Genomic DNA, 115,343 nt, shown 5'->3' with positions numbered 1-115,343 from the left:
AAGCACGCACCATCGGCGCGCAGCCGGAGGCCTGCACCGCCACCATGCGCGGGCGCTTGGAGCCGATGAAGCCGATCTTCTCCAGTTCGTCGAACGCCTTCCACATGCCGATCAGGCCGGTGCCGCCACCGGTCGGATAGAAGATCACGTCGGGCACGTCCCAGCCGAGCTGCTCGGCGAGCTCCAGCCCCATCGTCTTCTTGCCCTCGATGCGATACGGCTCCTTCAGCGTGGACGTGTCGAACCAGCCGACCTTGGCCTTGCCCTCGCCGACGATCTTGCCGCAATCATCGATCAGGCCGTTGACGCGGTAGACGGTCGCGCCCTGCAGCTCGATCTCGCTGACGTTCACTTCCGGCGTATCGGCCGGACAGAAGATCGTGGTCTTGATGCCGCAGGAGGTCGCATAGGCCGCGAGCGCCGCACCGGCGTTGCCGTTGGTCGGCATCGCCATGTGCCGGATGCCGAGCGCCTTGCCCATCGACACCGCCATCACCAGGCCGCGCGCCTTGAACGAGCCTGTCGGCAGCCGGCCCTCGTCCTTGACGATGATCTCGCCGCCGCCGAGCTTCTTCGACAGCTTGGGCAGATTGATGAGAGGCGTCATGACCTCGCCGAGGCTGACGATGTCCTGGCATTTGCGCACCGGCAGCAGTTCGCGATAGCGCCACATGTCGGCAGGCCGCTGCGCCAGCGCATCCTTGGTCAGCGCCTGCTTCACGCCCGCGAGATCGTAGCGCACCAGGAGCGGCTTGCCGGCCTTGGAGAGGTTGTGGATCTGGTCCGCCGGATAATGATCACCTTCCATCGCGCATTCGAGATGGGTGACGAAGGTCGGACGCTCGGTGGTGAGGTTGTCGCTGGATTTCATGTTCTTTATCGTTCCTGCAGCGATCGCGATTCAAATGGCGTCATTGCGAGGAGCGAAGCGACGACGCAATCCAGACTGCTTCCAGGAGACATTTCTGGATCGCTTCGCTTCGCTCGCAATGACGGCAGAACTACATGTTCAGCACGCGGCCGTAGGCGTCGAGCACGGCTTCCTTCATCATCTCCGACAGGGTCGGATGCGGGAACACCGTGTGCATCAGTTCCTCCTCGGTGGTCTCGAGGTTCATCGCCACGACATAGCCCTGGATCAGCTCGGTGACCTCGGCGCCGACCATGTGGGCGCCGATCAGCTGGCCGGTCTTCTTGTCGAAGATCACCTTGACGAGGCCCTGGTCCTCGCCGAGCGCGATCGCTTTGCCGTTGCCGACGAAGGGGAAGCGGCCGACACGGATGTCACGGCCCTGCTCCTTCGCCTTGGCCTCGGTGAGACCGACGGAGGCGACCTGCGGATGGCAGTAGGTGCAGCCGGGAATCAGGCTCTTGTCCATCGCGTGCGGATGCAGGCCCTTGATCGCCTCGACGCAGATCACGCCCTCATGCTCGGCCTTGTGCGCCAGCATCGGCGGACCGGCGACGTCGCCGATGGCGTAGATGCCGGGCACGTTGGTCTTGCCGTAGCCGTCGATCACCACGCAGCCGCGGTCGGTCTTCACGCCGAGCTTCTCGAGCCCGAGAGTCTCGATGTTGCCGACCACGCCGACCGCCGAGATCACGCGCTCGAACTCGACCGCCTCGATCTTTCCCTTGCCGTCGTCGATCGTCGCCACCACGCTGTCGCTCTTCTTGTCGAGCTTGGTGACCTTGGCGCCGGTCATGATCTTGAGGCCCTGCTTCTCGAGCTGCTTGCGGGCGAGGCCAGCGATCTCGGCGTCCTCCACGGGCAGGATCTGCGGCAGCACCTCGACCACCGTCACCTCGGAGCCCATGGTGCGGAAGAACGAGGCGAACTCGATGCCGATCGCGCCGGAGCCGACCACCAGCAGCGACTTCGGCATCTTCTCCGGCACCATCGCCTCGAAATAGGTCCAGATCAGCTTCCTGTCCGGCTCGAGGCCCGGCAGCACGCGCGGCCGCGCGCCGGTCGCGACGATGATGTGCTTGGCCTGATAGACGCCCTCGCCCAGCGCGCCCTTGGGCGCCTCGACGTCGGACTTGGTCACCGTGATCTTGCCGGGCGCGTCGATCGCCGCCTTGCCCCAGATCACCTGGACCTTGTTCTTCTTCATCAGGAAGCCGACGCCGTCGTTCAGCCGCTTCGACACGCCGCGCGAACGGGCCACCACTGCCTTCGGATCGTAGGAGATGTTCTCCGCCGACAGCCCGTAGTCCTTGGCGTGCTGCATGTAGTGATAGATCTCGGCCGAACGCAGCAGCGCCTTGGTCGGGATGCAGCCCCAATTCAGGCAGATGCCGCCGAGATAGGATTTCTCGATGATCGCGGTCTTGAAGCCGAGCTGGGCGGCGCGGATCGCGGCGACGTAGCCGCCCGGGCCGGAGCCGATGATGATGACGTCGAACGATGTGTCGGCCATGACGGCTCCGATCTCAACTTAGTTGTCATCTCGTGGGGTGGGCAAAGGCGCACCGCGCCGTGCCCACCGTCTCACGAGCTTGCGATGTGGTCGGTGGGCACGCTGCGCTTTGCCCACCCTACAAATGTTGGAAGGCGATGATGGGCATGGCCTCTCGGCTCACACCATCATCATCACGGGGTTCTCGATCAGCTGCTTGAACGCGCCGATCAGTTCGGCGCCGAGCGCGCCGTCGATGGCGCGGTGGTCGCACGACAGGGTCACGCTCATCATGTTCGCGATCTCGATCTTCCCGTTGCGCACGACCGGCCGTTCCTCCGACGTGCCGACCGCGAGGATCGTCGCATGCGGCGGGTTGATCACGGCGGTGAAGTGATTGATGCCGTACATGCCGAGGTTGGACACCGCCGTGGTGCCGCCCTGGTATTCCTCCGGCTTCAGCTTGCGGGAGCGGGCGCGCGCGGCAAAATCCTTCATCTCGCCTGATATCGCCGACAGCGTCTTGGTCTCGGCCTTGCGGATGATCGGCGTGATCAGGCCGCCCGGCATCGCCACGGCGACGCCGACGTCGGAATGCTTGTGCTTGATCATGCCGCCTTCGGTCCAGCTGACGTTGCAGTTCGGAATCTTCTGCAAGCTGACCGCCATCGCCTTGATGACGAAGTCGTTCACGCTGAGCTTGTAGAGCGGCTTCTTGTCCTTGTCCTTCGGCGCCGCCGCATTGATCTCCTCGCGGGCCGCCAAGAGCTTGCCGATGTCGCAGTCCATCGTGAGATAGAAATGCGGGACGTTCTGGATCGACGCGGTCAGGCGCTGCGCGATGGTCCGGCGCATGCCATCATGCGGCACGACCTCGTAGGAGCCGGGCTCGAACAGCGCCAGGATCTGCTTGTCCGACATCGACGGCGCAACGGCAGGTCCAGCCGCGGCAGGGGCCGCCGCGGGGGCTTTCAGGCCCTTGCCCGACTTCGCCTCCTCGACGTCACGCGCGACGACACGGCCGTGGGGGCCGGTGCCGGTGATGCGGGCGAGATCGATGCCGGCATCCTTGGCGAGACGCCGCGCCAGCGGTGACGAGAAGATGCGGGCGTGGCCGTTGACCTGAGGGGCAGCCGCAGGCGCGGCGGGTGCAGGAGCCGCGGCCGGCTTCGGCGCGGGCGCGGCGGCAGGCGTTGGCGCGGCTGCCGGAGCCGCGGACGCAGTCGGCTTGGCTTCAGCCTTTGGGGCCGCCGCAGCCGGCGCGCTGCCGGCGGCCTTCACGTCCTCGCCTTCGCCCGCGAGCACCGCGATCACGTCGTTGACCGGCACGTCCTGGGTGCCTTCCGGCACCACGATCTTGGCGAGCGTGCCTTCGTCGACCGCCTCGACCTCCATGGTCGCCTTGTCGGTCTCGATCTCGGCGATGACCTCGCCGGACTTGACCTGGTCGCCTTCCTTCTTGAGCCAACGAGCGAGGTTGCCCTTCTCCATCGTCGGCGACAGCGCGGGCATGAGAATGTTGATCGGCATGATCAGTGACCTTGTTTCGACCGGGGGCTGGTGCTGCCCATGTCGGTCGGCCGAGCCAGCTCGGCTTGGAACATCTCGACGATGCGCTGCAGCGCCTCGTCTTCGGAGTAGTCGCTCTCGCGCGCATAGGCGCGCGCAGCATGACGGGCGACGTCGACCAGGAGCAGCCCCCACACGTCGGGCTCCTCGAACGCGCGCTGGAAGGCGATCGAGAGCCCGCCATCGAGCACAAAGGCGCGCAACACTTCGGTGGCGTCCTCGCGGCCGATGACGTCGGGCGGCAGCGGCTGCTCCTTGGGTCCGGCCATGGTGTCGTCCTTGCGCTTACCGATAGCAGACGGATTTGGCGGCCTGCACGACCTCCGCCGCCGACGGCAGCGCGAGCTTCTCGAGGTTGGCCGCATAGGGCATCGGCACGTCCTTGCCGGACACGCGCACCACCGGCGCATCGAGATAGTCGAAGGCGTGCTCCATGATACGCGCGGCGATCTCGGCGCCGACCCCGCTCTGCGCCCAGCCCTCTTCCACCGTCACGGCGCGGCCGGTCTTCTTGACCGACGCGACGAGGGTCTCGGTATCCATCGGGCGCAGGGTGCGCAGGTCGATCACCTCGGCCTCGATACCTTCCTTGGCGAGCTCATCGGCTGCCTTCAGCGCATAGGTCATGCCGTTCGACCAGGAGATGATGGTGACGTCCTTGCCGGTGCGGGCGATGCGCGCCTTGCCGATCGGGATCACGTAATCGTCGAGCTTCGGCACCTCGCCGGAGTGGCCGTAGAGCACCTCGTTCTCGAGGAAGATCACCGGGTTCGGATCGCGGATCGCAGCCTTCAGCAGGCCCTTGGCATCCGCCGCCGAATACGGCGCGACCACTTTCAGGCCGGGCACGTGCGAATACCAGGACGAGTAGTCCTGGCTGTGCTGCGCGGCAACGCGCGCGGCGGCGCCGTTCGGCCCGCGGAACACGATCGAGCAGCCCATCTGGCCGCCGGACATGTACAGGGTCTTGGCCGCGGAGTTGATGATCTGGTCCATCGCCTGCATGGCGAAGTTGAAGGTCATGAACTCGACGATCGGCTTCAGGCCGGCCATCGCGGCGCCGACACCGATGCCGGCGAAACCGTGCTCGGTGATCGGCGTGTCCATCACACGGCGCGCGCCGAACTCCTGCAGCAGGCCCTGGGTGACCTTGTAGGCGCCCTGATACTCGGCGACCTCCTCGCCCATGATGAAGACGTCGGCGTCGCGGCGCATCTCCTCGGCCATGGCGTCGCGCAGCGCCTCGCGGATGGTCTGCGTCACCATCTCGGTGCCCGCGGGCACCTCGGGATCAGGCTCGGCCACGCTCTGCGGCGCAGCCACGCCGGTCGGCGCTGGCGAGGCCTTCATCGCGGCCGCCGGTTCAGCCGGCGGCGCCGATTGCACGGCCTTCATCTCGGCGGCGGGCGCGGCCTTGCCGAGATCGGCCGCGGTCTCGCCGTCGGCGAGGATGGTCGCGATCGGCGTGTTGACGGCGACGTCGGCGGTGCCTTCGGGAATCAGGATCTTGCCGAGCGTGCCCTCATCGGTCGCCTCGACCTCCATCGTGGCCTTGTCGGTCTCGATCTCGGCGATCACGTCACCCGACTTGATCGCCTCGCCTTCCTTCTTCAGCCATTTGGCGAGGTTGCCCTTTTCCATCGTGGGCGACAGCGCAGGCATCAAAACTTGAATTGGCATATCAGCTCCGGACAAATCAGCGTCTGCGCTTAGCGGTAAACGTCGGTGTAGAGCTCGGCGGCATCCGGCTCGGGATCGGCCTGCGCGAAATCGGCGGCCTCGTTGACGATCTTGCGCACCTCGGCGTCGATCGTCTTGAGATCCTGCTCGCTGACTTTCGACTCCAGCAGGCGGTTGCGCACCTGCTCGATCGGATCCTGATCGTGACGGACCTTCTCGACCTCCTCGCGGGTGCGGTACTTGGCAGGGTCCGACATCGAGTGGCCGCGATAACGGTAGGTCTGCATTTCGAGAATGTACGGCCCCTTGCCCTCGCGGCACCACGCCACCGCCTTCTCGCCCGCAGCCTTCACGGCCCGGACGTCCATGCCGTCGACCTGCTCGCCCGGGATGTTGAAGGAGATGCCGCGCTTGGAGAAGTCGGTCTGCGCCGAGGCGCGCGACACCGACGTCCCCATCGCGTAGCGGTTGTTCTCGATGACGTAGATCACCGGCAGCTTCCAGAGCTCCGCCATGTTGAAGCTCTCATAGACCTGGCCCTGGTTGGCCGCGCCGTCGCCGAAATAGGCGACGCTGACCGAGTCGTTGCCGCGGTAGCGGTTGGCCAGAGCAAGCCCGGTGCCGAGCGAGACCTGCGCGCCGACGATGCCGTGCCCGCCGAAGAAATGCTTCTCCATGCTGAACATGTGCATGGAGCCGCCCTTGCCCTTGGAGTAGCCGCCGCGCCGGCCTGTCAGCTCGGCCATCACGCCCTTGGCGTCCATCCCGGTCGCCAGCATGTGGCCGTGGTCGCGATAGCCGGTGATGACCTGGTCGCCCAGCTTCAGCGCCATTTGCATGCCGACGACAACGGCTTCCTGGCCGATGTAGAGATGGCAGAAGCCGCCGATCGCACCCATGCCGTAGAGCTGACCCGCCTTCTCCTCGAAGCGCCGGATCAGCAGCATGTCGCGCAGCGCAGCCAGGTCCTGTTCTCTGGTGAATTCCGGTGGCGGGCCGTTGTCTCTGTCCTGCCCTTGTTCCTTTGCGGCGGTCTTCTTCGGTGCGGCCATGGCAATTCCGGATGAGAGAAAAAAGTAGGCCCTCTCTAGCTCAACTCCAGGAGACGTAAAAGCACTGCGTGAACCGCCATTCACTTTGCTTTTGCCGCACTGCAACGAAGCGCGAAACAATTGAATCCGATCGCGGGGCTTTTTGAAATTCCCTGCGTCGGCACCTGGCAAATTGGGCAAGGGTGCGGCCGACCAGCGTCGCGACCGCCAAAGTCACTGCAGGGTCACTGCGGCCGATTGATCCGGATCAGATCATGCGGGTTGGCATAGCCGAGCTGGAAGCGCGCGCGCTCGTCGAGCATGTCGGGGTCGACCCGGTCGGAGCGCAGCAGCGACACCCGCTTCTCGCCCTCGGCCCGCTCCTGCTTCAGCCGGGCGAGCTCAGAGGTGAGCGCGATGATCTCCTGGTCGAGCTCCTGGCGCGCCGTGAGGCCATAGCGGCCGGTATAGGCGTTGATGCCGAAATAGCCGATGATGGCCGCCGCCATCGTGTAGAGGGCGAGCCCGGTGAGGAAGGATTTGAGACGCGCGCGGGAGACCATGGCCGCGAGAATGGGATGCCCCGGTTAAGGAATCGCTAACCCTGGCGGCCCGGCCTCGCGCGGGGCCCGCTCCGAACCTCCAGCCGACTCAGCTCCGGTAGGCCGGCTCCTCCGCGTCCAGCGTGCGCTTGACCGCTTCGAGATGCAGCCGGGCCGATTCCGCGTCGCCCTCCCGCATCTGCCGGTAGGCCGCCTCGGCGATCTCGGCCGCGACCGGCACGACCTTGCGCCCGGTCGACAGCGCCAGACACTGCACCTGACAGGCGCGCTCGAGGTAATACAGATCGTCCCAGGCTTCCGCGATGGTCGGCGCCAGCACCATGACGCCGTGATGCTTCATGAACACGATGTCGGCGTCGCCGATCGCCGCCGCGATCCGATCGCCCTCCCGCTCGTCGAGCGCCAGCCCGTTGTAGTTCTCGTCGACGGCGGTGCGGCCGTAGAACTTCAGCGCGGTCTGGCCGGCGAAGATCAGCGGCGCGCCTTCGATCATCGAGAGCGCCGTGGCATATGGCATATGGGTGTGGAACGCGACCTTGGCGCGCGGCAGCGCCTTGTGGATGCGGGCATGAATATAGAACGCGGTCGCCTCGGGGCGGCCGTCGCCGGCAATGACGTTGCCGTCGAAGTCGCACACCAGGAGCTTGGAGGCGGTCAGCTCGCGGAAGGCGTAGCCGTAGGGATTGACGATGAAGAGGTCGTCATAACCGGGCACCAGCGCCGAGAAGTGATTGCAGATGCCTTCTTCGAGCCCGTGCCGCGCCGCCATGCGGAAGCAGGCCGCGAGATCGACCCGCGCCTGCCACACCTCCGCGGAGTCCAGCAGCGGCTGGTTCGGGCCGGGCTTCGACGACGGAGCGGGTGTGAACGAATGGGCCATTGGATGTCCTTAGGACGCGCATCGTTGCGCGGGTGAGCGGCCCTGCCTTGAGAACCGATCGGGCAAGGCGCGTCAACGCCCTGCTCCGATCATACCCGTCATGCGCTGGCGTGCCGCAGCACGCGCGGCCGCAGTCGAGCTCTCAGCCGTTCTGCTTGGCCACGAAGGCTGCGAAGGCGTCGAGATATTGCTGCAGCACCGTCTTGAGCGATTCCTTGGTCAGTTCGCCCTGGGCATCGAAGGCGTCACCGACCCCGTTCAGATAGATCTCCGGCTGCCCCATGATGGGCCCCGAAATGCCCGGCATGATGTTCTGCAGGTGCTTCGCAGCGGCGATGCCGCCGAGCGGGCCCGGGGAGTTCGAGATCAGGCCGACCGGCTTGCCGAGAAACGAGCTCTGCCCGTAGGGGCGCGAGGCGATGTCGATGGCGTTCTTGAGCACGCCGGGGATCGAGCGGTTGTATTCCGGCGTCAGGATCAGCACGCCGTTCGACGCTTTCAGCTTGTCGCGGAACGCGAGCCACTCGGCCGGCGGATTGGCCTCGACATCCTGGTTGAAGAACGACAGGCCTTCGAGCGTCACCACGTCGATCTTGAGATTGGCGGGAGCGAGCTTCGCCATCGCTTTCGCGATCTTGAGCGTGAAGCCCTCCTTGCGGAGGCTGCCGACGAGCGCGACGACGGAGTATGGGGCGGGCATGGAGATATCCTTTGCGGGAAGTTGTGGGCGAGACTTAGAGCGCGTCGGCCGGACCGTGCAAGCGCATGACATGCGCTGGCTACGAAACTCAGCGTTTCATCGCGAGAAACGCTTGAATGTTCCGAACCAAGGGCGCTTCGGCCAGTTCACCCCGCGCCTCTGATGCAGCGGGTGAATTCCGCCACCGCCTGATGCGTGAGCCAGATCGATTGGCCCTCGACCGGCTGCGCCCACGACGACAGCTTGGCGATCACGATTGCGTTGGCGGCATCGACGAACAGGTTCTGGCCGTGAATGCCCATCGCGAACATCAGCTGCGGCTGATCATTGATGACGTACCAGCCGCTGCGATAATGCATGTTGCGGCTGATCGCCGCGAAGCTGTCGCGCCACTGGCCGTCGCGCCAGGCCTTGATATCGCCATTGTGCCTGATGTCGTCGAGCCATGCTTCGGGAATGATCGCGTGCGAGCCGCGCCGGCCGCCGGACAAAACCAGTTGGCCGAGACGGGCGAAATCGCGCAGCGTGGCGCAGAAGCCGCCGGTGCAGCGCGGCGCGCCCTTGCGATCGACGGTGATGAACGCCTCGCCGCTCGCCCCCATCGGCTTCCACAGCAAGCTGCCGACGAGGCTGGCGAAGCTGCGGCCGGTGGCGCGCTCGATCGCCCAGCCGAGCAGATCGGTGTTGGCCGAGACGTAGCTGAAGGCGCCGCCATGCGGTATCGCCTGCGCGCGCATCGTCGCATAGAAATCGTGCAGGTTCGGCGTCGTGCCGGGCGCGACCGGCTCCCAGCCGGCGGCGTCGGCATAGGCCTGCAGCCCGGCGCCGTCGAGCACGATGCCGGCGCGCATGTCGAGCAGTTGGCGAATGGTGGCGCCGCGATAGGCCGTCGCCGCGACCTCCGGCACGTAGCGCGTCACCTCGGCCTCGACGTCGAGCTCGCCACGGCCGGCAAGGATGCCGGCCATGAGGCCCGTGATCGACTTGGTCGCGGACATCAGGATGTGCGGCGTGTCGCGGTCGGTGCCGCCCTCATAGTGCTCGAACACGATGCGGCCGTCGTGCAGGATCAGGAGCCCGTCGGTCGCCGTCGCCTTCAGGAAGCCGTCGAGATCGAGCGTGCCGCCCTTCGGCAGCCGCAGCCTGAAATCGTCAAACGCGACCGGGCTCGCCGGCAGCGGCCAGGCGCTGCCCGGCGCGCTCTCGATGTCGGCCACCGGCAGGATCTGCCGGACATTGTGGAACGTCCAGCGGCTGAACGGCGCGCTGCGCCAGTTCGAGAGATCGGCGCTCGAAGCAGAGAGATCGGTCGACATGCGAATCCTGCGGTTGGTCGCGCCCGACATAGGCGTTCGCGGCCGTGGCGGAAAGCCCGGGATTTTCGCATGTGCAAAACAAGCAGGCCGCCCGAAGGCGACCCACCCTCTCTCCTCCGTCATTGCGAGGAGCGGAGCGACGACTTGTCCGCCATAGCCCGAAGGGCGACGGCGGAAGCAATCCAGAGTCCCGACTGAGCCCCTGGATTGCGTCGCTTCGCTCGCAATGACGAAGAACCTAGATCACCGGATTCCACGGCGCCGGGATCAGCCGGTACTTGGCGCCGTCCTTCTCGACATAGCCCACCGAGGGGAACGAGAAGTGGAAGCCGATCACCTTGGCCTTCTCGGCGGCGACCATGTCGTAGAACTTGTGCCGCGTCGCTTGCGCCTGCGCCGCATCGGTGTCGAACATCACGTGCCAGTCGGGGTTGCGCAGGAACAGCTCCGGCACGTTGGTGACGTCGGACTGGATGAAGACCTTGGCATTGCCGGAGGCGACTGCGAACGAGGTGTGGCCCGGGGTGTGGCCCGGCGTGGCGAGCGCGGTGATGCCCGGCGCGACCTCCTTGTCCCACTCGTACTGCGTGACCTTGCTCTCCAGCCCGCCGAACACCTTCTTGAAATTGGCGAAGTTGCCCTTCATCAGCTCGGACGACGCCTTGGCGGCGTTCTCATCGCTGTTCCAGAACGCCCACTCCACAGCCGGAACCTTCAGCTCGGCATTCGGGAACGCCAGCGAGCCGTCGGCGAGCTTGAGGCCGTTGATGTGGTCGCCATGCATGTGGGAGAGCACGACGACGTCGATGGCTTTCGGATCGATGCCGGCCGCGGCGAGATTCTGCAGCGTGCGCCCGACCGCGCCCTTGCTGGCCTCGAACGCGCCTGCGCCGTTGCCGGTGTCGATCAGGATCAGCTTGGAGCCGGTGTTGATGAGCTGCGGATTGAAGGGAATGGTGATCATGCCCTTCGGCATGTAGGCGCTTTCCGCCGCCGCCAGCGCGTCGTCCTTGGGCGTGTTGACGACGAACTTGTCGGGCATCGGGAAGGTGCGTGCGCCGTCATTGACGGAGGTGCATTCGTAGTCGCCGACCTTGTAGCGATAGAAGCCGGGCGCCTGGGCGCCGGCGGGCGCGACCGCGGCGCGAGCCTGCGTGCCGGCCATCGACGGCAGGGTGCCCGCGGCGCCGGCCAGGGCCGCACCGGCCAGAAATCGACGGCGATCCAATTGGGTCATGACATCTCTCCTCAGTGCAATCAGCGGCAGACGCCGCCCCGAACCAAATCGGCGCGGATTGTCTCCGGCCGCGGGTCAAACGCAAGCCTGACCGCAATGCCGGAGGAGCGGCGTTACGTCACTTATCTTTGTTGGGGTCGATGAGGAATTTTTCGCCGGTGGCCCGTTTGGCGTAGACGGCAAGGTTGGCCGGATCGAGCGCCTCGGCGAGCGAAACCACCTTTGTGTAGTGGCTGGCGAAGGTCGTCTTGAGCTCGTCGACGACGCGCTGGCGCAGCCGCTCGGAATCCGCCTTGCCGATCTTCATCAGGAACGGGAACAGCAGCCAGCCGCCGACGCTCCAGGTCATGCCGAAGCCGCGCGTGATCTCGGTGGGGCGGGTGTCGAGGCCGCCATAGATGTAGACCTGCTTGTGCACGTTCGAGCCGTAGCGGCTGTAGGGATGCTTGCCGGACTTGTTGATCGCGGCTTCCATCGCATTGAGGATCTGGCCGGCGAGCTTGCCGCCACCGATGGCGTCGAACGCGATGGTCGCGCCGGTCTCGACCAGCGCCGCGGTCAGGTCGTCCATGAAAGTAGGCGACGTCGAATCGACGACGTATTTGGCGCCGATGCCGCGCAGGAGCTCGGCCTGGGCCGCGCTGCGCACGATGTTGACCAGCGGGATGCCGTCCTTGAGGCAGATCTTGTTGAGCATCTGCCCGAGATTGGAGGCGGCCGCGGTATGCACCAGCGCGGTATGTCCCTCGCGCCGCATCGTCTCGGTCATGCCGAGCGAGGTCAGCGGATTGACGAAGCAGGAGGCGCCCTCGGCCGCCGTGGTGCCGGCCGGCAGCGGCAGGCATTCGGAGAGCTTCAGGCAGCGGTACTGGCTATACATCGCGCCGCCGATCGCGGCCACGGTGCGGCCCATCAGCGCCTTGGCGGCCTCCGACGAGCCGGTCTTGACGACGGTGCCGGCACCCTCGTTGCCGACGGCCAAGGACTCGTCGAGCCGGCCGGCCATCGCCCGCATCCCCGCCTCCGGCACCTTGGCGGTGATCACGGGACGGTCCGTCGTACCGGACGCCGTGACCGTCGACAGGTCGGCCGCGCCGACGAGCAGCCCGAGATCGGACGGGTTGATCGGCGCCGCCTCGATCCGCACCACGACCTCGTCCGGCCCCGGCTCCGGGGTCGGCAGGTCGACGAGCGACAGCTCGAGCTCGCCGCTGCGCTTGATCAGGGTCCGCAGCTGCAGGCCAGTCTCGACACCCATGCGGGCCTCCCGTGTTGTTGTCGTTGCTCAGCGCCGGCTCAGGCCAGCGCCTTCAGCGCCGCCCTGCCCGCATATTTCGCCTGCGCGTCGAGCTCCTGCTCGATGCGCAGCAGCTGGTTGTACTTGGCGGTGCGGTCGGCGCGCGCCAGCGAGCCGGTCTTGATCTGCCCGCAATTGGTGGCGACCGCGAGATCGGCGATCGTCGAATCCTCGGTCTCGCCCGAGCGATGCGACATCACGGCGGTGTAGCCGGCCTTGTAGGCCATCTCGACCGCGGCCAGCGTCTCGGTGAGTGTGCCGATCTGGTTGACCTTGATCAGGATCGAGTTGGCGCGGCCGTTGCGGATGCCGTCGGCGAGGCGGTTGACGTTGGTCACGAACAAATCGTCGCCGACCAGCTGGCACTTGTGGCCGATCAGGTCGGTCAATTCCTTCCAGCCGTCCATGTCGTCCTCGGACATGCCGTCCTCGATCGAGCAGATCGGATAGCGCGCGACGAGGTCGGCGAGATATCTGGCCTGCTCGGAGCGCGAGCGGGACTTGTTCTCGCCCTCATAGACATACTTGCCGTCCTTGAAGAACTCGGTGGCGGCGCAGTCGAGCGCCAGCATGACGTCCTCGCCCGCGGTGTAGCCGGCCTTGCCGATCGCGCTCATGACGAAATCGAGGGCCGCATCCGCCGACGGCAGGTTCGGCGCGAAGCCGCCCTCGTCGCCGACATTGGTGTTGTGGCCGGCCTTCTTCAGCTCGCCCTTCAGGGTGTGGAAGATCTCCGAGCCGCAGCGCAGCGCCTCCGCGAAGCTCGGCGCGCCCACCGGCATGATCATGAATTCCTGGAAATCGATCGGATTGTCGGCATGGACGCCGCCATTGACGATGTTCATCATCGGCACCGGCAAGGTGCGCGCCGAGGTGCCGCCGACATAACGATACAGCGGCATGTCGTAGGAGATCGCGGCCGCCTTGGCGCAGGCCAGCGAGACGCCGAGAATGGCGTTGGCGCCGATCCGGCTCTTGTTCTCGGTGCCGTCGAGCTCGATCAGGATCTGGTCGATCTGGACCTGGTCGTGCGCCGACATGTCGCTCAGCGCTTCATAGATCTCGTCGTTGATCGCCTCGACCGCCTTCAGCACGCCCTTGCCGAGATAGCGGTGCTTGTCACCGTCGCGCAGTTCGACCGCCTCATGGGCGCCCGTGGAGGCGCCCGACGGCACGGCGGCGCGGCCGACCGAGCCGTCCTCCAGCACGACGTCGACCTCGACCGTGGGATTGCCGCGGCTGTCCAGGATTTCGCGGCCGATGATGTCGACGATGGCGGTCATGAGGTCCTCTTACGGGCTTCTGGGTGGGCTTTGCTGCGCCGCTTCTACCGCAAGCCCGCGAGGGCGAAAAGGCCAAGTCGGGCGGAAGTCGCGGCCAATTGACGTCACCGCCGGGGATCACGAAGCGGGTGACGCAGGGGGCGCAATTGGCTAAAGCGGCGCCAGCTCCGACGGACGGCACGACACATGGCGAAAACATCCACCCCATCCACGACATCGGCCGGCCTTCAGCTCGGCCGCGCGGTGACGGCCCCGGACAGCCCGGAGACCGCCAAGCTCGACCGCGTCCCGAATCCGCAGAAGGACACCGATTATCTGGCCCGCTTCACGGTGCCGGAATTCACCTCGCTATGCCCGGTAACGGGCCAACCCGACTTCGCCCATCTCGTCATCGACTACGCCCCCGGCCCGTGGCTGGTGGAGTCCAAGTCGCTGAAGCTGTATCTGGCGAGCTTCCGCAACCATGGCGCGTTCCACGAAGACTGCACGGTCGCCATCGGCAAGCGCCTCGCCGCCGAGATCAAGCCGAAATGGCTGCGCATCGGCGGCTACTGGTACCCCCGCGGCGGCATCCCGATCGACGTGTTCTGGCAGACGGGCAAGCTGCCGAAGGGGCTGTGGGTGCCCGACCAGGGCGTGGCGCCGTATCGCGGGCGGGGGTGAGGCGCGATCACAAATAACCTTCGAGCTTGAGCGCGGCTGCCTCTCCACCGTCATGGCCGGGCTCCGGTCCCGGCCATCCACGTGGTTCGTCATACGCGGAAGGACGTGTATGCCCGGGACGGAGCCCGGGCATGACGATGTGGAAACGGCGCGGCAAAAACTTAGACCATGAGATGCCATAGCCCTGGGGGATCAGGACCGATTACTTGGCTGCGCCTCAGTACACGTAGTAGCCGTCAAACTTCGCCTTGTAGGCCGATGGACACAGGACCTGAAACGTACTCAGCATCGCGTCCGTCCTCGCCGCCGTGCTGTTGTCGACGATCTGATCGTTGCGATGATCCTTCCAGTTGGTGCGGATCATCTTCTTGCCTTCGCCGCTCGACTGAGGCTCACCGGTGCCGACCAGCGAGAAGTTGCCGAACTCGGTATAGACCGTGTTCTTGGAACACATCGCTCGCCGCTTGAGCTGTTTGCCGGCGTTGAGATCCATGACCTGCTTGGCGCAGCGCGCCACCTCCGCCGGCTTGATGTCATCGGGCGGAGGCTCGCGCAGGCAGCTCTCGATCGCGTCGTCGAGCTCGATCCGGAACGTCACTGCCGCGGTATCGCTGTCAGGATCGGACAAGGTCAGGATGGTCGCATCGCCGCGATGCGAGCTGAGCAGGATCTTGGTCGGCGCCTTGTCCGCCGCGCGCGGGCTCTCGGACCGGGCCGACGGCTGCGCCAGCGCCTGATGAAAACTGCCCGCAAACATCGCGACAAACAGCAACACACGCCCTGCCCGCTTCACCGTCATTCTCTCCCCCAACCCACACCGAGAATGTTAGTAAGAACAAATCAGAAATAGACGTCGAAATTACCTTAAGGTTGCATTGGACGGCGGATGCTGCCGTAGCGGCGGGAACGTCTACCAGGATGGGTCTGCCATGATCGAGATCGCACGCTTCGATCAATGGCGGCTGCGTCGCGCCGATGAACGAGTGCTACTGCGCGAAATCGACGGTCCACGCACGATCGTCGGGTCACCCAGCAACCAATTTGGGCGGTCTGGCGATCGGGATCCTCCGAGAATCCGCCCCGGGCCGGAGCCTTGCAGCCCGTCGTATCACCGACGGAGGGTACCAAGTCGCTCTCCGCAGCATCCATGGTCATGCCGCCGTCAGCCATCCCTTCGCGCGCAGGGTCTCATAGGCAATGCCGATCTGGCGCGGCGAGAAGCGCTTCTTGCGATCGTTCCAGGCGTAGACCTTGGCCGCCGCCTCCTCGGCGCTGGCGGCCTTATCTTGCTTCACCACCCAATGGACGGTCGCTAGCAGTTCTAGCCCGAACGGCGTTTCAAACCCCTCGACCAGCTCGCCAACCCGATCGAAGCGCGCCCGGGTGCCGCCGTCGTCGCTCAGGAAGGCTTCTGCTTCCTTCACCGCGCCCGGAACCAGCTCGAGCTGCTTGTCCGGCGCATCTCCGCCGTCGTGATACCCGGACACGAGGTGGCCCTCGATCTTCGTCAGCACGTGACGCAGATTGTCGGCATACGGACCGTAATGATGCTTTATGTAGTTGAGCTTGAGTGGCTCACCTGCCTCCTGCATGAAGTACATCAGCTTCTGCACCTCGATCAACGTCACGAACGGGTCCATCAGCCCGCCGAGATAGCGGTGTATCAGACCGACCAGCGCGGCGCGGCCCGCAGTCATCTTCGGCACCTCGCGCGACCGGGTCTCGATGGGCGCGGCGGTGGGCTCATAGACGAGCACGCTCAGATCGTCGAGCTTATCCAATGCCGCGACGATCCGGGGCCGAACGTCGGCCCAGTTCAAGCCGCCAAGGCCGCTGCCGAGCGGCGGGATCGCAATCGAGCGGATGTGGCGCGTCTGGATCTCCTGGACCAACGCCTTCAGGCCGGACTCGATGTCCTCCATTCGGCTCTTTCCCTTCCAATGGCGCTTGGTCGGGAAGTTGATGATGAACTTCGGATTGGTCAGCGTCAGCGTCTCATGCACGAACATCCTGCCGGGCTGCACAAGTTCGCGTGCGCAGGCGGCCTCATAGGCCTTGAAGTTCTCCGGAAACGCGTTCTTGAACTGGAGCGCGATGCCGCGGCCCATGATGCCGACACAGTTCACCGTGTTGACAAGCGCCTCCACGTCCGCGCTGAAGATGTCTCCGGTCCGAAATTCGATCATGTCAAATTCCTAATAGTACCAATCGCTCATGATTTCGAGCGCCGGCCGGTGCGCCGCCCCCTGCATTGCGTTCGAGGTCCGTTGGGCAACACCTTGCGAATGAACGCCGATCCGACGAACCAGATGCCAGGGAAACGATCGTTGCAGCAAATATTCAGCTTGCTTCTGATCTCGGCACCTTGTCCACTGCCGTGCGGCGACGGCCGCCCAGTCGATTTCGTCTAGATCGTCTACACTCCGATAGAAATCGGCCGCTCCATGTGCCGCGTGATCGTCGAGAACGCCCACTGGCGTCCGTTTGCTTCTGCCCATTCGATGACTTCATGAAGATCGGCTTCGAGATGAACAATCGGCTGCTGCCCTCCCCGATATGCGAGCTCCGGGTGATTGGCGCAGTGAACGACGTATAGCATGATCGATCTTGGGCAGAAGTAGAATGGAACGCAATCGCCAACTCTAAGGTTGCTATGGCAGGTGACCGGGAGGCCCAGCCGCCGCTGCTTAATGCTCCCCATTCCGATCACAGTTCCGCCCTGCCGCTGAATCATGACCGAGTCCGACCATAGGCAGCCATCCGCCACAATCGACGCCAGGTTGTCGACGTGCACGATGTGATAGATTTTGGGCTGGGCCGGAACGGGCATGGTCAGGCGGCAACTTCCTCGTCCGCAACATCTTTGCTAGCGTTGTCCAGATCATCACCCTCCGCAAATTGTCGACAGGCGCATCCTCAACGATCTCGGGCACGCGTGCCGCCACGGCCCTAACGTCAGGTTTGGCGGATATGCGCTGCATGATTCCGACCTGCCGAATCGGCGCGACTTTTGGCGATTTTGGCCCCTGCATCAAGATCGGTCCATCGTCTCGAGTCGCCCGTCGGGCACGGTTTCGGTCAAGCGAAAGGCTCTTCCCATCGATTTCGACCACGAAACTGCCTGCGCTTGAAAACTGATTTTTGCTGCGCCTTCAAGCCGATCACCCCTGTCCAGACCTTCCACGAGAAACATTTTTCTTTCGCTTTATCAGAATCCGTGATTGATTGTCGCCATCCCGTCTCGATTAGAGGGGCGCTTCGCGGTCGTCACGGACGTTGAGGCGGGATGCGGTGGGTGTGTCGGGTCGCAGCGTGCTTGGTCATGCGGACGAACGATCCTGATGCGCCGGCGAAATCGTATGGTCCTGGCCTCCCGACGCTGAGGTCACGCTGGTGGTGATGATCCGCCGGTCACGGGGGCAAGACAGCCCGGTCCCCGGGGAGAGTACGTATAAGCCGCCCAACCATCGCGCGGGGAATGCCGGGATGTCTCGGCTGAACCTGTGGTACCTGCCGCCTGCATTTTTTTCCGCAGGCGGGCCATGGGGGCGGCCAGCTCCCGGCATTCCCCGTGCCCTCTTCTCAGGAAAAGGGCATGTCCAAAGGCAAAGCTCGGACGCAGATGCGCCGCGAGATGGCGGCGGTGTGTGTCCACGGCTCACGCAGCAAACAATGGGCATTGTGCTCTCGCCTGTCTCCACGTCGTCATGCCCGGGCTTGTCCCGGGCATCCACGTCCTTCTCAGCGCGCCGAACGACGTGGATGGCCGGGACAAGCCCGGCCATGACGGAGAAACAAATCAGCAGGCGTTCCTGCGGCTACGGCCCGGTGTCTTCAGATGCCACGAGCATGCGCCCGCACCGGAGACGACCTTCACATCGTTGCCGCATCCGCCGGCGGGCGCTGGCGCAGCAGCGCGGCGCAGGCGAAGCCGAGCGCGACCATGATCGCGGCGGCGATGAGCAGCGTCGGCTGCTTGCCGCCATGGACGAGGCCGAAGCCGTAGGCGATCGGGCCGACCGTCTGGCCCATGAAGAAGAAGAACGAGTGCAGCGACATCGCGGTCGCGCGTGCCCCGATCGACAGCTCGCTGGCAAACACCTGCAGGCAGCCGTGGATCATGTAGAAGCCCCAGCCCATCATCAGCATGCAGGCGAATTGCAGCTTCCAGCCGGGGCCGAAAGCGAGGGCTGCGAGCTGCAGCCCGACGAGAGCAGCGCCGACGATCATCATGCCCTTGACGCCGAGCCGCGGCAGGAAGTTCGACACCGTGGCGGTGTAGAACAGGCCGCCAACCGCGAAGCCGGCGATGACGATGCCGGCGATCGACAGCGAAGTTTCGCCGAGATCGAACAGCAGCGACGCGATGAACGGAAACAGCCCGAACACGCAGCAGCCCTCGACGAACACCGCCGAGTAGCAAAAGCGCGTATTCGGGTTGGAGAAGATGGTGCGGTAGCCCTTGCGGAGCGATGCAAGATCGGTGGTCGAGGTGTGCGTCACGCTGGCGCCGCGAAAGCCGGCGGCGACCGCGAAGGAGGCGATCAGCCCGAGCGCGCCGAGGATCGCGAGCACGCCGCGCCAGCCGATGAAATCGCCGATAATGCCGGACGCGGTGGCGCCGAGGAGATTGCCGGCCATCGAGCCCGCCAAGGTGCGGCCGATCGCGACCTGGCGCTTGTCGGGGGCGACGAGATCGCTGGTCAGCCCGAGCGCGACCGGAAACACGCCGCCGGAGGCGATGCCGGCGAGGATGCGCGAGGCGAACAGCAGCGGGAACGAAGTGGCGAGCGCGCCGAGGATGCTGGCGACGCCGAGCAGCGCGAGGCACATCGTCATCAGCCGCGCCTTGCCGAACAGGTCGGCGGCGGCGCCGATCGCGGGCTGGATCAGCGCGTAGATCAGCGCGTAACCGGCGGCGATGCCGGCGGCGGTGGCGATGCTGACCGAGAAATCCTCGGCGACATGCGGCAGCACCGGATCGAGCGCCCGCGTCGACAGCGCCGCCGAGAAGCCGGCCAGCGCAATGATGTTGACCGCTGGCGGAAAGCGCTGCTCGGATGGCTTGGCGACGGGCTGATGCATCAAAGCGTGTCGGTCGCCGGCGGCGCCTTGGCCAGCCGGTCGAACGCCATCAGCCGGCGCAGCAGGCCTTCGAACTCCGCGAGCGGCACCATGTTCGGTCCGTCGGAGGGCGCATGATCGGGATCGGGATGGGTCTCGATGAAGACGCCGGCGACGCCGACGGCGACGGCCGCCCGTGCGAGCACCGGCACGAACTCACGCTCGCCGCCCGACGAGGTCCCCTTCCCGCCCGGCTGCTGCACCGAATGCGTGGCATCGAAGATGACCGGCGCGCCGGTCGTGCGCGCCATGATCGGCAGCGACCGCATGTCGGAGACCAGCGTGTTGTAGCCGAACGAGACGCCGCGCTCGGTGACGAGCACGTTGCAATTGCCGGCGCCCGTGAGCTTGGCGACGACATTGGCCATGTCCCACGGCGCCAGGAACTGGCCCTTCTTGACGTTGACCACCTTGCCGGTCGCAGCCGCCGCCAGCAGCAGGTCGGTCTGCCGGCACAGGAAGGCCGGGATCTGCAGCACGTCGACGGCCTGCGCCACCTCGGCGCATTGGCCGGCATCGTGCACGTCGGTCAGCACCGGCAGGCCGAGCGAGGACCGGATCTCGGCGAAGATCGGCAACGACTGCGCGAGCCCGAGGCCGCGCGCCGCCGAACCGCTGCTGCGGTTGGCCTTGTCGAACGAGGTCTTGTAGACGAGGCCGACGTTCAGCCGGCCTGCGATCTCCTTCAGCGCCGAGGCAACTTCGAGCGCGTGCCCGCGGCTCTCGAGCTGGCAGGGGCCGGCAATCACGGCGAGCGGCAACTCATTGCCGAATTTGACGGAGCCGAGGCTGACGACCGGCGCGGCAGAGATCGAAGCGTTCACGACATCATCCTCATGGGGGCGCGCGACCATGGCCAATCCCGCTCGCCGGATCAACCCGGCGAAGCCCGGCGAATATCAGGGTTGCGGGGATGGCGCCCCACGGCCGTCACGACCGCGGACGCGCCCCGGATTTTGGCTAAGCAGCTACTTCAGCGCCGAGAAAGCCGTCGGCACCAGGAACTGGCTGGTGATGTTGGCGACGATCTGGCCGTCTTCCTCGCTCTTGGCGCGCGCCGCGATCCAGTCGGGATCGGCCATGAACTTGGTCCATTTGGTCTCGCGCTCGGCGAGCGACTCCCAGGCCAGGAAATAGGTCAGGTCCTGGTTGGATTCGCCGATCAGGGTGGTGAAGAAACCGACCGGGCGAACGCCGTGTTTTTCCCAGAGCTTCAAGGTCACGGTGTCGAAACGCTTCAGCAGCGCCGGCAGCCGGCCCGGAATGCAGCGATAGATGCGGCTCTCATAGATCATTGGTCACTCCCTGATCTGTTCTTCTCAACCAGGGAGCGTTGTCGCAACAATCGCTGCGGCCGTCAAAGGCGGAGTGGCCGCTGCATTTTGCGCGGCCCGGAACGACGTTCGCTCCTCACCCTGAGGAGCGCGCCCCTTGGCGCGCGTCTCGAAGGGCGAGGCCCCGCTGGGGCCTCATGGTTCGAGACGCGCCGCGAACGACGACCTTCCGTACCAATTGGCTTGATCGACGCGGCGCTCCTCACCATGAGGGTTTGGCGCCGAGCGCGTGGCTGCAGATTGGACATGGGCAGCATGTTCAGAAAGAGGGCTGATCGCGCGCCCCTCGCAGCCGGCTCACACCAGCCGGCTCTGCACCATCGCGGCCTGGATGAAGGACGCGAACAGCGGATGCGGCTCGAACGGACGCGACTTCAGCTCGGGATGGAACTGGACGCCGATGAACCAGGGATGGTCCTCGTATTCCACGATCTCCGGCAGCACGCCGTCCGGCGACAGGCCGGAGAACTTCAGGCCATGCTGCTCGAGCCGGTCCTTGTAGGCGGTGTTGACCTCGTAGCGGTGGCGATGCCGCTCGGAGATCTCGGTGGCGCCGCCATAGACCTCGGAGACGCGGCTGCCGCGCTTGAGCGCCGCGGGATAGGCGCCGAGCCGCATCGTGCCGCCGAGATCGCCGCTCTTGGAGCGCTTCTCCAGCTCGTTGCCGCGCAGCCATTCCGTCATCAGGCCGACCAGCGGCTCCGCCGTCGGACCGAACTCGGTCGAGTTCGCCGCGGAGATGCCGACGAGATTGCGCGCGGCCTCGATCACCGCCATCTGCATGCCGAAGCAGATGCCGAAATACGGCACGTCGCGTTCGCGTGCGAACTGCGCCGCGCGGATCTTGCCCTCGGCGCCGCGCTGGCCGAAGCCGCCGGGCACGAGGATGCCGTTGACGTGTTCGAGGAACGGCGCGGGGTCCTCGTTCTCGAACACCTCGCTCTCGATCCAGTCGAGCTTGACGCGCACCTTGTTGGCGATGCCGCCATGCGACAGCGCCTCGATCAGCGACTTGTAGGCGTCCTTCATGCCGGTGTACTTGCCGACGATCGCGATCGTCACATCGCCTTCCGGATTGCGGACGCGCTCGTTGATCGTGTGCCAGCTGGCGAGCGCCGGCGGCACCCGCGGCTCGATGCCGAACGCGGCCAGCACCTCGTCGTCGAGGCCGGCGGCGTGATAGGCCTCGGGCACGGCATAGATGTTGTCGACGTCGCGCGCCTCGATCACGGCGCTCTCGCGCACGTTGCAGAACAGGCCGAGCTTGCGCCGCTCCTCCTTCGGGATCTCGCGATCGGTGCGGCACAGCAGGATGTCCGGCTGGATGCCGATCGAGCGCAGCTCCTTCACCGAGTGCTGGGTCGGCTTGGTCTTCAACTCGCCCGCGCTGGGGATGTAGGGCAGCAGGGTCAGGTGAATGTAGATCGCGTGATCGCGCGGCAGTTCGCTCTTGAGCTGGCGGATCGCCTCGAAGAACGGCAGGCCCTCGATGTCGCCGACGGTGCCGCCGATCTCGACCAGCACGAAATCGTACTCGTCGTTGCCGGACAGCACGAAGTCCTTGATCGCATTGGTGACGTGCGGGACCACCTGGATGGTGGCGCCGAGATAGTCGCCGCGCCGCTCCTTGGTCAGGATGTCCTGGTAGATCCGGCCCGTCGTGATGTTGTCGGCCTTGGTCGCCGGACGGCCGGTGAAGCGTTCGTAATGGCCGAGATCGAGATCGGTCTCGGCACCGTCGTCGGTCACGAACACTTCGCCGTGCTGATACGGCGACATCGTGCCGGGATCGAGGTTGAGATAGGGGTCGAGCTTGCGAAGCCGGACCTTGTAGCCTCGGGCCTGCAGCAGCGCGCCTAACGCGGCTGAAGCCAGACCCTTTCCGAGCGAGGAAACCACGCCGCCGGTGATGAAGATGTACCGCGCCATGGGACCCTACCTTTAATGCCGAGCGCTCGATTCGCCAAAACGAATCGCCTGCAGCCCGCAACATCGTCGCGGGCCTGTGGGTTACGTCAAAATGTGAATGGTCTCAGCAACTTGAGACCGTCTCATGATGCAGGACGCAAATTTGCGCTCCTGCATGGCTTCCCCGCATTATTGCGATTGCGGGGCCTGCGGGCCGGCCGGCGCGGCCGGGCTCTGCTGCTCGTCGGCCTTCTTGAGCTGGTCGAGCACGCCGCCACCAGTCGGCGCCACCGGCGTCGCACTGCCGGACTGGGTCTGCCCCGGCAGGGTGCCGAGAATGGAGGTCGGCTTGCGATCGAGACCTGCCAGCCAGGTCAGCAGCAGGCTGGTGATGAAGAAGCCGACCGCCAGAATCGCAGTGGTCCGCGTCAGCAGATTTGCGGTGCCCCGGCTCGACATGAAGCCGGCGCCGCCGCCCATGCCGAGGCCGCCGCCTTCGGACTTCTGCAACAGCACCGCGCCGATCAGGACGGCGACGATCATGAGGTGGATGACGATCAAGACAGTCTGCATGGTGACCTTCCGTCACAAGCCCTCGCAGGCCCCGACCAGAGGCCGGGATCGCGAGCGCTTCGCGGGCTATTCGGAAATTTGCGCGGTGTTACACGATCATGTCGGGCAACGCCACCCCGCAGATAATCGCACCCGCGCTTCGCACAAGCGCCGATGAGGCGCCGCGCGCCAGGGCTTGCCGGACATCAAAAATTCTACTATTAGAGACGAATGGATCAAATAATAGACGATTTCAGCCAACGGCTCGCGCGCCGCCTGCTCCTGGAACGCGACGGCCGGGGCTGGTCCTTGGCCGACCTCGCCGAGCGGTCTGGAGTCTCCAAGGCCACGATCAGCAAGATCGAGCGCGCCGAGGTCAGCCCGACCGCGGTCGTCCTGGTCAAGCTCGCCAGCGCCTTCGATCTCACGCTGGCCGGCCTGATGCTGCGCGCCGAAGCCCAGTCGGAACGCCTGTCCAAGGCGGACGAGCAGCCGGTCTGGCGCGATCCCGAGACGGGTTACCTTCGGCGCCAGGTCTTTCTCAGGCCGGATCACCCGATCGAGGTCGTCACCGTCGAGATGCCGGCGGGCCGCAGCGTGACACTGCCGGCCTCGTCCTACATCCACATCCGCCAGCTGGTCTGGGTCCAGAGCGGGCGCCTGACCATCACCGAAGGCGTCGAACGTCACGAACTCGGCCCCGGGGACTGCCTCGGCTTCGGCCCGCCGATCGACACCACCTTTGCCAATGAGACCGACGCTCCCTGCGTCTACGTCGTCGCCCTCGCCCGGAGTTGAGAATGTCCCCACTGCGAATCGCCGCCCTTTCCGACACGCCGGCCATTCGGGCTGCCCTGCGCGCGATGCTGATCGAAACCGTGGCCCATGGCGGCTCGGTCAGCTTCATGCACCCGCTCAGCGTCGACGACGCGGACATGTTCTGGCGGGATTCGCTCGCCGCCGTCGGCCGCCACGAACGAATCGTCCTCGGCGCCTTCGACGATGACGATCTAGTCGCAACGGTGACGCTCCAGTTGAAGCTGCCGCCGAACCAGCCGCACCGCGCCGAGATCGCAAAAATGATGACGCGCGTCAGTCACCGCAACCGCGGCATCGCCACCGCGCTGCTGCGGGCCGCCGAGACCCTGGCGCGCCAAGAGCAGCGCACGATGCTGGTGCTGGACACCGCCGAGGATGGCGGCGCCTCACCGCTTTATGAGAGCCTCGGTTTCCAACTCTCCGGAATCATCCCGGACTATGCCTTGAAGCCGCATGGCGGCCTCACCGGCACGAAGATCTACTGGAAGCGGATCGGAGAACCAGGCTGAGCCCGCGCCTTCATGCGCGATGCTCGGATCGCCGCTCAACATCCTTTCGCAATTGCGAGAAAGTCAGCCGCCTTCAGGCTGGCGCCGCCGACCAGCGCGCCGTTCACGTTCGCGACGGCCATCAGTTCGGCGGCGTTGGACGGCTTCACCGAGCCGCCATACAGGATGCGCATCCGCGCCCCCTCGCCGTTGAAGCGCTCGATCAGCAGTGCCCTGATAAACGCATGAATCTGCTCGACATCCTGGGCGGTCGGCGTCAGGCCGGTGCCGATCGCCCAGACCGGCTCGTAGGCCACGATCAGGTTTGCGGCCCGCGACCCCTGCGGAAGGCTGAGATTGAGCTGGCCGCGCAGGATGTCCAGGGTCTGCCCGGCGTCGCGCTGCTGCTGGGTCTCGCCGACGCAGACGATCGCGACCAAACCGGCGCGCCAGACCGCTTCCGTCTTCTGGTGCACGACGATATCGCTTTCGCCGTGGTCGGCGCGCCGCTCGGAATGGCCGACGATGATGGCGCTTGCGCCCGCGTCTGCCAGCATCTCGGCCGAGACGTCTCCCGTGTGGGCCCCCGATGCTTTCGCGTGACAATCCTGGGCTCCGACCGCGACCGCCGTCGTGCCGCGCGCCTTCTCGGCGAAGGCCGCCAGCAGCGTCGCCGGCGGACATACCAGGAGGTCGGCCTGTCCCGCCACCTCGGCGGCCCCCGCCAGCATGGCGTCGAACTCGGCAGTCGAGGCCTTCAAACCGTTCATTTTCCAGTTGCCGGCAATCAGGGGCCGGATGCGGTCGGTCATGGCAGGATTCCAGCAAATGTTGTGACGGACATCGGCTAGCAGAGCGCCTTCCGAAGCACCAGTCCGGAGTGCCGATGCGCGCGACGTCTTCCCACCGCTTCAATCCGCCTCAGGGCCGAGGTTGCGACCGGGCGGCTGCCTCTTTATAAGCCGTTTCAACGCGGTGACGCCCTTTCGCAGAATCTGCTTCAAGGCGCGTCCTTTTCATCCCTTTATTCCTGCAGACAGACTGGACCCATGCTCCGAGGATTACGCAAGGCCTCATCAAACTGGCTCGGCAAGACCATCATGGCGGTGGTCATGGGCGTCTTGATCGTCAGCTTCGGCATCTGGGGCATCGCCGACATCTTCCGCGGCTTCGGGCAATCGACGGCGGCAACCGTCGGACGTACCGAGATCTCGATCAACGAGTTCCGCCAGATCTACACCGACCGGTTGCAGCAGATCGGCCGCCAGATCGGCCGCCCGCTCACCACCGAGCAGGCCCGCATGTTTGGTCTCGATCGCTCCGTGCTGCAGCAGACGATCGCGGAAGCTGCGCTCGACGAGCAGGCCCGCCGTCTCGGTCTCGGCCAGTCCGACGCGGAGACCATGCGGGTGATCCTCAGCGACCCCAATTTCAAGGGCCCGAACGGCGCGTTCGACCCGCAGCGCTTCCAGGCCATCATCCGCAATTTCGGCTTCACCGAGCAGCGCTATCTGGCCGACCAGCGGCGGCAGACGCTGCGGCGACAGATCACCGGCACCATCGCGGCCGGGCTGGAGCCCTCCAACGTGATGCTGGAGGCGCTGAGCCGCTTCCAGAACGAGCAGCGCTCGATCGACTACATCAAGCTCGACGCCGCGCAGGCCGGCACCATCGACGCGCCCTCGCCCGAGATTCTCGCATCGTATTTCGACGAGCATAAGGGGCAGTTCAAGGCGCCCGAATACCGCAAGATCTCGTTCGTCCTGGTGACGCCCGAGGAGATCGGCAAGTGGACCGACGTCTCGGACGAGGATGCCAGGAAGCTGTTCGACCAGCGCAAGGCGCTGATGGGCACTCCGGAGAAACGGCAGGTCCAGCAGATGACGTTCCCGAGCCTTGAAGAGGCGCAGGCGGCGCGGACGCGGATCGCAGCCGGCGAAGTGACGTTCGACGAGCTCGCCAAGGAGCGCAATCTCAACCCGGCCGACCTCGATCTCGGACTGGTGACGAAATCGGCCATTCTCGACCCCGCCGTCGCCGACATGGCCTTCTCGCTGCCGACCGGCGAGGTCAGCCAGCCGGTCAAGGGCGCGTTCAACGTGGCCCTGGTGAAGGTCAGCGCGATCCAGCCGGGCCAGGAGCCGGCGTTCGAGAACGTCGCGGCCGACATCAAGAAGGAGATCGCGGCCGACCGCGCCAAATCGCAGGTCGCCACGCTGCGGGACAAGATGGAAGACGAGCGCGGCGGAGGCGCGAGCGTCGCCGAGGCGGCCAAGAAGCTTGGCCTCAATGCCGTGACGCTCGAGGCGGTCGACCGTTCGGGCAAGCAGCCCGACGGCCAGCCCGTCCCGAACATTCCGCTCGGCCTCGACGTCGTTGCGCAGGCCTTCAACAGCGATGTCGGCGTCGACAATGAGCCGATCTCGTTCCGCGGCGGCTATGTCTGGTACGAGGTGCTCGGCATCACGCCGCCGCGCGACCGCACCCTCGACGAGGTCAAGGACCAGGTCGCGGCCAAGTGGCGCGACGACGAGGTGGCGGCCAGGCTGCGCGCCAAGGCCACCGAACTGGTCAAGAAGCTCAGCGAGGGCGGCAAGCTCGCCGACGAGGCGTCCTCGCTCGGCACCAAGGTAGAGACGGCGAGCACGTTCAAGCGTGACGCGACCCTGCCCGGCGTGCCCACCGGCGCCATCACGGCAGCGTTCCGCACGGCCAAGGACGGCGTCGGCCAGACCGAGGCCGATGGCGGCCGGCAATGGATCGTGTTCCGGGTCACCGACATCGTCGAGCCCAAGGTCGATCTGGCGTCCGAGGACATCAAGAAGCTGAAGGACCAGTTGCAGCGCGCGCTGGCCGACGAGCAAGGCACGTCGTATGTCCTGAAGCTCGAAAAGGATATCGGGACCACCATCAACGAAGCCGCCGTGGCGCAGGTGGTCGGCGGCGGCAGCAATCAATGACGGATCGCCAAGGGCACGCGTGATGAACGATCTGAAGTCGATCATTGGCAAGGTGGCGACGGGCGCGCCGCTGTCCCGCGAGGAGGCCGCGTCCGCGTTCGACAGCATGATGTCGGGTGAGGCCACGCCGTCGCAGATGGGCGCGCTGCTGATGGCGCTGCGCGTCCGCGGCGAGACGGTGGACGAGATCACCGGCGCCGTCAGCGTGATGCGCGCCAAGATGCTGCGCGTCGATGCCCCGGCGTCTGCCGTCGACATCGTCGGCACCGGCGGTGACGGCTCCGGCTCGGTCAACGTCTCGACCTGCGCCTCCTTCATCGTGGCCGGCGCCGGCGTGCCGGTCGCCAAGCACGGCAACCGCGCGCTGTCCTCGAGGTCGGGTGCGGCCGATGTGCTCGCCGCGCTCGGCGTCAAGATCGATCTCAAACCGGACCAGGTCGGTCGCTGCGTGCGCGAAGCCGGCATCGGCTTCATGTTCGCGCCGGCCCATCATCCGGCGATGAAGAACGTCGGCCCGACGCGCGTCGAGCTCGCCACCCGCACGATTTTCAATCTGCTTGGACCGCTGTCCAACCCCGCCGGCGTCAAGCGCCAGATGGTCGGCGTGTTCTCGCGGCAATGGGTCGAGCCGCTGGCGCAGGTGCTGAAGAACCTCGGCTCGGAAGCCGCCTGGGTCGTGCATGGCTCCGACGGGCTCGACGAGATCACCCTGACCGGGCCGACCTTCGTCGCGGCACTCGAGAACGGGCAGATCCGCACCTTCGAGGTTACACCGGAAGAGGCCGGGCTCGGGCGCTGCGAAAGCGACGGGCTGAAGGGCGGTGATGCCGCGGCCAACGCAGTGGCGCTGCAGAGCGTGCTGGACGGACTGCCGAGCCCCTATCGTGATGTCGCAGTGTTGAACGCCGCCGCGGCATTGGTGGTTGCGGGCCGCGCCAAGTCGCTTCAGGAAGGCGTAGCGATCGGCAAGGCTTCGCTCGACAGCGGCGCGGCTGCTGCGCGGCTGAAGCAGCTGATCGCCGTCTCCAACAGCTGATCCTCTGAGCGCGTCATGTCCGACATCCTGGCCAAGATCGAGACCTATAAGCGGGAGGAGATCGCGGCAGCCAAGCACGCGTGCCCGCTGTCGGAGCTCGAAGCCCGCGCGCGCGAGGCTTCGCCGCCGCGCGGCTTCGTTGCCGCAATCCGCGCCAAGCATGCGAATGGCGACTACGCGCTGATCGCGGAAGTGAAGAAGGCGTCGCCCTCGAAGGGTCTGATCCGGGCCGATTTCGATCCGCCGCAACTGGCGAAGGCCTATGAGGCCGGCGGAGCCGCCTGTCTGTCCGTGCTGACCGACACGCCGTCGTTCCAGGGCCATCTCGACTTCATGGTGGCGGCGCGGGCCGCGACCGCCCTGCCCGTGCTGCGCAAGGACTTCATGTTCGATACCTATCAGGTGGTCGAAGCCCGTGCTCATGGCGCCGATTGCATCCTGATCATCATGGCTGCGCTCGACGACGCGGCTGCCGCGGACATCGAAGCCGCTGCGCTCGCCCACGGCATGGACGTGCTGATCGAGATCCACGACCGCGCCGAGCTCGACCGCGCGTTGAAGCTGCGCTCGCCGATGATCGGCATCAACAATAGAAACTTGCGCACCTTCGAGACCACGCTGGCAACCTCCGAGACCCTGGCGCCGCTGGTGCCCAAGGAGCGCCTCCTGGTCGGTGAGAGCGGCATCTTCACGCCGGAAGATCTTGCGCGTTTGGCGCGCGTCGACATCCAGACCTTTCTCGTCGGCGAAAGCCTGATGCGGCAGGCCGACGTGGCAGCGGCGACGCGCACCCTGCTGGCGCGCAACGCCGGCCCGGCAAGCGCGGCTGAGTGACCCATGGCCGATATACCGCCTGACGGACCGTCTCTCACCCACATCGACGCCCGCGGTGAAGCCCGCATGGTCGACGTGTCGGACAAGACCGCAACGGAACGGATCGCGACGGCCGAAGGCCGTGTATTGATGAGCCCGGCGACGCTGGCGCTGATCGTGTCCGGCAATGCCAAGAAGGGCGACGTGCTGGGAACCGCCCGCATTGCCGGCATCATGGCGGCCAAGCGGACCTCGGACCTCATTCCCTTGTGCCACCCGCTGGCGCTCTCGAAGGTCACGGTGGACATCACCCCCGACGCCGCCCTGCCCGGCTGCATCGTCAGCGCAACGGTCAAGGTCAGCGGGCCGACAGGGGTCGAGATGGAGGCGCTCACCGCGGTGTCGGTCGCCTGCCTGACCATCTACGACATGATCAAGGCCGCCGAGCGCGGCGTGCGCATCGAGGGCATTCATCTCACTGAGAAAATCGGCGGCAAGTCGGGCCATTATCGCGCCTGACGGCATTTCATGGCCAATTACAACTTAAAATTAATCGTTCGCTAACTCATATTGCTAACCTCACCTCCATAGCGAATCTCTAGCAATCGGGGGTGGGAGGGACGTTGCAGACGATCCATCCCGACGCGCCAATGACCAGCGTATCCGGGACCAATGACGACAAAGGCCAGAGCAGCGAGTGCGGTCAGAGCTTCGACGGACCATAGAGGCCCGATCCGATGGCTCGTGGGTGGCGGCCTTGCGCTGATCGCAGCGATCACGATCGGCGCGACGATCATGGCCGACAGCTTCCGGCAGCGCGCCCTCGACGGCACGACACAGGAACTGGAGAACACCGTTCTCCTGCTGGCACGCCATTTCGATCAGCAGATCGACGACCTCATCTCGATCCAGCGCGAGATCGCCAGCTACGTCCGGAACAACCGCATCGAGACCAAAGCACGCTTCCGCGAGCAGATGGCAAGCGCGGAGGTCAACGACATGCTGAAGCGCAAGCTGAGCGCTCTGTCCTATGTCGGCGTGGCGAACATTTTCGACGACGACGGCAACATGATCAACTCCGCAACCGCGTGGCCGGTGCCGCAGGTCAATATCGCGGACCGCCCCTATTTCCGCCGCCTGAGGTCGGATCCGGCATCGCCCCCGATGCTGATCGAACCGATCGTAAGCCGGCTCAGCGGAACGTTCATCGCGGTCATCGCGCTGAAGCTGATCAGTCCGAGTGGAGAGTTTCTGGGCGTCATCAACCGCAGTCTCGAGCCCGCCAATGTCGAACGCTTCTTCGCATCCGTCGCGCTTGGCCCGGACGCGAGGATTTCGATGATGCATCGCAACGGGACCCTGCTGGCCCAGCATCCCCACCACGAGGCGATGATCGGCCGGAACTTTCGCGACGCGCCGATCTTCCGCCAGATCCTCGCGCAAGACGGTAACACCACCGGAATCTTCGACAGTCCCATCGACGGCGAGCATCGCATCGGCGCATCGCACCGGCTGACGAGCTATCCGCTCATCGTCACCGCAACGACCACGGTATCGGCGGCGCTGGCCAACTGGCGCGAGCAGATGCGCTTCCTGATCGCCATCGGGCTGACGTCGGTGCTGCTGATCGCCGGCATGCTCACCATCGTCGTGCGTCGGCTGATCAGCGACCACGAGGCCTCGAGCCGGCGCCTGACCCTGGAGAAGGAAAGGCTCGACAAGGCTGTCAACAACATGACCCAGGGCCTGCTGCTGTTCGACGCCTCGGAACGCCTGGTCATCAGCAACCAGCGCTACATCGACATGTACGGCCTCTCCACCGATGTCGTGAAGCCCGGCTGCACCTTCCGCGAGCTGATCGCTCACCGCAAGGCCTCGGGATCGCTCGCCGGCAACGAGGGGGAATATGCCGATGCCGTGCTGCGCGACGTCGGCCTCAAGAAGTCGCAGATCATCGAGACCCCAGACGGCCGCTCGATCCAGATCGTGAACGAGCCGATCGTCGGCGGCGGCTGGCTCGCCACTCATGAAGACATCACCGAGCGCAGGCGAGCAGAGCAGCAGATCACCCATCTCGCGCATTTTGATGCGCTGACCGAGCTGCCGAACCGCACCCTGTTCCACGAGCGCCTGCAGGAGGAAATGGCCCGTGTGTCCGACGGCCGGCAGATGGCGCTCCACTACATCGACATCGACGAGTTCAAGGGCGTCAACGACTCGCTTGGCCATCTGATCGGCGACGAACTGTTGAAGTCCGTCGCGAAGAGCCTGCAGGCCTGTGTCGGAAGCGCCGGCTTCGTCGCGCGGCTCGGCGGCGACGAATTCGCGGTCGTCCAGACCACGATCAAGAGCCGCGAGGACGTGAGTTGCCTGATCGACGACATGCTCGCGGCGATCCGCGCGCCCCGGGACTGCCTGGGGCATCAATTGACTGCCGATGCCTCGATCGGGGTCGCGCTCATTCCTCAGCACGGCACCGATCTCGATCAGATCATGAAGAATGCCGACCTGGCGATGTACGCCGCCAAGGCCGCGGGACGCCACACCTGGCGCTTCTTCGAGCCGGACATGGACGCCCAGGTCAAGGCCCGCCATCAGCTCGAGGTCGATCTGCGCCAGGCCATCGCCGACGATCGGCTGGAGGTCTACTACCAGCCTTGCCTCAGCCTGCAGGACGACCGCATCGTCGGCTGCGAGGCGCTGGTGCGCTGGAAGCACCCGGCGCGGGGCCACGTCTCGCCGGCCGAATTCATTCCGATCGCCGAGGACACAGGCCTGATCAATCAGCTCGGCGAGCGCGTTCTCCAAGTCGCCTGCGCCGAGGCCGCGACCTGGCCCGACGACATCCGGTTGGCCGTCAACGTCTCGCCAGTGCAGTTCAAGAGCGGCACCTTGGCGCTCAAGGTCGCCCACGCGCTCGCCGCCTCCGGCCTGTCACCGCACCGGCTGGAGCTGGAGATCACTGAGGCGGTGCTGATCCGCGATGACGATGCGCTCGACACCCTGCACGAGCTTCGCGCGCTCGGCGTCCGGATCGCGCTCGACGATTTCGGCACCGGCTATTCCAGCCTCAGCTATCTGCAACGGATCCCATTCGACAAGATCAAGATCGACCGCTGCTTCGTCAAGGACGTCACCGAAAGCGAAGGCTCCGCCGCCATCGTTCAGGCCGTCGTCAACATCGCCGCCATCCGCAACATGTCGACGACCGCCGAAGGCGTCGAGACCGAGGCGCAGCGCCAGGTGCTGAAGCGGCTCGGCTGCTCGGAGATGCAGGGCTATCTGTTCAGCCCTCCGAAGCCCGCGGCCGAGGTGAGGCAATTGTTCGCCGCGCACCGCGCCGAGGACGGCTCATCCGGCCGGCGCGCGCGTTTCGATGCGGCCTGACGCCGTTTCCGAACCGATAAATACCGTTGCAATTTGAGCCTTTTCCGCAAGCCAAATTCCAACCCTGTCATCCGATCGTACCGATCGTCGCTTGCAGTGCACCGCCGCGCCATGATCTATCTGAAACAGACGGACATACTCCGTGTCCGCCTGTACACGCTGGTCGAAAACCACGGCGGGACGGCCTCTCAGGGCCGCCCCGTCGGGTGTGAGCGTAAGGCGCGGCCGGAGCCGCATCCTGGACAACCATCACTGATCAGTTCGGCACCGCCGCCTTGGCGCGGACGTCGGCATTGACGGTGACGCCGCGCAACACGTTGAACGCCGCGTGCAGCGCCTTGTCGTCCTTCTCCTCCGGCGGGACGTAGGATTGCGAGCCGGTCTGCTCGGTGCCGTCCGCGGCCGAGAGATGGCCACGCATCCCCGCCTCACCCTTGAGGTCGCTGCGGTCCTTCAACTCATCCGGCACGTCCTGCTTGACCTCGATGTCCGGCGCGATGCCCTGCGCCTGGATCGAGCGGCCCGAGGGCGTGTAGTAGCGCGCCGTGGTCAGCGCCAGTGCGCCATTGCCGGCGCCGAGCGGAATGATGGTCTGCACCGAGCCCTTGCCGAACGACCGCGTACCGACCAGCGTCGCGCGCTTGTGATCGTGCAGCGCGCCCGCGACGATCTCCGACGCCGAGGCCGATCCGCCGTTGATCAACACCACGAGCGGCTTGCCCTTGGTGAGGTCGCCGCCGCGCGCCGTGAAACGCTGCGTCTCCTCGGGATTGCGGCCGCGCGTGGACACCACCTCGCCACGCGGCAGGAACGTGCTGGAAACCGACACCGCCTGGTCGAGCAGGCCGCCCGGATTGTTGCGCAGGTCGACCACGTAGCCGGCGAGCTTGTCCTGCGGAATCTCCTTGGAAATGCTGGAGATCGCCTTGCGGAGGGTCTCGGTGGTCTGCTCGTTGAACGAGGTGATGCGGATGTAGCCGATGTCGCCCCCCTCGGTATGATAGCGCACCGGACGCACGCGGATGATCTCGCGCGTCAGCAACACGTCGAGCGGCGCCTCCTTGCCCTTGCGGACGATCGTCAGCTTGGTCTTGGTATTGACGCCGCCCTTCATCTTGGCGACCGCCTGTTCGAGCGTCAGGCCCTGCACGGCATCGCCATCGATCTTGGCGATCAGATCGCCCGAGAGAATGCCGGCCTTCGAGGCCGGCGTATCGTCGATCGGCGCAACGACCTTGACGAGGCCGTCCTCCATGGTGACCTCGATTCCCAGCCCGCCGAATTCGCCCGACGTCGTCTCCTGCATGTCGCGCCAGGACTTGTCGTTCATGTAGCGCGAGTGCGGGTCGAGCGACGACACCATGCCGTTGATGGCGCCCTCGATCAGGGCGGGGTCGTTGGGCTTCTCGACGTAGTCGGCGCGAACGCGCTCGAACACCGCGCCGAACAGGTTGAGTTGCGAATAGGTGTCGGACATGCCGGCCGCCGCCTTGGCCTTGGCGACGAGTTGCGCGCCCTCGGGCCCCGTGACCATCACGGTCAGACAGACGCCGGTCATCGTGCCCGCCAAGAACAGCCAGTTTTTCCGCATTGCTTCGTTTCCCGAGGGTTTGTTTGGTGGCCGGCGGATCACATCGACCGAACGCATCGCCGGCAGGATCGGCGTACCAACTCACACCACATTTCCGGTTTCTTCAAGGCCGATATTCCCGCGGGCACACCGGAAGACAGCGCCATCAGCCGGCCCGCGCCGTCCATCGAAATGGACGTTCCGCGGCCGAAATCAAGATCGGCCCAAGAGCCCCCGTTCACGCCCGCCGCAATATCCGGTCTTTCACGGCCACCCCGTGATCACAGCTCAACGAGCCGTGTCCTCCGCGGCGAATCAGCGTGCCGTGCATGGCACCCGCCCGCGGCCGCGCAGGCCGGAATGGCTTGCGCATCGCCGGTCCGATGGGCGATGTTCGGCGAACAATAACAATTGATGCTGGGAGGCAGGCATGGATCAACAGACCCCGATCGAGCCCGGATGGCGCAACGTCGAGCTCGGCGCCAGCGACGAGAAGTTCCAAAACCTGCACGAATTCATCCGCAAGGCGCGGACGCAGCTCAACCAGAACGCCTGGGATTACGTCATCGGCGGCGCCGAAACCGAAACAACGCTGCGCCGGAACCGAATGGCGCTCGACGAGATCGCGTTCCGTCCGCGCGTGCTGCGTGACGTCTCCACGGTCGATGGCTCGGTCGAGATCTTCGGGCGAAGGCTGCGCCTGCCGGTGGTGCTCGCCCCGGTCGGCGCGCTGGAGATCTTCGATACCGCGGGCGCTGCCAGCGTGGCGCGCGGCGCCGGCCGGTTCGGGGCCGCGCACATGCTGAGCTCGGTCTCGGAGCCGGGACTCGAAAAGACCGCAGAAGCAGCGCCCGACGCGCTGCGCATCTTCCAGCTCTATGTCCGCGGCGACGACGCCTTCGTCGAGGACTACGTCCGCCGCGCCGTCGCCAGCTGCTACACCGCGTTCTGCCTGACCGTCGACACCGCCCATTACAGCCGGCGCGAACGCGACATCGCCAAGCGCTATGTGCGTGAGAGCCGGCTGCGCGCCACCGGCGGCGACCACCAGAAGGCGCTGAGCTGGCATACCGTGAAGCTCATCAAGGACAGGTTCGAGTTGCCGCTGATCATCAAGGGCATCGCGACCGCCGAGGACGCCCAGATCGCCGTCGATCACGGCGTCGACTGGATCTACGTCTCCAACCATGGCGGCCGCCAGCTCGACCATGGCCGAGGCGCCATGCATGTGCTGCCGGAGATCGTCGCGGCGGTGCAGGGCCGCGCCAAGGTCATGGTCGACGGCGGCTTCTGCCGCGGCACCGACATCGTCAAGGCGATCGCCTCCGGTGCCGACCTCGTCGGCATCGGCCGGCTGCAATGCTGGGCGCTGGCGGCGGCCGGCGAGGACGGCATCGTCCGCATGCTCGAGCTGCTGGAGGATGAGGTCATCCGCGCGCTCGGCCTGCTCGGCGTCACCTCCTTCGCCGAGCTGAACGCGTCGTATCTGCATCCCGCGACGGCCACCAACACGCCCGGCGTGTTCAGCGCGTTTCCGCTGGCCGACATCGAGCCCTACCGCTATTGAGGGGATCTTCATTCGGCTCTCCATCTGGCAAAGACGCGCGTCGCGATGCTCCCTTCCGATCTCCGCCCCGGCGCGGCCGACGCGCTGCTGTTCGATCTCGGCCGCGTCGTCATCGACATCGATTTCATCCAGGTCGTGTCGCGCTGGGCGGGTCATGCCGGCTGCGCGCCGGAGGCGATCGCGCAGCGCTTCGTGCGCGACGAGATCTATCACGGGCATGAGCGCGGCACAGTGTCCGATGCTGCGTTCTTCGCCAATCTGCGCACCCAGCTCGGCATCGACATCACCGATGAACAGTTTCTGGAGGGCTGGAACGCGATCTTCGTCGGCCCGATGCCCGGCATCGCGCCGCTGCTTGCCCATGCCGCGGAAAAGCTGCCGCTGTACGCATTCTCCAACACCAACCAGCCGCATATCGATCACTTCTCGCCGCGTTACGCCGACCTGCTCGGCCATTTCCGCGAGATCTTCCTGTCGTCGTCGATCGGCCTGCGCAAACCGGACGCCGAGGCCTATGATCACGTGGTGCAGGCCATCGGCGTCCCCGCCGAGCGCATCGTGTTCTTCGACGATCTCGCCGAGAACGTCGACGGCGCGCGCGCCAGCGGGCTGAAGGCGGTGCTGGTGCGCTCGACGGACGACGTGGCCGCAGCGCTGCAGGCGCTGGGGATCTGATTGCGTTTCGCCAGGCGCATCATGCCTGACGGCCTCGCATCAACGCGGGTCGGGCGCATCGCTTGCCTAGCCCGCGCCGTCGCCTCGCATGGCGGCCGTCGACATCACGAGTCCACCAGCCGCTTCGTCAAGGCGTCCCGCAAGCGCAACGCGAGTTCGGCCTTTCGATAGGGCTTTGTCAGCACGATGGCGTCGGCGGCGGCATGTCCCGACTCGGCCAGCGAATCCCGCGGATATCCGGAGGTGAAGATGACGGCCAAGCCCGGCCGGACTTGGCGCGCCAATTCGACCAGTTGCCATCCGCTGATGCCGCCCGGCATGACGATGTCGGTGAACAGCACATCGATGTCGTCATTGACCTTGATCTCCACCAGAGCATCGTTGCCGTTCTCGGCGGCCACGACCTTGTAGCCGAGACTTTCGACCGCACGGATCACCGACATCCGCACGAAAGGATCATCCTCCACGATCAGGATCGTTTCATGTCCATGCGGCACGGACGCGATCTCCTGCTCCGCGGCCACTCCTGCCGTTTCCGAAGCGACGAGCGGCAGATAGATCCGCACGGTCGTGCCCAATCCCGGCTCGCTGTACAAGGACACATGGCCGTTGGATTGCTTGGCAAAGCCGAACACCATGCTGAGGCCGAGACCACTGCCCTTTCCCACGTCCTTGGTGGTGAAGAACGGTTCGAACGCATGCGCGAGAACCTCGGGAGTCATGCCCGTACCGTTGTCGGTGACGGAGATCATGACGTATTCGCCGGGCGCGACATCCGGCTGCAGGCTCCGATAGTGATCGTCGAGAGACGTCACGTCGGCGGCAAGGACCAGGCAACCTCCGTCGGGCATCGCATCCTGCGCATTGACCGCAAGGTTCAGGACGGCCGCTTCGAGCTGACTATGATCGGCGAATGCCGGCGCCGGCTTCGGGTTGTCGACAACGACGATGCGGATGTTCTCGCGCAGGGTTCGCGACAACATCTTCTGCATCGAATCGAGAAGTGCCCGGCAGTCGATCGCGATCGGCCGCAACAGCTGCTTCCGGCTGAACGCCAGCAATCGCTGTGTCAGCGCCGCGCCCCGCTGGCCGGCCTGGGAAATATCGGCAGCGATCCGCCGCAGGTCGTCGCGGAGTTCGGGGTCTTCACAGAGGATTTCCGCGTTGGCGACGATCACCGTCAGCAGATTGTTGAAGTCGTGCGCAATGCCGCCGGAAAGCTGCCCGATGACCTCCATCTTCTGCGCCTGCCGAAGCTGCTCCTCGATCAGCTTGGCGGCGCTGACGTCGCGGGACGACGTCAGGCGGTAAATCACCGCGCCGGTCTCGTCCCGCTTGCTGGCGATGTCGATCTCGACGGCGAAACTCGTTCCGTCCTTGCGCAGATGCCGCGATTCGACGCTCACCTGTCCGCGCAAATCCGCCGTCGCAAACAGCTCGGGCAAGCGCGCGCGCTCCTCCTCTACATAGACGTCCGCGACGGCCATGCCCTTGGCGTCGTCGACGCCGATGCCACGCGCCCTCGCATAGGCCGGATTGACGAACCGAACGGTGCCGCTGCGCGGATCCGATATCTCGATGCCGATCGCCGCGCACTGGAATGCATCGGCCCACAGGCGCAATTCGTCAGCGACCCGCTCGCGCTCTTTCAGGATCGCCTGTTGCTGCTTGCTCGTCGCGAGTTCCTGGGTGAGCCTGATCTGGCGGGTGAGATCGCGAACGGTGGCGATGGCGAGTGTCTCCGTCTTGAGCTTGATCGCACCAATCTGGACGTCGACCGGAAACTCCGCGCCGCTTGCACGCCGGCCCCACAGATCCAGCCCAAGCCCCATCTGGCGCGGCTTGGGATCCTTCATGAAGTCGTGGCGGTGAGCGACATGCTGATCCCATAACCGCTCGGGCAAGAGGCTCTCGAGCTGCATTCCTATCAATTCGTCGCTCGTTCGGCCGAACATCGTTGCAGCCTGGCGGTTCGCGTTGACGATCCGTCCCTCCAAATCGACCAGCAGGAGCGAGTCGGGATTGGATTCGAAAACCGTACTCAGGGTCTCGTTCAGATTTTGCGAGTGAACGATGGCTGCCCGCATCGCACCGACGAAGATGACGTCGAGCGATCCAATCGCGGCGAACAGCAACAGCGCAACGCCCTGCCCTTCGTCGAGCTTGAACGAGAAAGCCGGAGGAATGATGAAGAACCACGCCGCCAGCACCGCGACGACGACTGCGAAAAATCCCGCGGCCATCCCGCAGATCAAGGTCGCCAGGAGGATCGCCGGTAGCAAGGTGATGAACTGGGTGCTCGGGAGCAGGTCGGCCCCCGTCATTCGGAGTGCGATCGCGACCGCGACCAGAAGGACGGCAAGGACATAGGCGTTGAAACTGCCGGGCTGCAGATGGCGCGGCCTCAAATAGAGCTTCTGTACGACCTCTTGCGGTAACCAGGGATCAAGTGTCGCAATGACGTGTCGCGGCATCGCATCGCCTTCCAATTTTGGCCTACCCCTTCCGCAACAACGCGAACCGCCCGTCATGACAATGGAAGCGGCCCTCCACAACCTACCGTTGTCATTATTGTTCCACAACGTGCGCCGCTTGCGCGGCATTGGATACCTCGCTGTGGGTCCATCACCGCCGCCCGCCGGCGGTCGAAAGGGAAAGCGGTCGTCGGGAGGCACGCGGCTGCGGGCGAAACTGCCCATTCTCTGGGCGAACGTATGTCGAGCCGCGCCTTTTGGCCCATTGCTGCGCGCTGCAAGACACGTTATCGGGGAACTACGACCGGCGACGACCCCGTTCAGAGGGCTCGGCCGGATCGAATGACCAGGGAGAAAACGGATGACGACGTCTCACGCGCTGCGGATGGCTGCGTTGCTTGCCGCCACCACGCTCAGCTTTACCGGTTCCGCCTTTGCCGACGACAAGGTCGTCAAGATCGGCGTGCTCAACGACATGTCGAGCCTCTATGCCGACATCGGAGGCCCCAATTCGGTTGCGGCCATCAACATGGCGGTCGAAGACTCGGGAATGAAGGCGAAGGGCTGGACCATCGAGGTCATCAGCGGCGACCACCAGAACAAGCCCGACGTCGGCGTCAACATCGGCCGGCAATGGATCGACACCCAGAAGGTCGACGTGATCATGGATACGCCGAACTCCGGCGTGGCGCTGGCGGTCTCCAATCTGGTCAAGGAGAAGAACATCGTCCTGATCAATTCCGGCGGTGCAAGCGCCGATCTCACCGGCAAGGCCTGCAACGCCAACACGATCTCCTACACCTACGACACCTACATGCTGGCGAACGGCACCGGCAAGGCGCTGACCAAGGCTGGCGGCGACAGCTGGTTCTTCCTGACCGCGGACTACGCCTTCGGCCACGCGTTGGAGCGCGACACCTCGGCGGTCGTCACCGCCAATGGCGGCAAGGTGCTCGGCTCGGTCAAGCACCCGCTCAACACCGCCGACTTCTCGTCGTTCCTGCTGCAGGCGCAGTCGTCCAAGGCGAAGGTCATCGGCCTTGCCAATGCCGGCGGCGACACCACCAACGCGATCAAGCAGGCCTCGGAATTCGGCATCGTCCAGGGCGGCCAGAAACTCGCCGCGCTGCTCCTGTTCGTCAACGACGTGCATGCGCTCGGGCTGAAGGTCGCGCAGGGCCTGACGTTCACGGAGTCGTTCTACTGGGACCTGAACGAGCAGACCCGTGCCTGGTCCAACCGCTTCGTCAAGCTGTCGCCGAAGGGCACGATGCCGTCGATGACGGTGGCCGGAAACTACGCCGGCACGCTGCACTACCTGAAGGCGCTGGAGGCGCTCGGTGGCAATCCGCATGACGGCGCCAAGGTCGTGGCCAAGATGAAGGAGATCCCGACCGAGGATCCGCTGTTCGGCAAGGGCCCGCTGCGCGCCGACGGCCGCCGCCTGATCCCGGCCTATCTGTTCGAGGTCAAGAAGCCGGAAGAGTCCAAATATCCGTGGGACTACTACAAGCTGATCGCGACCATCGCGCCGGAGGATGCCGCCAAGCCGCTCGAGGCGAGCGACTGCCCGCTGGTGAAGAAGTAATCGGCGAGCCATCGACCGTGAGACGGCGCGCCGCGCCGTCTCGAATTGGAAGCCCCGTGTTCCCCCTCCTCATCCTTCGAGAGGCGTCGCTCGCGCGCTGCGTCTCAGGATGAGGGTTTTGCATGGGACGCGCGAAGCGTCCGCACGGCGATCCCGAGCGCCACGATCAGCAACGCCGACGCCAGCAGGAACGGCGCGCCGGGCAGATGCAGCGGCGCGGCGCCACCGATGAAATAGGCGAAGGTCAGCGTGAACAGGAACGGGCCGGCGAGCTGGGCCATGCTCTGCACGCTCGACATCGCGCCCTGCAACTGGCCCTGGCGATCGGGCGGCACGAGCCGCGTCATCAGGGCCTGGATCGCCGCCCCCGACACGCCCCACAGCGCCATCGCGGGAATGCCGAGCCAGCTCAATGATCCCGTCGGCGCGAGGCCGAAGATCAGAAATCCCACCGTCCCCGCACACAGCCCCAGCGTCAGCGCGCCGCGCTCGCCGAGCGAGCGCACGATAAAGCCGACCGCCCCGCCCTGCACGATCATGGCGCAGACGCCGACCATCGCCAGCGTCAAGCCGACCGTGCGCGTGTCCCAGCCGTAGCGGTAGGTGGCGTAGAGCACGAAGGTCGAGGGCAGCACGACATGGGCGAGCTGGGCGATGAAATTGACCAGCGACAATCCCGCCAGTATGCGATCCGAGCGCAGCAATTGCAGCGCGCCGAGCGGGCTCGCCGCGCGCCAGCGGAACGGGCTGCGCCGCTCCGACGGCAGCGACTCCGGCAGCACCAGCCATCCGTACAGCGTATTGACGAAGCTGAGCCCGGCCGCCGCCCAGAACGGCAGCCGTGGATCGATGTCGCCGAGCAGGCCACCGGTGGCGGGCCCGAGCACGAAGCCGGCGCCGAAGGCCGCGCCGATGCGGCCGAACACCGCTGCGCGGCGGTCCGGCGGCGTGAGATCGGAGATGTAGGCGAACGCGGTCGAGATGCTGGCCGAGGTGACGCCGGAGATCAGCCGCCCGATGAACAGCCAGGCCAGCGACGGCGCCAGCGCCATCAGCACGTAGTCTGCGGCCAGCCCGAAATTCGACAGCAGGATCACCGGCCGGCGGCCGAACCGGTCCGACAGGCTGCCAAGCACCGGCGAGAACACGAACTGCATCAGCGCCCAGGCGGTGCCAAACAGGCCGAAGATGCGCGCCGCCTGCGCCGTGTCGTTGCCGACGAAGCTCTCGATCAGCTTCGGCAGGATCGGCATGATCAGCCCGAGCGCGAGCATGTCGAGCAGGATGGTGACGAAGATGAAAGCGACCGCGCCACGACGCGGCGCCGGCGGCGACGGCATGCCGTCGGATGTCGTGACGTTGGGTTCGACCATGGCCTGCCATCGGAAAGACCGCCTGCGGGGCCGCTGACGGGGGGGCCGACTTATACACGCACGGCCGAGGTCGGCAATCGCGGGGATCAGGAGGCTGCCGGCATCAGGCAACTCAGCACGCGGCGCTCCTCGGCGCCCCACGGCGGATGGTCGCATTCAGCTCGGCGCGGACCTGCGCGATCACATGCGCATAATCGCGGCGCTGGTCCTGCCGGAACAGGCGCATCGTCGGGTACCACGGGCTGTCCTCGCGATCGAGCAGCCAGCGATAGTCCGGCACGAAGGGCAGCAGGACCCAGGTCGGCCGACCGAGCGCGGCCGACAAATGCGCGACACTGGTGTCGACAGTGATCACGAGATCGAGGCAGGACACCAGCGCCGCGGTTTCGACGAAGTCGGTGAGATCCGTCGTCGGGTCGACCAGTTCGGGCCATTCCAGCAGCGCCGGCCTGTCCTCCGCGCGCGGGTCCTTTTGCAGGCTGACGAAGGTCGCGTCGGCATCGAGGATGCCGGCCATCGTCCGGAACGGCATCGAGCGGGCGCGATCCCGCGGATGCCGCGGATTGCCGGACCAGACCAAGCCGACCCGTAGACGATCATGCGGCCCGAGACGCTGCTCCCACGCGTCGACGCGGTCTCGCGGCGGTGCCGGCAGATAGGAGGTTTCGGCCGGGATGCTGTCGAGGCGGGTCTGGAAGACCAGCGGCAGGCTGGTCAAGGGACAATGGACATCATAGGGCGGCACCATCGCTGTCGATTTCGGCAGGCACTGCGCGACACCGGGAAGCGCGGAAAGCAGCGGCTGCAATTCATTCTGGACGAGCAGGATCACCCGCGCGCCGCGCGCCGCCAGCATCGGGACGTAGCGGGCGAACTGGATGACGTCGCCGAGACCTTCATCCGGGCACACCAGAATGGTCTTGCCGTCGACGGGCTCAATTCCCTGCCAAAGCCGCCCGGACAGCTTGGGATAGCCCTCCACGAGGACGGGAATTCGCCAGCGCGCGGCTTCACGGCCGGCCCAGCCCGCTTCGAAATCCCCGGTCAGCAAATGCAGCAGTGCCAGATTCCATGCGGCGCCGGCATCGTTGGCGTCGTCGGCGACCGCGCGCCGATAACCGGCGAGCGCCTGGTCGAAGCGGCCGAGCTGTTCGAGCGCGATCGCCTTGTTCTTCAAGGCGTGCTTGTCACCCAGGGCGAAGGCCCTGTCGTACGACAGCAACGCCTCGTCGTAGCGGCCGAGCGCCGACAGACAATTGCCCATTTGATTGCAGACGTCGGCATTCGCCGGATCGAGCAGACGGAGCCGTTCGAGGTCGCCGAAGGCCTCGGCATGGCGCGCGAGACCGAGCAGCGTCATCGCGCGCAGACCAAGCATGCGGATGTTGCCGGACTTCAGCTGCTCGCACCGATCGAGATGGACCAGCGCCTCCTCGAAACGGGCCGCCTGGTGCAGCAGAATCGCGGCGTTGCAGGCGGCGTCCCACGAGCCGGGATGGAGCTCGAGGGCACGCTGGAAGCTGAGAATCGCGTCGTCGTTGCGCCGCAGCTCGGCGAGAACCAGTCCGAGATTCTGCCACCGCTCCGCATTGCCAGGCTTGAGTTCGACGGCCTTTTCGACGGCCTTGAGCGCCTCCGCGCCGCGTCCCTGCTGCAGAAGCGCGGTTCCGAGCGTCGTGAGATAGAGCGGCTTGGGCTCGCGCCTGATGGCGCTGGCGAGCCATTCGACGGCATGGTCGAATTGCTTGCCATGGATGCACAGCAGACCCATCAGATGCAGCGTGTCGGCATGACCTGGGTCACGCGCCAGCAGCTGCTGGCAACACAGCTGGGCATCAAGGTGCCGGCCGGCCCGCATGTGCGCGACGGCAGCGTCATGGAGCTGCACCGGACCGTCGAGCGGCTGTCGACCGGCCGCGTTCCGAACCGGAACCTTCTGATCCTTGCGACCAGCCATCCAGCCACCTGAAGTTGCTTTTCAAGCAAGAACGTTATTTGATTCCTGTCCTGGCCGAAAGACTGCTGGCCCCGATATGATCACCAGCCTCTCGGTCGCGCCGAAGGATGATCTTACGAGCCACGCGCATCATGGTTCGGCGTCGTTAGGGCAGCGTGGCAAGATGAACTCCCGGAGAACAGCTTCGTCCTGAACGATCACCGCCGCCCAGTCGCGCCGTTCGCTCTGCCGCATTCCACCAGAAGCCTCGCGGCCTCCGGGATCGATCCGAGCAATTGTCCGAACGGTTGTCGCGTGACTCCGTGCAACATGGTTGGCACGAACACGCATGACCAAACTCGATATCTACGCCCAGACGGCAGCGACACCGACGCTTTCAACTCTCCGCATAGCGGCGTTCGAACGCCCAGACATCCTCGAAGCCGATGAGCTTGTTGAACTCCGCAAAGGAGAACATCGTGTCAGGCTTCGTCGTGGTGCCGTTGTCCCTGAGATCGGAATATGCTTCGTCGAGCGCCTTGGCGGTTGCCAGAAAGCCGGCCGCAGGGAAGATCGCCAACGAATATCCAATTTCGGCAAGCCGCTTTGCCGGCAGCATCGGCGTCCGCCCGCCATTGACCATGTTGGCGACGAGCGGCGTCCTGATGCGCCGGCCGATGTCGATCATCTCCGCTTCCGTCTCCGGCGACTCGATGAAGACGATGTCGGCCCCCGCCTCGGCATAGGCCTCTCCCCGCCGTAACGCCTCGTCGAGACCGAGCGATGTCCGCGCATCGGTCCGGGCGACGATGAGGAAGTCACGGCTGCTGCGGCTGTCGCTGGCCACCTTGATCTTGCGAACCATGTCCGCCATCGGCACGACGCGCCGGTTCGGCGTATGGCCGCACTTCTTGGGAAATTCCTGGTCCTCGATCTGGATTGCCGAAACGCCCGCAGCCTCATAGCCGCGCACGGTGTGCCGGACATTGAGGAGGCCGCCATAGCCCGTATCGGCGTCGGCGATCACAGGCGTCTTCGTCATGCGGCAGATGCAGCCGATGCGGTCGATCATCTCCGTGTAGGTCGCGAGCCCGGCGTCGGGCAGCCCGAGCGCGGAGGCGACCGTGCCGTAGCCGGTGACATACAACGCCTTGAAACCCATGCGATCCGCCATCAAGGCCGAGATGAGATCATAGACGCCCGGCGCGACAATGAACTCGCGGGCTTCGATCGATGCTTTGAGCGCGGGGGATGCCATGAAGACCTCGTTGCTTGACGTTGTGATGGAGTGAGATGATTTGCGGCACCGGCTATGCGGTACGACAGTTGTTAGGACGAATTTGGTGTGACAGAGTGGATCGTCACTGACGCGGAGCATGCATGAGCGAACTTGATATCTACGCCAAGCAGGGATTTGCCCAGACCGTCGGGCTGGGGGATCGCCCGGCCGTCGTTGTCGTCGACTTCATCAACGGCTTTACCGACCCCGATCATTTCGGCGGCGGCAACATCGACCCTGCAATCGAACGCACGGTCGAGTTGCTCGAACTGGCGCGGGCGCGCGGCCTTCCGATCGCTCATACGAGAGTGGTCTATGCCGACGATGGCAGCGATGCCGGCGCCTTCGCCAGGAAGGCCCCCGGTCTGCTGAAGCTGACCGAAACCAGTCCGCTCAGCCAGTTCGTCCCGCAATTGCAGCCGCGGCCGCGCGAACTGATCGTCAAGAAACGGCATGCATCGGCCTTCTTCGGCACTGACTTCGGCGCCTGGCTGACCTGGAACCGGATCGATACGCTGCTGGTGGCGGGATGCACGACGTCCGGATGCGTGCGCGCCACCGTCGTCGACAGCTCTGCTCACAATCTGCGGACCGTCGTGGTGACCGACTGCGTCGGCGACCGGGCAATCGCGCCGCATGAAGCCAACCTGTTCGACATGGGACAGAAATATGCGGACCTGATGCCTCTCGCGGATCTCCGCCAGCGTTTGACGTCGCATCATGCGGCGTCGCTGGCTGACGCGACGATCTGAGCGTCGCTACCGAGAATGACGTGACGCGCGGCCGCGATATGGCTGCGCATCACGGCTCCCGCCCATTCGCTGTCGCGCCGTTCGATCGCCGCAACGATCTCGCAATGGTGAGCCGCGCTACGCTGGAGATCCTCATCGTCGTAGCGGCTGAAGGTCTGCATGGTCAGCGGGATCTGGATGATGGTCTTCAGCAGCGGGCCCAATCGCTTCACGCCGGACGCGTCGTGCAGCAGCTGGTGGAACTCCGTATTCAATTCGGCGATCAGCTCCAGGTGATGCTCCTCCCGCTCGCGCGCGGCCGCGCTCATGCGCTCGGCAAGTTCGCGCAGCCGGACGAGCTGCTCCGGCGAACGCCTGATCGCGGCCTGCTCAGCGCCGAAGCTTTCCAGCACCATCCGGAGGCTGAACACCTCCTCGGCATCGGACCGTTCCCAACTCAGCACATAAGCGCCGCGGTTGGCGACGAAATCGACCAGCCCCTCGGCATGGAGCCGGCGTAAGGCTTCGCGGACCGGCGTACGGCTGACGCCGACGGCATCCGCAAGATCCTCCGCCTTCAGATGCGCGCCGCCGGGGTATTTGCCGCCCAGGATGCCGTCCCGGATCGCTGCATAGGCCCTCTCGACTGCTGCTGCCATTCGCCTGCCCGCTGCCTCGTGTGTGCGGCATTCGCGCCGATTCGGACTGTATATCGCGGCTCGTGCTGCTAGTAACGCTCCAGCAGCGGTCCCCAACCCGAGATTTTGTCGTCGATCCCGGACGCCCGCAGCGCGTGATGGTAGATCGCCGTATTGATCGCAATGACCGGCTTGCCGAGCCAGATTTCGGCGCGTGCGGCAAGAGCGGCCATGGCCAGGTTGGTACCGACCTGCACGATGGCCTCGACGTCCGGAGCGTTGACGGCGACGAGCGCATCGCGAAGGCGCGCCTCGCCGACATGGGCGATGGCCACCGGGCTTTCGCATTTCAATCCGAGGATCTTCGCGACTGCGAAGCCGGCCTCTTCGAAGAACCGGACCACATTGTCGTCGCCGACAGGAAAATACGGCGTGATCACCGCGATCCGCTTGACCCCGATCAGCCTCAGCACGGACTCGACCGCGTCCGAGCCGGTCGTGACCGCGATACCGCTATGTTGCTCCAGCTCCTGCTTGAGGCGCCGGGCTGCCGCATAGCCATCCCAGAACGACTCGGCGGAAATGCCGAGCACCAAGCGGTCCGGCTCCATCGACATGGCACTGTCGACGGCTTCGATCTGCGCCGCCGCGATCAGTTCGATCAGGCGGTTGAAGTCGTCATTGCTGCGCAACGCGATGTTCGGAATGCGGATCCGGCTGATATGGTTGGTGACGCCGACCGGGCGCATGCCGTCGAATTCAGGCTGCACCGACGTATTGGTCGACGGCACCAGAACCGCGAACTTCTTGCGCCATCCGAGCACATCGGTCATTCGGCTTCTCCTCGATCGTCAACAGATGAAAATGATGTCATGAGGCAGCATGGTGCTGTTGCGCTTGCGTTGGTGCAATCGTCGATGCCTTCGGCACCGCGGCCAGCAGCTTCTTCGTGTAGTCGTGGCGAGGCTCGCGCAGCACCTGCGCCGGAGTGCCCTGCTCCACGATGGCGCCGGCCTGCATCACCGCCACCTCGCTGCAGAGATGATGCACGAGCGCGAGATCATGGCTGATGAAGATCATCGTCAGCCCGAGACGCTGGCGCAGCGAGATCAAGAGACGCAGGATCTGCGCCTGCAGTGACACGTCCAGCGACGACACCGGCTCATCGGCGACGAGCAGCTCTGGCTGCATCGCGAGCGCCCGCGCGATGGCCACGCGCTGGCGCTGTCCGCCCGACAGCTGGTGCGGATAGCGCCGACGCATCTCGGCATCCAGTCCGACCATGCCGAGAAGCTCCGTAACTGCCGCAGCACGCTCCGGCTTCGGCCGGCCGGCGAGCGTCAGGCTTTCCTGCAACGTCTGCTGCACTGTCTTGCGCGGATTGAGCGATGCCGTCGAATCCTGGAACACCATCTGGAAGCGGCGACGAAACGGATGCAACGCGGCACCGCCGAGCGCGCTGATGTCGTGGCCGTCGAACAGGATGCGGCCCGAGCTCTGGTGCTCCAGCCGCATGATGATCTGAGCCAAAGTCGACTTGCCGCAACCGCTTTCACCGACGATGCCGAGCACCCCGCCGCGCGGGACCTTGAGGCTGACGCCCTTCACCGCATGCAACGGCTGCCGGACGCCGAGCAGCCGTGGCAGCAGCCTGCGCTCGAGCTCGAATGTCTTGCGGATGTCGACGAGTTCGAGCAGCGCCGTCATGCGGCCGCCTCCCAGCAGGCGACGCGGCCGGCAGCGATGAGCCGCGCCGGCGGGCGTTCCGCGCATTGCGCGATGCGCGCGCTGCAACGCGGAGCGAACGGGCATCCCGTCGTGAGCCGTCCAGGCACCGGGGCGGACCCTTCGATCGTATTGACGACGCCGGGCGGGTCGGACAGCCGCGGCACGCAGGCGAGCAGCGCACGCGTGTAGGGATGCGCTGGCGCTGTGAACAGCGCGTCGACCTTCGCCTCCTCCATCAGCATGCCGCCATAGAGCACGACGGCGCGGTCGCAGAGCTGGGCCATGAGGTCGAGATTGTGGGTGATGAACAGCACGGCAAGGCCGAGCTTGCGGCGGAGGTCGCCGAGCAGATCGACGATCTGGGCTTGCACGGTGACGTCGAGCGCAGTGGTCGGCTCGTCGGCGATCAGCAGCTTCGGCCGGCAGGCGATGGCCATCGCAATCAGGACGCGCTGACGCATGCCGCCGGAGAACTGGTGCGGATATTGCCGCAGGCGGGCCTCGGGATTGCGGATGCCGACCATGTCGAGCGCCTCGACCGCGATCCGCGTCGCCTCGGCGCGGCTCGCCTTGCGGTGCGCGGAGATCACGTTGGTCAGCTGCGCGCCGATGGTGAAGGCCGGGTTGAGCCCCGACATGGCGTCCTGGAACACCATCGAGATCGCGCCTCCGCGCAGGCGGCGCATGGCGGCCTCGCCGGCCTCGGTCAGATCCTGGCCATCGAAGATGATCCGTCCCTTGAGGATGCGGAGCGGCGACCGCAGCAATTGGAGGATCGCCAATGCGGTCTGGCTCTTGCCGGACCCGGACTCACCGACCAGGCCGACCGCCTCGCCGGCATCGAGCGACAGGCTCAAGCCGCGGACCAGCTCGATCATCCCGCCGTCAGCGGGATAGCCGATATGGAGATCGTCGAGCTCCAGCAGCGCCATCTCACGCCACCATCGAGAGGCTGGCGACGCTGCGCGGATCGAGCAGCTCGCGAAGTGCGTCACCGAGAAGATTGAAGCCGATCACGCTCAGCGAGATGGCAAGGCCCGGAAAGACGTAGGTCCACCACTCGCCGGAGAAGATGTATTTGCGCGCGTCGGCCAGCATGCCGCCCCAGCTCGGGTTCGGCGGCTCGACGCCGAGCCCGACGAAACTCAGGCTGGCTTCGACCACGATGCCGACCCCGATCAGCAAGGTCGCCTGCACGATCACCGGCGACAGGCAGTTCGGCAGCACGTCGCCGAACATGATCGAGAGCCGCGACGCGCCCTGCATCCGCCGCGCCCGGACATAATCCGCCTGCCCTTCCACCAGCGCGCCGCCATAGGTCACGCGCGCGAGCGGCGGAATGTAGAGGATGCCGACCAGCAGGATGATCTTGCTCTCGTTCGGCAGCAGCCAGGGGCCGACCGGCACCGGACCGACGCCGACGATGCCGACCACGGCAATCGCCCAGATCAGCATCGGGATCGCGGCGAGGCCATCGACCGTGCGCATCGCCGCCTGCTCCCAGAACCCTCTGACAACACCGGCGCTAACGCCGAGCGCAATGCCGCCCGTCAAGCCGATTGCAACGGCGAGCAAGCCGACCGTGAGCGAGGGCCGCGCGCCCCAGATGATGCGGCTGAGGATGTCGCGTCCGGTCTGATCGGTGCCCATCCAATGCAGCGCGCTCGGTGGCGCGAGCTTGCGGCTCAGATCGACGGCCAGCGGATCATAGGGCGCGATCCACGGCGCCAGCAGCGCGGTGGCGGCCGCCGCGAGCACGAGCGCGAGGCCGATGCGGCTTTCCAGGCGCCATCCCGCTCCGCTCATCGTGACAACCTCGGATCGAGCCAGGTGTAGAGCAGATCCGCCAGCGCATTGGCGGCGATGAAGACCGCCGTGATGACGAGCACGACGTTCTCGATCATCAGATAGTCGCGCCGGAAGATCGCACTGAGCAGCGCCCGCGACATGCCGGCGATGTTGAACACCTGCTCGACGATCAGCGACCAGCCGAACATGTAGCCGAACGACATCGCGGCGACGGTGACGACCGGCGGCAAGGCATTCTTCAGGACGTAGACCAGGATGCGGCGCCGCGGCAGTCCCATCGCCTGCGCCACCCGGACGTGGTCGGCCCTCAACACATCGGCCACGGCCGAGCGCGTCATCCGGCTGATGATGGCGACGTAGTAGATGCCGAGCGCAATCGCCGGCAAGGTCATCGACTGCAGATGCGCGACGATCCCGTCACGCCAGGGCACGTAGCCGCCGGCGGGAAACCAGCGCAGCGCCACCGCGCCCCATGCGATCAGCATCAGCCCCAGCCAGAAGCTCGGAATCGACACGCCGGCGACCGACAGCACCCGCGCCGCCTGGTCGATCGCCCGCCCCTCGTAGAGCGCCGAGAGCACGCCCAAGGGAATGGCCGTGGCGAGGGAGAACGCGAAGCCGAGCACGACGAGCTCGAAGGTGACCGGGAACGTATCGGCGATCTGGCTCGAAATGGGCGTGTCGTCGATCACGGAGTTGCCGAAATCGCCGCGCGCCACGCCGCCGATCCACGACGCGTATTGCTGCCACAGCGGCCGGTCGAGGCCGTGATCCCGGTCGAACTCGGCGACGTCAGCCTCGGAGGCATCGGCGCCGAGCACCACGCGCGCCGGAGATACCGGGATCGTATGCACGAGCACGAACAGCACCAGGCTGACGCCTGCCAGCGTGACGATCGCGCCCATGATGCGGTATGCGATGGCGATCACGATCCCGACCGATCAGCTCATCTTGACGTCGCGAGTCCAGATCGTGAGACCTGTATTCGGCACGAAGTCCTTGATCTCGGCGCGCCAGGCATTCGCGACGCCGACGAATCCGAGCCAGACGTTGGGACAGTCCTCGGCGAGGATCGCCTGCATCTTCTGGAATAGCGGGTCGAGATGCGCCGGATCCTGGTATTTGTAGCTCTCCTTGATAGCGTCATCGAGCGCCGCGCTGGTCCAGCCCGACGATTTCGACATGATCTGATCGGCCGTGTAGCAGATCTGCATGATGAAGGTCGGATCGCTCGGCCCCATCAGCGGCAGCGCCGAGGCGACCTGCGTGCCCGCCATGGCGCGCGACAGGATCTGCGGCATCTCCATGGCCGTGATCTTCATCTTGATGCCGACCTCGGCGAGCTGCGACTGGATCACGATCGCAGCTTCCGACTGGTCGAACAGATAGGGCGTCGACGGCACCAGCAGCTCGAACTCGGCATTCCCGGCGTATTTGGAGCGTGACAAATAATCCTTGGCCTTGGCCGGGTCGTATCCCACCGCCTTGTCGGCCTCGGCGTTGAAATAGGATACTGTGGTCGGCGCCGGCACCGCGCTCGGGTCCATCAGCCCATAGAACACCTCGCGGGCAATCTTCCGGCGATCGATGGCGCAGGAGACGGCCTTGCGGAAGTTCACGTCGTCGAACGGCGCCCGCTTGGTGTTGGTCTGCAGGAACCACATGCCGCCCACGGCGACCTTGCTGCCGGTCGCGATGCCCGGCACCGTCTTGAGCCGCTCGAACTCGTGCGGCGGCGGCGCGCTGATGATCTGCGCTTGGTTCGTCATCAAATAAGCGACGCGCGTGGCGTCCTCCGGCACGATCCTCGCGACCAGACGGTCCCATACGGGGACGCCCTTGCGCCAATATTTGTCGTGCCGCTTCAACTCGGCATAGTCGTTCTGCTTCCAGGCGACGAAGGCCCCCGGCCCCGTGCCCACGCCGACCGGCGCCGTCTTGAAGCCGTTGTCGCCGATCTTCTCGCGGCTGCCCTTGGGAAAGATCCCCATGAACTTGGTCATGTACTGAAACCAAGGCCGATAGGGCGATTTCATCTTGAACACGATCCGGGTCGGGCTTTCGATCACGATCTCCTGGATCGGCGCGAACAGCGAACGGCGGACCGATTTGTTCTTGGGGTCCAGCATGTATTCGTAGGAATATTTGACGTCCTCGGCGCTGAACAGCGAGCCGTCGTGAAACACGACGTCATCGCGCAGGTCGAACTTGAACACGGTCTGGTCGTCGGAAATCTCCGGCATGGCACGCGCCAGCGACGGCACGACTTTGCCGTCGAGGTCGATCTCAAGCAGGTTCTCGAACACGGCGTTGGTGATCGCCATCGCGTCATGATTGGAGATTTGGATCGGATCGAGCGTCGAGGGATTGTTGGGCAGCGCGATCGTCAGCGTCCTGTCCGCCGCCAGGGCCAGATCGGGATCGAACAGCGAGACGCCGGCGATGGTGGCGGCGCCACCGGCAAATGAACGGCGCGTCAGATGCATGAGGCCTCCTTGAGGGATGCTGGCAGGACGTTGGCGATGGCCGGCGCGCAGCGCACCAGCCGCCCATCGGGCGCGGCAAGCAGCGGCTGCGGCTGGTCGCTGCAGGACGGCCGCGCGACCGGGCAGCGACCGGCGAGATAGCAGCCGCGCGGCAAATCGATCGGGCTCGGAATTTCGCCGCTCAGCGCCTCGATGTCGGTCCGGTCGACACGGCGATGGCTGGGGTCGGCCACGAGATGCGCCGCCAGCAGCGCTTTCGAATAGGGATGCAACGGGCGGCGGAAGATCTGCTTGCGGCTGCCAATCTCGACGATCTGGCCGAGATACATCACGGCGACGCGATGGCTCATCTCCTCGACGGTGTTGAGGTCGTGCGAGATGAACACATAGGACACGCCGAGCCGCTCCTGCAGGCTGCGGAGCAGTCTGATGATCGCGAGCCGCGCCAGCGGCGTCAGCGCCGAGGTCGGCTCGTCCAGCACGATCAGGTCCGGTTCGACCGCGATGGCGCGCGCGATGTTGACCCTTTGCTGCGCTCCGGCGCTCATGGCGCGCGGCTTGAGCCGGGCCGTCTCTGGCGGCAGGCCGACAAGCTCCAGCAATTCGTTGATGCGCTTGACGTCCGCTTTTGGCTCGATCGCCTCGGCGAGGAGATCGGCAACCGTCCAGCGCGGATCGAGCGAGTCGAGCGGATCCTGGAAGACGATCTGCATCTTGCGCCGAAGCAGACGCAACTCGCGCGCCGAGGCGCGGCTGAGCGAGCGGCCGGCGAAATCGATCTCGCCGGCGTCCGGCTCGACCAGCCGCAGGATGGCCCGCCCGACCGTCGTCTTGCCCGAGCCGCTCTCGCCGACCAGGCCGAGCGTTTCGCCGCGGCCGACCGTGAAGCTGACGTCATCGACGGCCTGCACACGCTTGTCGCTGTCCCGCAGCGGAAACGTCTTGCGCAGACCGGTGATGCCGAGCAGCGGCGTGGCTGCGGCCGCGCTCACCGTCGTCTCCTTGCGACGCGCCAGGATCGAGCGGCTGTAGGCGTCGCGCGGCGCGGCGTAGAATGCTTTGGTCGGCGCGTCCTCGACCTTGCGTCCGTCCTGCAGCACGATCACGCGATCGCAGTAATTGGCGATGATGCCGAGATCCTGCGTCATCAGCAGCGCCGCCGATCCGGCGTTGCGCACCGAGCGCCACATCTCGTCGAGGAACTGCGCCTGGATCGTCACGTCGAGACCGCTGGTCGGCTCGTCCGCGACCACCAGCCGCGGCCCGGACCCGAGCGCCATCGCGATCAGCACCCGCTGCGCCATGCCGCCGCTGATCTCATGCGGATAGGCCTTGGCGCGCCGCTCCGGATCATTGAGGCCGAGATTGCGCAGCATCGTCACCGCATGCGCTTCGGCCTGCCGCGCAGACACCGCATGGTGCGAGCGATAGACGTCGGCGATCTGGCGACCGACCTGGTGCAGCGGGCTGAGCGCGCTGCGCGGATTCTGCACGATCAGTCCGATGTCACGGCCCCGCCACTCGCGGCGCTCGGCTTCATCGAGCGCGAGCAGATCGGTGCCCTGCATCATGATCTGGCCGCTCACGATGCGGCCGGAGCCGCGCGTCAGGCCGAGCAGCGCCAACGCAAGGGTCGACTTGCCGCTGCCGGAATCGCCGGTCAGGCCGACCACCTCGCCAGGCGCGATGGTCAGCGCGAAGTCCGAGATCGCCGCGCGCGCGCCGTAGGCAACCGTCAGCCCCTTGACGTCGATGACCGCGGTCTCATTCGGCATAGATGCGCTCCAGACCGTTGCCGAAGGCCGCATAGCCGAACACCGTCAGCGAGATCGCGAGACCCGGGAAGAGCGACGACCACCACTCGCCCTGGATCAGATCATTGGCGCTGGCGGCAATCATCAGCCCCCACTCCGGCGACGGCGGCCGCACGCCGGCGCCCACGAAGCTGAGGCCGGCGGTCATCAGAATGGCGAAACCGATCGTGACTGAGGCCTGAATCAGCGACGGCGCCAGCGCGTTGGGCAGCACGTGGCGCAGCGCGATGAACAGATCGCTCTTGCCGAGCGCGCGCGCCGCATCGACGAAGCCGCGGGCGCGCTGCGCCAGCACCTCCGCGCGGGTCAGGCGCACATAGATCGGTGTGTAGAGAAAGGCGAGCGTGACGATGATCGTGCTGTTGCTGCGGCCAGCCAGGGTCACCAGGATCATGCCGGTGATGAAGACCGGAAACGCCTGGATCAGGTCCGAGAGCCGCATGACAGTCGCAGCGATCCACGACCGCGCGAAGCCCGCGAGCAGCCCGAGCAGGCTGCCGATGATCAATGACGCGAGATTGGCGCCGACCGCGATCGCGACGTCGGTGCGTGGCGCGGCAATCACCCGCGAGAAGACATCGAGGCCGGTGCCGTCGGTGCCGAACCAGTGGATCGGCGGATGCGGCGCGCCGCGCAAGGCGCTCCACATCAATCCGGGAACGCTCGCAAGCTCCGGTGGGGGCTCGCTCACCTCCATCGTCGGCCGGCTCGGATCATAGGGCGCGAGCCAGGGGCCCGCCACCATCAGGACCAGCGACAACAGCACCAGCGCCGTTCCGAAGCCGAACAGCCACGATGGTCTTCGCTTTTCAGCGATGCGCTGGCCGATATCGGCCGTGTCGATCAACTCGGTCATGCCGCGAGCCTCGGATCGATCCAGGCATGCACGACGTCAAGCGCGAGATAGACGAACAGCGAGATCGCGGCGATCACCAGCACCACCGCCTGGATCGCCGGATAGTCGAACGCGAGCACGGAGCGCACGGCGTATTGGCCGATGCCGCCGAGCGAGAACACGGTCTCTATCAGCACCGCGCCGCCGAGAATATAGCCGTAGAGCACGCCGAGCAGCGTCAGCGCCGGAACCAGCGCATTCTTCAGCGCGACCAGCGCGATCCGCCACGGCGGCAGTCCGGAGGCGCGGGCATAGAGGATGTAGTCGGCGCCGAGCACGCGGACCATGTTCTGCCGGACCATCTTGATGATCGGGCCTGACAGCACGAACACCTTTGTGGCGATCGGCAGCGCCAGATGATGAAGCGCATCGCGCAGCGCCGCCATGTTGCCGGAGAGCAGCGAGTCGATGGTGATGAAGCCGGTGACCGCCGCCGGCGGCGTCATCATCGGATCGATCCGGCCGAGCGGCGCCGGCGCCCAGCCCAGCACGGCGAAGAACACGTAGATGAACAGCAGCCCCCACCAGAACTCCGGCTGCGAGCCGGCGAACAGGCTGTAGGTGAAGGTCGCGCTGTCAGCGACCCCGCCGGGGCGCAGCGCGCACAGCATGCCGAGAGGGACGGACAGCAGAAACGCGAGCACGAAGCTGATCGTGATCAGTTCGATGGTGACCGGCAGGACATTGCGGATGTCCTGCATCACAGGCGCGCCGCTCACCCAGGAGCGGCCGAAGTCGCCGCGCACGACGCCGGCCGCATAGCTCAGGAGCTGCTCGAGCACGGGCCTGTCCAGCCCGAGCGCGTGCTGGGACGACAGATACGCCTCGCGTGTCGCGTTCATGCCGACGAGCCGCGCGACCGGATCCGCCGGCAGCATGCGGATCGCGAAGAACACCACGAGCAGCAGTCCGACCAGCTGCAGCATGGCGACGGCCAACCGTCGGGCGACGAACGGGATCACGCGACCTGCTCCGTCAGTTCTGCAGCTGCAGATCGATGAAGTGGATCGAGTTCTCCGGGTGCCAGGTGACGCCGGACAGCTTGCTGGAGAATGCCCACTCCGTCTTGGTCTCGACCAGCGGCACCCAGGCGAGGTCCGTCTGCAGCCTCTCCTGGATCTGCGTCAGGATCTGGCGGCGCTTCGCGTCGTCGACCTCGCTCTTCGCCTCGGCGAACATCTTGTCGACGTCCGGGCTCGAATAATTGGCGAGATTGTTGACGCCACCCGCCGCCGTCGACACGAAGAACAGCATCGTCGCGTAGCCGACATCGGGACCCACAGGCTTTTCCTGGTCGGACAAGCCCATCGGCAGATCCTTCTTGACGATGCGGCGATCGCTCATCTGCGTCTGCGGCAAGGGATCGAGTTGGACCGGAAGCCCGATGTCCTTCAGCGACGATTGGATCACGGTCGCGATCGGCCCCAGCAGCGACTCCCGCTCGGCGACGAAGGCGAGCTTGAACGCGTCGGGGTATTTCTCCAGTCCCTTGCCCTCGGGATAGCCGGCTTCGGCCAGCAGCTGCTTGGCCTTCGCGAGGTCGGTGTCGTATTGCGTGGACGGCTTCACATAGGCATTCAGCGCCCGCGAGAAGTGACCGTCCATGTGCTGGGCCGCGCCGGAATAGCCGACATTGGTGATCTGCTGATACGGCATCGCATAGGCGATCGCCTGACGCAGCTTTGGGTTATCGAACGGCGGCGTCTTGAAGTTCAGATTCAGGATCAGAACCTCGTTGCCGAAGATGCCGGCAACCTTGACGCCGTTGGCCTTGCGCAGGCCATTGAACTCGCGCGCCGTCAGGCGCTGGGTCAACTGCGCGCTGCCGCTGCGTAGCGCCAGCGTCCGGTTCGAGCTCTGCGGGACCTTCTTGATCACCACGCGGTCAATGGCCGGCTTGCCGCGGTAATAGTTCGGGTTGGCAACCAGGACGAACTCGTCATCCTTGGTCCAGCGCTCCAGGCAGTAGGCTCCGAAGGATGGCACGTTCTGGGTGTTGACGTAGTCATGCGCCCAGGGGTCGGCCTCGGTGGCGTGCTTTTTCATCTCCTTGCTGTCATAGGGATAGGTCGAATAGATCGTCATCACCATCTGGAACAGGCGGTTCGGCGACGACTGCTTGATGCGGACGGTGTAGTCGTCGACCTTGGTGACCGCATCGCCCAGGCTCTTGTCCGCCCCCGGCTTGAAGACATCGCGCGTGAAGCCAGAGACCGAGGCAAGATTGGCGAGGAACCAGCCGATCGGCGCCTTGCCGCTGACCGATTTCGCGCGCGCGAAGGTGTAGAGCACGTCGTCCGCCGTGAACTCGTTGCCGGCGCAGCTCTTGACGCCCTTGCGCAGATGGAAGGTCCAGGTCAGGCTCGGCTCGTCGAACTCCCAGCTCTCGACCAGGCGCCCCTCATATTTGGAGTAGTCGAGCGTGCGGATGCCTTCGCTGTTGGCCGGGCCATAAGGGTAATAGATGTAGGGCTCGGACAGATTGATGAAGCCGGTCTGCGAGGTGTTGGTCGAGACCGACGGGCCGTCATAGTCCAGTCCGGCTGGGACGTCCTCGGCCAGGAACAACAGCTGGCTTTCGGCCACAGCCGGTGTTGCCGCGAGCGCCAGCATCGTCAGCCCAGCCCAGATCGTCCGCATCCCTCGTTCTCCTGTTCTCTTCATTCCCGGCTCATTGCATCAGCAGTCCGGTCAGCGCCCGGACGTCCTCGACGTCTTCGAGCCGATCGACCATGTCGATCAGCCGGTCACCGGCCTCTGGGTGCAGCGGCACCTGCGCGAACTCCAGACAGCGGCGGAACTTCGTCAGATGCTGATCGCGCGAAAGCCGCCGTGACGGATGCGCCAGCATCACCTCGCAGCGCCGGCGCAGCACCTCGCCGCTCTTCAGCGTCACCACGATCTCCTGCGGCACCAGCGCATTCGGATCCGGATTGTCGTCGGCTTCCATCGTGACGCGGCTGGCGATGTCATGGGTCGCGGCGTCCGTCAGCTCGGCGCCGCGATAATGCGCGAGATCGACCGTGCCGTGCAGCAGCGTCTTGGCCGCAATGAATTGCATGCACAGGCGCGCGTAGTTGGCATTCGGCGCCGGCACGTCCGGACGTCCGCAAAGCCGCTTGATCAAGGAGGGACCGATGACGCGCACGGAGTCGACGTCGGCGGCCGTGAAGCCGTGTTCGCGACGCAACGCGATCAGGCCCTCGATCCCACCGTGGGTGGCCCGTCCGGCCGGAAAAGGCTTGTGGCTGAGCTCGCTGACCAGCCAGTCGCGCCCGAGACCCTCCAAGGTCGGCTCCAGATCCCAGCGCCCCTCGAACAGCTTGAGATAGCCGAACGGTCCTTCGAACACATCGCGGGGACCAACGAGTCCGACCGCGGCGAGATCGCAGCTTTGCAGCGCGGCCCGTGCATTGAAGGCGATCTGCATCGGCAGCACGATGCTGCCCTCGACATGCGCCTGCATCGTGCCACTGGTCTGGCCATACTGAACGCCGAACGCATTGCAGGTGGCCTCGGCATCGAGGCCGGCAAGGCGCGCAACCGCTGCGGTCGCGCCAAATCCACCGGATGTAGCCGGCCGAAAGAACGTCAACGCTGAGCGGGAGGCGACGCCGAGACCGGCCGCGACGTCGATGCCGACCGCGACGGCGGCGATCAGCTCGCGCCCGGATACGCCGCCCCTTCGGTCCGCATAAGCGAGCGCAGCCGGAAGCAGGGTCGCCATCGGATGCAGCACGGCGCGCTCATGCACGCAGTCATATTCCTGGCAATGAACCTGAAATCCGTTGAGGAACGCCGCCATCGAGGCCGGCGCGCGCATACGGCGTCCCCAGACGACCGCCTCGCTCCCCTCGCCCCACCCAACTGAAGCCGCGGCGAGCTGATCGGCGCCGGCGGCCGACGAGCCCGCGATGCCGACCCCAATCGTATCGAGAATGAAAACCTTGGCCTGCGCGATCGCGTCAGAGGTCAACTGAGCAAAACGCGTCGCGACCACATGACGCGCGAAGCGCTCGGAGGCAACCAGCGCAGTGCTGCCGCTCATGCGACGCTCGGCGCGCAAGCACTTGGCGCGGAGACCGGCGCGCCAGGTGCGGGCCGAGACCGCCATTGGCGTAAGCCGACCAGTTGAAAGATCCGCCTCAAGACCAGCCCCCATCGCTGCCGTATGGCCGTCAGGCTAACACCGCCCCCGAAAAGATTGCATACACTTTTTCTGTGCAACGGCGTAGGCAACCTGCCCATTAGTACAGCAATCGCCGCGTTACGATCGCAAAACACCTATAGTAAAGCCATTTTATGAAACACGACGGATGATTGCTCGTGATGAGTAGTCGGAGGCATTGACGGACTCCAACAACAGTGCATACAATCTTGCACGGGTTACCGACAGCGACGTCGGTCCATCCACGACCAGGCCTCGCTGCCCGATCAGAGGATATTCAATGCCGGTCATCCGCACCCATGCCATGAGCTTCGACGCGTCTGTGCCGGTGCTCGTGGTTGGAGCCGGCGCAACCGGCATGACCGCCGCACTCGCCGCGGCCGATGCAGGCGCGGATGTCATGGTGCTCGAACGCGACGCGAGCCCGACCGGCACGACCAGCATGGCGCAGGGCTTCATCTGCGCGGCCGCGACGCGGGCACAGAAGGACAAGGGCGTCAGCGACAGCGCCGAGGCGATGTTTGCCGATATCATGACGAAGACGCGCGGACAGACCGATGAACGGCTGGCCCGAAGCATCGCCCGCGAGTCCGGCCCCACGATCGACTGGCTGATGGCCGATCATGATTTCCCCTTTGATGTCGAGCTCGCCTGGCGCACGGATTTCGGCCACTCGGTGCCGCGGCTGCACGGGCTGCCATCCCGCAGCGGAACGGAATTGCTCGGTCGCCTGATCCGCGCCGGCGAAGGACGGGTTTCGCTGACGACGAACGCGCATGTCGTCGACGTCTACGCCGACGACATGGATCGCGTGCTCGGTGTCGGTCTTCTGCGACCGGACGGCACCCGCGAAACCATCGGCTGCGCAGCATTGGTGCTGGCGACCTGCGGCTTCGGCGCCAATCGCGAGATGGTGCGACGCTTCATCCCGGAGATGGGCGACAGCCCCTATTTCGGTCATGAGGGCGATGACGGCGAAGGCATTCAATGGGGCATGCAGCTGGGCGCCGCGACCGCCGACATGACTGCGTTCCAGGGCTATGGCGCGCTCTCGATCGAATCCGGCGTGCTGGTCAACTACAATTTGATCATGGAAGGCGGCATCCAGATCAATCTGAAGGGCGAGCGGTTCTCCAACGAGCTGTTCGACATTTCCGGCCAATCGAAGCAGGTGCTGGCGCAGCCGAGCGGCATCGCCTGGGTGGTCTATGACGACCGGCTGCGACAAAGCAATTTACGCTGGCCGGAGTATCAGGCCCTCACCAAGCTCGGCATGGTCAAGTCGGCGCCGGATGCCGCCGGTCTTGCGCAACTGATCGGCGTTCCCGCGACGACGCTGCAGGCGACCCTCGCGCATGCCATCGCCTGCGCGAACGGCGATGCGGAGGATCCGTTCGGACGCGACTTCGGCCGAAATCCTCCGCTGAGCAGTGAGGGCCCCTACTTCGCGGCCAAGGTGACCGGCGCGTTGTTTCATACCCAGGGCGGCCTGGTCGTCGATGACACGGCCCGCGTGATGCGTGCCGACGGATCGCCGATGCCCAATCTGTTTGCCGGCGGCGGCACCGCGCGCAGTATTTCCGGCCCCGGCGTCTGGGGTTATCTCCCGGCCGCCGGCCTGTGCATGGCCGTGACGCTCGGGCGGCTGGCCGGCCAGGCCGCGGCCCGGCAAGCATAAAAAGCGTAACAAGCATCATAGGGAACAAGCGATGCGTGATGTCCTCGGATGGCGCAAGAAGTTCGGCGTGCTGGGACCGTCGACCAACACGGTGGTCCAGCCGGACTTCGAGGCGATGCGCCCTGCCGGCGTCACCAACCATTACAGCCGCATCTACACGCCGAATTCGCACGCCGTGAGCAATGAAACCTTCATGGCTGGTACGAGCATCATCTCCGACAACGTGGTCGATGCCGTGAAAAGCGTCATGACCTGCTCGCCGGACTATCTCGTCATGGGCATGTCGGCCATCACCTTCTATGGCGGCATCAAGGGCGCCGATGCATTCCAGGCCAAGGTGGAGCGCGAAAGCGGCGTCGGCATCAGCATCGGCTCGCACGCCTGCACGGCGGCGCTCAAGGCTTATGGCGCAGGCAAGCGCATCGCGTTCCTGACGCCGTATTATCCAGTCGCCAATGATCAGGTGCGGAACTATTTCACCGAGGCCGGCTACACGGTGGTGCGCGACATCTGCCTGAAATGCCCGAGCTGGACGGGGATCGCCGAGGTGCCGGAAGACAGGTTGCGCGACACGCTGATCGAGCTCAATGGCGACGATATCGACGCCATCCTTCAGGTCGGCACCAATCTCAGCATGATCCGGCTCGCCGCGATCGCCGAGTTCTGGCTCGACAAGCCGGTGATCGCGATCAACACCGCGACGTATTGGCACGCCCTGCGGCAGAACGGCATCACCGACAGGATATCCGGTCTCGGTCGCCTGCTGGAAGAGCATTGACCCATGACCCTCCCGGCCACGACGCCTCCCGATCGCGCGCCGTGGCGCATCTTCCGGCATCGCCAATATCTGGCATCGTGTTTGCTAGCAGACGATCAGTCGGCGAGGCGCTTGCCGGCGAGCCACTCGATCTCTTCCGCAACCAGGAGCGACTGCAATGGATCTCGGCGTCTTCATCCCGATCGGCAACAATGGCTGGCTGATCTCAACGGCATCCCCGCAGTACAAGCCGACCTTCGAGCTCAACAAGGAAATCGTCCAGCGCGCCGAAGCCTATAATTTCGAGTTCGCGCTCTCGATGATCAAGCTGCGCGGCTTCGGCGGCAAGAGCGAGTTCTGGGACTACAATCTCGAAAGCTTCACCCTGATGGCGGGCCTCGCCGCCGTCACCACCAAGATCAAGCTGTTCGCGTCGACCGCGGTGCTGACGCTGCCGCCGGCGATCGTCGCCCGCATGGCCACCACCATCGATTCGATATCCGGCGGACGCTTCGGCATCAACATCGTCTCGGGCTGGGCCAAGGCCGAATACGAGCAGATGGGTCTGTGGCCCGGCGACGACTATTTCGGCTACCGCTACGCCTACTCGACCGAATACGTCCAGGTCATGCAGGATCTCTGGACCACTGGCACCTCGGATCTCAAGGGCAAGCACTTCCAGATGTCCGACTGCCACATGAAGCCGATGCCGGAGCACAAGATCGAAATCGTCGCCGCCGGACAGAGCCCGACCGGAATGGCATTCGCGGCCCAATATGCCGACTACAATTTCGTGCTCGGCAGCGGCGTGAACACGCCGACCGCGCATGCCAAGACCAACACGCAGCTGCTCGAGGCCGTCGCCAAGTCGGGGCGCGACGTCGGCGCCTACGTCCTTTTCATGGTGATCGCCGACGAAACCGACGAGGCGGCGATGGCCAAGTGGCAGTCCTACAAGGACGGCGTCGACGTCGACGCGCTAGCCTGGATGGCCGATCAGGGATCGAAGGATCAGTCGGCCGCCGACTCCTCGACCGCCAAGACGATCAACCTGCCCGAGCAGGCCGTCAACTTCAACATGGGCACCATCGTCGGCTCCTATGCCACCGTTGCCAAGCTGCTCGACGAGGCCGCGATGGTGCCGGGCACCAAGGGCCTCATGCTGACCTTCGATGACTTCATCGCGGGCATCGATGCCTTCGGCAAGCACGTCCAGCCCTTGATGCAGTCACGCAGGGAACGCCTCGGTCGCGCGGCATGATCCGCATCCGTGGTGCGTCCCGGTTGCAACGCGCAGGCAGCGATCTTTCAAGTCGCTGCCGAGCCCTGCCCATGGCCAGCATCCATTGCGGAAGATATGGGCATGCAGATTGCGCAATGACATGGCGCGATTTCTTTGCGGTTCCGCATAGCGGCACAGCTCGCGAGTTCAACTACTAGCCAGAAGACAATGTTATGCGAACAACATCAGTTCGTTGTCAGTTGCTTTCACGCTCGTCGATACAACATCGAAATCGACTTGGCACAATGGTTGCGTGAGCAATCACATGTCCGGCTCAACGACATCGCGAATTCCTGTTCAGTGCCCCGCTGTTCGGTGTCCCGCCTTGGTCCGAGGCCATCGGCTTCATCGCAGACAGTTCGCGGTGTCGCTGCGGACGAGGAGTGCAGAATGCCATCGCCAGTCATGACGACAGAAGCGTCCAACGCGCGCGTCAGCGAGCTGGTCAACATGTCGATCGCCGAGCTCGGCCGGCAGATTCGCGCTGGCACGGTCTCGCCGGTGCGCGTTGCCGAGGCCTGTCTCGAACGCATCGACCGTCTCGATCCTCAGCTCGACAGCTTCATCACGGTCACGGCGGATCGTGCCCTGGCCGATGCGCACCGGGCTGAAAGCGAATTGGCCCGGGGCGTCGATCGCGGCCCGTTTCACGGCATTCCCTACGCCTTGAAGGACAACGTCGATACGGCCGGCATCCTTTCCAGCTCACACTCTAAGATCTTCGCCGACCGCGTGCCGACGCAGGATGCGACGATCGCCGCGAAGTTGCGCGAAGCGGGCGGCGTGCTGATCGGCAAGACCGCGACTTTCGAATTCGCGATCGGCGGCCCGTCCTGGGATCTGCCCTGGCCTCCGGCGCGCAACCCCTGGAACCGCAACTACCTGCCGGGCGGATCATCGTCCGGTTCCGGCGCCGCCGTCGGCGCCCGCTTCGTCCTTGGCGCGGTGGGAACGGACACCGGCGGTTCGATCCGCTGGCCGGCAGCCGTCTGTGGCATCACCGGCCTGAAGCCGACCTATGGTCGCGTCAGCCGCCACGGCGTCCACCCCAACACTTTTTCACTCGATCATTGCGGTCCGATGACCCGCACGGCGGAGGACTGCGCCATCATGCTCGGTGCCATCGCCGGACATGATCCGCGCGATCCCGGCTCGATCGACGAGCGGGTTCCCGACTATCGCGGCAGCCTGACGGGATCGATCCGGGGCCTGCGCATCGGGCTCGTGCGCCACTGGTATGAGGAGCACGGTCACCCCGAACTGATTGCGGCCATGGCGGACGCCGCGGAGGCGCTTCGCGCGCTCGGCGCCGATGTCCAGGAGATCGTGCTCGATGACCTGCAGGACTATGTCGACGCCAAGACCGTCATTTCGACCGCCGAACTGTTCGCGGTCCACGAGCAGGACATCAGGACACGGCCGCAGGATTTCGGACGGAAGCTGCGCATGCGCGTCATGCCCGGAGCGCTGCTGCGCGCCGAGGACTACGTCCAGGCCCTGCGCTGGCGCGCCGAGCTGGTCACCCGGCTGATGCAGGCGTTCGACAGGTTCGACGTGCTTGCAACCGCCGGCTGGTTTGCGCCGGCCGATCCGACCGATCCCAACGGCACGGATTTCTTCCGCAGCCGCCTGCTCGCAACCATGCCCTTCAGCCTGGCGGGCATCCCTGCCCTGGTCGTGCCCTGCGGTTTCAGCCGCTCCGGCCTGCCGCTCTCGCTGCAGGTCGGCGGCAGACCGTTCGACGAGGCCACCGTTCTCAACGTCGGCCACGCCTATCAGATGGCCACCGAATGGCATCTGAAGATGCCGCCACTCGAGCGAGCCGACACCCCGGAGAGTTGCTGATGACCGACAAGCCAGCTTCACGTGACGACATCGCGGTGATGGCGCGCCTTGCAGGCCTCGATCTACCCGCCGAGTTCTTCGAAGAGCTCGTCGAGGGCTACGCCACGCTGGAGCCGATGCTGTGGCGGCTGCGCCGCGGTCGCGACCGGGCTGACGAGCCCGCCCATGTCTTCGATCCGCGCAAATTCATGCCGAAGGCGAGCACATGAGCGCGGATCTCCGCCACCTCACGATCGCCGAAGGCGGGCGGCTGTTCCGCGCGCGAAAACTCTCGCCGGTCGAGTGGACGACAGCGCTGCTCGACGCCATCGCAGCCGTTGATCCGATCCTCAATGCCTTCATCACGGTCACCGCCGAGCGTGCGCTGTCCGAAGCGGCTGAGGCGGAAAGCGAGCTGTCGTCGGGGCTGGATCGCGGCCCGTTCCACGGCATCCCCTATGGCCTGAAGGACATCTACGACACCGCCGGCATCCGGACCACGGCTCATTCGAAGCTGCTCGAAGACCACATCCCCGTGGAGGATTGCGCGGTCCAGACCAGACTGCGCGCGGCCGGCGGCGTGCTGCTCGGCAAGCAGGCGACCTGGGAGTTCGCGCTCGGCGGCCCATCCTTCGACCTGCCCTGGCCGCCAGCCCGCAATCCATGGGATCTGGCGCGCTCACCAATGGGCTCGTCCAGCGGCGCGGGCGCAGCCATCGCCGCCGGCCTGTGTCCGGCTGCTACCGGCAGCGATACCGGCGGCTCGATCCGCATGCCCGCCACCGTGTGCGGGATTGCCGGACTGAAACCAACCTATGGCCTCGTCAGCCGCAGGGGCATCCAGCCGAACTCCTACTCCTTCGATCACGCCGGCCCGATGGCCTGGACCACGGAAGATTGCGCCATCATGCTCGATGCCATGATGGGCTTCGATCCGCGCGATCCCGGCTCGATCGACATCGCTCCAATCCGGCATGCCGCGGCCCTCGATCGCAGCGTGAACGGGCTGCGGGTCGGCGTCATCAGGCACTGGTACACCGAGGATCATGAAGCCGCCGCCGCAATCGTCACGGCAATGGATGCGAGCATCGCTCTCCTCGAAGATCTCGGCTGTGCCGTCAGCGATGTCCGCCTGCCGAGCCTGCGCGCGTTCAGCGACGCCAAGACGCCGATCACGGTCAGCGAACAATACGCACTGCACGAGGCCGATCTGAAGCGCCGGCCGCAGGATTTCGGCAGGAGCCTGCGCTACCGCATCCTGCCGGGCGCGCTCATTCGCGCCGAGGACTATGTGCAGGCCATGCGCTGGCGGAGCGAGCTGTGCGCGACCGTGTTCGACACCATGCGCGCGTTCGACGTTCTCATCACCGCCGGAAGCTTCGAGCCGGCTCCGCTGCTCGTCGACGAGCCGCCGAGCCTGTTCGGCGTGAAGGTGCCTTCCCTGACCTCGCCGTTCAATCTGACCGGGCAGCCGGCGTTGTCGGTCTGCAACGGGTTCGATGAAGCCGGCCTTCCGCTCGGCATGCAGATCGCCGGCCGGCCGTTCGAGGATGCGACGGTGCTCGCGCTCGGCCATGCCTTCGAGCAGGCCGCCGGCCTGCGCGCACGCCGGCCGCCCCTGTGCAGGACGCCGGACGCCGCGCGCGTGGCATGACGCAAGAACGGTGCGAGCAGCGCAAAGCTGCCGTGATTGGAGGAAGCGGGTCGAGCGGCACAGGCTGATGACATGGGAGCATTTGGTGCACACGAGACGTTCATTTCTGAAGATTCTTTCCACCGTATCGATGGCGACGGTCAGCCCATTTGGCGTCGGCGTCCTTCCCGCGCGCGCGCAAGGCAAGCCGAGCGTACTGCGCGTCGCGATGACAGCCGGCGACATCCCACTGACGACCGGCCAGCCGAGCCAGGGCGGCGAAGGCGTCCGCTTCATGGGGATCACGGTCTATGACGGGCTGACCCGCTACGACCTGTCGAGCGCTGACAAGGCATCGACCATCATTCCGGACCTGGCCGAAAGCTGGACGGTCAGTGACACCGACAAAAAGGTCTGGATTTTCAATCTGCGGAAGGGCGTCAAATTCCACGATGGGTCGGATTTCAATGCCGACTCCGTGCTGTGGAATTTCGACAAGCTGCTGACAAAGACCGCGCCGCAGTTCGATCAGGCACAGGCCAATCAGGGCGCGCAATATACCGGCACGCTGGCGAGCTGGAAGAAGATCGACGACTACACCGTCGAGATCACCACCAAGAAGCCCGACGCGGTGCTGCCCTACGTGCTCGCCTCGACCTTCATGTCGAGTCCAAAGCGCTGGGAAGAACTCGGACGCGACTGGGCCAAGGTCGCGGAGAAGCCTTCGGGCACCGGTCCCTGGATGCTGGACTCCTTCAAGCCGCGCGAGCGCGCCGAGCTGGTGCGCAACCCGAACCATTGGGACAAGAGCCGCATTCCCAAATGCGACCGGCTGGTGCTGCTGCCGATGCCGGACAGCAACACCCGTGTCGCCGCGTTGCTGTCGGGCCAGGTCGATTGGATCGAGGCGCCGCCGCCGGATGCGGTGCCGCGCATCAAGCAACAGAAGCTGCAGATCGTCACCAACGTCTATCCGCATGTCTGGCCGTATCAGCTCAGCTTCCTCGACGATTCGCCGTTCAAGGACATCCGCGTGCGCAAGGCCGCCAACCTCGCCATCGACCGCGAGGGCCTGTGCAAGATGCTGAGCGGGCTCGCCGTCCCGGCGAAAGGCATGGTCGATCCCAAACATCCATGGTTCGGCAAGCCGACGTTCGACATCAAGTATGATCCCGACGAGGCCATGAAGCTTCTGAAGGAGGCGGGCTACGGCCCGGACAAGCCGGTCAAGTGCAAGATGATCATCTCGCCTTCGGGATCGGGGCAGATGCAGCCGCTGCCGATGAACGAGTTCATCAAGGACAACTTCAAGGATGTCGGCATCGAGATGGAATTCGAGGTGATGGACTGGGAGGCCCTGCGCGCGCGGCGGCGCCTCGGCGCCGCGGCGCCCGAGAACAAGGGCCGCCATGGCATCAACAATTCATGGGCCTATTGGGACCCCGACATCGGCCTGATCGCGGCCTCCGCGTCTTTTTTGCCGGTGCCGTTCGGCTTCAACTGGGGCGGCTACAAGAACGACAAGGTCGATGCGCTCGCCACCAAGGCCAAGGAGACCTTCACCGCCGATGCGCAGAACAAGATCCTGGCGGAGTTGCATTCACTGATCGTCGATGACGCGATGTGGATCTGGGTGGTGCACGATCTCAACCCGCGCGCCATGCGCCCGAACGTGAAGGGCTTCATCCAGGCGCAGAGCTGGTTCCAGGACCTGACGCCGGTGAGTCTCGACTGAACCTGCAAGCGACATGCGACGCGGCGGCCAGCAACTCCGCCGCGTCCCTGACCGGGGCTTAGCCATGCTGATCTACATCCTGCGACGTATCCTCTACACCCTGCCGATCGCCATGGGCGTATCGCTCGTCTGCTTCGCCCTCGTCCATTTGGCACCGGGGGATCCCTTGAGCGCGATCACGCCGGAGGGCGCTTCGCCGCAGGTCGTCGAGGAGATCCGCCACGCCTACGGCTTCGATCGCTCGCTGCCGGTGCAGTACTTCAAATGGCTCGAACATGTCGCGACCGGCGACTTCGGCACTTCGATCATGACGCGGCGCACGGTCGTGAGCGAAGTGATGCCCGCCGTCGCCAACACGATGATCCTGGCGGCCGCCGCCGTGATCTTCGGCTTCGCCTTCGGCTGCATCGCCGGCGTCGTCGCCGGCTACACGGCCGGAACGGTGAAGGATCGGGCGGTCACCGGCATCGCCGTCGCCGGAGTCTCCATCCCGCATTATTGGCTCGGCATGGTGCTGATCGTGATCTTCGCGGTCAATCTCAATCTGCTGCCGGCGACCGGAATGGGCGAAGGCGGCTCCGGCGGTTTCGGCTGGGACTGGGCGAGCCTCTCCCATCTTATCCTGCCGGCGCTGACGCTCTCGGTCATTCCCGCCGGCATCATCGCGCGGGCCGTGCGCGGCACGGTCGCCGAGGTCCGCAAGCAGGACTTCGTCCAGACCCTGTACGCCAAGGGCCTGCCGGGCCGACGCGTGTTCGTGCACATCGTCAAGAACGCGATGCCGACTGTTCTGGCGATCATGGGGCTGCAGCTCGCGCAGCTTCTGGGCGGCTCGATCCTGGTCGAGACCGTGTTCTCCTGGCCCGGCACCGGCTTCCTGTTGAACAACGCGATCTTCACCCGCGACCTGCCGGTGCTGCAGGGCACGATCCTGGTGCTGTCGCTGTTCTTCGTGCTGATCAACCTGGTGGTCGATATCGCGCAGAGCACCTTCGATCCCCGTATCAAGCGGGCCTGAGGAAGCAGGATGACCGATCAGAGCCTTCATCTCGCCGTCGCCACATCCCGTCCGGCCAAAGGGCGTCGCCCGCCCTCGCGCAGCTACTGGCACAATGTCGTGCGACGGCTGGCGCGCGATCCCGTGACCATGGTCTGCTTCGTCCTGTTGCTGCTCATCATCCTGTCGGCGATCCTGGCGCCCTGGCTGGCGCCCTATGATCCCTACAAGACCAGCATGGCGCGGCGGCTGATCGCGCCGGGCCATGCCCGCTACTGGCTTGGAACCGACGAGCTCGGCCGCGACCTGCTGTCACGCCTGCTCTATGGCGGCCGGCTCTCTCTGTTCATGGGATTCACGCCGGTGATCCTCGCCACCATGATCGGCGGCGGCCTTGGTGTCATTGCCGGCTATGTCGGCGGTGCCCTCAACATGGCCATCATGCGCATCATCGACGTGTTCTACGCCTTTCCGTCGGTGCTGCTGGCAGTCGCCATCTCCGGAATTCTCGGCGCCGGCATGGTCAATGCGATCGTGTCGCTGGTGCTGGTGTTCGTGCCGCCGATCGCGCGCATCGCCGAGAGCGTGACGACACAGGTGCGGACCCAGGACTTCGTCGATGCCGCCCGCGCCACCGGCGCTTCCAACTGGCTGATCGTGAAGGATCACGTCATTCCCAACGTGACTGGCCCCATCCTGTCCTACGCATCGAGCCTGATCAGCGTCGCCATCGTCCTGGCCTCGGGCCTGTCGTTCCTGGGGCTTGGCGTCGTACCGCCGGAAGCCGAGTGGGGATCGATGCTCAACACGCTGCGCCAGTCCATCTACGTCGCGCCTCTCAATTCCATCCTGCCCGGCGTGATGATCTTCGTCACCTCGATGTGCCTCAACCTCATGAGCGACGGTCTGCGCAGCGCGATGGATGTCAAGCAATGAGCACGTCGAAACCGGCAATCAGCGTCATGACCATGGACGAAGATCCGCGCGACCGCGGCGGCCCCGCTCAGCCGATGCTGATCGTCGAGGGGTTGAAGAAGCATTTCCCCGTCCGCGGCGGACTGCTGGGAAAGGCAAAGGCTTGGGTCCAGGCCGTCGACGGCGTCGACTTCGCCGTGGCCAAGGGCGAGACGCTCGGCATCGTCGGCGAGTCCGGTTGCGGCAAGTCGACCACCGCACGTCTGTTGATGCATCTGATCGCGCCCGACGCCGGATCGATCGTGTTCGACGGCGAGGAAGTCGGCCCCGGCGTGCGCCAGCTCAGCCTGCGCGAGTTGCGTCACCAGATGCAGATGGTGTTCCAGGATTCTCATTCGTCGCTGAACCCGCGGCTGACCGTCCTGGAGTCGATCGTGTTTGGGCTGAAAGCCCGCGGCTTTGCGATGTCGGAAGGTCGGACGCGCGCCGCCAGCATGCTGCGGATGGTCGGGCTCGATCCCGAGACCTTCGCGCAACGTTATCCGCACGAGCTTTCGGGCGGTCAGCGTCAACGTGTCAACATTGCCCGCGCCCTGACCATGGGACCACGCCTCGTCATCCTCGACGAGGCCGTCTCGGCGCTCGACAAATCCGTCGAGGCCCAGGTGCTGAACCTGTTGCGCGAACTCAAGGCCAAGTTGGAGCTGACCTACATCTTCATCTCGCACGATCTCAATGTCGTGCAGTATGTCAGCGACCGCGTGCTGGTGATGTATCTCGGCCGCCCGGTCGAGATCGGTCCGGTCGACGCCATCTACGCCGCGCCCAAGCACCCGTATACGCGCGCGCTGCTGGCCTCGCGGCCGAGCCACGATCCGCGCCGGCGTGTCACCGTGCCGCCCCTGAGCGGTGACCCGCCCAACCCGATCAACCCGCCATCCGGCTGCAGGTTTCGCACCCGCTGCCCGTTTGCCGAGGCTGTCTGCGCGGCCAGCGAGCCGAGCCTGCTGCCGCGCGCGCCGATCGGAGCGACGAGGGGGCATCCGGTCGCGTGCCATATCCACGACGCCGCGTCCGGCCATAGCGGAGCCGGCAGGATCGCCGCGAGCGGCGCGCAGATTGGGAGGAGTGCATGACGATCGCCGCGGCCCCTTCTGCACCGTCGGCAACGGCCGTGCCGTTGCTTCAGGTCGACGATCTCGGCGTGCGCTTCTCGTCGCGCGATCTCGATATCAGCGTGGTGAACGGCGTGTCGTTCTCGCTCGATCGCGGCCAGGTGCTGTGTCTTCTCGGCGAATCCGGCTCCGGCAAGAGCGTGACCCTGCGCGCCCTGATGCGGCTGTTTCCGGAGACCGCTCGCCTGTCGGGCAGGATCGTCATCGATGGCGTCGATGTGCTGGCGCTGCCGCCGCACGAGATGCGCAAGGTCCGCGGTGGGCTGGTATCGATGATCTTCCAGGAGCCGATGACCGCCTTCGATCCCGTCTTCACCATCGGGACGCAGATCGCCGAGACCATCGTCCATCACGACGGCGTCTCCTATCGCGATGCCGGAAGGCGTGCGCTCGAATTGCTCGAACTCGTTCAGGTGCCGTCGGCAAAGCGCAGGCTCGCGGCCTATCCGCATGAGTTGTCCGGCGGCCTGCGCCAGCGCGCCATGATCGCCCTCGCACTCGCCTGCCGTCCCAAGCTGCTGCTGGCCGACGAACCGACCACCGCGCTCGATGCCACCGTGCAGATCCAGGTGCTGCTGCTGCTGCGCGAGCTTCAGCGTGAGCTCGGCATGGCAACCATCTTCGTCACGCATGATCTCGGCGTCGCCTGCGAGATCGCGGACCGGGTCGCCGTGATGTATGCCGGCCGCTTCGTCGAGACCGGCGCCATCGCCGACATCATGGACCATCCCAGCCACCCCTATACCCAGGGTCTGTTGCGCTCGACGGTCCATGGCGGCATGCGCGGCGAGGCCCTCGATCCCATCCCCGGCGCGCCGCCGGATCTGGCCGACCTGCCGCCGGGCTGCAGTTTCGCGCCGCGCTGCGCGGCGGCGCGGGAGGTCTGCGTCAGCGGCCCTCCGGATCTGTTTCCATCCGGCCCCGGCCAAGCTGCGCGCTGTCTGCAATATCAGCCGGGGCTGCGCTTCGACGCGACGCCCGCGCTCAAGGCGAGCTAGCGGCATGGACCAGCTGGTCACACAAGCGACCGACCGTGCGCGTCCGCTGTGGTCGCTCACGATCACCGAGGCGTCACATCGGATCGCCTCAAGGACCCTGTCGCCGGTCGATCTGGTCGAAGCCTTTCTCGGACGGATCGACGAGGTCGATGGACGCATCCACAGCTTCATCCACGTCGACGCGGCAGGCGCACGCCGGGCGGCGCGGCGCGCCGCCGACGAGTTGCGCCTGGGCCGTTGGCGCGGGCCGCTGCACGGCATCCCGTTCGGCATCAAGGACAACTACGATGCCGCGGGCCTGCCGGCTTCGGCCAACAGCCGCGCGCGACTGGGCCGCATCGCCGATCGGGACGCGACCATCGTCGCGCGCCTGAGGCGCGCCGGCGCCATCCTGCTCGGCAAGCTCAACAGCTGGGAATACGGCACCGGCAATGGCGGCGAATACCACGACACGCCGTTTCCGACGGCGCGCAACCCGTGGGACGTCGCGCGCTTTGCCGGCGGCTCTTCCACCGGTGCGGGCGCAGCGGTCGCGGCAGGCACCGTCATGTTCGCGCTCGGCTCCGATACCACGGGCTCGGTCCGATTGCCGGCGGCCGCCTGCGGTGTCCTGGGACTCAAGCCGACGCCCGGCCGTGTCAGCCGCGCCGGCATCCTGCCGAACTGCTATTCCCTCGACGTGGCCGGCAGCTTCACCTGGACTGCGGCCGATGCCGCGCTGGTGCTGACCGCGATTGCCGGCGAGGATGCCGACGATCCGACCACCGATGCCGTGGTGGTGCCGAACTACACCCGTGATCTCGGCACCGGCGTCGCCGGCATGCGCATCGCGGTGGTCGACAAGGTCGGACCTCTCATGCCCGAGCCGGATGCCCCGATGCGCGAGGCGTTGGCGGCTGGGCTCGACGTGCTGAAGAAGCTGGGCTGCATCCTGGTCGAGACCGAGCTGCCGGTCCCGGTCGCCGATTGCTACGCCGTCAGCCGCTTCATCGGACCGCCGGAGTCGGCGGCGATCCATGAAGCCGAATATCGCGACAGGCCCGAACAGCTCGGCTTCGCGCTGCGCGACAAGCTGCATTCGGGCTCGATGGTGCGGGCCGTCGACTACATCGCCGCGCAGCGCGGCCGCCGCGTCATCGCCGAGGTCATGGACGATTTCCTGAGCGGCTATGACGCACTGGTCACGTTCGGCGCGCATCACGTCGCACCGCGATTGGGCGTCGAGCCGGAGATGACGAATTTCACGGCGCACTCCGCGATGACGCCGTTCAATCTCTCGTCCCATCCCGCATTGGTGCAATGCACGGGCTTCGACCGCAGCGGATTGCCGCTGCATTGGCAGATCGTCGGCAACCGTTTCGACGAAGCCACTCTGCTGCGGCTCGCCGCCGCCTACGAGGCCGCCACCGATTGGCGGGCGACGCGCGCGCAACTGAACGGAACAGACACGTGAACAGAATGACGATGGACACAGTTTCCGATGCGAGGCCTTTGCATTTCCTGTCAGTCACGGAGGCGAGCCGTCTGATCCAGACGCGGGCGCTGTCGCCGATCGATTTGGTCGAGGCGTTCCTTGCGCGCATCGACGCCGTCGATGGCCGCATCCACAGCTACATCACGGTGCTGGCCGCGCGCGCACGCCGGGCGGCCGAACAGGCCGATGCAGAGATTGCCGCGGGCCGCTGGAAAGGCCCGCTCCACGGCATCCCCTTCGCGGTCAAGGACAACTACCACGTCGCCGGGGTTCCGACGACGGGCGGCTCACGGCTGATGGCAGACCATGTCGCCGACGACACCTCCACCATCGTCGGCAGGCTCGAACAGGCCGGCGCCATCCTGCTCGGCAAGCTCAACACCTGGGAGTACGGCACCGGCAACGGGCAGATCTATCACGACCTGCCTTACGAGGTGGCGCGCAACCCCTGGGACCTCGCGCGCTTCACCGGAGGATCCTCGACCGGCGCGGGTGCTGCGGTCGCGGCGGGCACGGCGATGTTCGCGCTCGGCTCCGACACTGGCGGGTCGATCCGCCTGCCCGCAGCGGCCTGCGGCCTGCAGGGGTTCAAGCCGACCTTCGGCCGCGTCAGCCGCGCCGGCTGCATCCCGAACTGCTGGTCGCTCGACCACACCGGCCCGCTGTGCTGGACCGTCGAGGACAGCGCCATCGTGCTGCAGGCGATCGCAGGTCACGACCGCCGCGACCCGACGAGCGCCAGGATCGAGGTGCCGGACTATCGGCAATTCCTGCATCAAGGCGTCAGGGGTCTCGTCATCGGCATCGTGCGCGATCTCGGCCCCGAGGGCGCTGCGCTCGACGCGGCCAATGCGACTGCGATCGAAGCCGCCGCCAAGGTGCTCGAGGCGCAAGGTGCCATCATCCGCGACGTCAGGCTGCCGGCGCCGCTGACGCATTACCGCGACGCTTCAAAGATCATCAACTGGTCGGAGTCGCTGTCGATCCACGAGCAGGATTTCACCGAGCGCCACCATTTGATGGGTCAGGCGCTGCGCGAGAAGATGATGTCGGGCTTCATGGTGCGCGCCGTCGACTACATCGCAGCCCTGCGGCTGCGCAAATCCCTCGCCAAGGCCACCGACGCGCTGGTTCGCTCCTGCGACGCGCTGCTGCTCGCCAACGCCTTCCATATCGCCCCACGCTTCGACGAGCCGGAGACCGTTCCGTTGTTCACCAGCGATACCGCGTGTTCGGTGTTCAACATGACCGGCCATCCGGCGCTTGCGGTGTGCACCGGCTTCGATCCCGCGGGCGTGCCGCTGAATGCCCAGATCGTCGGACGCTATTTCGACGAGACGACCATCCTGCGCGTGGCGCAGGCGTTCGAGCGCGCGACGCCGTGGCGGGATCGCCGTCCCCATCTTTGATCAGAACCGAGGACCCTATGAACGACGTCCCCCCAACCAGCATCGCCGAGATCGAGGCGTTCGCCCGCCGGCACGGCCTCACGACTTTGACACCGGAGCACCTTGCCCGCATGGCGGAGCTCGCCGACAAGGTCGCCGCGACCGCGCGTGCGCTGCCCCGCATGCCCTCCAAGGAGGACGAGCCGGCGCATGGTTTCCGGGTGCCGCAGTCATGAGCGCATCCGATTCATCGAGGCGCGAGCCTTGCTTTCTCACCGCAGCCGAGGCGGCCGCGGCGATCCGCGCCGGCACGCTGACCAGCGAGGCGCTGGTGCGGTCCTGCCTTGAGCGCATCGAGGCGCGCGATCCCATCGTCAAGGCCTGGCTTCATGTCGACAAGGCCAAGGCGATCGCAACCGCCCGCGAACGCGACAAATATCCGGATCATGGTCCGCTGCATGGCCTGCCCTTCGGCGTCAAGGACATGATCGACACCGCCGACATGCCGACCACCTACAATTCGAACTGCTATTGGCAGCATCGCCCGGCAAAGGACGCCGCCTGCGTCGCGGTCGCGCGCCATTCCGGTGCGGTGATCCTCGGCAAGACGGATACGGTCGAATTCGCCGCAGCCGGCCGTAAGGCCGCGACCCGCAACCCCTATCACCTCGGCCACACGCCGGGCGGATCGTCGTCGGGCTCGGGCGCGGCGGTCGGCGACTGGCAGGTCCCGCTGGCGTTCGGCACCCAGACCGGCGGCTCGCATATTCGTCCCGCATCCTTCAACGGTATCTACGGACTCAAGCCGACCTGGGGCGTCGTCAGCCGCGAAGGCGCCAAGCAATACTCCACCATGCTCGATACGATCGGCTGGTATGGCCGCTCGGTGGCCGATCTGTCGCTGGTGGCAAAGGCGTTCCACATCGCCGACATCGCGTGCGATGAGACGATCGATGTCAGCGGGCTCAAGGTCGCGCTGTGCAAGACGCCGTACTGGGACACGGCGGAAGCCGGCACCCACAAGGCGTTTCAGCTCGCGGCGGAGCGCCTGGTGAAGGCCGGCGCACGGGTCACCGATCTCACCCTCTCCACGTCGTTCGGCGGCATGTATGACGCGCAGACGACCGTGATGTTCGGCGAAGGCCGCGCATCGTTTCTCAGCGAGCATTTGGTGCACGGGCCTGCGCTGCATCAAGACTTCACCGACCGCGCGCTGAACAGCCGCAACATCACGCCCGCTGAGCTGGTCGCCGCCTATGATCTCGCCGCCGCCTGCCGCAAGGAGTTCGACAGCCTGTTCGGCGATATCGATGTCGTGCTGACGCCGGCCTCGACCGGCGAGGCTCCGGAGGGACTGCACACCACGGGCGATCACGTCTTCAACGCAATGTGGACGCTATTGCACGTGCCGTGCCTTGCGATCCCCTGCACCTTCGGTGCGAAGGGCCTGCCCGTCGGGATCCAGATCGTCGGCCCTCGCTTCTCCGACGCCAAGCTGATGCGCATCGCAGCCGCCATCGCTCCGCTCATCGACGTCGAGAGCAAGCACGTCACCGAGCGTGCGGCTTGATCCCCGCACGCGTTCCAAAGGACACGCCCAAGATGGACGAACTCGACACGATCCTGGCAAAGACCTTCGATCTGGACACCGAGGTCTACCACCGGCGCGGCTTCAAGCGCCGGGTCGGCTATGGCGCCAAACCGGCGCTGCTCGTCATCGACATGGCCAATGGCTGGACCCAGCCGGGCTCACCGTTTGCCTGCGACGGCATGAACAGCGTGATCCCGGCGATCCGCGAGCTGCTCGATGTGTTTCGCGACAAAAAGCTGCCGGTCGTCTTCACGTCGACGGCCTATGATGTGACCGAAGGGCCGAACACCGACATGGGCCTCTGGCATCTGAAAGTCCCGATCGAGACCATGAAGACGGGCAGTTGGGAGGCCGAGATCGATAGCCGCCTGCAGCCGGCGGATGGCGAATTCGTGCTGATCAAGAAGCGGGCCAGCGCGTTCCATGGCACGCACCTCTCCAGCATGCTGAAGGCCATGGGCGTCGACACCGTCATCGCCACCGGCGTCACGGCCTCCTGCTGCGTCCGTCATTCGGTGGAGGACGCCATCGCCGAGGGCTTCCGGCCCATCGTGCCGCGCGAATGCGTCGGCGATCGCGTTGCCGGCGTCGTCGCCTGGAACCTGTTCGACATCGACGCCAAGTTCGGCGACGTCGAACCGCTCGCCGACGTCCTGGCGCAGATCAAGGCGTAAGAATGTTCGAGACCCGAACCGGAAGCTTGGTCGGCGCCTTCATGCCGTCGCTAACGCTGCAGATGCAGCTCAACGAATTGCGATCACAAGTGCATCACACCGAGACCGACTCGCTCGTGATTGGTTTCGGGCAAGAACGCCGACTCGCCGTAAGCCGCCACGACCACCCAATGCGCATCGGCAAGGATGACAACCTTCACTTTCAGGCTGCTGTCGCCAGGCACGTTTGGGACCAGCCCGCTGAGGGCCTCGAGACCGGCATGAATCAGTGCGTGAGTCGGCCCTGATCGATCCTCGATCGTGCCATTCTTCAGAGCAGCATTGAGGATGCTCCGCGGGAACGTCTTGTTGATGTCAGTTTTGCGACCGCTCACCCAGGTTACAGAAAACTTGTAGCCTCCGTTGCTTGCGATCTGCGCCTTGAGCCTCGCTTCCTCTTCCTCCGACGACATGGCAAGGATCATCGCGACCTTGCCGATCCGATTGGCACTCAGCTCCAACTGCATCAGGCTCTTCCTCGTCAAGCGCGCAACGTCGCGGACACCGGGGCGTGCGACGACGCTACGGTCAACCCGCTCCGCACGACTCGCGGAAGCCTTCTAGCATATCTCGTTTTTAGGTCTGCATTTTGTGGATTGCTCCCGGTTTCTGAGCCTGGATCAATTCTCACTCCGAATTGGCCGACGACGCAGATGGACGGTCATGGCCTGCTCTCCCGCCGACCGCGCGAGCGCGATCCGCGCCTTGGGAAGTTCAAGACCTGGCATCTCAGAGCCTTGGTATCTCAGCGACATGGCATCTCAGAGCCTTGGCAAGGTGAGCATCCCCTCGACCCGCTGCACCACCACGACCACCAGCACGGCCTTGATCAGATCGCCCGGCACGAACGCCAGCGAGCCGAGCATCGCGGTGGTCACGTTGATATGGCTTGCCGCCGCCAGCCATAGAATACCGCCGAGATGGACCACCATGATGCCGCCGACGATATTGGCGGCGAGATAGGCGATGCCGCGCACGAGCGGCCGCTGCAATGTTTCCGCTTGGATCGCCAGGATACCGGTGCAATAGGCCGCGGGCACCCAGGCCAGCATATAGCCGGCGGTTGGTCCGGCGAAGACCGCGAGTCCGCCGCGCCCGCCCGCCAGCACGGGCAGACCGGCCGCGACGAGCGTTAAAAATGTCAGGCAGGCCAACGCGCCGCGTTTCGGACCAAACATCAGGCCCACCAGCATCACGCCGAGCGACTGCAGCGTGATCGGCACCGGCAACACACCGATTGCGATCGGCGGAATGGCTCCCAGCGACGCAATCACACCGGCGCCGAGACCGACAAGGGCAAGATCGCGTGTGCCGAAGCTGGCGGTTTGTGACATCATGGACCATCATCTCCTTTGTTTCCGGCGTCGAATTCGAGAATCAGGCCGACGCCAAGTGCCGGATCGCAATGGATTGCATCGGCCCGAACGCGAGTTCCGGCAACATTCGGACATCGAATTTCCGAACGTGGCGGCGGCCCTCGCAGGTCGATCGCGTCGGCCAGCTCCTGCGCACGCAAAATGATCTTCACGACCAACGGGACCGCCAGAGCCACGATCGAGCGGTCGAGGCCTCGGACGATCTGGGCTTCGCGGATTGCAGCGACCTCGTCCATGATCAACGGCACGAAGCGGATCGCCAATGTCAGCGTCAGGCCGGCCCGCTCAGCGTTGAGCAGCCCGATCCATTCCGCGGGTCGCAGCGCTGTCTCGATCGCGGCCGTCATCGCCGACACCGTCGAACTCGCCGCCACGGCGTGGGCGAGGCCAATGAGGATCAGCAAGCGCGCCATGTCGAGGACCGCCGATTCCGGGCCAAGGCTCGCGCACTCGAAAAGACCGATGCAACCGACGATGACCGTCGGACCCTTGAGACTGCTCCACAGGGCGCGCGCCGCGACGCCGGTCAAAAGCAGTGCAGCGCCCGCCAACGCCGCTCCGCCCGCAAGCATCAAGGGATCGTGGAAGAAAGCAAGACCGGCTCCCAATCCTGCAAGCACGGCGAGTTTCCACCCGACCGGAACAGCCGCAAGGGGTGCCGAAGCGATCCATCGTCCCACGGCCCCGGTCACCGACAAAGATCCCGATAGCGCGCGATCGCCTCAGCCGGTGTCGCATCGACGATGACCCGGCCGGCATCGATCACCAGCACACGATCGAAATCATCGATCAGTTCCAGATCGTGGGTCACGACGATCGCCTGCTCGGACATGCGGGCGAGCAACCGGCGAAAGCGGTTTCGATTGGCGAGATCGAGCTGCGAGGTCGGTTCGTCGAACAGGATCGTCCGCGGCGCACGCGTCAGCACGCCGGCCAGAGCGACCAGTTGACGCTCGCCTCCCGACAATTCGTGGCACCGCCGCGCAGCCAGATGCGCGATGCCAAGCCGAGCAAGACTGGCCTCGATGCGGGCAGCGGCCATCTCTTTCGAGAGTCCCCTCGCCTTCAGGCCGAAGGCGAGATCCTCCTGGACGATCGGATACACGATCTGATTGTCGGGCGTCTGAAACAGAAAGCCGGTGCGGTCACGGACTCCGGCGGCGTCGCGCCGCGGATCGAGGCCGCTGACCGTAATTTTTCCATGCGACGGGGCGATCAATCCAATCATCAGGCGCAGCAACGTCGATTTGCCGCAGCCGTTCTGACCGAGGATGCCCACACGGCGCTCGTCGATCCCGAAATCGACTCCTCGAAGAACCTCGTGACCGTTCCAGGTCAAAGACACGTCGGAAAACACGATCGCCTGCGGATCCACGTTCGGGAGCGGACTTCCTGGCACCGGCGCCGCCGCGGACGGACTTGCGACGTCACGGCGACCGATCGAAAGGATTCCCATGGCGGCCTCACAGAGCAACGGTCACTTTCAGCACGGGTGATGCAGTCGATCGGCCGCGGCGAACCCAATCCCCGCGGCCGATCTTCCTTGAGCGTGTCAGCCAAAGATGACCTTCATGACGAGGTACATCACCGACGGGCACACCAGACAGCCAAAGCCGGTGTAGAAGGTGGCCGTCAAAGCGCCATAGGGCACAAGACGGACGTCGGTGGCGGCAAGGCCCGCGGCCGTGCCGCTGGTGGTCCCCATCAGACCGCCATAGACCATGGCGGCCGCCGGATTGGTCAAGCCGAACGGCTTGGCCAGGAACGGCGTCAGGATCATCACCGCGATCGACTTCACGACGCCGGCGGCGATCGCCAGCGCGATCACATCCGAGGACGCTCCGATCGCCGAACCGGTCACCGGACCGACGATGAACGTGACCGCGCCAGCTCCGATCGTGGTGAGAGAGACGGTGTCACGATAGCCAAACCCGTAGGCAACCGCGACTCCCACGATGAATGCCAATGCGGTGCCGATGATCAGCGACAGGACGCCCGCAGCTCCGGCCTTCTTCAATTCCTCGAGTCGGACGCCATAGGCCGTGGAAACGATGCAGAAGTCGCGCAGCATCGCCCCGCCCATCAGCGCAAAGCCGGCAAACAGCGGGATGTCCGCGATGCCCTTCTTGCCGCCGGTCGTGATGCCGCCGTAATAGGCCACCGCCAGGCCGACGAGGATCGCCACCGCGGATCCGTGAATGCGGTTCTTGGTGATGTGCTTGGAGAACGCGTAGCACAGCCACGTCAGCAGACCGACGACGACGAACGCGAAGACCAGCTGACGCGTACCGAATAGTTCGTTGATAAAGTAGCTCATTTCGCTTTTCCTGATCAGGCCTTGGCAACCTTCGCGAGCGAAACCGGCTTGGACGCCGGAGCCGCCTCAGTCTCTTCGCCGAACGTCGACGTTGCTGCCCCCGCCCAAGCCGATAGCGGACGGATCAACGCAAAGCAGACGAACACCGACGCGATTCCGGCGATCGCGGCGATAAGACCGCCGGACAATGCGGCGGCCACGTTCTGGGTCGCGGCCATCGCGATCACGACCGGGATGTACATCGCGTTCCAGAACATGATGCCGTCTTCGGAAGCCTTCGGAAACCAGCCCTTCTTCTTCAACCAGGGGGTCACGAACACCAGCAGCAGCATGGCGAAGCCAACGCCGCCGATATCCCCCGAGATGTGAAGCATCATGCCAAGCCCGAGGCCGATCGACGTGCCGACGAACATGCAGAGCCCCAGGACCATCACACCATAGATGACCATTTCAAGTACTCCCCACTGAGTGCGGCCGATTCAACCCGTGCGTCGGTCACGATCTCAGGTATCGTTTCAAGATTCACGCCCGAGCCAACTCGTGCGCGGCGAAAGTCCGGCGGCCTGCGGCGCAGGCCGCCGGACAGGCTGTCATTCGACCACGGCGATCAGAGCGCCGGGCTTGACGCGGTCGCCCGCGGCGACCGCAATCGACTTCACCGTGCCGTCGACCGGGCACACCAACGGACTCTTCATTTTCATGGCTTCCAGTACGGCGATCGTCGTGCCCGCCTTGATCACGTCGCCGACGGCAACATCGATGGATTCGACCTTGCTGGGCATTTTCGCTTTGAGATCCATTTCAACTCTCCTTGCTTGTGATGAACTCGTCCGACGCGGACGAGCATTGGTATTGGTCCAGGGCGCGCACGACGGCGGCCTTGTCCAACAGCTGCAAGCCGTCGATACCGCGGCCGAGAACCGTGGTGGTGGACGACATGAGTTCGCTGAGCTTGATGCCGAGATCATTCGGCAGGGTCACTTCGACGTCGAATTTGCGCCGGTGTTGATCGCGCAGCTCGACGAGCCCGTCGTAGAGGCCGCGCAGCGCGGCGCAGTTCGCCGGGCGAACGACCGCATCGATGTCGGAGGACGGTTCCAGATAAGGAAGACCGGTGAGGACCTGCAACGCAGCGGAGCCGAACAGCCCGAGCGCGATGCCGTGCCTGTTGCACAGTGCACGAAGCCCAAGCAGCGCCGGCGCGCCTTCCGACGCGGTCGCCGGCAGCATTCTCGCCACATCGTAAGGCGAGTGCGCCCTCGCGATCCTGTCCGGCGGCAGCGCAAATGACGCGCGAACCCTCACCCCGTCATGGCGAAACGGAAATGACACGCCGAGCTGCACATGATCGCTCGGCAGCGGGCCTTTCGGCGCGCAGACAATTCCCGGCACGGCTTCGTCTGCAAACATCCGGCTGACCCGCGATTGCAGCGCCGGCAAGCGGAACGGTTCGGGCAACCCGCGACACACGATCTCCGCGGACCGAAGGCGCTCCTCCGGCGAGAACTCCACCATGGTGTGCCGTAGCCGCAGCATCACCGGCGACTCCCGTTGCGATAGCATCTGCATCTGCGTCATCTCCTGGACCATGGCGTTGCCGCGCACGACACTCACCGCTTCTTGTGCCAAACCGGATCGGTCTTGGAGTTCGACTGGACCTCGGCCTGGGCTTTGACCAGATCGTCGAAAGCCTGCGTCTTCGCGGGTCCTGTGATGAGAAGTTGTTGATCGTCGGCCTGCGCAGCGCCGATCCCAGGGACGAGCCGCAGCTCCGTGGCAGCACAGCCGGTCTGCAGCTTCTGCGAGACCTTCACCACGCGGCTCTTGATGCGCAGGATCGTGCGTGCAGCACGCTCCACCGTCTCACGCGAAGCGACAGTGGTCTTCTCGACCACGACCTCGTATTCCGGATAGGTGCGACGGCGGCGGTAGGTGATGATCTTTCCCGTGGGATCGCAGACATGCCCCGTTTCGGAGACCGGGAAGCTGTCGCCCATCGGCAGCCCTCCGACGACGAGCTCGCTGTAGCCATCGCCCGCCGGCGACGGCAGCAGCGACAGGTCGTCACGCACCGGCCTGCCGTCGAGCGTCAGCCAGCCGAATTCCTGACAACCATAGAGGTCGTGGACACGGTAGCCTTGCGGCGCCACCTCGGTCAGGAGATCGAGATCAAGCGGCGTTCCCGCCACCACGACCCGGCAGGACTCCGGCAGATCCGCGGTCAAGCCGAGCTGCTTGGCTTCCGCCAGGCTGGCGCGGATGAAGGAGGATTCCCCGAGCACGATGTCCGGGCGCGCGCGGCAGAACGCCGCGATGAACGCCGCACGGCTCGATCGCTCGAGGAAGAACCATTCGATGCCGCAGCGATTCAGTGCCTCCTTCGAGAACACGTTTACGAGCGGCGGATAGGTCACGAACATCCGGTCGCCCGGCTTGGCGCCGATCCCCGCCATGACCCGCCGGGTGGCTTCGCAGCGTGCTTCGATTTCGGTGTGAGCGACGCCGACGATGTTCTGAAAGGCCGACGATCCGGTGGTGAACGTCACGTAAGCCAGGTTGAAGGGGGTGTGGATCTCTTCGATCACATGCGCCGCCGTGGGGCCGGAGATGCCCTTCGCCGCGAGATCGCGGCGCGGCATTTCGGCAAAGGTGGGCGCCGTATCGAAGGCGTCGGCCGCAGCTTTGTAGAGATCGAGTGCTTGTGACATGATCCACTCCCCCTTCATCACTTACCCGGCCTGCGGCCGGTAACGCTCCTGCACAGCCGCGAACTCCGACTTCAGGCAGTCCAGGACGAGCGGCCGCACCCTGCGGCCACCGCGTGTCGCGCCGAGCTTGCCACGACCACGCGGACCGACCGCGCAGAGGCCTGCAGCCTTGGTCTGCCGGATTTCATCGACGTGCTTGATGATCGCGGCTCGCATCGCCGGAATTTCGGAGACGAGCTCCTCGACGCCGCCGAGCTGATAGAAGAACGACGGTCCGGCTGCGAACACCGGGTTGCTCTTGGACAGTTCCTCGAGCGTCTCGATGTCCTTCTTGATGATCCGCGATACCGACGTGATCGGCATCACGTGGATCATGGTCTGGAATTTGGCGTCCAATGACAGGATGCGATCGGCCTGCAACCCGTGACAGAGGAAGGCCCCGGAGATCGCGCGCCCGATCACCATGGCGACGATCGGATGACCGGCGAGGCGCGCCTCCGCGAGCGCAAGTTGATAGGCGCCGGTCGCCTTGTTCATCCCGAAGATCTCTTCGACCTTGCCGGGACCATTGCCGGGAGTGTCGACGATGAGGACGATCGCACGCTTCTCCGCCGCAGGCTTGCTCACATCGGCCTTGATGGTGGCATAGACGGCCTGCGCCATCTTGTAGCCCTCCTCCATGCCGATGATACCGGAGTACACGACGGGAAACTTCTCGTTGAAGGCCTCGGCGTCGGACGCGATGACCGTGACCAGCGCGCCATCGAGCTTGGCCTCGCCAACCACCGCGCCCGGACCGAACGTCGGGTCGCCAAACTGCATCGCTCCGACATTGTCCTGAACGAAGCTGTCCGCATCGACGATCAGATCGACCGCGGCGCGGCCTTTACCTAATAGAGTGTCCATGTTCGTCTCCTGATCACAGCGCCAAGCGCTTCACGGTCTTGCGGAAATCCGCGAGCGGGCCATCGGCAAGGCCGACGGGGTCGTTGTTGCCCGCATGGCGCCAGACATCGCGGGCGTCCGTCGGCGCGATCTCGACCGCGAGTGCCACCCCGCGCAGCTGTTTCTCCACCAGGGCTTCCGACCCGATGCGGCGCAGCGGCTCGAACTCCTCGATGGACAGCCTGGTCAACTCCGTCAGTTGGGCGCGGAACGACGCGACCGTGTCGTCGACCAGGAAATTGCAGTCGCCCATCACGTATTTGTGGCGGCCGCCGGTGGTGCGATAGACGAGCGCCCGGTTCGAACTGTCGAACTCGTCCTTGCCCATCTCTTGCTCGATCACTTCCGGACCGGTCAGGCCGAGTCGGCCGAACTCGCTCATGATGATCGCGTCGGTCGACGCAGCGACGAAGCCCATGCCGCCGAAGCAGCCGATGCGCGAACCGATCAAGGCAACGATCGGCACCTTGTGACGAGCTCGCTGAATCGCATCCATGACTTCGGCATGCGCCAGCAAGCCGGCATTGGCCTCGTGCAGGCGCACACCACCGGTCTCGAACGAGATCGCCACGATCGGCCTCTGCGAGGCCGGCAATTCCGGGAATTCTGCAATCAGCGTCTCGTAGAACTCGATCGCCTGATCGATAGTCCCGACCATCTTGGCGCCGCTGACTTCGCCGACCGAGCCGCCGATGAAGCGGCCTTCTTGCGATATCACGAACACCGGGCGCTTGCCGATGCGGCCGACGCCGACGACGACCCCGTCGTCAAACTCCACCGCTTCGCCGAGCGTGGCCAGATGCGGACTGTAGAGCCGGTCGATGGGCCCCACCAGTTCGACGAAGCTGCCTTCGTCGACCAGCCCGATGGCACGTTCGCGGGCGTTGCTCTCCAGGAAGGAGTTGGTCTGTATCTTGTTCCAGTTGGGCATGATGATCCTCGTTGATCAGGCCGACGCTTCGGCAAGCGCCTGACGCAGCCGCATGGCAACCACGGCCGGGGAGGCGTTGTTGTCGTTGATTTCGATGAGCGTGTCGGTGAGGCCCGACTCCACGGCGAAATGGGTGATGACCCGCCGCCACAGGTCGTTGAAGCCTCTCACCGGCGTCACGACGCGCACCTCGATCAGGCCCGCCTTGTCGATCGGCGAGAGCAGGACTTCGAGATCGCCGGAGCCGACGACGCCGTTGTGCACCGGGCCCGTGATACGCCGCGGCTTGCCCGTGGCATGGAGTTCGAATTCGATCGTTTGAAGAGACATGTCTTCCCCCTGATCACCAGTTGCGGAAACGTGTCGGCGGGTTGTAGAGCCCACCGGAAATGTCGACGAGGTCGCGCATCGAGCGCGCGGCGAGCAGGTCGCGATTGGCGCGAGCCCGATCGATTCCGAGATCTTCAGGTGTCTGGACGATCCTGTCTTCGCGCAGCTTCTTCGTTTCCGCCGGATCTGCCAGAAGCCCGATCTCGGTGTATCCGGCCACTGCGCGGATCGCCGCCATGCGGGTTTCCATGTTGGGCGCGCGGTTGAGGTAAGCGATGCCTTCCTCGGTGATGATGTGGGTAACGTCGTCGCCGTAGATCATGACAGGCGGCAGGTCGAGCTTGGCGTTCTCGGCAAGCTTCCAGGCGTCGAGCTTGTCGACAAAGCTCGGCGCGCGGGCTTCACCGAACGTTTCGACGCCCTGCACCACGAGGCGCTTGCCCCGCGGCATGTCGCCGATCGCGTCATGCATGTTCGGAACTTCCCTGCCGCATTTCAGCCAGCTGTCGGTGACGTGGCGGCGCCCCTTCGAGTCACAGCCCATGTTCGGTGCTCCGCCGAAACCGGCGACGCGGTTGGCCGTCGCGGTCGACGAGTTGCCGAACTTGTCGATCTGCAGCGTGCCGCCGATGAACATGTCGAGCGCGTAGTGACCGGCGGTCTGCGCGAATGCGCGATTGGAGCGCAGCGATCCATCGGGACCGGTGAAGAACACGTCTGAGCGGGCGCGGACGTATTCTTCCATGCCCAACTCGCCGCCGAAGCAGTGAATGGTGTCCACCCAGCCGGCTTCAATCGCCGGGATCATCGTCGGATGCGGGTTGAGCACCATGTGCGTGCAGCACTCGCCCTTCAGCCCCAATTCCTCGCCATAGGTCGGCAGGATCAGCTCGATGGCCGACGTCAGGAAGCCGATGCCGTGGTTGATCCGCTTGACCTTGTATTCGCCGTAGATGCCCTTGAGCGCCATCATCGCGAGCAGGATATGGTTGTCGGTCACCAGGCCGGGATCGCGCGTGAACAGCGGCTCGATGAAGAACGGCTTCGGGCTCTCGACGACGGCGTCCACCCAGCCGGCCGGGATGTCGACCCGCGGCAGCTTGTCGACAATCTTGTTGACCTGGGCAATGACGATGCCCTGACGGAACTTGGTGGCTTCGACGATGACCGGCGTGTCTTCGGTGTTGAAGCCGGTGTAGAGATTGCCCTCACGATCCGCCTCATAGGCGCAGATCAGCGAAACCCGCGGCGTCAGATCCAGGAAGTACCGGCCGAACAATTCGAGGTAGGTGTGAATTGCACCGAGCTCGATCTTTCCCTCGCGAATGAACTTGGCAACGCGCGCGGCCTGCGGCCCGCCGAATGCGAAATCGAGGCGTTTGGCGATGCCCTTCTCGAACATGTCCAGATGCGAGGCCAGCGGCACGCATGACTGCACCATGTGCAGATTGTTGATCTCCGCCGGATCGACCTGCAGCAGACAATCGGCGAGAAAGTCGGCCTGCTTCTGGTTGTTGCCCTCGATGTTGACGCGATCGAAGGATCGGATCACCGACTTCAGCAACGCGACGGTGTCTTCCTTCTTCACCTGCTTGCCGGGCCCGATGTAGCGGGCCGCAGCCTCCAGTCGCTGGCGCGTATCCAATGCCAGCGCGTTCCATTTGCGTTCAGTCTTCATGAGCTTACACCCGTGTGCTTGATGGAAATGTTGGTTGGGGCTCCCCGGCCGACGGGATGCCCGTGGCGATTTCGCCGGAGTGAACGAGGCGGGTGGCCCCCGTCTCGTCGAGAACGCGCAAAGCCCCATCGTCGGCCAGGCCGATGAGTCGGGCCGTGATCGGTTCGTCGCCGTCGGTGATCTGAACCAACTGGCCGAGCTGTTCGGCATGCCGCGTCCAGGCGCCCGCGAACGATGCCACGCCGACGCTTTCCCAAAGCGGCAGCCATGCGTTGAGAGCATCGAGGAAGCTGTCGAGGATCCCGATCGGATCGACCCGCCGGTTCGTCAACGTCGTGAGTGACGTCGCCGTCTCGCTCAGTTCGACTGGGAAGTCGGCCTGCCCGATTGCGACGTTCAGGCCGAACCCCAGCACGACGAAGTCCAGATCACCACTCGCTGAGGTATGAGCTTCAGCGAGAATGCCGCAGATCTTGCGGCCAGCGACCAGCAGGTCGTTCGGCCATTTGATACCCGCGGCAATTGCTGTTTGAACCGAGATGGCCTCCCACAGCGCCACGGCGCCGAGCAGCGTCAGTTGCGGGACCTCGTGGACAGGACGACTGGTCCGGATCAGCACGGAAACACAGAGGCTGCCGGAGGGCCTGGAAAACCAGGCCCGGGCACCTTTGCCGCGACCACGGGTCTGATGGTCGGCGACAAGGACCGTGCCATGGGCGGCGCCGGCCTTGCCGAGATCGATCAGACCCCGGTTCGTGCTGTCGATTTCGGCGACATGAAGAATGGTCCGACCAATGCCATTGGTCCTTTCGGCGGCACCGAGGCGGAGCGCGTTTGGGATGATGTCAGTGAATCGGACCATGACTTTTCTCCAGGTGTCGATCGGCGGGTCAGTGCGGCGCCACGAGCGAGATCGTGGAGGCGAAGATGCCGACCGCGATCGCAGAGACGATCACGCCGCAGATGTTGGCGCCCATCGCCACCGGGAAGATCATCGCGTACGGATTCTCCTCGGCCGCGATCTTCTGGGCGAGCTTGGCGGTCGTCGGCACGCAGGACACGCCGGCGATGCCCACCATCGGATTGAACACCTTCTTGCTGAGCAGATAGACGATCCACCCGCCAAGCAGGCCGCCGAGGCCGGAGATCAACAGCGCGGTCACGCCGAGCACCAGCAGGATGAGCACGCGACCGTCGAGCAGGGTCGAGGCTTCGCACAGCACGCCGAGCACCAGACCGAGGATCAAGGTCGACATGTAGGTGATCGTCTTCTCGAGCAGGTCCTGATAGACCTCGATCTGAGCTTCCTTGATCGCAACGCCGAGGAAGAATGACAGGATCAGCGGCGAGGCAACCGGCAGCAGGAGACACAGCAGCGCGGCTGCGACGATGGTGAAGGTGAACTTCGCCTTCTGCGACACGTCCGGGAATTCCATCTCCGAGTCCATGCCCCGATACTTCTTCGGGACCAGAAGCTTCATCAGATACGGATAGCCGGCGTAGGTCAGCGACAGATACAGATAGGCGATGATCGAGATCGGAACGAACAGGTTCTTGGCCAGCATCAGCGAGGCGAACAGCACCATCGGGCCGTCTGCGCCGCCGATCGAACCGACCGCCGCCGCCTCACCCGGCGTCAGGCCGCAGTAATAGCCGATCGCCAGAGTGGCGAAGGTGCCCATTTCCGCGAAGATGGCGCAGGTCATCGCCGCCCAGGGACGGGCGAGAATGAAGGAGATGTCCGACATCGCGCCGATGCCGAAGAACAACATGCAGGCCACGAGCGAGTTCGAGAACGCGAAATTGTAGACCGGCTGCAGGAAGTAGATCTGCATTTCGTTGACCAGCTTGACCGGGTCCGAGATCATCGGATCCAGCATCAACGTGCCGATATGATTGCCCTCGAGGAACATGACGCCGGCGTTGACGCACATCATGGCGACGCCCATCGGCACCATGATCAGCGGCTCCAGCGTTCGCTTGAAGCCGAGATAGGCCAGGAAGAACCCGGCGACCATCAGGAAGACGCGGGCAAAGGCGATCGATGGTTCTTGCACGAACATCGTCGCGATGCCCGGAAAGATCGTGAATAGTTGTTGAAGCATCTCGGTGGGTCCCGTTCGTTCAGGCGTTTTCGGTGGTGTCGGCGCCGCCGAGCAGCTTGCTCAGCGTGACGATGACCCCAATCACCGCATATGAGATCGCGGCGGTGAGCGCGTAGGCCATCAGCGAATAGACGATGACGTTCATTGATAGTCTCCAGTCATGTGAAGTGTTTCGAACGCGCGCGTGGCGGACGATGGGAAGGATCGCTGCTCGATGAGGTGGACGGCGACGGTCACCGCGAGCAGATCCGCGGCGCCGCCGGCGCTGATGCGACGGGCGACGCATTCAGCATCGAAAGCGTGGATCCGATCGATGCCGGCGCCGGTCAGCGCGCCGCCGAGGTCGCGGATACGCCGTGCTTCCCGCTGCACGAAAGCGAGCGCATCGGGCCCGCCGCGCCACAGCACCGTCGAGTCCTCCGCCTCGGCGATCAGGCTGATCAGCGTGTGAACAAGAGATCGATTGAGGCCGAGCCCGGCGTCGATGGCGGAGCGCAGCGTCGGCAAACCGTGAGCGGCGACCGTCGGAAACCCATCCTCGACCTCGCCGCGAATGCCGCGCGTGCCGCAGCGCGCATGGAGCTGTTCGCCAGCGGTTGTTGGAGCGCGCCGGCAATCGATCAGCTCACGCTGGACGATGCCGGCGGTGATGGCGGCCACCTCGGCAAAGATCTGGGCTGAGCCCGGCGCGGCGTCGTCGACCATCGCGCGCCCCGCAGCCGCCGCGGTAATGCCCAACGCAAACAGCGCACCGCGCTGAGTGTTGACCCCGTTCGAGGCCTGCATCAAGAGCGCGTCGTATTGCCGGCCGACCTCGCGAACCTGCGGCAGGACATCGATCGCCTCGCCGCGATGACCAAATCCGATCGACGCGCAGCGAACGAAGCACGGAGCGATGGCCGCAGAGGTCAGCATGAAGGTCTGCTGGTCCATATCGGCATGCGACCCCATCGCTCGCGGCGTCACGAGACCCGGCTTCGGATGAGCAGAAATTTCGAGAAGGATGCCGGTGAGGCAGGCGGACCCGACGGTCCAAGCATGCGAAGCAATCGCATCGCCGAAACATGGCGAGAAGTCTGCGGCGCGAAACGGAGAGCAGTCCATGACAACAATCCCGCCGAGCGGCGATTTCCAAGGCTCACGCCTCAGGAAACATCCGTTCGTGGCACGCCACCTTATCGGATCGTGCCGTCAGCAGAGCGCCATCACGGGGTCGCAGTCACTTGGCGAAACCTTCCACGACACGTACCCGATCACTTGGAGCTTCGGGTTGGCGGGAAGATGCGGAGTGGTCGATCACTAGTCGCTAGACTGACCTCCTCGACCCGGACAATCAGCCTGGGCTCGCTATGCCACCGCGATAAAACGAGGTCAATGTCGCCGAGGCTCACTACGCAATCATACGTAGGTCGGTCGAAATACATGCTTCTGTTTGATCTGGCGCAAACTCATCAAAGCATCGGACGACTATACTACAAGTTCGGCTGTCATGAGGCGGCTGAGGACATGATGACGGATCCGCTCTTTGTCACAGTGACGGTGGCTTACGATCCGGCCCGTCGGCAGCACGAATGGCAATGTTGCTGACCTATCTCTGAGCATCTCCGACATTTTTGATTTTCGGAATTAGTCACGGAGAAACGCGGTAAAAACGGGTCTGAACGAACAGAACCGCCGCCGACCGGCTCGCGCTGACTTCGCCCTTTTCACAATTTGAGATTGTCGCGACGTCACGTGGGCGGCTCACAGACACCGCCTTGATTCGTGGCGGCGGATCATCACCACGGCAACGTCGGCGCAATCAGACTCCAAACTGAGCCGCAGGCCAGAACGGCGAGCGCAGCGGCTCGAACTCGGACGGGATCAGTCCGTGAGCTGCGTCACTGACGTCTGACGTAGACGATTCCCCAGGCGAGCCCGAGCGTGGCGGCGATGGACGACCCGAGAAGGACGCCCTGTTTCGCCGCCTGCAGCAACTCTTGGCCGGAAAATGCGAGCATGGATGTGAAGAACGACATCGTGAACCCGACGCCCGCAAGAAGGCCGATCAGGCAAACGCCTCCCGGCGAAATACCAGGAGCGAGGCGGCACCAGCCGGTTCGCACCGCAAGCCAAGTGGCGCCGACGACCCCAACCGGCTTACCAACGACCAGGGCCAGCGCGATGCTCGTCATCAGCGGACGGCCATCCGCGGCGAGTTCTGCGCCGTTCAAACTGACACCTGCATTCGTCAACGCAAAGATCGGCATGACGCCGTAGGCCACCCAGGGGCGCATCGCCATCTGCACCCGCGACACCGGCGACAATATCTCGCGGTGAGCAACGCGAAGGTCGCGCAGATGCTGCTGCAATAGCTGCAAGTCCGACGCTTCGGCGACACCGCCACTTTGCAAATGCGCGATAGCTCTCGACGCAGACTCAAGGAGCGGCTCTCGCATCGCCCTTGCCCGGGCCGGCGTCATGAACGCAAGAACCACACCGGCAAGGGCCGGATGGATTCCAGCGATCAGAAACCCGATCCAGATCAGAACGCCTGATGTCACGTAGAGCAACGCAAAGCCGATGCTGATACGCCGAAGGCCAATCGCCGCGAGAATGCCGATCGAGGCAAGGCCGAAGCCGCCTAACTGGAGATCGGGGGTGTAGAAAACGGCGATGATCAGAACCCCGATGACGTCGTCGACTGTTGCCAGAGTGAGCAGGAACACGCGAACATTCACCGGAATCCTTCGTCCGAGCAGCGCGAGAACTCCGACAGCAAAGGCAATGTCCGTCGCGGTAGGCACTGCCCAGCCCTGCCGATGGGCGGGGTCGCTGTTCAGACTTAGATAGATGAGCGCTGGGATGACGACACCACCGATTGCGGCGATCATCGGCAGGATGGCCTGGTCGAAACGGCTCAGTGAGCCTTCATGAACTTCGCGCCGGATTTCCACGCCGACGACGAGGAAGAAGATCGTCATCAGCACGTCGTTGACCCAGAAATGCAGCGATCGGGAGAAAACATGATCTCCGAAGCCGACTGCGAAGGGCACGTTCCAAAACGCGTGATAGCCGTGGGCGAACGGTGAGTTGGCCCAGATCAACGCGGCTGCGGTCGCAACGAGCAACATGACACCGCTGACGGCCTCGCCGTGTAGTAGCCGACGCAGTCTCGTGAGGACCTTTTCCGTCAGCGGTCGGGCTTGCGACAGGTCGTCGAATGGTGGGCTCTCGGCCATCGTCACACGCTATCCGCGTGGCGGCCCGACCATCGCTCGACCTGTCACCGCAAAATGTAGTGAACACCCGAACGCCCTTATACCTCGTCGCGTCGGCGGTTCAAGCTCGGAGGTTCCGAGCAATGGGCAACGACAGGCTTGCTCTCGCCGAGAGACACGTTCCGAAACCATCACTCTGAACAGCACTATGTCCGCGCACAATTCGACGATGCGATCGGCGTAACGAACCTGCAATGGTTGCGAGACAAGGAAAGCTTGCGCGATAGTGCGTCCTTGCGCAGCAAACTCGTGGACCGCTGACGTCGATCCGAATCTTCAAGGAGCTGAACGACCGTCGCTACGACGGCATTTGCGATGCCGCGTCGCTACGGCAGACTGGAGTGTGAAGCGGCCGTTGCCTTGCAGGTAAACCGAAACGGCGACGCAACGGACTCCGTCAACACGCAGAAGCAGCGCGACGATCCATCCGCCAAGCCCGATCGGGTCCCCTGCCCGTCAGACCTTGCGCTGAACCGAAAACGGCAGAAAGTCGTTCGCCGCTCTAGGCCGCAACGTGATCGAGCCGGAGATGGACCACCCCAAAATGCCAGCGCACTGCATCGCAAAGACAGACCGGGAACCGCTCGGCATGAGTGGCATGGACGAATCGTGACGTCCGGTCAGAGCCACTCGCTGATGACATCCGACGGCCTTCCGATCGGAACGGCGCAGGACATCTACCGGACACGGGGTTTGGCAAAAAGCGTAGCATTCAGAGATGCTTACACGCGGGGGGTGGTGCGCTCGGAGGGCGGATATTTCTACCGCAAGTTCAATGGCCTGCCTCGCGAGCCAAATAAAAGGGTGCTTTTCAAACCGAGAATGTGCACTTGGACAAGGTCCAGCATTTTACTTGCCGCCGGCCCTCAATCCGAGATGACTTCCCTTGCATCGCTACGACTTGCCTGCTTTTCCTCCCCGACGGGCCGGACAGGATCACGAATCGTTCCGTTCCATGTCGAGAAATGAAAAGCCCATGGTGCGGGCGTGGTAATGCAGCCCGCCATCCTGGACGATCAGAAACATTGCACGACGATCGCCGTGATTATGATGGGAATGCGGCGCGCCCGGCGGCGTTACGAGCGTACCCCAGGCACTCCAGTCGCACCGATTCCCGTCAACCATCGAAAAGCAGGCATCGCCGCGCACGGCGAGTGTGATCGCCGCCGAATTGTGCCGGTGCGCACGCTGATGATCTGCCGCGGGCAAGGTATTCAGCGACAACGTCAGTGTCGGCATGATGTTGCGATTCGCTTCTAGACGATCGGACGAGAAGATCAACGCGAGCCCGGAGGTCGTCTCATTGGTGGTCATCTCGTCGATGATGCCGATCTGCCGTTCGATTTCCGCCGCCGGATAGTGCACCGGTTCGATCGGGCCCCCCGCCGGGGGATGCGGCAGGGCCGCGTCGAGCGCAAGTTGCGGCTCGTTGCTGACCAGCCAGAGCACGGCACGCTCACCCGCCGTGTGGATCGCAACGCTCCCGCCAGGCAGCAGGAAAATGTCGCCCGGCCCCCAGGTCAGCACCTCGCTATTGAAGGCGCTCGTTCCACGTCCGTCGATCACATACCAGATCGAACCGGTGGCCACGAAATCCGAGACAAGAGTTTCTCCCGCAGCGATGACCGCATAGCGCGCAAGCATCAGCGGCGTGGTGGCTGGAAAGGCACAGCCCATTGCTTCTGCCTGATCGCACACGATGAAGCCGGTCGGGGCGTCGGCTGCGAGTGCGCGCCGGGCTTCGTCGGCAAAGTCGCGGGCCGGCACGGGGGGCAGCTTGATATTGAAGGCGTTGCCGGAGTTGAAGAAGCGCGCACGGGCGCCGGCCGCATCGACCGGATTGCTCGCGCGCTGCGCGGGCAGATCGGCCATATCCTTCTTCTTGATCGCATGTCCCTCGATCACTGCCGCTTTCTCGCGGGCCAATTCCGCCATCTCGCTCTCCTCAAGCTTCGGGGGCACGGGATCATTGGGAAAGGGCAAGATCTCGCAGCACTTGCGCCAGGACAGACGCGCCGGCCGCGATATCAGCCGGCTCGGCCCATTCATGCTCGACATGGCTCACGCCGCCGCGGCATGGGATGAAGATCATCGCGGCGCGGCAGACCTTGGCGAGATGACGGGCGTCGTGGCCGGCGGCGGAAAGGATGGCCATGGCGGAGTGCCCCTGCTCCCGCGCGGCTTCCGCGATGCTGGCCCGCAGGCGCTCATCGAAGACGTTCGACGGCGCATCGACGAGCGGCTTCACCGTCACCGCGCACGGGGAGGTATTCTCAGCGCAAAGAGCTTTGATCCGCGCGCCGGCCGCATCGAGCACGGCATTGTCAGGGTGGCGCAGATCGATGCTGAAGCTGACAAGCGACGGCACCACTGACGGCGCGTTCGGCATGACCGTGACGCGGCCGATGGTGAATTTGATCTCGGCATCGATGGTGCCGATCTCGGCATGAAGGACGGTCGCCATCTTTGCAAAGGCCGCGAGCGCATCCCGTCGCTCAAACTGCGCCAGCGTGCCGGCATGGCCCTCGGCGCCCTCCACGACGACCTGAAAGGTCTTCTTGCCTTGAATGCCTGTGACGACGCCGATCGTGCGTCCGGCCGCTTCCAGCAATGGCCCCTGCTCGATATGCAATTCGAGATAAACCCCGGCCGCAAAGCCGAGCGGCTTGTGCGGCACATCGGGGAAAGCCTGATGAAGGCGATCGAGCGCCTCACCAACGGCGATGCCGTCGGCATCGCGCGCGGCGCGGATCGCATCCATGCCGCGCTCGCCTGTAAAGGCCTCCGAGCCCATCATTCCCGGAGCGAAACGCGAGCCCTCTTCGTTCATCCAGGCGACGACGATGAGGTCGCACGCGGGCGTCTCGCCCTGCTCGGCGAGCGACACGACCGCCTCCAGCGCCGCCATCACGCCGGCGGCGCCGTCAAACTTGCCGCCGGTCGGCTGGCTGTCGAGATGGCTGCCCAGGAGAAGCGGCGGCGCTGCGCGATTGCGGCCGGCCAGCGTCAGGAACAGGTTTCCCGCCGCATCCGTCGACGGCGTCAATCCCGCTTCAACCGCCCAGCCGATCACGCGGCGCCACGCCGCGATCTCGCCGTCGCTCAAGGCCTGACGGTTGACCCCGCCAGCCGGCGTCGCACCGATCTCGGCGAGCGACATCAGACGGGCCCAGAGCCGGTCGGCGTTGATCAGAGGTGGGCTCGTCATGGACTACGTCGTGCGCATGATCTGGCCCGGCAGCGCGCGGGGATCGCGTGGCAGCCAGCGTCCGGCCTCGACCTGCGCGATGAACTCGGCAAGCAACGCGTTGAACGCTGCCGGCTCTTCCAGATTGAGCGTGTGGCCCGTCTTGGGGAACACCGAGAGACCGCAAGCCGGAATGGTCTTCTTCAGGAAGATGCCGGGCTGCAAGCAGTGATCGTCCTCGTCGCCGACGACGACCAGCGTCGGCACCATCATCTTTTTCAGGCCGTCTTCGAGATCGTAGAAGGACGGACGCCGCGCCTGGACACCGCGCATGGTGTTTGCGGCGCCGCGATCGGAATGCGTGGCGAGGCGATCAGCGAATTCCTGCCAGCCGCGCGGATCCTTGTTTTGGAACTGGACCCGGCTCGCGCCGAGCGCATAGACTTTGGAAAACTCTTTCGCGCCCTGCTTCTCGAAATTGTCGGCGACTTCGAGCGATACGCCGCGAAAATACGCCTCGAATTCCTTCTCGCAGCCGTAACCCGCACCGGCGACCGTCAGCGACAGCGCGCGCTCCGGCGTCCGCAGGCCGAAATGCACCGTGCAGAAGCCGCCCATGGAAAGGCCGACGATGTGCGCCTTATCGATTCCGAGCGCGTCGAGTACGGCGACCGCATCATCAGCGGCGATCGCCTGCGAATAGGCCTCGACGCTGTCAGGCACGTCCGACGGCGGATAGCCGCGCGCGGCATAGCTGATGCAGCGGTGGCGCCGGCTGAAATAGCGCAGTTGCGGCTCCCAGCTCTCGTGATTGCCGCCGAATTCGTGGATGAAGAGGATCGGCGTCCCCGCGCCCGCTTCCTCCACGTGGAGCTTCACGCCGTCCTTCGCTGTGATCATCGTCATCGGTCTTGTTCCTAGAATTGCGGCTGCAGGTCGTTCAGCGTACGTGCCTGTGCGACCATCTCCGGCAACAACGTGCAGAGCTTTTCGACCCAGGCCTGCGGCACCGAGGTGCTGATCTTAACAAAGCGGTCGCCAAAACGCTGGGTGTGATAGGTGCCCTGACGGATCATGATGCCCTGGCGGCGATAGCACTCGACCAACGCCTCAGGGCGAATGCCGGCCGCGATGGTCTCCAGAACGAGGAAGTTGCCGTGCGAGGGCATGATCGGCAGCGCGAGGCCCTCGATACAAGCTGCCGCCTCCTGGATCATCGCCTTGTTGGACCGGTCGGTGCTGCGAACCTTCTTCATCCATTCGGCCTTGACCGATAGCCCCGCCTGCGCCGCGCGCTGAGCGATCACGCTCGCGCCGAGCACGCTGCTGGAGGTCTGCGCCAGTTCCTCGAACAGGTCAGGAGCCGCGACGAGCGCACCGATGCGCAAGCCCGCAAGACCAAGCCATTTCGAAAAGCTGGTCGAGACCACAGAGCCTTGTGGCGCGACATGAAGTGCCGGCGTGTGGCCGTCGGCGAAATCGCGATAGGTGCAGTCGTGCACCAGCAGCGCACCGCAATCGCGTGCGATCGCGGCGAAGCTTTCGATTTCTTCGCGGGTGTAGCGGATACCGAGCGGGTTGTTGGGATCGACGAGATAGATGATCGCGGTGCGCTCATCGACATTGGCCTTCAGTGCCTCGGGCGTCAGGCGATAATTGCAGGCAGGATCGTAGATCGGAATCTCGATCACTTCGGCGCCCTGCTGGCGCGCGAACAGGCACGGCCATTTCCAGGTCGGATCGGTCGTCACCAGCGTGGTGTCCGGCTTGCAGCGGGCGCGACAGATCATGGCGAGCGCGTTGACGCCGCCCTCGGTCACCAGCGCTTCCGCGCCTGGCGTGCCGAGGTCGGCGACGATCGCGGCGCGCAGCGCCTCGAAGCCGAGCGGCGGGGCATAGGCATTGAACTCGCCCGCCTCGATCGAGCGCAACATCGCCTCGCGTACGGCGGGATGGCTCTCGATATGATTGGTGTTCTGGCCGAGCCAATGGAGCCCTGGCGTCGCCGAGAGCTCGTCAAAATAGCGGTTGCGGACCAGCGCCGCGGATTGAGCCCCCGACATCGACACCTCAGATCACAGAGCCGCGCGCGGCGATGCCGCCGTCGATCGTCACCACCGTGCCAGTGATGTAGCCGGACCGCGGCGAGGACAGGAAGGCGACGAGGTCAGCGACCTCTTCCGACGTCGCCGGCCGCTTGCCCGGATATTTGTCGAACAGCTCCTCCCAGCGGCTTTCGTCGCCGAGCATGTCAATCGCCTTGCGCTTCATGATCTTGAGCATGCGGTCGGTGGCAACAGGCCCCGGATTGACCGCGACGACCCGCACACCATGGTCGAGACTGCGCCCGCCGAGCGCCTTGGTGAACGACATCAGCGCCGCATTGCCGGTCGAGCCGGCGATGTAGCTCGCATCCCAGTTCTCACCGGAATTGCCGATAATGTTGAGGATGACGCCGTCCCTGCCCTTCATGCGCGGATAATAGAGACGCGACAGGGTGATGTAGCCGAACACCTTGAGATCGAAACCGCGCCGCCAGGCGGCGTCGTCGAGGATCTCCAGCGAGCCGGCCGGGATGTCCCCAGCATTGTTGACGAGGATGTCGATATCGCCGACCTCGGCCGCAAGCTTCTCCATCGCAGCGGTGCTCGACAAATCGAGCGCATGAATCGTGATCTTCACGGCATGGCGGGCTTCGAGCTGCTTCTTGGCCTCCAGCATGGCCTCGCCGTTGCGGGCGGCGAGATGCAGATGACACCCCTCCGCGGCGAAGAGCTCGGCCACCGCCAGTCCAATTCCTTTCGACGCGCCAGTGATCAGGGCGGTCTTGTTCGTCAGCTTCAAGTCCACACGAGGCCTCCATTATGCACGCTCGATATACAATCAATAGCAATTTGCATACCAACAGCCGGACCGCTTCATTCGAAGGCGGCGAGGAAGTCCAGCAGATTGTCGCCGAGCAGGTTGACGTGGTCGCGCATGGCGCTGTGCGCCCGCTCCTGATCGTGCGCCAGGATCGCCTGCATGACCGCTTCGTGCTCGCGGACGGTGTCGGCGATCCGGTTCGGCATGCGCGTGACCCGGCGGCGGTAGGCAGCGACCTGATTGCGTAGCTTGCGGGTTTGATCGGCCAGGAAGACGTTGCGCGAGGCTTCATAGATCGCTTCGTGGAATTCCTGGTTGACGTCATAGAACACATCGATGTCGCCGGCTTCGCCTGCCACTATAAGCCGCTGGTGAATCTGGCCTATTTCGGCACCCCAGGCCTGCGAGACGCGCCGCGCTGCAAGCCTTGCGCAGAGCCCCTCCAGCTCCGCCATGACCTGAAACATCTCGATCAAGACCTGCGCCTTGATGCTGCGGACCGCCGCTCCCTGCCGTCCCCGCAGCTCGACCAGATTGTTGGCGGCCATCAGGCGGAACGCCTCCCGCACCGGCGTGCGCGAGACGCCAAAACGCTGGGCGATCTCCTGCTCGTCGAGCCGGCTGCCCGGCTCAAGATGCCCAGCCGCGATCCCCCCCTCGAGCTTCTGGCGCAAGCTCTCGGCGAGCGTCATGCCGGGGCTTGCGGAGAGGGTCTCGCGCCTATTTTTGACGCGCTTGCCTGCCCTATGTGCACCAATCTCCGTCATCATGTTTCTCCAATGCCAATATACGTATACATATTGGCGCCGATATTCCCGCGAATTCACCAGACCTCGCCCGGAGATGCTGGTCTATCCGGTCTTTTTGCTGTCGACCTCGCAAGTCTCATGCCTGATTTGCTGAGAAATTGCACTGGCACACGAGTTGCTACGAGATTTCGACGCTGCCCGCTTTCGTATGCGAATGGCCGCCGCCATTATACAAGGACATCCCGGTGCAGGCCGTCCGCCTCCCCGATCCCGGACCGACAATCGAAGCGGCTCAGGCCAAGCCTGGGCCGCTGCTCGAGCTACGCGCGATCAACAAGACCTTCGGCTCCGTCGCGGCGCTGTCAGGACTTCAGGCGAGCGTCGCTCCCGGCGAGTTCGTCACCGTCGTCGGCCCCAGCGGCTGCGGCAAGAGCACGCTGTTCAATATCGTCGCGGGCCTCGAAGAGCCCGACGCCGGCGGTATCCTGCGTTTCGAAGGCAACAGCTGCCACGCGGCCGACCTGCTCGGCCGCGTCTCCTTCATGCCGCAGCGCGACCTGCTGTTTCCCTGGCGCAACGTCGTCGACAACGCCATCCTCGCCCTCGAGGTCGAGGGCATGAAGCGCGACGAGGCGCGCGCCAAGGCACGGAAGATGCTGCCCGAGTTCGGCCTTGCCGGCTTCGAGAAGCAATATCCCAATCAATTGTCCGGCGGCATGCGCCAGCGCGTCGCCTTGATGCGCACCTTCCTGTTCGAGCGCGACCTGATGCTGCTGGACGAGCCTTTCGGCGCGCTCGATGCGCTGACGCGGGCGATGATGCAGCGCTGGCTGCTCGATGTCTGGCAGAAATACCGCCGCACCATCCTCTTCATCACCCACGACGTCGATGAAGCCATCTTCCTCGGCGACCGCGTCCTGGTGATGACCGCCCGTCCGGGCTCGGTGAAGCTCGAACAGGTCGTCGACCTCCCGCGGCCGCGCAAGCCCGAGATCGTCACCTCCCCCGAATTCGTACGCCTCAAGCGTACGCTGCTCGATGCGATCGAGGAAGAAAGCATGAAGTCGTTCCAGTCCTCGATCGCGCAGGAGAAGTCGCCGTGAACGCGATGTCAGGAAAAGAACCCCGCGGGATCGATCCGGCCGAATGGGATGCCCGTGTCAAACTCGCCGCCTGCTATCGCATGGTCGCAAAACTCGGCCTGGACGATCTGATCTACAATCACATCTCCCTGCGCGTGCCCGGCCACGACGATCAATTCCTGATCAACCCCTACGGCCTGCTGTTCGACGAGATCACAGCGTCGAGCCTCGTCAAGATCGACACCAAAGGCAACAAGCTCGACGACACGCCGCATGCGGTCAATGTCGCGGCCTTCGTCATCCATGCAGCGATCCACACCTCGAATCATGACGCGGCCTGCGTGCTGCACACCCACTCCGACGCGAGCGTCGCGGTCTCCGGACAGGAGAAGGGCCTGCTGCCACTCAGCCAGTTCGCGATGCGCTTCTACGAGCGGCAGGCGTTCCACGATTACGAAGGCGTTGCCATCGACCTCGACGAGCAGGTGCGCCTGGTACGCGATCTCGGCCCGCACAAGGTGATGCTGATGCGCAACCACGGCATCCTCACCACCGGCCGCACGCCGGGCGAGGCCTTCATGCTGCTCTATTATTTCGAGCGCGCCGCGCGGATCCAGCTCCAGTTGCAGGCTGCCGCCGCAGCCGGCGCCAGGCTGGTGATGCCGCCGCACGAGGTCTGCGAGAAGGCGGCCCGCCAGTTCTGGGAATTGCAGGGCGACATCCTCGTGCCCGGCGAACGCGAATGGCCGGCGCTGATGCGCCAGCTCGACCGTACCGATCCTTCCTATTGCAATTGATTTTCACCGTCTGGAGTAAGACCATGTTGAGCCGACGCCACGCCTTCTCCGTCCTCTCCGCCATCGCATTGGCGACCGGCTCGCTGGTCACGGCCGCGCCTGCCGCCGACTTGCAGAAGGCGAGCCTGCGCCTGAAATGGCTGCCGCAGGCGCAGTTCGCCGGCTTCTACGTCGCGGCCGCCAAGGGCTACTACAAGGCCGAGGGCATCGACCTCACCATCAATCCGGGCGGACCCAACCTGCTGACCGAAAACCTGGTCGCGACCGGCGCGGATACGTTCGGCCTGTCGGGCGGCACCGACAGTGTGTTCGCGGCCCGCGACAAGGGCCTGCCGATCGTCTGCATCGGCATCTCGCACCAGATCACGCCCTTCATCTTCGTCACCCGCAAGGACGGGCCGGTCAAGACGATCCAGGACTTCAAGGGCAAGACCGTCACCACCTGGTTCACCGGCGCCAATCACGTGCTGAACGGCATGCTCGCGAAGGAAGGCATCAAGCCGGATGAAATGAAGATCCAGCCGCAGCAGGTGTCGGTGACGCCCTTCGTCGACGGCGCCGTCGATGTGGTCACCGCGACCTATTACAACGAGTTCTATACGATCCAGTCGCGCATGCCGAAGGACAGCCTCAAGACCTTCGTCGCCGAGGATTATGGCATCACCTTCCCGCGCGACACGCTGATCGTGGCGGAAGCGACCGCCAAGGAGAAGCCGGAGCTGGTCAAAGCCTTCCTGCGTGCCTCGCTAAAGGGCTGGAAGGATGCGTTCTCCGATCCCAAGGGCGCCGTCGATACCGTGATGGCCGCAGCCCCGACGCTCGACCGCGCGCAGCAGGAGTTCATGCTGACCGAAGTCAAGCGCCTGATGACAGCCGGCGCGGCCGCGAAGAATGGCACGTTCTGGATCGATGGCGACACGGTGAAGACCGTCCACGACTTCTTCCTGAAATACGGCGTGATCTCCAAGCCGATCGATCTTGCCAGCGCCTATGACGCCAGCTTCATCCAGAGCATCCCGCAGGCGGACCGGCTGCCGTGAGCAGCCCTGCTGCGACATCGCTTGGGAGCGGCCGCGCAACCGCGCGGTCGATCGCGATGCCGGTTACACTGCGCAAGCTCATCCGGCTCCTGCTCGGTCTCGCCATCGCCGCCGTGATCTGGGAGGGCGCCGTGGTGCTGTTTGGCATCCGGCCCTATTACCTGCCGCGCCTCAGCACCATCCTGATGGCGATGGCGGCCACGCCCCGCGCCTATGTCGACGGCTTCCTGCGCACGCTGGCGGAGACGCTGATCGGCTTCGCTTCCGGCGGAGCCTTTGGCGTCCTCATGGGCGTCGTGTTCTTCCGCGTCCGTGCGCTGCGCGAGATGATCTTTCCGATCTTCGTGGTTTCGCAGACCATTCCAGTGATCGCCTTCGGCGCGCTGGTGGTGCTGTGGTTCGGCAATACGCTGCTCGCCAAGGCGATCATCGCATTCTACCTGACCTTCTTTCCGGTGACGGTGAACACCCTGCTGGGCCTCGAGAGCGTCGATCCCCGGCAGGTTGACCTGATGCGCAGCTTCGGCGCCTCGAACCGCCAGCTTCTGCTCCGCCTGCAGCTTCCGACCGCGCTGCCGCAGATCTTCGTGGCGCTACGGCTGGCCGCATCCTTGAGCCTCGTCGGCGCCATCGTCGGCGAATGGTTCGGCGACACCACCGGGCTCGGCGTGCTGCTGCTGCAAGCGATGTTCACCGAGAACGTCGTCGCTATCTGGGGCGCCCTGCTCGCGGCAGCCATGCTCGGCACCAGCTTCTATGCTGTCGTCGCTGCGGTAGAGCGGCGTCTCGTGTTCTGGAGCGCCGAGCAATGAGCCGCGCGCTTACCGCCCCCTCGCTCGCCGTCCAGCGCGGCATTCTCGGCGCGGTCCTTCTGATCGCATGTTGGGAAGGCGCAGCGCGCGGACTGCATCTGCCAGCCTATGTGCTCCCCGCGGTCAGCGACATCCTGCTTGGTCTCTGGTCCAAGCGCGCGATCCTCATTGACGCCGCCGGCTACACCCTGCTCGAAGCGCTGGCCGGCTACGGGCTCGGCTGCCTGATCGGCATCGGCCTTGCTGTCGCGATCGCCTTGCTGCCGGCGTTGCGTAGCGCGATCCTGCCGCTTGCAACCGCGATCAATTCGGTGCCGGTGGTCGGCTATTCGCCGCTGATCCTGCTTTGGTTCGGCATCGGCGTCAGCTCGAAGATCGTGATGGTGGCGATGGCGGTGAGCTTCACCGTCCTGCTGTCGATGCTGGCCGGTCTCGACCGGGTCGATCGCCGTGCCGTCGACCTCCTGAAAAGCTTTGGCGCGAGCCGCTTTGGCGTGCTGTGGCGGCTGCGGCTGCCGACCGCACTGCCGTTGTTGCTCGCCGGCATGCGCGTCTCGACGGTGCGCAGCGTGATCGTGGCGATCGTCACCGAGATGCTGGGCGCCCATGGAGGGCTCGGCTGGGTGATCTACCAGGCCGTTCTTCAAATCGACTTCGTCCAGGTGTGGTCGGCGATCTTCGTCGCCTCCGCCGCCAGCCTCGCCTTCTTCGGCCTGATCGGCATCCTCGAACGTAAAATCCTGTTCTGGACATGAAGCCAGGAAACCCGTCGGGAAAAAGCGCCATGAAACGACAGATGCATCTCGGCCTGTTCATCCTGGGTACCGGCAGCCATGTGGCGGGCTGGCGCTATCCCGGCGCGGTCGACAGCTTTCAGGATTTCGCCGCGATCCAGGAGATCGGCCGCACCGCCGAGCGCGGCAAGTTTGACCTGATCTTCATGGGCGACAATCTCTATGCCGATGCGGCCGCTCATCCCTCCTATACACTGCGACTCGAGCCCCTGACCATGCTGGCGGCGCTCGCGACCTCAACCAGCCATATTGGCTTGGGTGCCACCGTCTCCACCACCTACAGCGATCCATTTTCCGTCGCGCGCGTGTTCGCCTCGCTCGATCACATCTCCAAGGGTCGCGCCGCATGGAACGCCGTGACGACAGCCAACCCGGCCACCGCTGCAAATTTCGGCACCACCCATCCCGACCATGCCCGCCGCTACGAAATGGCTGGCGAGTTTCTCGATGTCGTCAAGGGCCTGTGGGATGGCTGGGCGGATGACGCCATCGTCGCCGACCGCGCCAGCGGCCTCTACATCGATCCGTCAAAGCTCCGCCCGATCGACCATGAAGGGGCGTTCTTCAAGGTGAAGGGCCCGCTGAACATCGGCCGCAGCCCGCAAGGCCGCCCCATCGTCCTCCAGGCCGGCGGCTCCGAGGCCGGGCAGGCGCTCGCCGCGCGCACCGCCGATATCGTATTTTCGGTGGTGCAGGACATCGATGAAGCCAAGGCCGGCTACGCCTCACTGAAGACGCGGCTGCCGTCATACGGGCGCAAGGCCGAGGACGTCACGGTGCTGCCGGGAGTGATGCCCGTCGTCGGCCGCACTGACAAGGAGGCCTTCGAGAAGCTCAACACCCTGCAGAGCTTTGTCAGCGGCAGCAACGCGCTCGCGATCCTATCCGACCGCTTCGGGCGCGACATGTCGGCTTACGATCTCGACGGGCCAATCCCCGACATCGCACCGTCAGACAGCTATCACAGCTTTGCCAGCGTCATGCTCGCCAAGGGCCGTCGCGAGAACATGACGCTACGCGATCTCTACAATCTCACCGCAGCCGCCCGTGGCCATTGGGTGCTGTGCGGATCGGCGGAGCGTATCGCCGATACGCTTCAGCTCTGGTTCGAGGAGTACGCCGCCGACGGTTTCAACGTCATGCCGCCCTACTTCCACGAAGGTTTTGAGAGTTTCGTCGATCTGGTGGTTCCGATACTCCAGGAACGCGGTCTTTTCCGCACTGACTACAGCGGCGCAACCTTGCGCGATCATCTCGGCCTGTTACGACCAAAAAACGCTCTCTTCCCAACCTAAGCGCCGCCTAGCATAGCGATCTATATCGCCGCTGAGGCGTTGTAAGGACGGGGCGTCTTGCTCCACCAGTCGACGACCGTCATGCCGGCCGCGAGAGCGGAGATCGTCTCGATGGCGACGTTTGCAGCGCCGTCTCTTGAACTCATCCGGCGGCAGCAGATAGGCGATAACGCTCGGATCGTGTAAAGAGAAGAAGACAGTCATGCGGACGCGAAAGCGCGCCAAAACGTTGGCCTTCGAGGCACGACCGACGAAGACGGCAGGCGTCGGCAAAAGGCATTCGCCGCGCCGGCACCGGCGCGCCGAACTCAAGAAGACCGCGATCCTCGATGCGTCCCCGACGCTGTTTTCCAGGCTTGGCCTGCACGGTACGACGCTCGACCAGATCGCCGAGACGGCCGACGTGTTGAAGACCAATCTGTTGTACTACTTCGCCTCGAAGGACGAACTCTATGCAGCCGTGCATCATCGGCTACTAGATGGCCGGTGGGCGTCGTTGCGGGAGCTCGGCGTGAACGATGATCCCGCCACCGCGATCGGCGACTATTTCAGGCGCAAGCTCGAATTCTCCCGCTGCCATCCGGACGCGGCGCGGCTGTTCTGCCTCGAGATCGTTCAGGGCGCGCCGCTGATCGGGACCCATCTGCGCACCATGGTGAAGGAACTGGTGAGCGAGCTCCGCCGAGTTGAAGGCGGCGCTTCCGGGTTCCATGCCTTCCGCACGGCGTTGTAGCCGAGCACCACATGCAGCTTCGGACCCGGGGGTCATGTCCCCGGCGTGGGGGAGTAACTCGGTGGAGCAAAGCCGTCCGCCCGCGCGCTCACCATCGCGCCGTAGCGGGTGGGGACACGATCATAACTTCAACACCCGGAGTTCTACCCGGCCCTACCGCCCGATCGCACGCCGCGCCTGCTCGATCCGAACACCTGACGCATCGATTGACGTCATCCGCCAGCCCTGAAATGTCAGTTTTCATCGACCAAGGAGCCTGCGCCACCTCAGACCTTGCTGAGCAGATAGGCCTTGCTTCCGCCGCCCTTGATCATAACACCGCCGCCCTGAAGGCCCGCGTCGACGGCCAGTGATGGCGGCGGGATCGCAACGGTCGCCGATCGCGCATTGGTTTGCTGGTCTCCAGCTGCGAGCGCACACCCGCGATGCTCTCTCGTGCTGCGGCCATCGTCCCGGTGGCGGTGTCGTTGCCGCAGCCCTTCTATACCGTGCCGGAGCAGTGCGTCATGGGGCCGCTGCCTCGCAGATGATGATCTTCGCCGAGCGTCAGCGCCGGCCCAAACTCCGGCGCAGATATCGCCCAAAGCTGCGGCGGTTCTCTACAAGCGCGCCCTCTCGCAGCGTGAACTGTCCCACGGACCAGACTATCGCGGACGGCGGCAACGCCAATCTGATGACCCCGGTGGGCTAGAGCGGCTATCGGCGCGGAGCCATGAGCCCGGGAGCAGATCCATACGGCCGATTGCATCCTCAGGCCCGGCTGACACACAGAGGCGCCCCATCGTGCTATCAAAATAGCAATTGTCGCTATTTTCGCGCGTTCAGATCCTTTGGCCCGCGCCGGAGGCCATTCGCCGGCCGGTGGAGGGAGACCGCCCTTTGCGCTGAGGCCCGCGAGCATGGACATTGGCTGCGATGATCGGTGGTTCTGGTCCGTGCCGCGCCGACAGTCCATCGACCTACGGACCAATTGCGCTGCGCGCTCCCTCAGAGCTTGTGAAACAATTCGATTTTCGCAGTTTTCGGGCAAGCTAAGTCGTTGATATGACTCATGCCGAAAACAGTCAAAATCGAAAGATTCACAGCCTCTCAGGGTGCAGGAGCGGGGCCTCAGAGAGCGGTCCTCAGGACAACGAGCACAGACAGCTGATCGCGCCTGTGACAACTCGCCACAGCCCGCCGTGAGCGACCTTTCAGCGGTGCGTAGCTCGTGACCGGGGAGACAGCGGGAGGAACTCCCATCGGTAGCCGAGCCTTTTGACCCAGTGAGCACATGAGCGCTGAAACGACTGGCCGCCGCGGCTTCGTTCAAGGACTGCATCGCTGCGGCCCGCCCTGCCCGATTCGCAAGCAAGCTTGAGACGTCGATGTTGCCCAGCAAATCCCAGAGCGACGCCCCGCAGCAAATCCGTCGTGCAACGCGTCGATCAGCTATCTGTCCGTCTCGTCCCGACGCGAACCAACAATCTTTGGTCGAATTTTAAACAGATGAACGTTTTCAGCACGGAAAAACTTTCCGGCTGCATACCACACATGCAACCTCAACGGGCTTTTGGCTTGCCGGGTCCGGTGATCACTCATATAGTTTTGATCCGTAGACGGCGGTGAGATCGAACTCGGTCTCCGATGATACGTCACTCCCCGCGCACAGCGAGATCAGACCAGTGCTGCAACGACGTCACTTTCTGACACTCCCGCTGTCTATGTTGTGTGTGCTACCAACTCTTGCCCATGCAGCCGCTCCGGTCGAAACAGCCAAGCTAAGAATAACCATTGGTGGAAAGGCGTTTCTGCAATACGCGCCGGTGACGATTGCAGAACGATTGGGCTTCTTCAAGGATGCGGGTCTCGATCCGGAAATTCTCGACGTGAGCGGTGGAGCCAAAGCGCTCCAGGCGCTCGTGGCGGGAAGCGCTGAACTCACAGCGGGGGCCTTCGATCACACCATTCAAATGCATGCGAAAGGCCAGCAGATCGTAGGACTCGTTCTGTTTGGCCGGCACCCAACGTTCGCGTTGGCACTGCGAAAAGAGCGGGCAGCGGACTATCGCGACCCAAGCAGTCTGAGAGGCATGACCATCGGGGTCACGGCGTTAGGCTCTCAGACCCAGTTCATGGTGGAGTATATCGCGCAGCAGGCAGGTGTCTCTCCGTCCGACATATCATTCGTCAGCGTTGGCGGTGGAACGGGCGCAGTTGCAGCGATCCGAAATGGGGCCGTTGATGCGGTTGTCACCGGGGAGCCAGCTCTCACGACATTGACAGCCGCCGGCGACGTCAAACTCGTCGCCGACACCCGCACCAACGACGGCACGATCGGAATATTTGGCGGCCTCTATCCTTCGGGGACAATCTACGCGCGATCGGACTTCATCGAGAGGAATCCTCGTACACTCGAGGCCTTCGCCCTTGCCATGGTGCGCGCGCTGCAATGGATCAATCGAGCGTCTGCTGAGGATATCGCCGACGCGTTGCCGGAGGAATGGGCGAAGCCCGATCGCGGTCTGTTTCTCGCTTCCATCCGGGGCACGAGAGACATGTTCTCGCCCGATGGCCGTTTCAGCGTCGAGGGTGCACGGATCGCACTTCACGTTCTGTCGACCGTTGATCCGCAATTGCGCGGTGTTCACGTCGATCTCGCTGCCACATATACCAATACGTTCGTCGACAAGGCTCTCCAGACGCTCGCGTCGAAATAACACGACGGGGAGCTGAGCCCAATGAATCCGCGCGCGATCCTGTGGCATTGAGAGTAGACTGTGGTGCCGCGACGTCCGCAGGATTTCGACGCGTCTGCTTCCGGCGTCAAAGGTAAGCGGCCGAAGACGCGTGCGGCAGATGAGCCGGCCCGTTCGAAGCGGCGGCCGACTGTCCTTGCGAGACGCCGCCGCGACATCCCGCTCCATCACCAGGTGTTCCTGGTTCTGCAGGACGAGATTGCCGAACGTCGCTATGCGCCGGGAGAAACGCTGCCGACCGAGGCGGATCTCGCAACGCTCTTCGGCGTTTCGCGCGTCACGGTTCGGGCAGCTCTGGACACGCTCAACGAGCTTGGTCTGATCGAACGCCGGCAAGGGGTCGGCACCTTCGTGCGAGAGCTGTCGAGGCCGCAGCCTCTCACCGTCCCCATGATGGATCTTGCTGCTCGCAATCGTGAGATCGTGCGTACGACAAGAGCTCACGTGGTCGAATTCGAGTTCAAGCCGGCCCCGCGGCACGTTCGCGATCATTTCCAGGCGGAGGCAGCCGACCTGTTCCAGCGAGCCGTTCGCATCCGCTTCATGAACGGCTGGCCAATCATGCAGGTTACGACCTACATTCCAGAATCGATCGGGCGCCAGTTTGGCCCGGAAGAGATGGAAGGAGGTTCGCTCTATGCGATCCTGCAGCGGTTCGGCATCACCTTCGCTTCCGGCGAGCAGACCGTGACGGCCGCTGCAGCGGATCCCATTGTCGCCGGGCGACTCAACGTACCGATCGGTGCACCGCTCTTGAAGATCGTACGGATCCATTTCGATGGCACCGGACGTCCGATACAGCATTTCGAGCTGCTGGCTCCGCCCGCAACCTATGAGCTGCGCATGCCCTTGAAGGATTTCTAGAATTGACCGGACGCCGCGAATCTCGAAGCGTACCCGTCCGCGCAGCGCCTGGACCGGCCGACGCGGGCGGGACGCGAAGACGCGCTCGGTGTCATCGTGCCGGCCTGCCCTGCCGGAGCGGCGCCACATTGGGGGTGTCACCCGCGATGCCCCGCAAACTGCCTGAATGCCACAGATGACAACCGAGCCAGTCCCTCCTGCCTTCCCTCGCTTCCAGTCGACGGTCCCGCACTACGTGGCAGGCCGGCCAAACTATGCGCCTGCGCTGATAAGAACGGTAGCTGATCATCTTCATCTGTCGAATGACCATCGGTTGATGGATCTCGGTTGTGGGCCCGGATGGCTCGGCATCGCATTCGCGCCCTTCGTCGGACAGGTCATTGGGATAGATCCGGAGCCGGCGATGCTCGAGGTTGCTCGGACCATCGCCGCTGCATCCAGCGTAGCGATCGAACTGGTCGAAGGCAGTTCATACAGTCTCGGACTGCATCTCGGCACCTTTCGCGCCGTGACGATCGGACGTGCCTTTCACTGGATGGACCGAACCGATACGCTGCGCAAACTCGACGACCTGATCGAACAGGACGGCGCCGTCATCCTGTTCAATGACGTTCGTCCCGACGTGCCGCAGAACGCCTGGTACAAGTCTTACACGGAGGTCGTTGACCGCTTCACCAACAGGAGTGTTGGCTTTGCACCCGAGCGCTTGCGCCATGAAACAGTCCTGCTCGCGTCGCGGTTCGACCAGCTCACCCGACTCGGCGTGATCGAGCAAAAATCCGTCCCTGTGGATCGTCTGATCGATCGAGCACTATCGATGTCGACCTCGTCGCCAGAACAGCTGGGCGAGCTTTCAGGCCAGCTCGCGCAGCAGATGACGGCAGAGATGCTGCCGTTCGCAAGCAACGGCAACGTCGTAGAAGTCATCGAGTCGCAGGCCCTGATCGCAAGGCGCCGTTGAGGACGTCCAGGGCTCGTCGTCGAGATCACGTCCCGTTGTCGCATCGGGCGCGCTGGTCAACAGCGAAGTGCCGCTGGCCATTCCTGCAGTCCTTGTCCCGGGAAAGCGAGCAACGTACACACCCGAAGAGCTAATTCAGCTTCACGCCAGCCACAGAGCAGGCGCATTCGATCAGCTGACGCACCGTTCGGGCATCCCAGTCGAGTCGTTCGGGAACGTCAGTCCAGTAATTCGAAAGCACGTATGCAGCATGGCGAGCTTTCACGCCCAGACCAACCACGGTCCGGGCCGGGATCGCCATGATGGCGCGTTCGATCGGGTCGAGCGAGCCCAAGACGGCTTCGATGCGCTCGATGGCAGGTGCACACGCGGCCACGACGCTTGATGGCTCATCGAAAGGAGCTGCGGCCGATTGCGCATCTTGTTGCTGGAGCATTGCGAGTTCGGCGGAGAGCGCCTCGAAGCTGCGGCCCAGCGCCACCAGGACGGCGTCTGGATCCCTTTCGATCGCTTGCTCATCCAGCACCAGCCCGCCCCGCTCGACGGTCGCCAAGATCCGCAAGGTTTCATCAAGAGACATCATCGATCTCCAAACCGAAAACGCCGGTCGGTGCGAGGCGGCCTCTGGCCGGCAAGTCGCAGGGAATCGACGCGCATCAGGGCAGACGTCGCCACCTCTCCTTCTCCGAAACAGACGATATCGCTCGGTCGTATCAACATCAATACAATATGTGTTTCAGGTCCGTAATCAATAAGTCCCAGACGCGGTGAAACTCGATCCGCGCTTGCATGTACGGTAACGCCGCGATTGCGCGTTACGACCAACGCCAACCTTCGACGCCATGACATTCGCAGCACCGGCTGTGGAGCAGTCGTACATAGCCGGCGAACTTAGATACTCTTGCCACGCAGGCGTATGCTTCGCGAGCTACCGACTTTGGTGGTCTCATAAATCGGAACTCCTGAGGCAGCTCAGAGACGTCCACCGCATTCGCCATCACGGACTTCGCTGGGTGACGGGTAACAGCTCCCAAGTCCACCAAAACTTGCCCTCCAGCTCGCCTTGGCGCGATGACCCCGCCAGGCCTCCGCCGCGTGAGCCTGGATCAGATGGCATCGCGCAATTGACCTTGAGCATTCGCGACATGATCAACCACGCCGCGAATAACCACGGCTCTCGCTGGTCCGCTTGCGGTTTGCCGATCGACGGAGCACGGGAAGTGTTCCTACATGCAATTGAAAGTCGTATCCCAATCAAGCCTGTTTCAGTTCCCATGCCGGCCGCCCGAGAATGAGCAAGCGACCGACGTGATGATCCGCTCGAGCGCCTCAACATTCAAGCACGCGTCGACCGCTCCTGCGCAGATGCCGACGCATTCGCTGGAGAACACCCGGCTCTGGGTTCGCCGAAGCCTCTTGCGGCATGACACATCCGAGCATCTGGAGGGCACAAAATTGACACTGTAGCCGCGTTTCGCCGCGGAAAGATCACCTTGCCCGGATACGATTAGGGTCCTGCGCCCCAAAACACTTACGGTCGCCGCAATCACAACCCCAGCGCTTCCGAGAACGCCGACCGCCAGCCGTTAAGATCGCTGGGCGGACCACCCGGACCTACCAAACGATATACCGTCCATAGCGAAGGTTATCCGGCCAAGGGCGACTCGCCGCTTGTCATCTGAGACGAGATCGCTGATCAAAATCAATACCACTGGTGCTGCACCGAGAAGCGTCGGCTCAGCTTCACTTCATTCTAGGCGTTTCCGGGCCAGGAGCACAACCTACCAACCTTGATAGGGGTACCGGTGCCCTTGTCTTTTCCGCGAGGCGCTCGCGGCACGCCTCCGAGCGCCCCCGGCAGCACCGCGCTGTATGAACTCCGACGTGCACGCAGCATGCCGAGCTGCCGGCGGAACGTAATCAAGAACGTCTGCAGCGTCCGTTGCATCGAACCGATGCGTTCGCCGCAGCGGCAATTGCGCCACTCTCTGTTCACAGGCAGCTGATTCTTGATGTTCGCACGCCTGCAAATGAACTCGTAAGAGGCACTCACGTCGACGCCTTGAACTTGCTCCGAGCGGCTAACATCGCAAGCAGGACTCCGCTCGGCCACGCTCGACGTCGGCGATGAGCCCCTTCGATGCATAGCGACCCGCTAGGCTACGGCCGCGATCGGCATAGGTTGCATCAAATTCTGACTCCTCGGCGCGCTGCACAGGGAGCGATCTCCGCCGCCTGGCTCGCGATTGGGTACTTCTGCGGTTCAGTCGAGACGCGAAGACCCTGGGGGCTGATCGACAGTCCACGTGGACGGCGGCACCATTCGCCAGCTCCATCAGCAGTTTGCAGGGATATGAGCAGACGCTCAATCGCAGGAGCAATCGGCCGGCGCAACAGTCTGCGCCTTGTACAATTTAATCTTTCGTGTGTCGTCCAGCGAGGGCGCACCGAATGACGAATCGCTTCGTGGGGACGCCTCGGAATATTCGCGCGGCGCCCAAGGACAGATTCGGATCCATCCGCCAGCGCAATCGCGCCCTATTTCATGCTGCCCAACATCAGCCCGTCGACGAACCAACGCTGAGCGGCAAGAAAAGCAATAACCAGCGGCGCCATGATGATTGCCGCGCCAGCCATGAGCGGACCATAGTCGGATCCCGCCTCCTCGTTGCGAAAAGTGATCACGCCGAGCGCCGGCGGCATCAGCTCTTCCGTGCGAACGGCGATCAAGGGCCAGAACAGATCGTTCCAATGGCTGCTGATAGACAGAATACTGAAGGCGATCACCGCCGGCCGGGCAAGCGGCAGCATGATGTGGAAGACAATGCCCAGCTCCGAATAGCCGTCCAGCCGCGCCGCGTGCATCAGATCATCTGAAATCGATTTGAAGAACTGTCTGAAGAGAAAAATGCCGAAGGGTGATACGACGAAGGGCAATACCAGCGCGGCATAGCTGTCCAAGATGCCGATTTTCCAGCACAGAACGAACAGCGGTAGAGCCACGACCTGATGTGGCAGCAAGAGGCCGACAAGAACGAGCCCAAACGTTGCACTTCGTCCCCAAAAATGCAGTTTCGCCAGGGCATAGGCGATCGGTGCGCAGACCACGATCTGACACAGCAATATTGTCGAGCATACCAAAACGCCGTTGGCGAGAAAGCGCGGCAACGGAGCGACCGCGATCGCTCGCGTGTAGTTCTCAATGGCATACCATTGTTCGGGCAGCAGAGTGAACGAGGCGCGAAATATCTCACCCGGCGGCTTGAGGGAAAGCGATACCATCCACACCACGGGGGCAAGCACCAGCGTGGCGGTGCTGACGAGCAGCGCGTGCCGCGCGATGCTGGCTGGCCATGACAGGCGTACCGCTCTCATTGATAGTGAACCCGCTTGTCGAGCGCGAACACTTGCAACATCGTCAGGGCCATCACAATTATCAGGAAGACGACGGACACTGCGGCACCATATCCTGTTTGAAGGTATTCGAAGCTCTCCACATAGAGCGTGTAGAGCAGCATCTCCGAAGCCTTGCCAGGACCGCCTTGGGTGAGAACCTTAATGATGTCGAAGACTTCAAAGGCTCTCAATGCGACCACCACCAGTGCAAACATGACAACTGGGCCGAGCAAGGGCAGCGTGACGGTCGCAAACCGTGACAATACGCCGTCGGCGCCGTCGACGTCAGCCGCATCATAGAGGTCGGAGGGAATCGTCTTCAGCCCCGCGAGAAAAAGCAGCATCGCGTAGCCGAGGTTCTTCCATACGAAGATTGCGCCCAGAACGGGCAACACCGTGCTCTCGTCTCGCAACCAGTTGGCACCTTGAATCCCGGCCGATCTCAGG

The 115,343-nt window shown here is 64.7% G+C and carries 103 protein-coding genes and 2 pseudogenes (2 of these 105 cut by a window edge); 38 read left to right on the top strand and 67 right to left on the bottom strand.

Annotation, left to right across the window (positions count from 1 at the left end; all coding sequences use genetic code 11):
• The 13 genes from ACQR1B_RS26885 to eno all read right to left on the bottom strand — a co-directional run.
• A protein-coding gene (locus ACQR1B_RS26885; RefSeq protein WP_434835082.1) for a threonine synthase crosses the window boundary here: on the bottom strand, positions 1–871 show its 5' portion. The gene continues 371 nt to the left of window position 1, outside the view; only the first 871 of its 1,242 coding nucleotides appear in the window; its start codon is at positions 869–871; the stop codon falls past the left edge of the window.
• Positions 872–1,001: 130 nt separating this feature from the next.
• Entirely contained in the window at positions 1,002–2,423 is a 1,422-nt protein-coding gene (lpdA, locus tag ACQR1B_RS26880) for a dihydrolipoyl dehydrogenase (protein WP_434835081.1), read from the bottom strand.
• Positions 2,424–2,582: 159 nt separating this feature from the next.
• Positions 2,583–3,932 (bottom strand): pyruvate dehydrogenase complex dihydrolipoamide acetyltransferase, encoded by a 1,350-nt coding sequence (locus ACQR1B_RS26875; protein WP_434835080.1) that lies wholly within the window; start codon positions 3,930–3,932, stop codon positions 2,583–2,585.
• Between the two features lie 2 nt (positions 3,933–3,934).
• A complete protein-coding gene (locus ACQR1B_RS26870; protein WP_434835079.1) occupies positions 3,935–4,240 on the bottom strand; it encodes a DUF5076 domain-containing protein in 306 nt (101 codons plus the stop codon).
• Positions 4,241–4,256: 16 nt separating this feature from the next.
• The gene (locus ACQR1B_RS26865; RefSeq protein WP_434835078.1) at positions 4,257–5,651 is read right to left on the bottom strand and encodes a pyruvate dehydrogenase complex E1 component subunit beta; all 1,395 of its coding nucleotides are present in this window, start codon (positions 5,649–5,651) and stop codon (positions 4,257–4,259) included.
• A gap of 29 nt (positions 5,652–5,680) precedes the next feature.
• On the bottom strand, positions 5,681–6,703 hold the full coding sequence (gene pdhA / locus ACQR1B_RS26860) for a pyruvate dehydrogenase (acetyl-transferring) E1 component subunit alpha (RefSeq protein ID WP_434835077.1): 1,023 nt from the start codon (positions 6,701–6,703) through the stop codon (positions 5,681–5,683).
• 224 nt (positions 6,704–6,927) lie between these two features.
• Positions 6,928–7,245, bottom strand: coding sequence for an FtsB family cell division protein (locus ACQR1B_RS26855; RefSeq protein ID WP_434835076.1), 318 nt, complete (start codon positions 7,243–7,245; stop codon positions 6,928–6,930).
• Between the two features lie 88 nt (positions 7,246–7,333).
• Positions 7,334–8,125 (bottom strand): aldolase, encoded by a 792-nt coding sequence (locus ACQR1B_RS26850; protein WP_434835075.1) that lies wholly within the window; start codon positions 8,123–8,125, stop codon positions 7,334–7,336.
• Positions 8,126–8,267: 142 nt separating this feature from the next.
• The gene (locus ACQR1B_RS26845) at positions 8,268–8,825 is read right to left on the bottom strand and encodes an NADPH-dependent FMN reductase (RefSeq protein ID WP_434835074.1); all 558 of its coding nucleotides are present in this window, start codon (positions 8,823–8,825) and stop codon (positions 8,268–8,270) included.
• Positions 8,826–8,971: 146 nt separating this feature from the next.
• Positions 8,972–10,141: a serine hydrolase domain-containing protein gene (locus ACQR1B_RS26840; protein ID WP_434835073.1), complete on the bottom strand. Its 1,170-nt coding sequence runs from the start codon at positions 10,139–10,141 to the stop codon at positions 8,972–8,974.
• Positions 10,142–10,379: 238 nt separating this feature from the next.
• Positions 10,380–11,378, bottom strand: a complete 999-nt coding sequence (locus tag ACQR1B_RS26835) for an MBL fold metallo-hydrolase (RefSeq protein WP_434835072.1) — start codon at positions 11,376–11,378, stop codon at positions 10,380–10,382.
• A gap of 118 nt (positions 11,379–11,496) precedes the next feature.
• The gene (locus ACQR1B_RS26830) at positions 11,497–12,636 is read right to left on the bottom strand and encodes a zinc-binding dehydrogenase (RefSeq protein WP_434835071.1); all 1,140 of its coding nucleotides are present in this window, start codon (positions 12,634–12,636) and stop codon (positions 11,497–11,499) included.
• Positions 12,637–12,674: 38 nt separating this feature from the next.
• A complete protein-coding gene (eno, locus tag ACQR1B_RS26825; RefSeq protein WP_434835070.1) occupies positions 12,675–13,958 on the bottom strand; it encodes a phosphopyruvate hydratase in 1,284 nt (427 codons plus the stop codon).
• 186 nt (positions 13,959–14,144) lie between these two features.
• On the opposite strand from eno, the gene queF reads away from it, so the two are divergent.
• Complete coding sequence (gene queF / locus ACQR1B_RS26820) at positions 14,145–14,621, top strand: preQ(1) synthase (RefSeq protein WP_434835069.1); 477 nt, start codon at positions 14,145–14,147, stop codon at positions 14,619–14,621.
• Positions 14,622–14,838: 217 nt separating this feature from the next.
• Here the strand turns inward: queF and ACQR1B_RS26815 are convergent, their stop codons facing one another.
• From ACQR1B_RS26815 to secG, 8 genes and pseudogenes are all read right to left on the bottom strand, one after another.
• Positions 14,839–15,414 carry a hypothetical protein gene (locus ACQR1B_RS26815; protein ID WP_434835068.1) on the bottom strand — a complete coding sequence of 192 codons (576 nt, stop codon included), beginning with the start codon at positions 15,412–15,414 and terminating at the stop codon, positions 14,839–14,841.
• Between the two features lie 358 nt (positions 15,415–15,772).
• Positions 15,773–16,807: a type II toxin-antitoxin system antitoxin DNA ADP-ribosyl glycohydrolase DarG gene (gene darG / locus ACQR1B_RS26810; protein ID WP_434835067.1), complete on the bottom strand. Its 1,035-nt coding sequence runs from the start codon at positions 16,805–16,807 to the stop codon at positions 15,773–15,775.
• Between the two features lie 9 nt (positions 16,808–16,816).
• Positions 16,817–17,451: pseudogene (gene darT, locus ACQR1B_RS26805) on the bottom strand (type II toxin-antitoxin system toxin DNA ADP-ribosyl transferase DarT).
• A gap of 1,043 nt (positions 17,452–18,494) precedes the next feature.
• Entirely contained in the window at positions 18,495–19,706 is a 1,212-nt protein-coding gene (locus tag ACQR1B_RS26800) for an MFS transporter (RefSeq protein ID WP_434835066.1), read from the bottom strand.
• Positions 19,706–20,569, bottom strand: coding sequence for a 3-deoxy-8-phosphooctulonate synthase (gene kdsA / locus ACQR1B_RS26795; protein WP_434835065.1), 864 nt, complete (start codon positions 20,567–20,569; stop codon positions 19,706–19,708). The genes ACQR1B_RS26800 and kdsA overlap by 1 nt, the downstream gene beginning before the upstream one ends.
• A 144-nt stretch (positions 20,570–20,713) precedes the next feature.
• The gene (locus ACQR1B_RS26790; protein ID WP_434835064.1) at positions 20,714–21,040 is read right to left on the bottom strand and encodes an NIPSNAP family protein; all 327 of its coding nucleotides are present in this window, start codon (positions 21,038–21,040) and stop codon (positions 20,714–20,716) included.
• A 336-nt stretch (positions 21,041–21,376) separates the two neighbouring features.
• Positions 21,377–23,008: a CTP synthase gene (locus ACQR1B_RS26785; protein WP_434835063.1), complete on the bottom strand. Its 1,632-nt coding sequence runs from the start codon at positions 23,006–23,008 to the stop codon at positions 21,377–21,379.
• Between the two features lie 168 nt (positions 23,009–23,176).
• Positions 23,177–23,560 (bottom strand): preprotein translocase subunit SecG, encoded by a 384-nt coding sequence (gene secG, locus ACQR1B_RS26780; protein WP_434835062.1) that lies wholly within the window; start codon positions 23,558–23,560, stop codon positions 23,177–23,179.
• 210 nt (positions 23,561–23,770) lie between these two features.
• Here secG and ACQR1B_RS26775 point away from each other — a divergent pair, with 210 nt between their 5' ends.
• The gene (locus ACQR1B_RS26775; protein WP_434835061.1) at positions 23,771–24,337 is read left to right on the top strand and encodes a helix-turn-helix domain-containing protein; all 567 of its coding nucleotides are present in this window, start codon (positions 23,771–23,773) and stop codon (positions 24,335–24,337) included.
• 2 nt (positions 24,338–24,339) lie between these two features.
• The gene (locus ACQR1B_RS26770; RefSeq protein ID WP_434835060.1) at positions 24,340–24,867 is read left to right on the top strand and encodes a GNAT family N-acetyltransferase; all 528 of its coding nucleotides are present in this window, start codon (positions 24,340–24,342) and stop codon (positions 24,865–24,867) included.
• A gap of 35 nt (positions 24,868–24,902) precedes the next feature.
• Here ACQR1B_RS26770 and tpiA read toward each other — a convergent pair whose 3' ends face one another.
• Positions 24,903–25,658 (bottom strand): triose-phosphate isomerase, encoded by a 756-nt coding sequence (gene tpiA, locus ACQR1B_RS26765; protein WP_434835059.1) that lies wholly within the window; start codon positions 25,656–25,658, stop codon positions 24,903–24,905.
• A 237-nt stretch (positions 25,659–25,895) separates the two neighbouring features.
• On the opposite strand from tpiA, the gene ACQR1B_RS26760 reads away from it, so the two are divergent.
• The 5 genes from ACQR1B_RS26760 to ACQR1B_RS26740 all read left to right on the top strand — a co-directional run bounded on the left by ACQR1B_RS26760 (position 25,896) and on the right by ACQR1B_RS26740 (position 33,042).
• Complete coding sequence (locus ACQR1B_RS26760) at positions 25,896–27,806, top strand: SurA N-terminal domain-containing protein (RefSeq protein ID WP_434835058.1); 1,911 nt, start codon at positions 25,896–25,898, stop codon at positions 27,804–27,806.
• Between the two features lie 22 nt (positions 27,807–27,828).
• Positions 27,829–28,842 carry an anthranilate phosphoribosyltransferase gene (trpD, locus tag ACQR1B_RS26755; RefSeq protein ID WP_434835057.1) on the top strand — a complete coding sequence of 338 codons (1,014 nt, stop codon included), beginning with the start codon at positions 27,829–27,831 and terminating at the stop codon, positions 28,840–28,842.
• 15 nt (positions 28,843–28,857) lie between these two features.
• Complete coding sequence (trpC, locus tag ACQR1B_RS26750) at positions 28,858–29,676, top strand: indole-3-glycerol phosphate synthase TrpC (RefSeq protein ID WP_434835056.1); 819 nt, start codon at positions 28,858–28,860, stop codon at positions 29,674–29,676.
• Between the two features lie 3 nt (positions 29,677–29,679).
• On the top strand, positions 29,680–30,174 hold the full coding sequence (moaC, locus tag ACQR1B_RS26745; RefSeq protein WP_434835055.1) for a cyclic pyranopterin monophosphate synthase MoaC: 495 nt from the start codon (positions 29,680–29,682) through the stop codon (positions 30,172–30,174).
• Positions 30,175–30,327: 153 nt separating this feature from the next.
• Positions 30,328–33,042, top strand: a complete 2,715-nt coding sequence (locus tag ACQR1B_RS26740) for a bifunctional diguanylate cyclase/phosphodiesterase (protein ID WP_434835054.1) — start codon at positions 30,328–30,330, stop codon at positions 33,040–33,042.
• A gap of 256 nt (positions 33,043–33,298) precedes the next feature.
• Here the strand turns inward: ACQR1B_RS26740 and ACQR1B_RS26735 are convergent, their stop codons facing one another.
• Positions 33,299–34,633: a S41 family peptidase gene (locus ACQR1B_RS26735; protein ID WP_434835053.1), complete on the bottom strand. Its 1,335-nt coding sequence runs from the start codon at positions 34,631–34,633 to the stop codon at positions 33,299–33,301.
• 409 nt (positions 34,634–35,042) lie between these two features.
• On the opposite strand from ACQR1B_RS26735, the gene ACQR1B_RS26730 reads away from it, so the two are divergent.
• A complete protein-coding gene (locus tag ACQR1B_RS26730; RefSeq protein WP_434835052.1) occupies positions 35,043–36,179 on the top strand; it encodes an alpha-hydroxy acid oxidase in 1,137 nt (378 codons plus the stop codon).
• A gap of 45 nt (positions 36,180–36,224) precedes the next feature.
• Positions 36,225–36,854, top strand: a complete 630-nt coding sequence (locus ACQR1B_RS26725; RefSeq protein WP_434835051.1) for an HAD family hydrolase — start codon at positions 36,225–36,227, stop codon at positions 36,852–36,854.
• A 104-nt stretch (positions 36,855–36,958) separates the two neighbouring features.
• Here the strand turns inward: ACQR1B_RS26725 and ACQR1B_RS26720 are convergent, their stop codons facing one another.
• Positions 36,959–39,328 (bottom strand): PAS domain S-box protein, encoded by a 2,370-nt coding sequence (locus tag ACQR1B_RS26720; protein WP_434835050.1) that lies wholly within the window; start codon positions 39,326–39,328, stop codon positions 36,959–36,961.
• A 361-nt stretch (positions 39,329–39,689) separates the two neighbouring features.
• On the opposite strand from ACQR1B_RS26720, the gene ACQR1B_RS26715 reads away from it, so the two are divergent.
• Positions 39,690–40,916 carry an ABC transporter substrate-binding protein gene (locus ACQR1B_RS26715; protein ID WP_434835049.1) on the top strand — a complete coding sequence of 409 codons (1,227 nt, stop codon included), beginning with the start codon at positions 39,690–39,692 and terminating at the stop codon, positions 40,914–40,916.
• Positions 40,917–41,020: 104 nt separating this feature from the next.
• Here the strand turns inward: ACQR1B_RS26715 and ACQR1B_RS26710 are convergent, their stop codons facing one another.
• The 3 genes from ACQR1B_RS26710 to ACQR1B_RS26700 all read right to left on the bottom strand — a co-directional run bounded on the left by ACQR1B_RS26710 (position 41,021) and on the right by ACQR1B_RS26700 (position 45,603).
• Positions 41,021–42,289 carry a TCR/Tet family MFS transporter gene (locus tag ACQR1B_RS26710; protein ID WP_434835048.1) on the bottom strand — a complete coding sequence of 423 codons (1,269 nt, stop codon included), beginning with the start codon at positions 42,287–42,289 and terminating at the stop codon, positions 41,021–41,023.
• A 112-nt stretch (positions 42,290–42,401) separates the two neighbouring features.
• Entirely contained in the window at positions 42,402–44,147 is a 1,746-nt protein-coding gene (locus ACQR1B_RS26705) for a tetratricopeptide repeat protein (protein ID WP_434835110.1), read from the bottom strand.
• 475 nt (positions 44,148–44,622) lie between these two features.
• Positions 44,623–45,603: an isocitrate lyase/PEP mutase family protein gene (locus tag ACQR1B_RS26700; RefSeq protein WP_434835047.1), complete on the bottom strand. Its 981-nt coding sequence runs from the start codon at positions 45,601–45,603 to the stop codon at positions 44,623–44,625.
• A 2-nt stretch (positions 45,604–45,605) separates the two neighbouring features.
• Between ACQR1B_RS26700 and ACQR1B_RS26695 the strand changes: the two genes are divergently transcribed.
• Positions 45,606–46,256 (top strand): isochorismatase family protein, encoded by a 651-nt coding sequence (locus ACQR1B_RS26695; RefSeq protein WP_434835046.1) that lies wholly within the window; start codon positions 45,606–45,608, stop codon positions 46,254–46,256.
• Here ACQR1B_RS26695 and ACQR1B_RS26690 read toward each other — a convergent pair.
• From ACQR1B_RS26690 to ACQR1B_RS26635, 12 genes are all read right to left on the bottom strand, one after another.
• On the bottom strand, positions 46,223–46,894 hold the full coding sequence (locus ACQR1B_RS26690; RefSeq protein WP_434835045.1) for a GntR family transcriptional regulator: 672 nt from the start codon (positions 46,892–46,894) through the stop codon (positions 46,223–46,225). The two genes, ACQR1B_RS26695 and ACQR1B_RS26690, sit on opposite strands and share 34 nt — an antisense overlap.
• 68 nt (positions 46,895–46,962) lie before the next feature.
• Positions 46,963–47,706 (bottom strand): maleate cis-trans isomerase family protein, encoded by a 744-nt coding sequence (locus ACQR1B_RS26685; RefSeq protein WP_434835044.1) that lies wholly within the window; start codon positions 47,704–47,706, stop codon positions 46,963–46,965.
• A 37-nt stretch (positions 47,707–47,743) separates the two neighbouring features.
• Positions 47,744–48,580 (bottom strand): ATP-binding cassette domain-containing protein, encoded by an 837-nt coding sequence (locus ACQR1B_RS26680; protein ID WP_434835043.1) that lies wholly within the window; start codon positions 48,578–48,580, stop codon positions 47,744–47,746.
• On the bottom strand, positions 48,577–49,533 hold the full coding sequence (locus tag ACQR1B_RS26675; protein ID WP_434835042.1) for an ABC transporter ATP-binding protein: 957 nt from the start codon (positions 49,531–49,533) through the stop codon (positions 48,577–48,579). The genes ACQR1B_RS26680 and ACQR1B_RS26675 overlap by 4 nt, the downstream gene beginning before the upstream one ends.
• 1 nt (position 49,534) lies before the next feature.
• Entirely contained in the window at positions 49,535–50,407 is an 873-nt protein-coding gene (locus ACQR1B_RS26670; RefSeq protein ID WP_434835041.1) for an ABC transporter permease, read from the bottom strand.
• Entirely contained in the window at positions 50,404–51,339 is a 936-nt protein-coding gene (locus ACQR1B_RS26665; protein WP_434835040.1) for an ABC transporter permease, read from the bottom strand. The genes ACQR1B_RS26670 and ACQR1B_RS26665 overlap by 4 nt, the downstream gene beginning before the upstream one ends.
• A 12-nt stretch (positions 51,340–51,351) precedes the next feature.
• Positions 51,352–52,896, bottom strand: a complete 1,545-nt coding sequence (locus ACQR1B_RS26660) for an ABC transporter substrate-binding protein (RefSeq protein WP_434835039.1) — start codon at positions 52,894–52,896, stop codon at positions 51,352–51,354.
• Positions 52,887–54,671 carry a dipeptide ABC transporter ATP-binding protein gene (locus tag ACQR1B_RS26655; protein ID WP_434835038.1) on the bottom strand — a complete coding sequence of 595 codons (1,785 nt, stop codon included), beginning with the start codon at positions 54,669–54,671 and terminating at the stop codon, positions 52,887–52,889. The genes ACQR1B_RS26660 and ACQR1B_RS26655 overlap by 10 nt, the downstream gene beginning before the upstream one ends.
• Positions 54,661–55,566 carry an ABC transporter permease gene (locus ACQR1B_RS26650; RefSeq protein WP_434835037.1) on the bottom strand — a complete coding sequence of 302 codons (906 nt, stop codon included), beginning with the start codon at positions 55,564–55,566 and terminating at the stop codon, positions 54,661–54,663. The genes ACQR1B_RS26655 and ACQR1B_RS26650 overlap by 11 nt, the downstream gene beginning before the upstream one ends.
• Entirely contained in the window at positions 55,563–56,567 is a 1,005-nt protein-coding gene (locus ACQR1B_RS26645; RefSeq protein WP_434835036.1) for an ABC transporter permease, read from the bottom strand. Before ACQR1B_RS26645 ends, ACQR1B_RS26650 begins: the two co-directional genes overlap by 4 nt.
• A 13-nt stretch (positions 56,568–56,580) precedes the next feature.
• Positions 56,581–58,245, bottom strand: coding sequence for an ABC transporter substrate-binding protein (locus ACQR1B_RS26640; protein ID WP_434835035.1), 1,665 nt, complete (start codon positions 58,243–58,245; stop codon positions 56,581–56,583).
• Between the two features lie 31 nt (positions 58,246–58,276).
• Entirely contained in the window at positions 58,277–59,653 is a 1,377-nt protein-coding gene (locus tag ACQR1B_RS26635) for an MmgE/PrpD family protein (protein WP_434835034.1), read from the bottom strand.
• A 400-nt stretch (positions 59,654–60,053) separates the two neighbouring features.
• Between ACQR1B_RS26635 and ACQR1B_RS26630 the strand changes: the two genes are divergently transcribed.
• The 16 genes from ACQR1B_RS26630 (at position 60,054) to ACQR1B_RS26555 (ending at position 77,894) form a co-directional block, all read left to right on the top strand.
• Complete coding sequence (locus tag ACQR1B_RS26630) at positions 60,054–61,451, top strand: FAD-dependent oxidoreductase (RefSeq protein WP_434835033.1); 1,398 nt, start codon at positions 60,054–60,056, stop codon at positions 61,449–61,451.
• A 31-nt stretch (positions 61,452–61,482) separates the two neighbouring features.
• On the top strand, positions 61,483–62,229 hold the full coding sequence (locus ACQR1B_RS26625; protein WP_434835032.1) for a maleate cis-trans isomerase family protein: 747 nt from the start codon (positions 61,483–61,485) through the stop codon (positions 62,227–62,229).
• Between the two features lie 157 nt (positions 62,230–62,386).
• Positions 62,387–63,469: a pyrimidine utilization protein A gene (gene rutA, locus ACQR1B_RS26620; protein ID WP_434835031.1), complete on the top strand. Its 1,083-nt coding sequence runs from the start codon at positions 62,387–62,389 to the stop codon at positions 63,467–63,469.
• Positions 63,470–63,604: 135 nt separating this feature from the next.
• On the top strand, positions 63,605–65,335 hold the full coding sequence (locus ACQR1B_RS26615; protein ID WP_434835030.1) for an amidase: 1,731 nt from the start codon (positions 63,605–63,607) through the stop codon (positions 65,333–65,335).
• Positions 65,335–65,544 (top strand): hypothetical protein, encoded by a 210-nt coding sequence (locus ACQR1B_RS26610; RefSeq protein ID WP_434835029.1) that lies wholly within the window; start codon positions 65,335–65,337, stop codon positions 65,542–65,544. Before ACQR1B_RS26615 ends, ACQR1B_RS26610 begins: the two co-directional genes overlap by 1 nt.
• On the top strand, positions 65,541–66,968 hold the full coding sequence (locus ACQR1B_RS26605) for an amidase (protein ID WP_434835028.1): 1,428 nt from the start codon (positions 65,541–65,543) through the stop codon (positions 66,966–66,968). Before ACQR1B_RS26610 ends, ACQR1B_RS26605 begins: the two co-directional genes overlap by 4 nt.
• Positions 66,969–67,053: 85 nt before the next feature.
• On the top strand, positions 67,054–68,682 hold the full coding sequence (locus ACQR1B_RS26600; RefSeq protein ID WP_434835027.1) for an ABC transporter substrate-binding protein: 1,629 nt from the start codon (positions 67,054–67,056) through the stop codon (positions 68,680–68,682).
• Positions 68,683–68,746: 64 nt separating this feature from the next.
• Positions 68,747–69,700: an ABC transporter permease gene (locus ACQR1B_RS26595; protein WP_434835026.1), complete on the top strand. Its 954-nt coding sequence runs from the start codon at positions 68,747–68,749 to the stop codon at positions 69,698–69,700.
• Between the two features lie 9 nt (positions 69,701–69,709).
• Positions 69,710–70,615: an ABC transporter permease gene (locus ACQR1B_RS26590; RefSeq protein WP_434835025.1), complete on the top strand. Its 906-nt coding sequence runs from the start codon at positions 69,710–69,712 to the stop codon at positions 70,613–70,615.
• Positions 70,612–71,730 carry an ABC transporter ATP-binding protein gene (locus ACQR1B_RS26585; protein WP_434835024.1) on the top strand — a complete coding sequence of 373 codons (1,119 nt, stop codon included), beginning with the start codon at positions 70,612–70,614 and terminating at the stop codon, positions 71,728–71,730. Before ACQR1B_RS26590 ends, ACQR1B_RS26585 begins: the two co-directional genes overlap by 4 nt.
• Positions 71,727–72,767: an ABC transporter ATP-binding protein gene (locus tag ACQR1B_RS26580; protein WP_434835023.1), complete on the top strand. Its 1,041-nt coding sequence runs from the start codon at positions 71,727–71,729 to the stop codon at positions 72,765–72,767. The genes ACQR1B_RS26585 and ACQR1B_RS26580 overlap by 4 nt, the downstream gene beginning before the upstream one ends.
• Before the next feature lie 4 nt (positions 72,768–72,771).
• On the top strand, positions 72,772–74,220 hold the full coding sequence (locus ACQR1B_RS26575; RefSeq protein ID WP_434835022.1) for an amidase: 1,449 nt from the start codon (positions 72,772–72,774) through the stop codon (positions 74,218–74,220).
• 11 nt (positions 74,221–74,231) lie between these two features.
• Positions 74,232–75,650, top strand: a complete 1,419-nt coding sequence (locus ACQR1B_RS26570; protein ID WP_434835021.1) for an amidase — start codon at positions 74,232–74,234, stop codon at positions 75,648–75,650.
• Positions 75,651–75,667: 17 nt separating this feature from the next.
• Positions 75,668–75,865, top strand: a complete 198-nt coding sequence (locus tag ACQR1B_RS26565; protein ID WP_434835020.1) for a hypothetical protein — start codon at positions 75,668–75,670, stop codon at positions 75,863–75,865.
• Complete coding sequence (locus tag ACQR1B_RS26560) at positions 75,862–77,199, top strand: amidase (protein WP_434835019.1); 1,338 nt, start codon at positions 75,862–75,864, stop codon at positions 77,197–77,199. The genes ACQR1B_RS26565 and ACQR1B_RS26560 overlap by 4 nt, the downstream gene beginning before the upstream one ends.
• A gap of 32 nt (positions 77,200–77,231) precedes the next feature.
• Positions 77,232–77,894 carry an isochorismatase family protein gene (locus tag ACQR1B_RS26555; protein ID WP_434835018.1) on the top strand — a complete coding sequence of 221 codons (663 nt, stop codon included), beginning with the start codon at positions 77,232–77,234 and terminating at the stop codon, positions 77,892–77,894.
• An 83-nt stretch (positions 77,895–77,977) separates the two neighbouring features.
• Here the strand turns inward: ACQR1B_RS26555 and ACQR1B_RS26550 are convergent, their stop codons facing one another.
• From ACQR1B_RS26550 to ACQR1B_RS26435, 24 genes are all read right to left on the bottom strand, one after another.
• Positions 77,978–78,400, bottom strand: coding sequence for a HutP family protein (locus ACQR1B_RS26550; protein ID WP_434835017.1), 423 nt, complete (start codon positions 78,398–78,400; stop codon positions 77,978–77,980).
• 294 nt (positions 78,401–78,694) lie between these two features.
• Entirely contained in the window at positions 78,695–79,207 is a 513-nt protein-coding gene (locus ACQR1B_RS26545; RefSeq protein ID WP_434835016.1) for a biotin transporter BioY, read from the bottom strand.
• Between the two features lie 59 nt (positions 79,208–79,266).
• Positions 79,267–79,929 carry an energy-coupling factor transporter transmembrane component T family protein gene (locus ACQR1B_RS26540; protein ID WP_434835015.1) on the bottom strand — a complete coding sequence of 221 codons (663 nt, stop codon included), beginning with the start codon at positions 79,927–79,929 and terminating at the stop codon, positions 79,267–79,269.
• Positions 79,930–79,997: 68 nt separating this feature from the next.
• Positions 79,998–80,765, bottom strand: coding sequence for an energy-coupling factor ABC transporter ATP-binding protein (locus tag ACQR1B_RS26535; protein WP_434835014.1), 768 nt, complete (start codon positions 80,763–80,765; stop codon positions 79,998–80,000).
• Between the two features lie 96 nt (positions 80,766–80,861).
• Entirely contained in the window at positions 80,862–81,626 is a 765-nt protein-coding gene (gene madM, locus ACQR1B_RS26530; RefSeq protein WP_434835013.1) for a malonate transporter subunit MadM, read from the bottom strand.
• A gap of 14 nt (positions 81,627–81,640) precedes the next feature.
• On the bottom strand, positions 81,641–82,075 hold the full coding sequence (gene madL, locus ACQR1B_RS26525) for a malonate transporter subunit MadL (protein ID WP_434835012.1): 435 nt from the start codon (positions 82,073–82,075) through the stop codon (positions 81,641–81,643).
• Between the two features lie 141 nt (positions 82,076–82,216).
• Positions 82,217–82,426, bottom strand: coding sequence for a biotin/lipoyl-containing protein (locus tag ACQR1B_RS26520; RefSeq protein ID WP_434835011.1), 210 nt, complete (start codon positions 82,424–82,426; stop codon positions 82,217–82,219).
• A gap of 1 nt (position 82,427) precedes the next feature.
• A complete protein-coding gene (gene mdcG / locus ACQR1B_RS26515; protein ID WP_434835010.1) occupies positions 82,428–83,231 on the bottom strand; it encodes a malonate decarboxylase holo-[acyl-carrier-protein] synthase in 804 nt (267 codons plus the stop codon).
• Positions 83,232–83,236: 5 nt separating this feature from the next.
• Positions 83,237–84,334 (bottom strand): acyl carrier protein, encoded by a 1,098-nt coding sequence (locus ACQR1B_RS26510; RefSeq protein ID WP_434835009.1) that lies wholly within the window; start codon positions 84,332–84,334, stop codon positions 83,237–83,239.
• A gap of 21 nt (positions 84,335–84,355) precedes the next feature.
• A complete protein-coding gene (gene mdcE, locus ACQR1B_RS26505) occupies positions 84,356–85,240 on the bottom strand; it encodes a biotin-independent malonate decarboxylase subunit gamma (RefSeq protein WP_434835008.1) in 885 nt (294 codons plus the stop codon).
• 13 nt (positions 85,241–85,253) lie between these two features.
• The gene (locus ACQR1B_RS26500; protein WP_434835007.1) at positions 85,254–86,210 is read right to left on the bottom strand and encodes a biotin-independent malonate decarboxylase subunit beta; all 957 of its coding nucleotides are present in this window, start codon (positions 86,208–86,210) and stop codon (positions 85,254–85,256) included.
• A gap of 15 nt (positions 86,211–86,225) precedes the next feature.
• Positions 86,226–86,540: a malonate decarboxylase acyl carrier protein gene (gene mdcC, locus ACQR1B_RS26495; protein WP_434835006.1), complete on the bottom strand. Its 315-nt coding sequence runs from the start codon at positions 86,538–86,540 to the stop codon at positions 86,226–86,228.
• A 13-nt stretch (positions 86,541–86,553) separates the two neighbouring features.
• Positions 86,554–88,218 carry a malonate decarboxylase subunit alpha gene (gene mdcA, locus ACQR1B_RS26490; RefSeq protein WP_434835005.1) on the bottom strand — a complete coding sequence of 555 codons (1,665 nt, stop codon included), beginning with the start codon at positions 88,216–88,218 and terminating at the stop codon, positions 86,554–86,556.
• Positions 88,219–88,222: 4 nt separating this feature from the next.
• Positions 88,223–89,080 (bottom strand): biotin--[acetyl-CoA-carboxylase] ligase, encoded by an 858-nt coding sequence (locus ACQR1B_RS26485; protein ID WP_434835004.1) that lies wholly within the window; start codon positions 89,078–89,080, stop codon positions 88,223–88,225.
• A 28-nt stretch (positions 89,081–89,108) separates the two neighbouring features.
• Entirely contained in the window at positions 89,109–90,323 is a 1,215-nt protein-coding gene (madB, locus tag ACQR1B_RS26480; RefSeq protein ID WP_434835003.1) for a Na+-transporting malonate decarboxylase, carboxybiotin decarboxylase subunit, read from the bottom strand.
• A gap of 19 nt (positions 90,324–90,342) precedes the next feature.
• Positions 90,343–90,468: a hypothetical protein gene (locus ACQR1B_RS26475; RefSeq protein ID WP_434835002.1), complete on the bottom strand. Its 126-nt coding sequence runs from the start codon at positions 90,466–90,468 to the stop codon at positions 90,343–90,345.
• The gene (gene mdcB / locus ACQR1B_RS26470; protein ID WP_434835001.1) at positions 90,465–91,427 is read right to left on the bottom strand and encodes a triphosphoribosyl-dephospho-CoA synthase MdcB; all 963 of its coding nucleotides are present in this window, start codon (positions 91,425–91,427) and stop codon (positions 90,465–90,467) included. The genes ACQR1B_RS26475 and mdcB overlap by 4 nt, the downstream gene beginning before the upstream one ends.
• A gap of 776 nt (positions 91,428–92,203) precedes the next feature.
• A complete protein-coding gene (nhaA, locus tag ACQR1B_RS26465; protein WP_434835000.1) occupies positions 92,204–93,544 on the bottom strand; it encodes a Na+/H+ antiporter NhaA in 1,341 nt (446 codons plus the stop codon).
• 975 nt (positions 93,545–94,519) lie between these two features.
• Positions 94,520–95,518 (bottom strand): cupin domain-containing protein, encoded by a 999-nt coding sequence (locus tag ACQR1B_RS26460; protein ID WP_434834999.1) that lies wholly within the window; start codon positions 95,516–95,518, stop codon positions 94,520–94,522.
• Positions 95,519–95,549: 31 nt separating this feature from the next.
• Positions 95,550–96,791, bottom strand: coding sequence for a Zn-dependent hydrolase (locus ACQR1B_RS26455; RefSeq protein ID WP_434834998.1), 1,242 nt, complete (start codon positions 96,789–96,791; stop codon positions 95,550–95,552).
• Between the two features lie 3 nt (positions 96,792–96,794).
• Positions 96,795–97,676 (bottom strand): alpha/beta fold hydrolase, encoded by an 882-nt coding sequence (locus ACQR1B_RS26450; protein WP_434834997.1) that lies wholly within the window; start codon positions 97,674–97,676, stop codon positions 96,795–96,797.
• A gap of 11 nt (positions 97,677–97,687) precedes the next feature.
• The gene (locus ACQR1B_RS26445) at positions 97,688–98,833 is read right to left on the bottom strand and encodes a pyridoxal phosphate-dependent aminotransferase (RefSeq protein WP_434834996.1); all 1,146 of its coding nucleotides are present in this window, start codon (positions 98,831–98,833) and stop codon (positions 97,688–97,690) included.
• A 7-nt stretch (positions 98,834–98,840) separates the two neighbouring features.
• A complete protein-coding gene (locus ACQR1B_RS26440) occupies positions 98,841–99,620 on the bottom strand; it encodes an SDR family oxidoreductase (protein WP_434834995.1) in 780 nt (259 codons plus the stop codon).
• Positions 99,621–99,688: 68 nt separating this feature from the next.
• Positions 99,689–100,405 (bottom strand): GntR family transcriptional regulator, encoded by a 717-nt coding sequence (locus ACQR1B_RS26435; RefSeq protein ID WP_434834994.1) that lies wholly within the window; start codon positions 100,403–100,405, stop codon positions 99,689–99,691.
• Positions 100,406–100,629: 224 nt separating this feature from the next.
• On the opposite strand from ACQR1B_RS26435, the gene ACQR1B_RS26430 reads away from it, so the two are divergent.
• From ACQR1B_RS26430 to ACQR1B_RS26405, 6 genes are read left to right on the top strand one after another with little or no spacing between them, the layout of a single operon-like run.
• Positions 100,630–101,487 (top strand): ABC transporter ATP-binding protein, encoded by an 858-nt coding sequence (locus tag ACQR1B_RS26430; RefSeq protein WP_434834993.1) that lies wholly within the window; start codon positions 100,630–100,632, stop codon positions 101,485–101,487.
• A complete protein-coding gene (locus ACQR1B_RS26425) occupies positions 101,484–102,263 on the top strand; it encodes a class II aldolase/adducin family protein (RefSeq protein ID WP_434834992.1) in 780 nt (259 codons plus the stop codon). The genes ACQR1B_RS26430 and ACQR1B_RS26425 overlap by 4 nt, the downstream gene beginning before the upstream one ends.
• A 23-nt stretch (positions 102,264–102,286) precedes the next feature.
• Entirely contained in the window at positions 102,287–103,303 is a 1,017-nt protein-coding gene (locus tag ACQR1B_RS26420; protein WP_434834991.1) for an ABC transporter substrate-binding protein, read from the top strand.
• A gap of 56 nt (positions 103,304–103,359) precedes the next feature.
• Entirely contained in the window at positions 103,360–104,115 is a 756-nt protein-coding gene (locus ACQR1B_RS26415; protein ID WP_434834990.1) for an ABC transporter permease, read from the top strand.
• On the top strand, positions 104,112–104,870 hold the full coding sequence (locus tag ACQR1B_RS26410) for an ABC transporter permease (protein ID WP_434834989.1): 759 nt from the start codon (positions 104,112–104,114) through the stop codon (positions 104,868–104,870). Before ACQR1B_RS26415 ends, ACQR1B_RS26410 begins: the two co-directional genes overlap by 4 nt.
• A 29-nt stretch (positions 104,871–104,899) precedes the next feature.
• Positions 104,900–106,204, top strand: a complete 1,305-nt coding sequence (locus ACQR1B_RS26405) for an LLM class flavin-dependent oxidoreductase (RefSeq protein WP_434834988.1) — start codon at positions 104,900–104,902, stop codon at positions 106,202–106,204.
• A gap of 35 nt (positions 106,205–106,239) precedes the next feature.
• Here the strand turns inward: ACQR1B_RS26405 and ACQR1B_RS26400 are convergent.
• Positions 106,240–106,390 (bottom strand): annotated as a pseudogene (locus ACQR1B_RS26400) (nucleoside hydrolase); the annotation flags it as partial.
• Between the two features lie 16 nt (positions 106,391–106,406).
• Here ACQR1B_RS26400 and ACQR1B_RS26395 point away from each other — a divergent pair.
• The 4 genes from ACQR1B_RS26395 (at position 106,407) to ACQR1B_RS26380 (ending at position 111,500) form a co-directional block, all read left to right on the top strand.
• Positions 106,407–106,937, top strand: coding sequence for a TetR family transcriptional regulator C-terminal domain-containing protein (locus tag ACQR1B_RS26395; RefSeq protein WP_434834987.1), 531 nt, complete (start codon positions 106,407–106,409; stop codon positions 106,935–106,937).
• A 1,664-nt stretch (positions 106,938–108,601) separates the two neighbouring features.
• Positions 108,602–109,636, top strand: a complete 1,035-nt coding sequence (locus tag ACQR1B_RS26390; protein ID WP_434834986.1) for an ABC transporter substrate-binding protein — start codon at positions 108,602–108,604, stop codon at positions 109,634–109,636.
• Between the two features lie 213 nt (positions 109,637–109,849).
• Complete coding sequence (locus tag ACQR1B_RS26385; protein WP_434875141.1) at positions 109,850–110,539, top strand: GntR family transcriptional regulator; 690 nt, start codon at positions 109,850–109,852, stop codon at positions 110,537–110,539.
• Between the two features lie 166 nt (positions 110,540–110,705).
• A complete protein-coding gene (locus ACQR1B_RS26380) occupies positions 110,706–111,500 on the top strand; it encodes a class I SAM-dependent methyltransferase (protein WP_434875140.1) in 795 nt (264 codons plus the stop codon).
• Between the two features lie 130 nt (positions 111,501–111,630).
• Here the strand turns inward: ACQR1B_RS26380 and ACQR1B_RS26375 are convergent, their stop codons facing one another.
• The 3 genes from ACQR1B_RS26375 to ACQR1B_RS26365 form a co-directional block, all read right to left on the bottom strand.
• Entirely contained in the window at positions 111,631–112,080 is a 450-nt protein-coding gene (locus ACQR1B_RS26375; protein WP_434835109.1) for a hypothetical protein, read from the bottom strand.
• 1,958 nt (positions 112,081–114,038) lie between these two features.
• Positions 114,039–114,875: a carbohydrate ABC transporter permease gene (locus ACQR1B_RS26370; RefSeq protein WP_434834983.1), complete on the bottom strand. Its 837-nt coding sequence runs from the start codon at positions 114,873–114,875 to the stop codon at positions 114,039–114,041.
• On the bottom strand, positions 114,872–115,343 hold the 3' portion of the coding sequence (locus tag ACQR1B_RS26365; protein WP_434834982.1) for a carbohydrate ABC transporter permease. It continues 458 nt past the right edge of the window; the window shows 472 of its 930 coding nt (coding positions 459–930); its start codon lies beyond the right edge, outside the window; it ends in the stop codon at positions 114,872–114,874. Before ACQR1B_RS26365 ends, ACQR1B_RS26370 begins: the two co-directional genes overlap by 4 nt.

Origin of the sequence: Bradyrhizobium oligotrophicum, from assembly GCF_051168495.1 — a bacterium.
Classification (GTDB): Bacteria; Pseudomonadota; Alphaproteobacteria; order Rhizobiales; family Xanthobacteraceae; genus Bradyrhizobium; species Bradyrhizobium oligotrophicum_A.
Note: the sequence above shows the minus strand (reverse complement) of the source record. Positions and strands in the feature narration are given on the sequence as shown.

What these genes read in the sequence shown, in the direction of transcription:
- lpdA (WP_434835081.1), bottom strand. Translation starts at nt 2,423, where the DNA reads ATGGCCGACACATCGTTCGACGTCATCATCATCGGCTCCGGCCCGGGC.
- ACQR1B_RS26875 (WP_434835080.1), bottom strand. Translation starts at nt 3,932, where the DNA reads ATGCCGATCAACATTCTCATGCCCGCGCTGTCGCCGACGATGGAGAAG.
- ACQR1B_RS26870 (WP_434835079.1), bottom strand. Translation starts at nt 4,240, where the DNA reads ATGGCCGGACCCAAGGAGCAGCCGCTGCCGCCCGACGTCATCGGCCGC.
- ACQR1B_RS26865 (WP_434835078.1), bottom strand. Translation starts at nt 5,651, where the DNA reads ATGCCAATTCAAGTTTTGATGCCTGCGCTGTCGCCCACGATGGAAAAG.
- pdhA (WP_434835077.1), bottom strand. Translation starts at nt 6,703, where the DNA reads ATGGCCGCACCGAAGAAGACCGCCGCAAAGGAACAAGGGCAGGACAGA.
- ACQR1B_RS26855 (WP_434835076.1), bottom strand. Translation starts at nt 7,245, where the DNA reads ATGGTCTCCCGCGCGCGTCTCAAATCCTTCCTCACCGGGCTCGCCCTC.
- ACQR1B_RS26850 (WP_434835075.1), bottom strand. Translation starts at nt 8,125, where the DNA reads ATGGCCCATTCGTTCACACCCGCTCCGTCGTCGAAGCCCGGCCCGAAC.
- ACQR1B_RS26845 (WP_434835074.1), bottom strand. Translation starts at nt 8,825, where the DNA reads ATGCCCGCCCCATACTCCGTCGTCGCGCTCGTCGGCAGCCTCCGCAAG.
- ACQR1B_RS26840 (WP_434835073.1), bottom strand. Translation starts at nt 10,141, where the DNA reads ATGTCGACCGATCTCTCTGCTTCGAGCGCCGATCTCTCGAACTGGCGC.
- ACQR1B_RS26835 (WP_434835072.1), bottom strand. Translation starts at nt 11,378, where the DNA reads ATGACCCAATTGGATCGCCGTCGATTTCTGGCCGGTGCGGCCCTGGCC.
- ACQR1B_RS26830 (WP_434835071.1), bottom strand. Translation starts at nt 12,636, where the DNA reads ATGGGTGTCGAGACTGGCCTGCAGCTGCGGACCCTGATCAAGCGCAGC.
- eno (WP_434835070.1), bottom strand. Translation starts at nt 13,958, where the DNA reads ATGACCGCCATCGTCGACATCATCGGCCGCGAAATCCTGGACAGCCGC.
- queF (WP_434835069.1), top strand. Translation starts at nt 14,145, where the DNA reads ATGGCGAAAACATCCACCCCATCCACGACATCGGCCGGCCTTCAGCTC.
- darG (WP_434835067.1), bottom strand. Translation starts at nt 16,807, where the DNA reads ATGATCGAATTTCGGACCGGAGACATCTTCAGCGCGGACGTGGAGGCG.
- ACQR1B_RS26800 (WP_434835066.1), bottom strand. Translation starts at nt 19,706, where the DNA reads ATGCATCAGCCCGTCGCCAAGCCATCCGAGCAGCGCTTTCCGCCAGCG.
- ACQR1B_RS26790 (WP_434835064.1), bottom strand. Translation starts at nt 21,040, where the DNA reads ATGATCTATGAGAGCCGCATCTATCGCTGCATTCCGGGCCGGCTGCCG.
- ACQR1B_RS26785 (WP_434835063.1), bottom strand. Translation starts at nt 23,008, where the DNA reads ATGGCGCGGTACATCTTCATCACCGGCGGCGTGGTTTCCTCGCTCGGA.
- secG (WP_434835062.1), bottom strand. Translation starts at nt 23,560, where the DNA reads ATGCAGACTGTCTTGATCGTCATCCACCTCATGATCGTCGCCGTCCTG.
- ACQR1B_RS26775 (WP_434835061.1), top strand. Translation starts at nt 23,771, where the DNA reads ATGGATCAAATAATAGACGATTTCAGCCAACGGCTCGCGCGCCGCCTG.
- ACQR1B_RS26770 (WP_434835060.1), top strand. Translation starts at nt 24,340, where the DNA reads ATGTCCCCACTGCGAATCGCCGCCCTTTCCGACACGCCGGCCATTCGG.
- tpiA (WP_434835059.1), bottom strand. Translation starts at nt 25,658, where the DNA reads ATGACCGACCGCATCCGGCCCCTGATTGCCGGCAACTGGAAAATGAAC.
- ACQR1B_RS26760 (WP_434835058.1), top strand. Translation starts at nt 25,896, where the DNA reads ATGCTCCGAGGATTACGCAAGGCCTCATCAAACTGGCTCGGCAAGACC.
- trpD (WP_434835057.1), top strand. Translation starts at nt 27,829, where the DNA reads ATGAACGATCTGAAGTCGATCATTGGCAAGGTGGCGACGGGCGCGCCG.
- trpC (WP_434835056.1), top strand. Translation starts at nt 28,858, where the DNA reads ATGTCCGACATCCTGGCCAAGATCGAGACCTATAAGCGGGAGGAGATC.
- moaC (WP_434835055.1), top strand. Translation starts at nt 29,680, where the DNA reads ATGGCCGATATACCGCCTGACGGACCGTCTCTCACCCACATCGACGCC.
- ACQR1B_RS26740 (WP_434835054.1), top strand. Translation starts at nt 30,328, where the DNA reads ATGACGACAAAGGCCAGAGCAGCGAGTGCGGTCAGAGCTTCGACGGAC.
- ACQR1B_RS26735 (WP_434835053.1), bottom strand. Translation starts at nt 34,633, where the DNA reads ATGCGGAAAAACTGGCTGTTCTTGGCGGGCACGATGACCGGCGTCTGT.
- ACQR1B_RS26730 (WP_434835052.1), top strand. Translation starts at nt 35,043, where the DNA reads ATGGATCAACAGACCCCGATCGAGCCCGGATGGCGCAACGTCGAGCTC.
- ACQR1B_RS26725 (WP_434835051.1), top strand. Translation starts at nt 36,225, where the DNA reads ATGCTCCCTTCCGATCTCCGCCCCGGCGCGGCCGACGCGCTGCTGTTC.
- ACQR1B_RS26720 (WP_434835050.1), bottom strand. Translation starts at nt 39,328, where the DNA reads ATGCCGCGACACGTCATTGCGACACTTGATCCCTGGTTACCGCAAGAG.
- ACQR1B_RS26715 (WP_434835049.1), top strand. Translation starts at nt 39,690, where the DNA reads ATGACGACGTCTCACGCGCTGCGGATGGCTGCGTTGCTTGCCGCCACC.
- ACQR1B_RS26710 (WP_434835048.1), bottom strand. Translation starts at nt 42,289, where the DNA reads ATGGTCGAACCCAACGTCACGACATCCGACGGCATGCCGTCGCCGCCG.
- ACQR1B_RS26705 (WP_434835110.1), bottom strand. Translation starts at nt 44,147, where the DNA reads ATGCGGGCCGGCCGGCACCTTGATGCCCAGCTGTGTTGCCAGCAGCTG.
- ACQR1B_RS26700 (WP_434835047.1), bottom strand. Translation starts at nt 45,603, where the DNA reads ATGCTCCGCGTCAGTGACGATCCACTCTGTCACACCAAATTCGTCCTA.
- ACQR1B_RS26695 (WP_434835046.1), top strand. Translation starts at nt 45,606, where the DNA reads ATGAGCGAACTTGATATCTACGCCAAGCAGGGATTTGCCCAGACCGTC.
- ACQR1B_RS26690 (WP_434835045.1), bottom strand. Translation starts at nt 46,894, where the DNA reads ATGGCAGCAGCAGTCGAGAGGGCCTATGCAGCGATCCGGGACGGCATC.
- ACQR1B_RS26685 (WP_434835044.1), bottom strand. Translation starts at nt 47,706, where the DNA reads ATGACCGATGTGCTCGGATGGCGCAAGAAGTTCGCGGTTCTGGTGCCG.
- ACQR1B_RS26680 (WP_434835043.1), bottom strand. Translation starts at nt 48,580, where the DNA reads ATGACGGCGCTGCTCGAACTCGTCGACATCCGCAAGACATTCGAGCTC.
- ACQR1B_RS26675 (WP_434835042.1), bottom strand. Translation starts at nt 49,533, where the DNA reads ATGGCGCTGCTGGAGCTCGACGATCTCCATATCGGCTATCCCGCTGAC.
- ACQR1B_RS26670 (WP_434835041.1), bottom strand. Translation starts at nt 50,407, where the DNA reads ATGAGCGGAGCGGGATGGCGCCTGGAAAGCCGCATCGGCCTCGCGCTC.
- ACQR1B_RS26660 (WP_434835039.1), bottom strand. Translation starts at nt 52,896, where the DNA reads ATGCATCTGACGCGCCGTTCATTTGCCGGTGGCGCCGCCACCATCGCC.
- ACQR1B_RS26655 (WP_434835038.1), bottom strand. Translation starts at nt 54,671, where the DNA reads ATGCCGAATGAGACCGCGGTCATCGACGTCAAGGGGCTGACGGTTGCC.
- ACQR1B_RS26650 (WP_434835037.1), bottom strand. Translation starts at nt 55,566, where the DNA reads ATGACCGAGTTGATCGACACGGCCGATATCGGCCAGCGCATCGCTGAA.
- ACQR1B_RS26640 (WP_434835035.1), bottom strand. Translation starts at nt 58,245, where the DNA reads ATGCGGACGATCTGGGCTGGGCTGACGATGCTGGCGCTCGCGGCAACA.
- ACQR1B_RS26635 (WP_434835034.1), bottom strand. Translation starts at nt 59,653, where the DNA reads ATGAGCGGCAGCACTGCGCTGGTTGCCTCCGAGCGCTTCGCGCGTCAT.
- ACQR1B_RS26630 (WP_434835033.1), top strand. Translation starts at nt 60,054, where the DNA reads ATGCCGGTCATCCGCACCCATGCCATGAGCTTCGACGCGTCTGTGCCG.
- ACQR1B_RS26625 (WP_434835032.1), top strand. Translation starts at nt 61,483, where the DNA reads ATGCGTGATGTCCTCGGATGGCGCAAGAAGTTCGGCGTGCTGGGACCG.
- rutA (WP_434835031.1), top strand. Translation starts at nt 62,387, where the DNA reads ATGGATCTCGGCGTCTTCATCCCGATCGGCAACAATGGCTGGCTGATC.
- ACQR1B_RS26610 (WP_434835029.1), top strand. Translation starts at nt 65,335, where the DNA reads ATGACCGACAAGCCAGCTTCACGTGACGACATCGCGGTGATGGCGCGC.
- ACQR1B_RS26605 (WP_434835028.1), top strand. Translation starts at nt 65,541, where the DNA reads ATGAGCGCGGATCTCCGCCACCTCACGATCGCCGAAGGCGGGCGGCTG.
- ACQR1B_RS26595 (WP_434835026.1), top strand. Translation starts at nt 68,747, where the DNA reads ATGCTGATCTACATCCTGCGACGTATCCTCTACACCCTGCCGATCGCC.
- ACQR1B_RS26590 (WP_434835025.1), top strand. Translation starts at nt 69,710, where the DNA reads ATGACCGATCAGAGCCTTCATCTCGCCGTCGCCACATCCCGTCCGGCC.
- ACQR1B_RS26585 (WP_434835024.1), top strand. Translation starts at nt 70,612, where the DNA reads ATGAGCACGTCGAAACCGGCAATCAGCGTCATGACCATGGACGAAGAT.
- ACQR1B_RS26580 (WP_434835023.1), top strand. Translation starts at nt 71,727, where the DNA reads ATGACGATCGCCGCGGCCCCTTCTGCACCGTCGGCAACGGCCGTGCCG.
- ACQR1B_RS26575 (WP_434835022.1), top strand. Translation starts at nt 72,772, where the DNA reads ATGGACCAGCTGGTCACACAAGCGACCGACCGTGCGCGTCCGCTGTGG.
- ACQR1B_RS26570 (WP_434835021.1), top strand. Translation starts at nt 74,232, where the DNA reads ATGGACACAGTTTCCGATGCGAGGCCTTTGCATTTCCTGTCAGTCACG.
- ACQR1B_RS26565 (WP_434835020.1), top strand. Translation starts at nt 75,668, where the DNA reads ATGAACGACGTCCCCCCAACCAGCATCGCCGAGATCGAGGCGTTCGCC.
- ACQR1B_RS26560 (WP_434835019.1), top strand. Translation starts at nt 75,862, where the DNA reads ATGAGCGCATCCGATTCATCGAGGCGCGAGCCTTGCTTTCTCACCGCA.
- ACQR1B_RS26555 (WP_434835018.1), top strand. Translation starts at nt 77,232, where the DNA reads ATGGACGAACTCGACACGATCCTGGCAAAGACCTTCGATCTGGACACC.
- ACQR1B_RS26550 (WP_434835017.1), bottom strand. Translation starts at nt 78,400, where the DNA reads ATGCAGTTGGAGCTGAGTGCCAATCGGATCGGCAAGGTCGCGATGATC.
- ACQR1B_RS26535 (WP_434835014.1), bottom strand. Translation starts at nt 80,765, where the DNA reads ATGGGAATCCTTTCGATCGGTCGCCGTGACGTCGCAAGTCCGTCCGCG.
- madM (WP_434835013.1), bottom strand. Translation starts at nt 81,626, where the DNA reads ATGAGCTACTTTATCAACGAACTATTCGGTACGCGTCAGCTGGTCTTC.
- madL (WP_434835012.1), bottom strand. Translation starts at nt 82,075, where the DNA reads ATGGTCATCTATGGTGTGATGGTCCTGGGGCTCTGCATGTTCGTCGGC.
- ACQR1B_RS26520 (WP_434835011.1), bottom strand. Translation starts at nt 82,426, where the DNA reads ATGGATCTCAAAGCGAAAATGCCCAGCAAGGTCGAATCCATCGATGTT.
- ACQR1B_RS26510 (WP_434835009.1), bottom strand. Translation starts at nt 84,334, where the DNA reads ATGTCACAAGCACTCGATCTCTACAAAGCTGCGGCCGACGCCTTCGAT.
- mdcE (WP_434835008.1), bottom strand. Translation starts at nt 85,240, where the DNA reads ATGGACACTCTATTAGGTAAAGGCCGCGCCGCGGTCGATCTGATCGTC.
- ACQR1B_RS26500 (WP_434835007.1), bottom strand. Translation starts at nt 86,210, where the DNA reads ATGCCCAACTGGAACAAGATACAGACCAACTCCTTCCTGGAGAGCAAC.
- mdcC (WP_434835006.1), bottom strand. Translation starts at nt 86,540, where the DNA reads ATGTCTCTTCAAACGATCGAATTCGAACTCCATGCCACGGGCAAGCCG.
- mdcA (WP_434835005.1), bottom strand. Translation starts at nt 88,218, where the DNA reads ATGAAGACTGAACGCAAATGGAACGCGCTGGCATTGGATACGCGCCAG.
- ACQR1B_RS26485 (WP_434835004.1), bottom strand. Translation starts at nt 89,080, where the DNA reads ATGGTCCGATTCACTGACATCATCCCAAACGCGCTCCGCCTCGGTGCC.
- madB (WP_434835003.1), bottom strand. Translation starts at nt 90,323, where the DNA reads ATGCTTCAACAACTATTCACGATCTTTCCGGGCATCGCGACGATGTTC.
- ACQR1B_RS26475 (WP_434835002.1), bottom strand. Translation starts at nt 90,468, where the DNA reads ATGAACGTCATCGTCTATTCGCTGATGGCCTACGCGCTCACCGCCGCG.
- mdcB (WP_434835001.1), bottom strand. Translation starts at nt 91,427, where the DNA reads ATGGACTGCTCTCCGTTTCGCGCCGCAGACTTCTCGCCATGTTTCGGC.
- nhaA (WP_434835000.1), bottom strand. Translation starts at nt 93,544, where the DNA reads ATGGCCGAGAGCCCACCATTCGACGACCTGTCGCAAGCCCGACCGCTG.
- ACQR1B_RS26460 (WP_434834999.1), bottom strand. Translation starts at nt 95,518, where the DNA reads ATGGCGGAATTGGCCCGCGAGAAAGCGGCAGTGATCGAGGGACATGCG.
- ACQR1B_RS26455 (WP_434834998.1), bottom strand. Translation starts at nt 96,791, where the DNA reads ATGACGAGCCCACCTCTGATCAACGCCGACCGGCTCTGGGCCCGTCTG.
- ACQR1B_RS26450 (WP_434834997.1), bottom strand. Translation starts at nt 97,676, where the DNA reads ATGACGATGATCACAGCGAAGGACGGCGTGAAGCTCCACGTGGAGGAA.
- ACQR1B_RS26445 (WP_434834996.1), bottom strand. Translation starts at nt 98,833, where the DNA reads ATGTCGGGGGCTCAATCCGCGGCGCTGGTCCGCAACCGCTATTTTGAC.
- ACQR1B_RS26435 (WP_434834994.1), bottom strand. Translation starts at nt 100,405, where the DNA reads ATGATGACGGAGATTGGTGCACATAGGGCAGGCAAGCGCGTCAAAAAT.
- ACQR1B_RS26420 (WP_434834991.1), top strand. Translation starts at nt 102,287, where the DNA reads ATGTTGAGCCGACGCCACGCCTTCTCCGTCCTCTCCGCCATCGCATTG.
- ACQR1B_RS26415 (WP_434834990.1), top strand. Translation starts at nt 103,360, where the DNA reads ATGCCGGTTACACTGCGCAAGCTCATCCGGCTCCTGCTCGGTCTCGCC.
- ACQR1B_RS26410 (WP_434834989.1), top strand. Translation starts at nt 104,112, where the DNA reads ATGAGCCGCGCGCTTACCGCCCCCTCGCTCGCCGTCCAGCGCGGCATT.
- ACQR1B_RS26405 (WP_434834988.1), top strand. Translation starts at nt 104,900, where the DNA reads ATGAAACGACAGATGCATCTCGGCCTGTTCATCCTGGGTACCGGCAGC.
- ACQR1B_RS26395 (WP_434834987.1), top strand. Translation starts at nt 106,407, where the DNA reads ATGCGGACGCGAAAGCGCGCCAAAACGTTGGCCTTCGAGGCACGACCG.
- ACQR1B_RS26380 (WP_434875140.1), top strand. Translation starts at nt 110,706, where the DNA reads ATGCCACAGATGACAACCGAGCCAGTCCCTCCTGCCTTCCCTCGCTTC.
- ACQR1B_RS26375 (WP_434835109.1), bottom strand. Translation starts at nt 112,080, where the DNA reads ATGTCTCTTGATGAAACCTTGCGGATCTTGGCGACCGTCGAGCGGGGC.
- ACQR1B_RS26370 (WP_434834983.1), bottom strand. Translation starts at nt 114,875, where the DNA reads ATGAGAGCGGTACGCCTGTCATGGCCAGCCAGCATCGCGCGGCACGCG.